Genomic DNA, 81,815 nt, shown 5'->3' with positions numbered 1-81,815 from the left:
CATCTTTTTTACATTCATAATCAAATTTCTTATCAATGTATAATCTACTTACTACATCTTCTAATTGACACATAGTAAATCTAACTGCATTATTTTCATTTAAATCTACGACTCCAACTCCATACAAGGTTCTCTTTAAGTCTGAGCTTGCTTTTCTGAAATCTTCTGTTAATGAATTATCAGTTCTTAACAATATACTTGTTCTAAAGTATATTTTCATATTATCTAGACTTTCTTCTTTAACCAGATTGTTTACTGATTTTAAATTTTTAGGATTCTCCACTATAATTTTCTTTGCTTTATTTACTTTATATTCTTTAAGTAATTTATTAAATTCCAGATTAGGATACTCCTCATTTAATTGCTTTAATGTATATACATTATAACTTTTTTCAATTCTATCTTCTTCTAAGGCTTCTTCTTCCTTAGTAGGAATTTCATTAGCTATCTTTTTTTCAATTTCATAAAATATTTTTGCATTATTAAATGCAGTCATTTTATCTAATCCAGATAAAACATTTAACTTAGTTATATAATCTATATAGCTATATTTAATATCATCGCTTTTATAATAATGCGAATTTCCTAGACCTATTTTACTATTTCCTATATATAGTATATTTTTATTACTATCTTTACAGTCTGTTCCAACGCCTAAATTAACTAGAAATTGAAAGTATGAAAAATCTTTATCTCTAATGATTTTTCTTAAATCATTTTCCGTTTTTATATTATCGATTCTATTAATATATTTTTCTATAGGTTTTATTCCCAAATCATTTCTCATATTCATATTAAAATAGTTATCATATAATGTTATTATTCTTATCTCATCACTATTTGGATCATACTTATCTATATTTTCTTTTATATCTCTAATAATTTCTTTTACATCACATGTAACTTTGTTTGAGACCTCCTGAAATGTACCGTAGCTGACACACCCATCTCCAAGTTTATTCTTAGAAATCCATTCTTTATTTATAGCTTCATAAAAATCATCTTCTAATCTAACTTCATTTGATTTATTTTGTTCATCTGCGTATGCTACAGTGTTTCTATATAATTTAAAGTTTGGTGCAAATAAAACATTAGGAGAAAGAATTAATAATAAAACCATAACTATAAATCTAAATTTTTTAAACATACTAACTTCCTCCTCAGTTTCTTAATAAAATAATCTATAACTATTATTCAATTTTTACTCTAATAAAATACATAAATTCTGCTAGTTTATTTTAGTAAAATATGCTATATAGATATTTTACTAATCCGATTTTCTATTAAATTCAAAAATAAGCATATAATATATTTGAATATAAAAAAAGAACAGTTCAAGAAAGAACTGTTCTTTGGAGCGGGTAGTGGGAATCGAACCCACCTTGCCAGCTTGGAAGGCTGGAGTATTACCGATATACGATACCCGCATATTTATTGTATGTAATTTTTAATGGAGCGCGAGACGGGACTCGAACCCGCAACTTCCACCTTGGCAAGGTGGCACTCTACCATTGAGTCACTCACGCATTATTTGGTGGCTCACCCGGGAATCGAACCCGGGACACCATGATTAAAAGTCATGTGCTCTACCGACTGAGCTAGTGAACCAAATTTTGTTCGTTTACTGCTCTCAATTACTTCGTCAACTGCATAATTTATTCATTCGCGTATAAACATACTGCTCATTTCATAAATCATTTGTTTCCTCGCACTTGAAATCATTAAACTTTACAAGTGTTGTTTATTTATTAAAATAATGGCTGGGATGGCAGGATTCGAACCTACGCATAATGGAGTCAAAGTCCATTGCCTTACCGCTTGGCGACATCCCAATTTTATGGGGTGAACGATGGGACTCGAACCCACGACAACCAGTGCCACAAACTGGCGCTCTACCAACTGAACTACGTTCACCATCAATGGTGCGTTTTAAGGGATTCGAACCCCTGACCCACGCCTTAGAAGGGCGTTGCTCTATCCAGCTGAGCTAAAAACGCATATTTAATATTTTTTTTATTTGTAAGATTTGTTCCTCACAACGAATGTTATTGTATCTTATTTATTCTTTTTTGTCAAAGCTTTTTTCATATTTTTTTATTTTTTTATTTTATATGCACTTTTACTCCCACTTAAATATGCTATTTCTATTTAAATTAATAAATTGATTTAATTTTTTCTAAAACTTCATATTTTAAAAGTTATGAAACTTTAGTTCGATGATTTGTTTTATAATAAAATAAGACTCCAGATATTATTACAAATAATACAATCTTAAGTCTTATAGATTAATCCTTTTTTATTTAAATTTGTTCATCTTTGATGATTGCAGAACAATTGGTTTTGGTGCTCTTGATATGGTATCACTTCCTTAAACTAGTTAAAAAATACTACTAATTATTTATCAAACGTACAATATTGATTTGTCATCTTATATGATACACATTTAAAATCTACAGTTTCTAAAAATATAAAATTATTATGATATTTTTCTTACACTTTTGTATTGGGATTCTTATATTGTCCATGCTTTTTCGTATTTTTTCCATACTGAATTGCAAACTTAGGACAGCGATGCAGACAGCCAAGGCACATTACGCATTTATCCTTCACCCAAACCGGTTTTCCATCTTTAATTTCAATAGCATTGACAGGACATTTTTTTTCGCACAATCTACATCCAATACAGCTATCTTCTACAGTGAAATTTTTAGTTTTTCTCATATTGTCATAGTATGGCTTATAGAAAGGTGCTGTAAATCTTGGAATCTTATTTTTCATAAAATCACCAGAAGATTTATTTTGTATATTTGCAATTATTTCATCTATCTGTGGCTCAGCCTTTCTATTTATTTCTGATACTTTTTCTTTATTAGATAAATTAAATATAGGAGTCCATGTATCTGGCATTTTCACACTAAAATAAGCATCAAATTCTCTTCCTATACTTTTAAATAGATTTTTATTAGCAAAGTAACCATTATTGCCTGGTGTTGTTCCATAAGTTGCTATATAGTACATATAGCATTTCTTATTTTCTGTAAGAGAAACATTCTTTAAAAAATCAATAATTACAGAAGGACACCCCCAAGCATATGTTGGCGAAACAATCCCCACAGTTTCATTTGCCTTTATTGATAAATAATATTTATCATCCTTTATCACATCTAAGATAGACACACACTCCTCATTTGTTACTTTTGCAATTCTCTCTGCGACATATTTAGAATTTCCTGTTGCGGAAAAATATAAAATCATAACAACTTTCCTTTCTTTTCTAATGATACTAATAGGTAGTCAATACTTATTTGCGCTTCTTCTTTGGAAATTAAATCTTTCCTTAAAAAACAAAATTCTAAAATCATTTGCAAGGTATTGCTATAATGCATAACTATCAATTCAAATGGAACGCTCTGGTTATTAATATTCTCACAAGAAGATACTATTTCTTTTATTTTTAAAAGCATAAAGCGTTTTAAAGATTCTGCCATTGCTCCATCTATTTCATTATTAGACATGATACGATCTACAGTATCTTTTTTCTTTTCAAAAAAGGTATATAATCTCTCAAATAATACTTGTGTACGCTCCTCTGGTGTAATACTCTTATAATCCTGAATTTTAATTTCCTTGCTCATATTCTCCCAGCAGTAATCAAGCAAATCATATATATCTTGAAAGTAGTTATAAAATGTGGCTCTTGGATAATTACATGCATTACATAATTCATTTACAGTAATATCTTCAAATTTTTTCTTCTCTACTAGAGAAAATAATGTCTCCGAAAAATCCTTCAATGTTCTCTCTGCAAAACGATTTGTCTTCTTAGTTAAATCATATTTCATAACTGCTATATCTTAACCTTTCTAAAAAAATTTCTTTGTTATCTTTACCATAAATGCAGAAGGTATTATCTTGCTACATATTCTATAAAATTTATAAAAACCTCCTGGTGTATAAACAGCCTTTCCCTTCTCCGCTTTTTCCAATGCTCTTTCTGTAACTACCTTCATATCCAAAAATGGAAGCATATTTATTTGGGGGCTATGTTTTATACTCCCCCTTGGATTCATTTCAGTATCCATATTGCCTGGACATAGAGTCAATATATTAATACCTTCTTTTTGCAGTTCTTCTCTTAGAGCCTTTCCAAGATAATAAGTATATTCTTTACTTGCACTATATACGGCCTGATTTGGTATTGGCGAAAAACAAGAAATTGAACCAGTAATAATTCCAAAGCTTCCTTTTTTCATATAAGGTAGACAAAGTCTGTTTATTGCTGTTATTCCTTTTATATTAACATTGATAATTGAAATAATATCTGACATATCCATATCCTTGAAATATCCTATTCTTTCATACCCTGCGTTATTAATCAATATCTGTATCTCTGGCTTTTCTTTTTGTAAAATCTGCTCCAATTCAGTATAGGATTTATCTTTTCCTAAATCTATTGACACTGGTCTTATATTTACATCCTTATATTTATCTGCAATTTGTACTAATATTTCTTTTCGTCTTGCAATAACCCATATTTCCTGTAAATCTTTATATTTATTGATAAGTGTTTTAATAAATTCTAGCCCTAAGCCTGAAGATGCTCCTGTAACTATTGCAATTCTCATATGTTTTCTCCATTTCTATTGTAAATTATTATACATATGTCTAACTTAATTTCATTATAAGAATCTAAATAAATAAAAGCAATTTACAATATTTTTCTACAGCCTATATTTAGACACTATCTTTAAATTGTCTAAATAAGATATTTATAAATTCTATATATAAAAACTCCATTTCAGCATTTTATATAATTTCTTTCACGCCTTATGTTCTATGATATCCTCCCCTAAAAAAATACATCTTCCCCCACCTATACTACATATAGTTAAATACAAAAAATCTAAACCATAAATCAATGTAATTTTTCTTGATAAATGATTTAGATATAATATTTAATTTGTTAATTTTTAGATAGCTCTATAGTTACTTGTTCCTGCTACTATTGGATTCTTTTAAACTAAGTTCTTTATACCTTAACAAAGTCTATTGGCTGTAGTATAAAAAAATACCGAGACTCTACTTTTTGTAAAGCCTCGGTATTTCTACGTTTTGGTACACCTAACAAGATTCGAACTTGCGACGCTTGGATTCGAAGTCCAACGCTCTATCCAACTGAGCTATAGGTGCATATCTTAATATTTTCTTCTGTTTTTATATAAAAATAAAAACAACTGATTTCAGTTGTTTTTTGGAGCGGGTAGTGGGAATCGAACCCACCTTGCCAGCTTGGAAGGCTGGAGTATTACCGATATACGATACCCGCATATTATTGTACATAATTTTTAATTAGTGGAGCGCGAGACGGGACTCGAACCCGCAACTTCCACCTTGGCAAGGTGGCACTCTACCATTGAGTCACTCACGCAACTTGGTGCAGATGAAGGGAGTCGAACCCCCACGCCGTAGGCGCTAGATCCTAAGTCTAGTGCGTCTGCCAATTCCGCCACATCTGCATATATTGGTGGCTCACCCGGGAATCGAACCCGGGACACCATGATTAAAAGTCATGTGCTCTACCGACTGAGCTAGTGAACCGTAAAATGGCTGGGATGGCAGGATTCGAACCTACGCATAATGGAGTCAAAGTCCATTGCCTTACCGCTTGGCGACATCCCACTATACAATGAACCTTGTATATGGTGCGAGATCAGGGGTTCGAACCCTGGACACCCTGATTAAGAGTCAGGTGCTCTACCAACTGAGCTAATCCCGCATAATTGGAGCGGGTAGTGGGAATCGAACCCACCTTGCCAGCTTGGAAGGCTGGAGTATTACCGATATACGATACCCGCATATTGCATTGTCCATAATTTTGTTTAAAAATGGAGCGCGAGACGGGACTCGAACCCGCAACTTCCACCTTGGCAAGGTGGCACTCTACCATTGAGTCACTCACGCATTATTTGGTGCAGATGAAGGGAGTCGAACCCCCACGCCGTAGGCGCTAGATCCTAAGTCTAGTGCGTCTGCCAATTCCGCCACATCTGCATATATTGGTGGCTCACCCGGGAATCGAACCCGGGACACCATGATTAAAAGTCATGTGCTCTACCGACTGAGCTAGTGAACCGTAAAATGGCTGGGATGGCAGGATTCGAACCTACGCATAATGGAGTCAAAGTCCATTGCCTTACCGCTTGGCGACATCCCAATTTTATGGGGTGAACGATGGGACTCGAACCCACGACAACCAGTGCCACAAACTGGCGCTCTACCAACTGAACTACGTTCACCATCAATGGTGCGTTTTAAGGGATTCGAACCCCTGACCCACGCCTTAGAAGGGCGTTGCTCTATCCAGCTGAGCTAAAAACGCATATTTTACAAACTTAATCGTTTGTATGGAGCGGGTAGTGGGAATCGAACCCACCTTGCCAGCTTGGAAGGCTGGAGTATTACCGATATACGATACCCGCATATTGAATTTTAATTATTTATTAAATAGTGGTCGGGGTGACAGGGATCGAACCTGCGACCTCATGGTCCCAAACCACGCGCGCTCCCATCTGCGCCACACCCCGAAATGGTGCGTTTTAAGGGATTCGAACCCCTGACCCACGCCTTAGAAGGGCGTTGCTCTATCCAGCTGAGCTAAAAACGCATATTCAGACTCTAATAATTATAGAACATATTCTGATTTTTGTCAACTTTACTTCCACCAGAACGTATTCTATTTTAATATCTTAATAGATATTTGTCAAGATTTTTTTCAAATTCATTTGATAAAATCTTTATTGGAGCGGGTAGTGGGAATCGAACCCACCTTGCCAGCTTGGAAGGCTGGAGTATTACCGATATACGATACCCGCATACTGAACTTTAATCATTTATTATGATTATTGGTCGGGGTGACAGGGATCGAACCTGCGACCTCATGGTCCCAAACCACGCGCGCTCCCATCTGCGCCACACCCCGCTGTTTTTTTACATACCGTTCAGCGACAATGATTATTCTACAATATCACGTTCAATTCGTCAATACCTTTTTTAAATAAATTTATTAAAATGCTTCTTTTTATATTTTAAATATGCTTAATAAATTATTTATTCATAGTTTATAACACTCTAAATACATATACATAAATTTTGAGATTATTATACTATACTTCTTATTATCTAAATAACAATCAACTAGTATAATAACCTCTTTTTTCATATCTTATACTATATATTTTATGTAATTACACTACACATACATTTCTCTGTACATAATACACTCTATTTATTGCTATTCAATTTCTTTTAAATAGACTTCTATCTCTCCATTATTTATGTTTATAAATCCAACACTTCTTTTTGATAGTCTTGGTAACGATGTACTACCAGGATTCATAAGAATAAGTTCATCTGTTCTTTCTATCACAGCTTGATGTGTATGTCCAAACAAGACAATATCTGCTCCTATTTCTCTCCCTTTATAATATATATTATTTAGCCCCATTTTAACCCCATAAAGGTCTCCATGTGTCATAAATATTTTCTTACCTTCAACATCTATAAGTCTATCCTTTGGATATTTTCTAGAGAAATCACAATTCCCTGCAACTATGTAAACATCGCCTTTAAATTCTCTTTCTAACTCTTCTGCATCCTCTACGTTATCACCAAGATGAATAAGTATATCAGCATCTTTTATTAACATCTTAACAGATTTAACATACGCATCACTTCTATGTGTATCACTTACAACAGCTATTAGCACATATATCTCCTCCTACAAACTAGTTATATATAATCAAATTTCAAATTATATTAAATCAATTAAAGTATCTTTTAATTTAATAAGAGCAATACCTCTATGACTTATTTTATTTTTTTCTTCAGCTTCAAGCTCTCCAAAGGTCTTATTGAAAGGTTCATAGAAAAATAGTGGGTCATATCCAAATCCACCTTTTCCCTGTATACTTTCAATTATAAATCCTCGCACTTCACCCCTAACAGTATAATATTCTCCTTTATCAGTAAATAGAGATAGCTGACACACAAACTGAGCTCCTCTTTTTTCTTTAGGAACACCTTCTAAGTTTTCTAATAATTTTTCATTATTTTTATCATCATTTCCGTGTTCACCGGAATATCTTGCTGAATATATTCCTGGCTCTCCATTTAAATAATCAACTTCTAAACCTGAATCATCTGCCAGAACTATAAAATCTTTTTTCCCTTTAGATAATAAAAACTCATATATTTCTTTAGCTTTTTTCTTAGCATTTTCTTCAAAAGTCTTCCCATCTTCAACTACATCAATATCAATTCCTTCATCTTTTAAAGACTTTACTTCTATAGGTAGTCCTTCTAATATTTCTTTAATTTCTTTTACCTTTTTTGCATTATTGCTTGCTAATATTAATTTTTTCATTAATTGCTTCCTCCAGTTCCTATCCAAAGCGCATCCATCTTAAGCGCATCCTTTTGGGCTTGAATCATTTGCTTTATTCCCTTTTCCGCAAGATCTATTAATTCATTTAGCTCTGTTCTTGTATAAGGAGCTTCTTCACCAGTCCCTTGAACTTCTATGAATTCCCCTTCATCTGTCATTACTACATTCATATCAACTTTTGCTTCCGAATCTTCTACATAGCATAAATCTAGCAGCTTCTCATTATTTAATATTCCAACACTAGTTGCAGCTACAAAGTTTCTGATTGGATACACTTTAAAAGGCTTAGACTTATGCATCTTATTAACAGCATCAACAAGTGCTATAAATGCTCCTGAAATAGATGTTGTTCTAGTTCCACCATCAGCTTGAATAACATCGCAATCTATCCACAAAGTTTTTTCTCCAAGAGCTTTTAAATCAACTACTGCTCTTAATGCTCTTCCTATTAATCTCTGTATCTCCATAGTTCTTCCATCTATTTTTAATCTAGCGATATCTCTTATTTTTCTAACTTCTGTGGATCTAGGTAGCATATTATATTCCGCTGCAATCCATCCCTCACCCTTACCTTTTAAAAATGGTGGAACCTTCTCTTCAATTGAAACATTACATAGTACTTTTGTATCTCCTACCTCAATAAGAACAGATCCTTCTGCATATTTAGTATAATTTCTAATTATTTTTGTATGTCTAATTTGGTCATTCTTTCTTCCATCAACTCTCAAAATGTCACTCTCCTATATTAAATAATTCATCTCTTTTAGGTGGATCCACCTTAATTTTTTTGCCATCTTCTATTAAAAAACCATCTTTTTCGGTTATCTTGCCTATTATAGTAGCTTTTATGTTATAACCTTCAAGTTCTTTAACTAATTCTTTTCCTTTATTTGTAGTAATCATCATACTGCCAGATGATATTAATCTAAGATAATCTATATTAAATTCTTTACAAATCTTTTTTGTAATATCTAGTACTGGCACCTTGTCTTTATATATTTCAAATCCTTTATTAGCAGCAGCAGATACTTCAAATATAGCCCCTAGAAGTCCACCTTCTGTTATATCATGCATTGAATGTGCACCTAATTTTCCTGCTATTCTGCCTTCCTTTAAGACACTCAATTCATCTATTAATGATTTTCCAATATCTATTTCTTCTTTTGATAAAATCCTATTTAATCTCTCTTCATGATCATTAATTAAAATGCAAGTTCCTTCGAGTCCCATGGTTTTTGTTACTACTATATCATCTCCAACCATCGCACCTGCAGTCCTAACTGATTTTCCCCTTGGATTTTTTCCTATCACAGTAACTGAAATAATCATTTTATTAACTGCACTGGTAACCTCCGTATGACCACCTATAATCTCAACATTTATTTTTTCTGCTTCTTCATTAATTTCTTTCATAACATCATTGATTTCATCTAAGCTTGATGTAGTAGGTGCTAAAATAGTAACTAAAATTCCTATTGGTTCTCCACCTGCTGAAGCTATATCATTACAATTTATATGAACAGCAAGCTTCCCCACGTTCTTATCTGCACCTGTAATTGGATCTGTAGAGAATATTGCTTCACTTTCTCCAAAATCAATTATAGAACAATCTTCACCAACATCATTTCTAACAATAACCTCATCTCTTTTTATTGATTTATTATTAAAAATAATGTTCTTCAGATCATCAAAGTTTAATTTTCCTTCCTTAATCATTAAAAATCTCCCCTTTTAGTTGTTTTTTATGCACCTTTTCACTACTAAATTCATATTAATGAATAAGATTAGAATTTTATGAGAGGTGTATACATTGAGATATATAGGACCATTTTTCAGGATGAATAGTCTTTCCCAAAAAGAAATTAGTGGTCAACTTTTTTACTTATCAAAAGAATCAGTTAAAACTTTAGTACTAAATTCAAAATGTGGACTTATAATTCCTCCAGTAAGGACTTCAAAAAAGTCTTCTATAAATGATATTAGCACACTAAATAATTTTTCACCACTATTATGCTTATATAGAAAAGCTTCTCCTATGTTCATCCATAATAAAACAAGTCATGGGTTTGATGAGTCAACTTTTAAGAAAGAGATATCACCTACTACTAATGCCCTTATGACATTATGCCTTCTTGAGTTAAGTAAATACTACTCGCATTTTACTGAGGGTAATAGAAATATCAATTCTCTTGAAAATGCATATAAATATTTAGCTAAAGAGCAGCTCCAATTTTATTCAGAGCATTTAAGAAATGCAGAAGGTCTATTTGTTCCCAAGAAAAATATATCTGATGGTAATTCAAAAGGATATGAATTAGTAGATAAAGATAATAAATTCAAGTTTTCAGATCAAGCATTTATGATGGATGCATATTTATTATATTCAATATACAACCCTTCTGATGATGCCTGCGAAGATTACAAAATCTTTTCATATGAAATTTTGCAAGTGTTTAAGGAGTATAAGGATTCTCTTTATGATTTATCATTTACAGAAAGCATAGAAATATTCTTAGCACTTAATGTTTTCTACAAATATTCAAATTCATTAATAGCTAGAGAACTTATTCTTGACTTAGGTGATTATTTAGTCAATAAATTTCAAGAAAAAGATTACTATATAGATTCCCTAGACGATTGCGCTTTATTCGCTATATGTTTAATGGAAGCTTATAAACATACAGATATTATTTCCTTCAAAGAGACTGCTAAGGAAATAAACGAAAAACTTCTCAGCTTATATGATAATGATAAAAATATCTTTTTAAAGATATCTGATAAAAAAGATATTAAGTATTCATGTACAGAAATAAATTTCTATCTAATTTCATTAATTTTGTACTCTGAAGAAACTGATAAAACAAATGATTTAAAGCCTATTGTATCAGGAATATTTAAAAGATTTTATGTAAATGGAGGTCTATTATCCAGCTGGCCTGAAGCACCTACTTTAGATGAAGTAGAAAGATATAAAAGATTAAGTCTTCGTGTTGATGATATGATGGATGAAAGTTATTTTAGAATGTCGGTACTTCCAACTCCTAAGAGTACAGGATTAGCACCTATATTTGTAAAAAATCTAGAATATTCTAAAAAGAAAGATAATCTAAGCAAAGGTAGAATTACATTTGATAGCAATAAAAATATGACTAATTTCTTTTTAATAATATATCTTTTTAGAAACTCTGTTGAGGATACTATGGAATTAAATCTTCCGCTTGAAAAGCAAGAAGCTTTAAACAATTCACTTAGAAAATCATCATCTTCAGAATCTAAAAACGCTAACTTAGATAACAATGAACCTTCAGATATAGAATCAGAAATTTCTGAAATAAAATCCAATGACTCAGTTATTGATACTACATCAGAATTAGAAAATATAAGCAATAATTCAGAGCCTCAAATAACTTTAAATGGTCTCTCTGAAAATAAAGCTTCCAGTAGCGAACACCCTAATTTATCTAAGAATAAAAAATCAAAGAAAAGATAAATTAAATCACTATAATTGCAGGGATATATCAAATTTAATGGCATTTCTGATATATCCCCTTTATTTATGTTTAAAATATGCAATGATTAATCTTTTTTTATTTTATACTACTAAAATTAATATTTCCATTACCATCTATCTTGAGTGTAGAAATCTCATCTGAAAATCCTATATTCTCATTATAAAACGCTAATGGTAATATACTATAATCACTAAATAATGTTTCCTCTAATAAATTATAATTTCCATTCGCTTTATTAAATAAATCTTTTTCGCTATCACTCATATAATTAGAAAATCCATTAAATAACCTTTGTTTGTTATTAGAATCTGCCTCAGAATTTATCAATACCATATCATATCTGTTTCTTAATTCTTCATCATTTATTTCATCTTTAACAAAACTATATCTTATAGTAATATGAGTATTATCTTTAAACCATTGTTCAATTGCTCTACATAAGTTTCTGTTTTCAGTATTATCTTCAGCCAGTATAGTTAATATTTGAGGCTCACTCCATTCCTCTTTCTTATTCAAATTTACTTTTCTTTGTTGTATATTTGTTAGATTGTTCTTGTCTTCTCTAAAATAACTACATTCAGCTAATTCAAATTCTTTATTATCATCGCCATAAAATCTACTTAAAGCTTCACATATATTGTTATATATATCTCTTCTCCCTGCTAATGGGATATCGCCATTCTTATCACTTATATAAACATACGTAGATTTATTTATTGGTAATGTTATTAGTTTTTTTTCTTCTGCTAACTTGCTTAGCTCACTTTCTGGAGGATCAATAATTATATCTCTTTGTTTTATTTCAAATGCAGCCATTGATAATTCAGTATTTTCATCTTTTACTATATTTATAATCTCTTTATTTTCTGAATCTTTCTTTACGCTGACCAGTTTCATATTTTGATTATCTGCACTCTCTATTTTGTAATCTCCGCTATAAACTAAATCATTATAGTTTTTATTCATGTCTCCCCACATTAATATATTCTTTCTCAATCTATATTGAGGCTTTGTTAATTCATTTATAAAATCCTTATTTGGCTTGTTTAACCTCATAACAACTTTTCCATCATTATTTGTTATAGCAACTCCAGTCATAAATGTGACCTTGCCATCTTTAAACTGTTTAGCCCCATATACGTCAAGTAACGCTTGTATATTATTCTCATCTTCTTCTTTTATTAATTCCTTAAAGAAGGTTACAATATCATCACAAGTTATTTTGCTTCCGTCACTCCAATATATATCATCTCTTATCTTAAATTCATATTGTATTCCATCAGAGCTTTGTGTTATTTCACTACATAATACAGATATAATTTTATCATTTTCATCCTTCTCTATTAGCCCTTTACTTAATGCACAAAGAATATCTTTATCTCTAATTGATAGATTCGTTACAGTTCTTAAATTCTCTGGTATATTTTGTACGCCATAAGTAAATGCATTTACAGAGTCATCACTAACCGTTTTATCATCATCTTTATATACAAATCCTAAACAAAATGATACAAATATTAGTGTTATAGACATAAGAATAAAATATTTTTTCAAATTTTATTCCTCCCTTTTACATTACTTTAAGATATTTATTATAACTTTTATTTCAAACTAAACTATATTACGTAGTATTTCCATTTTTTAGCTCTAATAAACAGTTATATTTTTTTTATTATTGTGATATAATTTTAATATCTTATTTGGGAGGTTTTTCAAATGGAATATTTATTTGGAGCATTTGCAATAGTTTCTATAGTATTTATGTGTGTATTTATGTTTTTGGGAATATGGCTTTTTGTTGTAGCATTAAAAGCTTTCCGTCATCAACGTTATCACAATTACATATTAGAAAAAATATATCAAAAAATATCAAAAATATCTGACAGTTTAAGTGATGACAATAATAAAAATGATTATTCATATTTAATTGGTGAAGAAGATTTTGACATTTCCGATGATAAAAATGATTCTAAGATCGATAATGTGACTGACTTTAATAAACAAGAAAAATTCACAAAATAATAAAACTGCTTATGACTATAAATTACTATTTTACAGTCATAAGCAGTTTTTAAATAATATGCCTCATTTACCTTTATTCATTTTTACTTTTTTGTAAGACAATTCTTTGAATACTCTTCTCTGATAAAAAATATTTTTCTGCAAGAATTTTTATCTTTACTCCAGTTTTATATTCTTCATATATCATAGAATTTCTTTTTTCTATTTCTTTTCTATAGTCAGTATTCTCTCCCCAACTCTTTTTATTGTCTTCTTTTCTTGGAATATAAATGTACTCTCCATCAACATAATTTTGAATCAATTCTAAAATTTCATCTGGCAATACATCTACAGCCTTTACATAGCTCACTACTTGCTCTCCTCCTAAATATAATTTCTTTCTTTAATTAGGATGAGCAAAGGCTATTTTTATCTGTTATTAAACGCAATAGCCTCTGCTATGCATTTATAGATGGTGTTGTCATGAAAAACTCCCCCTTTTTATAATTTTCATTTTTCATGTTAATTATTATAACACTACTTAAAAACTATTTTATCATAAAGCATCATTTTTCTTACTATTATTTCCAAAATAATTTTGAATAAAAAGGCAGCAAATAATCTTATAAACTATCTGCTGCCATTTCTAAAAAGTGTCTTATCTCTTTTTAACTTCTTGTTCTACTAACTTATTAACAATTCCTGGGTTTGCTTGACCTTTAGCCATTTTCATAACTTGACCTACAGCAAATCCAAGTATTCTATCTTTTCCAGCCTTAAATTGTTCAATAACTTGTGGATTTTCATCTAAAACTTTATTAACCATTTCAAGGATAGCACCTTCATCATTGTTTACTTTTAATCCTTTTTCGTCGATTATAGTTTTAGGTGATTTTCCACTTTCAAACATATCTTCTAATACTTGCTTACCTATTGCTGAAGATATTGTACCATCTTTAATAACTTCTATTAATTCTGCTACATCATTTGGAGTGAATTTAAGTTCTTCAATCCAAATACTTTCTGCCTTCATAAGCCTTGATATATCACCCATTATCCAGTTAGATGCTGCCTTTGGATCTCTTGATAATTTAGCTGCTTCATCAAAGAAATCTGCCATAGATGTTGTTAACGTTAATACATGAGCATCATACTTAGGTAATCCATATTCTTTAATAAATCTAGCTTGTTTTTCATGTGGTAATTCAGGTATAGTCTTTCCTATTTCTTCAATCCATTCATCAGAAATATTAAGAGTAACTAAATCTCCCTCTGGGAAGTATCTATAGTCATTAGCTTCTTCCTTACTTCTCATAACTACAGTTAAATTATTTGCTTCATCCCATCTTCTTGTTTCAACAAACATTTCTTCGTTATTCTTAACTGCTTCAACTTGTCTGTCAAATTCATAATTCAATACTTTTTCAACAGATTTAAATGAGTTTATATTCTTGATTTCTGTTCTTACGCCTAACTTCTCATCGCCTTTTTCTCTTACTGAAATGTTAACATCACATCTTAAAGAACCTTCTTCCATCTTACAGTCAGATATTCCTGCTGCCGAAAGTATACTCTTTATCTTTGTTAGGTATAATGTAACTTCTTCTGTAGTTCTCAAATCTGGTTTTGTTACAATTTCAATAAGAGGTACTCCTGCTCTATTAAAGTCGATTAGCGCCCCTCTCTTAGTATGTAATAACTTACCAGCATCATCTTCTATATGAATTCTTTCGATTCCAATTCTCTTAATTTCTCCGCTTTCAAGTTCAATATCCACATATCCATTTCTGCAAAGTGGTAATTCATCTTGAGTTATTTGATAGTTTCTAGGACAGTCTGGGTAGAAATAATTCTTTCTATCCATTCTTCCTACTTTAGTTATTTCGCAATTTAAAGCTATACCTGCTTTAATTCCTAATTCAACAACCTGTTTATTTAGTTGTGGAAGTGAACCTGGAAGACCTAGACATACTGGACAAACATGAGTGTTTGCCTTTCCACCGAATTCAATAGCACAACCACAATACATTTTTGTTTTAGTTGAAAGTTCTACGTGTGTTTCTAATCCAATGACTGATTCAAATTCCATTACTCTCACTCCTTCTTCCTATAAATTTGGATGCATTTCATGCCAATTAGTTGATTGTTCATAGCTATAAGCTAAGTTAAATAATGTATCTTCTTTGAAGTAGTTACCCATGATTTGCATACCTACAGGAAGACCATTTGATAATCCGCATGGAAGTGAAATTGCTGGAATACCTGCTATGTTTACAGGTACAGTATAAATATCACCTAAATACATTTCTAATGCATTAGCTGTTTTTTCTCCAATTTTATAAGCTGGAGTTGGTGCAGTTGGTGATATAATTGCATCAAAATCTTTAAATATCTTATCAAAGTCACCTTTAATAAGATTTCTAACCTTTAATGCCTTTTTATAATATGCATCATAATATCCTGCTGATAAAGCATATGTACCAAGCATAATTCTCTTCTTAACTTCTTTTCCAAATCCTTCACTTCTTGATTTGAAATATAACTCAACTGCATCCTCTGGATTTTCTGTTCTATGTCCGAATCTAACTCCATCAAATCTAGCTAAGTTTGAAGAAGCTTCAGCACAAGCTACTAAATAGTAAGCTGCAATAGCATAATCTGCAAGTGGAAGTGATACTTCCTTAACTTCTGCTCCATTAGCTTCAAATACTTTTAGAGCATCATATACAGCCTTTTTAACATCTTCATCTAATCCTTCTTTAAAGAATTCAGATGGTACTGCTATTTTCTTTCCTTTAATATCTGTATTTAAAGAATCTAAATAATTAGGTACATTTACATCTACACTTGTAAAATCTCTATTATCAACACCTGCAATTGCTTGAGTTAATAAAGCACAGTCTTTAACGTCTCTTCCAAGTGTACCAACTTGGTCTAATGTAGACCCATATGCTACAACACCATTTCTTGAAACCCTTCCGTATGTAGGCTTAAGTCCAACAATACCACAGAAAGAAGCTGGCTGTCTTACTGATCCACCTGTATCTGTTCCAAGCGCTATTGGAACCTCTTTTGAAGCTACAGCAGCTGCTGATCCACCTGATGATCCACCTGGAACTCTTTCTAAATCAAAAGGGTTCTTAGTTATCTTAAATGCTGAATTTTCAGTTGATGAACCCATTGCAAATTCATCCATATTTAATTTTCCTAAAATAATTCCGCCTTCTGCTTTTACTTTTTCAGAAACAGTTGCATCATATGGTGAAATATATCCTTCTAATATTTTAGAAGCACAAGTATTTTGCATACCCTTAACGCTTATATTATCTTTTATTCCTAGAGGAACTCCGCCTAATATTCCTAAATCTTCACCTTTAGATAACTTTTCATCTAAAGCTTTTGCTTCATTTAATGCTTCTTCTTTAGCTACATATAAAAATGCATCCACTTTAGAATCAACATTTTCAATTTTATCTAAATGAGCTTTTGTAATTTCTTCTACTGAAGCTTCTTTTTTTGCTATTATTTCTTTTAATTCATGAGCCTTGTAATTTGAAAACTCCATTGAATCTGCCTCCATTTCTACACTATTCTTTAATTATACTTGGAACAACAACATATTCTTCTAATGCATCTGGTGCATTTTTCACTACATCTTTAAGGTCTAGAGATGGTACAACAACATCTTCTCTAAATTTATTTTCGATATAAATTGGGTTTACTATTATATCTTCGTTTTCTGTATCTAATTCACCTAGTTTTTCTACATAAGCTAATATTTGATTTAAATCTTCTGCTAAACCTTCTTTTTCATTTTCATCAAAGCTTAATCTTGCAAGTTCAGCAACATATTCAACATCTTTTTTGCTAACAGCCATAATTAAAACCTCCTGTTTTTATAGTTAACAGTTGACATATAACAAGTTGACAGTTGGAAGATATAATTGCTTTTCTCCATTAATTGTCACTCGAACATTGTCAATTGTAAATTGATTTCATTCTAAATTAACATATTAAATTTTATCATAAATTTCGTTATTTTACTATTTAAGTATTGTGTACATTAATTTTTATTATTTTATCCAATTAAGTGCAAAATAAAGTAAACTTAATGATATTACAAAGCTAATTCCAGAATACAACATTCTTTTCTCTATAGATTTATCTAAGATAAATCTAAGACCAAGAGCTGCCATAGTAGCACTTACTCCGAATTGAAGAGGGACATATGAATTAAACATCTGACCTACATAATGAAATTGGTATGTTGTTAAAAATGTACATATTACTATTATGCTAGTTATTATAGTCAAAACATACACTAATGCCTCAACTAATCTTTTCATATACATCACCCTTTCAACATCTCTTCAAATTCTTCTTCTGAAAGCACTTTTATTCCAAGCTCTTGTGCCTTTGTAAGTTTGGATCCCGCTGCTTCTCCAGCTATTACATAATCTGTCTTCTTACTTACGCTTCCTGCTACCTTAGCTCCTAAACTTTCTAATTTTTCTTTTATTCCAGTTCTTGAGTAATTTTGAAGCGATCCTGTTGCAACCACTGTTTTCCCTTCAAAAGGACTTTGAATAACTTCTTTTTCTTCATACATAGGATTAACACCTAATGATAATAACTCATCAATTGTCTCTAATACTTTTTCTTCTTTAAAGAAAGCTAATACATCTTGTGCAACTATATCACCAACATCTTGAACACTAACAAGTTCATCAAACGTTGCTTTCTTAAGACCTTCTATTGATTTAAATTTATTTACCAAATCCTTAGCCGTTTTTGCACCTACATTAGGTATTCCTAAGGCATATATAAATGAATGTAATTGACAATTCTTACTCTTTTCTATGGCTTCTAAAAGATTTTGTGCCTTCTTTGGTCCAAATTTCTCCAAATCAACTAACTCTTCTTCTTTTAATTTATATAAATCAGATATTGATTTAATATTTAATTTTTCAAATAATTGTTCAGCAGTTCTCTCTGAGAATCCTGCTATATTCATAGCTTCTCTTCCTGCATAATGAACGATACTCTTAACCATTTGTGGTTTACAAGACAGAGTATTTTCACAGAAATAATGCGCTCCATTTAATACTAAGTGACTTCCACAGGCAGGACATGTTTCTGGTACTTTTATTTCTTCTGAGCCATCTAATGATTCTGGAACCACTCCCATGATTTCAGGAATAACATCATTACTTCTTCTTACAAATACATCAGCACCTATTCTTACACCTTTTCTTTGAATATCATCCATATTATTAAGAGTGGCCCTCTTAACAGTTACTCCAGCAAGCTCTACTGGTTCTAATATAGCTGTTGGTCCAACTCTTCCGCTTCTACCAACATTCCATTCAACATCTAAAAGCTTAGTTGTTGCTTCCTGAGCTTCAAATTTATAAGCAATGGCCCACTTAGGGAACTTAACCGTGTAACCAAGTAGTTCTCTGGTTCTAATATCATCAATAGCTATTACTAATCCATCAATATCATATCCTAATGTGAATCTTATTTCCTTTATATGTTCTATTTGTTTTTCTATTTCTTCTATTGTAGTACAAACTTCCATATAATCATCAACTGGAAGACCTTTTTCTTTTATGAATTTCATCATTTCTAAATAAGATTTAAATTGCTCGCCTTCCTTATAACCCACATCATAGAAAAATGCTGATAAATTTCTTCTTGCTGTTTCTTTAACATTAAGATTTCTAAGAGCTCCAGCAGCTCCATTTCTTAAGTTCTTTAATGGAATTTCTGAAGACTCATTATATTTATCAAATGCTTCTTGCGTCATGATTGCTTCACCATGAACTTCAAACACATCATCACTATCAATCTTAAGTGGAATTGATTTTATTGTTTTAACTTGAGCGGTTACATCTTCTCCAGTCTCACCAGTTCCTCTAGTTGCAGCTATAGAAAGAACTCCTTCTTCATTATAAGTAAGGTTAATTGTTAATCCATCGAACTTTTTAGTAAGAACATATTTTAAATCTGGAAGCTCTTCTCCTCTACTTCTCATTTCCTCTACAAATTTCACATTTCTATTGTGCCAATCTTTCAATGCTTGCACAGTTTGAGCTTTATCCATACTCCATAGTCTTGCCTTATGTGTATATTTGTTAAATCCACCTAAAACAACATCACCAACTCTTAACGTCGGAGAATAAGGAAGAACATATCCTGTTTCTTCCTCCAACTTTCTTAACTCATCATACTGTTTATCATACTCTTTATCTGTTACAGATGGGTTATCTAAAGAATAGTATTCATACGAATATCTATTCAGCTTTTCAACTAATTCTTCAATTCTTTTTTTACTATCCAAAATTACTATTCTCCTTTTAAAAATAGTTAGTTATACTGATTTCAGTTTAGCTAATGATAGCATTAAATTCTTTACTCCTTGCTTATCAAACGCTATTGTTAATTTCTTATCTCCACCATTCTCTTGAACCTGAACTATTGTTCCAACACCAAACTTCTCATGTATTACTTTTCTTCCAAGTGTAGCTTCACTTGCATTTAAATATTTCCCTGAAGATTGATTCATATTATTTGGAGTTATATCAAATCCGTTTCTGCTTAAAGATAACCCACTTTTAGCTACTTGATTATTACCTGTTAGATTATTTCTTAAACTATGTGGATTATTATAACTACTTGTATTAACAAAACTATCTCTACTCTTAATTTTTGCTTTATCATTTGCAACATACTCTTTAAGTTCTGGCTTTATTTCATTAATAAAATCTGATTGAGGATATGCAACAGTTCGACCAAATACTCTTCTTACTTCTGCTGACGTCATAAATAGTACTTCTTTTGCTCTTGTTATACCAACATAACAAAGTCTTCTCGACTCTTCCATCTCTGATTCTTTTTCAAACGACGCATTTCCCGGGAAAATACCATTTTCCATTCCAACCATAAATACAACTGGAAACTCAAGTCCCTTTGCACTATGAACGGTCATAAGTACTACACTATCATCTTCATCCTCAATTTTATCAGTATCCTGAACTAAAGATACCTTTTCTAAGTAAGCAGACAATGTTTTATCTTCACTGCTTTTTTCAAATTCAACAGCATCTGATACTAGTTCTTCTAAGTTGTCAATTCTGCTTTTATCTTCAATTTCCTTTGATTCTTTTAATTGCTTTAAATAACCAGTTTCTTCTAATATTGTTTTAATAAGTTCAGATACCGGTATAACCTCACTTAACTCCATGAATCTTTCCATTAATCCAACAAATGGTTCAATAGTAGATACATTTCTAGCTGTTAAAGTTGGAATAGTTCTTACTTCAGCTAAAGCATCCCACATATTTAATTCAAAATTTTCTGCAAAGTCCTGAACTTTATTTACTGTAGCATCTCCTATGCCTCTCTTAGGAACATTTATAATTCTTTTTATACTTATATCATCTTGAGGATTAATAATTACCTTTAAGTATGCAAGCATATCTTTTATTTCTTTTCTATCATAGAATCGTGTTCCACCAACTATCTTATATGGAATTCCTTTTCTTCTAAAGCTTTCTTCAAAGATTCTTGATTGAGCATTGGTTCTATAAAGAATTGCAAAATCATTATAATTCTTGCTTTCAGCTTCCTTTATCTTTGAAATCTGCATTCCTACAAAATCGCCTTCATCACTATCTGCATAAGCTCTATAAACTTTAATTTTACTTCCACCCTCTTGCTCAGTTCTTAAAACCTTGCTTTTTCTGTGAGAATTGTTAATTATAACTGTATTTGCAGCATCTAGTATATTACCTTTTGATCTATAATTTTGTTCAAGTTTAATAACTTTTGCACTTGGATAATCTTTTTCGAAACTTAAGATATTCTCAATGTCTGCTCCTCTCCACTGGTATATACATTGGTCGTCATCGCCCACAACGCATATATTCTTATATTTAGCTGCAAGTAATTTGACCAATTCATATTGAGCACCATTAGTATCTTGATACTCATCTACCATTATATATTTAAATTTATTTTGATAAAAATCCAGCACTTCAGGATTCTTTTTAAATAATTCTACAGTTTTAAAAATAAGATCATCAAAATCTAAAGCATTGTTTTCTTTAAGTCTCTTTTGATACATCTCATATGCATCAGCAATTTTCTTTTCCCTAAAATTGCTTTCATTTTCTAGCATAAAACTTCTGACATCTTGCATTCTATCTTTAGCCTTACCTATTTTACCCATTATTTCTTGCTCTGTTATATCTTTTTCATTAATATTAAGTGTCTTCATACACTCTTTAACTAATGTTTTCTGATCCGAGCTGTCATATATAGTAAAGCTGCTTTTATATCCTAATTTATCTATTTCTCTTCTTAATATTCTTACACAAGTTGAATGGAAAGTGGATATCCACATGTTTTCTGCTCTTTCACCAATAAGAGCTTTAACTCTATCCTTCATTTCTTTTGCTGCTTTATTGGTAAAAGTAATTGCTAATATGTTATAAGGCGGTATATCTAAATCATCTACCATATGAGCAATTCTATGTGTTAACACCCTTGTTTTTCCTGATCCTGCACCTGCTAAAATTAACACCTGCCCATCTATAGTCGTAGCCCCTTCATATTGTTCTTTATTAAGTAATTTTTTTAAGTCCATCATTACTTATTCCTCCTTTCCCAATCATTAAAATATTATACCATAAGTACAATAAATTGAAGACTATATAAGAAAATTTATGTTGTTTGTAATACTTTCTCCTAATTGCAAAATTAAATATATATTATCTAAATAAAAAAATTATTAATATACTCTATAATTAATCTTTCCCCAATAAACAAATTTTAATATTTATAATAAAAGATGCAAAAAATCTGAATTATAAATTTCATTAATATTAATAAATGAAATTTATAATTCAGATTTGCTATTTTTTTGTTAATCTAACTTTTATATAATATTTTATCTTAAATTTTTAGGCACAATTTTTTGTTATCGTATTCATATTTACAAGTAAACATTTTCAGTTTACAAAATAAAAAAAACGCAACCCTTGGGGCTAGGTTGCGCTTCAGCAATAAGCAATAAGCAATAAATAAAAAGGGGGCTATATATTCCTTTTATTTATCCTTGCATGATTATTATAGAGTATCTCTTAAATAAATGCAAGTAATTTATTTAAATTTATTAATTTTTTTATTATAAATGAATGATTTTATTGCAAAATGATTTAATATTCGTTAATAGCTTCTTAAAAGTGCTAATTCGTCATCTGTCAATTCTCTATATTCGCCTTCTTCTAATTCTGGATCTAAAATCAATCCTCCAAATTCCTCTCTTTTAAGATAAATCACTTTTTTCCCTACTGCTTCAAACATTCTTTTTACTTGATGATATTTTCCTTCTTGAATTGTAACTCTAACTTCTGATCCTTTTTCTGTAGCAGATATTATTTCAAGCTTTGCTTCTAAACATTTATATCCATCATCTAATGTTATTCCTTTTTTAAACGCTTCAATATCGCTCTCATCAACTTTTTTATCTATCTCAGCATAGTATATCTTATCTACATGATACTTAGGGGATATTAATCTATGATTAAGTTCTCCATCATTTGTAAGTAATAACAATCCTACTGTATCCTTATCTAACCTACCAACTGGAAATGGATCAAATACTTGATGATCTAGTTCAAGTAAATCAACAACTGTTTCATCTCTATTATCATGAGTTGCTGAAATAACACCATCTGGTTTATTCATCATTAAATATATGTATTTACGATATAATATTTCTTCGCCATTTACTTTTATAATAGAACTTTCAGGATCAACTAACATACCATTATCTTTAACTACAACTCCATCGACTTCTATTAATCCTTTTTTAGCAAAAGACTTCACATCTTTTCTACTTCCATATCCTAAATTAGAAATAATCTTATCTAATCTTTCCATAATATACACTCCAATCCACTATTTATTTACCAGCTCTAATTTATTTACTTCAAAATGATTTTACTTTCTAGATATAACTCTATTTATTTTATCATAGTGTTACACATTGTAACATATAAAATTCATTTATTCTCAAATGCAAAAAGACTAAATCAAAATAATAATTTAATTTTGATTTAGTCTATAAATATATATCGAATTGTAATTTAAAAGGCTTAATTGTTTATTTTCTAAAATTAAACCCCACTCTTATAATACTTAAGAACACTTGGTACATAATTTTGAGTTTCTGCTGGCATTTTGTATAAATCATTTTCAGAAGCAACTCCTCTTTTTTGCATAGTGCCAGAGCCTGCATTATACGCCATTAAAGCCATATCTATATTTCCATTATACTTATCAAGATTTTGCTTTAATAATTGAGTTCCTCCATTAACGTTTTGATTAACATCATATGGATCTGAAATTCCTAAGCTACTAAAGTTAAAAGGCATTATTTGCATAAGTCCCATAGCTCCTGCGCTTGAAACTGCTGTAGAATCAAAATTTGATTCCTGCTTAATTACAGCTAAAATCAGGTCCTTATTTACTCCATACTTCTTTGAAGCATCATCTACTGCTGCATAAATCTTTTCCATGTCAGCTGGAGTTGCATTATTAGATATATAATTACTATAATCTGCTCCTCTTTCATTAACCATCATAGCTAATTTTTCTAAATCCTGTCCTGTTGGACAATCTTGTTGAACAGCACTATTTTTTGTATCGTTAGAGCTTTTTGCTGATTCTTGAACTGACTTCATCATCAATGCATTAGCTAACGTCATTTGATTTGACATATCCTTTGATTCAGAGCTGCTGCTATCATCACTGCTTGTTAACTGACCATTACTCATTAAAGACATTGCCATTAATTGTTCTGCTGATATATCATTAGTTGAAGATGTAGATGTATTCGAGTTCTTTGATGAGTTAAGCATATTGTCCATAACTGTTTGAAAAGCTATATCCGATTCATTAATACCTGAAGATGACGAATCACTTCCAGTTAATTGACCGTTTCCACTTGTTGTTAAAGCTAATAATTGTTCTGTTGAAAGTGAATTCAAACTATCTATTGCCATAAGTTTGTTTCCTCCCTAAGTTTTTCTCTAATTTATATTTTCGGAATACAATTAAATATCTTTAACTTCAAATGATAATTCATCATAATCTTCATAATTAACTTTCTTATAAAAACTCTTAACCAAAGCTAAAATTTTATATTTTCCTGCTGTGAAAGGAATGAAACTATAATATTTCTTTCTGCTATAAGCCTGCACCCTTTCCCATGTATTATTCCTCATTAAATAGAATTCATAACAAACATCTTTTCCACCTTTATTAAATACATCAAATGTAATTTCCTCATTAATTTTAAATTCTTTTTTGTTAGTAACTATATTTGTATTAATTACAGGCAAAGCTTCACTAACATATATGTTAACTTGCTTTTTAAAATCAAATTCATCTTTGCATTTAACATTCTTGGCATAAACGTCTATTGTATATTTTCCAGCTACCTTTGGCGTAAATCTTAACTTTTTATCTTTAATATAATCAGTTTCTTCTACTTTACGTCCATTTATCTTAGTTTCATATTTCATAAGTATGTTTTGAGTATCTTGAACTATACATTCGAATGATATAATATCTCCAATTAAATGGCTCTCTTTATATGGCATTATAATATAATCTATTTTGGCCGGTAAATAATCCAAAACTTTTAAATATACAAATGTATGAGCATCGTATTCTTTTTCTGAATACTTATCTTTAACCATTATTTCTATTTCATATTCTCCCGTTTTGTTAGGTGTAAAATCAATCCAATTAGATTTATTGTAATCACTTTTATTTATAAGCGAACCATTTCTCCTTATATTGAAACAATATAATACATGTGCATCACTTTCACATTTCACCATTATATTAACAGGATCATTTATTAGAGTATTTCTATCCTTATCTACTATAACATCAACTATCTTTATAGGTTTTTCACCTTTCTTTTCAATAAGGAAATTAATCCTTCTACAATCCTCATAGTCTCCATCATAAGATGAATCCTTAACATACATTATTATTTCATATTCTCCAACTTCTTTAGGGCTCCATATATACTCATCATCACTTATGAATCCTGTATCTTCTTCTATAACGCCCTTCACAACATATCTGTATAATAATTTTTTTCCACCATCAATTTCTGAAGTCAACCTAATATCACTTCCAATAGCTTGAGGCGAATTTAAATCTGCTATGAAATTCTTTATACTTATATCTTTATAAGCTTTGGCCGTATATACAAATATCGCCCTATCATCATATTCTTTATTAGAAAGAATATTTTTAGCCAAACAAAGTATTCTATAATTTCCACTTTGACTCTCATCATAGCATACTACATTATTATTTGAGTATTCTTGAATACATGTTGATCTTCCATTTTCATATATTTTATAGAACTTATATAATACTGTTTCATCATGATAATTAGTTTCTACCTTAAATCTTAACTGTTCTCCTACAAGCAAATCTTTATTTTCACATTTAAAGTTATTTATTGTGAGTTGTCTCATTTCTTTTACATTTACCTTAATAGTTCTATAGTCATCAAAAACCTCATTTGATTCTATTCTTTTACATTGTATTAAAAATTCCTTTTCACCAACTTGTGTTGCAGTATATTTAAGAATATTATCAGTTTCATAATCTCTTATAATATCCCAATCTTTATATCTTTTAATATAAAACCTATATAGCATATTGTTATCGTAATAAGACTTTACTTCAATAGAGCATTTCTCACCAACTGTTATTTCATCTTTGTCTAAAGCAACTTCTTCTATAATTTTTTCCTTTGAAGCACTAATCTTTACAGATTCTTTATTCTGAAAATCTTCAGTAAGAATTTTTTTCTCATCTGTATTTAAAGAAGAAATACTAATAATATCTTCTTTTTCCTTATATTCTATTATATCTTCAAACTTCTCTTCTTCCGTTTTCATATGGTTTATATCTTCATTGCTCAAATTACTATTGTTATTATAATTATCCATAGATTCTTCATCACATATTATATAATCCTGCTTTGCTAAGTAATCTAATGGCTTTTTACCATCCTTTTCTCTTGCTTGTACCATAACTATATAATTACCAGCAGAGTCTGGTACCCATAGGCATTCATTATTTATAGAAAAATCTTGAATTGTTTTCCATATACCGCCTTTACCAACTATAAATTTATATTCTAAATTACTTATATCTTCATCTATCTTTCCTATTATCTTTATTTCTGTACCCATAGATTGTGGTTTTTCTTTATCGAAAATAACTTCTACATATTTTAATTGCATATTTTCCATATAATCACTCCCATTACATAATACCATATCTTTATAGTACACCTTCTACCATTTTTTGTAAATATATTTATTTTATTTTTATTTAAATTCTATCATATTTATCACGTTTCCTTCATATAATGTGATTTATTTATAAAAAAAGAAGCCATTAATATAGCTCCTGACTTACAATTTTATTGTCTATTAATTTTATAAGATTGCTTTCTAATCTTATATCATCTTCTTTATTTCTTTTTCTTGGTCCAGAAGTTCTTCCTCCTGCATTCCTAATTTTTTGTGATATATGCCTCTCTTCTAAAAGCCTTTCAATATTTTTCTCTGTATATATATATCCTTTTGGATTTATTACACTGGCTTTTTTCGAAAGACATATGGCTGCAACACCATAATCTTGAGAAACAACTATATCATTTTCTTTAGTTTCATTCATTATATACATATCAGCACTTTGAAACCCACTATCTACAATCCTTACATCACTATAATCACTTCGAATAAAATGATTTATATCGCAATATAAAATAACCTGCAATGAATATTTTTTTGCTATTCTTTCAATAATAGAGATGCCCGGGCAGGCATCTCCATCAATTATAATTCTCATTAATATTAAAGTCTCTTTTCTAGTTCAGCCTTCATATCTTCATATCCTGGCTTTCCTAATAATGCAAACATGTTTTTCTTGTATGCTTCAACACCTGGTTGATCAAATGGATTAACGCCTAAAAGATATCCACTGATTCCACAAGCTTTTTCGAAGAAATATACCATATATCCAAAATAGTATGGAGTTAATTCGGGAACACTTAATACCACGTTAGGTACTCCACCATCATTGTGTGCTAATAAAGTTCCTTGGAATGCTTGCTTATTAACAAAATCCATAGTCTTTCCAACTAAGAAGTTCAATCCATCTAAATCTTGTTCATCTTTTTCTATTTCGATTTCATATTTAGCTTTTTCTACATTAATAACTGTTTCAAAAAGAACTCTTCTTCCTTCTTGAACATATTGTCCCATTGAGTGAAGATCAGTTGTAAAATCACATGCTGCTGGGAATAATCCTTTGTTGTCTTTTCCTTCTGATTCTCCATATAATTGTTTCCACCATTCATTGAAGTAATGAAGTGATGGTTCATAGTTTACTAGCATTTCTACTACTTTTCCTTTATTGTATAATGCATTTCTAACGGCTGCATATTTATATGCATCATTTTCTTCTAATGAAGGATTAGAATATTTTTCTCTTGCATCTGCAGCACCTTGCATCATAGCGTCTATATCAATACCTGCTGCTGCTATTGGTAATAAACCAACTGCTGTTAATACTGAGAATCTTCCTCCAACATCATCTGGAACAACAAAAGTTTCATATCCTTCTGAATCAGCAAGTGTCTTTAATGCACCTTTTGCCTTATCAGTAGTAGCATATATTCTCTTTCTAGCTTCTTCTACTCCGTATTTCTTTTCAACATAAGATTTTAAAATTCTAAATGCAATAGCTGGTTCTGTAGTTGTACCTGATTTTGAAATTACATTTAAGCTTACATCTTTTCCTTCAATCGCTTGCAAAAGTTCTGTCATATATGTTGAACTAATATTGTTTCCTACATAAAATATCTTAGGTGCTTTTCTTTGATCTTTATCTAAAGCATTGTGGAAATTGTTTGTTAACATTTCTATTGCAGCTCTAGCTCCAAGATATGATCCACCTATACCAATAACTATTAATACATCTGAATCACTTTTTATTTTTGCAGCAGAATTTTTTATTCTAGCAAATTCTTCTTTATCATAATTTACTGGAAGGTCAACCCATCCTAAAAAATCACTACCTGCGCCAGTTCCATTATGCAACTTTTCATGAGCAGTCTTAACCATTTCTTCCATGTAAGTTATTTCGTTTTCTTTTAAATAAGGTGCTACTTTTGATAAATCTAATGATATGCTTTTATTCATTTTCTGATTTTACCTCCATATACATAAAAAATAATCATTTCTCGTCATAATTATATCACAAAATACATCAAACTTATGTACTCTTTTTATTATTTGTATTATTATATAAATAATTCAGCATAATTATAAAAAGAGAAATGAAGCATTTCTCTTTTTATAATTAAATTATTATTTTTTGTAATTTAACAGTTCTTTCAACAACACCTATGACAGCATTTACAGCAGCATTTACGCCTTCTATTTCTCTTTTTTCTTTTATTTATATAGTCAATAACTTCCTGTTTTGCCTTTTCATAACCAGCAGTAAATCCATCTGAATATCCCTCATCATATATACCCTGGCATTTGTCTACTTTAGTGCTACATTCGTCTTCTTGATTCTCTTCTTCACATTCATACTCTTGATTTTCACATTCATTTCCTAGATTTAGAGTATCTTCACTACTACATCTACAGGTATAATTACATTCTGTATAATATTCCTTATCTTCATTATCTTCTTCTCTTTCTTGAGAACAATGTATTTCATGATGTTCTTCATGAAAATCACAATCATCCTCCTCATCATCCGAATCAATTAAATTAAGAATTAATTCTTCTTCATTCTGGTTATCAAAAGAATCATTTGTGCAATAAAAATCATCATTAAACGCTTCTTCATTTAAGTTCATTCTACAATCATCAGAAAAATCATTATCTACAAATTCTTCTTCTAGCACGTCTTCATCCATAAATTCATCACGGTCATACCTTTCAGAGAATCTTATAATATCATCCATATTCCTAGTTTTTTTGTTCATCTTCTTCTCTCCTTCATTGTAAAAGATTAAGATTTTTAAACTTATAATTATCTGATACTATATTATGCTATTGAGCTCTATTTGCTATCTTATAATTTTCAATTTTTTCTATTTCTTAATAGTAGGTTTACAGATGATGTTTACCTAATTTTAAGAAATAAATTAAGTGATAACTGTTTATATGTTTTATATTCGAAATTTCATAAGTCAATTATAAACAATCTTTCTAATTATCTCTATAAAAAGATAGTATTCATCTCTCAATGCCACATTTTATTCTTAAAATTCTATACCTTAATTGATTTTCTTCTTAAAATAAATATATATGTTATAATTACTTTTCTACATTTTTATATGCTGGTATTTACTTAGCCTTTAAACATGTTAAATAAAATTTTATTATTGCAACATATATATAAGGGAAGATAATTAATCTTCCCGATTAATTATCTTCCCTTATGTTTCTCTTTACGTTTCTGCTGCTTCAATTGAAATTTATATCTTTCCTCTTGCTCTTTTTGCTTACGAGTTCTAATTTTTCTGTCAGTTTTGCTTTCTTCATGTTGAAGCTTAAGAGCCTGTTGAGATTTTGTCCCCACTCCAACTTCTTTTACCTGTTTCTTTATTTCTCGCTGTAAGCGCTTTGGATTGATTTTTTCTTTCTTTTTTACAACACTTTTAATTGTTGGACTAAATCGAAGTTTATAGTAATTTCTTAAAACAAATTCTTGAATTTCATTCTCCTTTGGTTCTGGTCCAAAGATTATTTTGCATACAGATAACTCATCTCTATACACATATTCAAAAATACCTATCCAAAAAGATTCTTCAAAAAATACTTGTAACTTTCCACTTACTTCGTCCATTATAATTCCTCCTTAAAATTCTAATGAACAAAGAATGGACAACCAAGGAGGCAGGTTACTGACAGTATAACTGCGTCTGGACTACCAACCAGAAATGTGTTTTTATCTTTGTATATCTATATTATAAATTTCTTATTGAAAAAAATAAACTTAATGTGATCAGTTTTCTTAATTCATTATCATAATAAGAATTTCTTCCAATCTAAAAACTTTGTTTATTTCAAATATTTGTGCTAATTCTTCTAAATTATCTTCTGAATGCTCAATATCTTTTGAGTACATATGCATTAAATCAATTTGATCCTGTTTACTAAGATCACCTTTATTATCAATCCATCTAATCACATCTAATTCTTTTATAATAAGATAACTTACTACAGCTAATTTAACTTTAGCCAACACATCATAATCATAAACTGCCTTCATAAAATATCTAAATATAAAATAAACAATCAAATGTTCATATTCATATTCTTTTTCTTTATAATATTTATTAAACTCATTATGTTTATTAATGTAAAGCTGATGATCATTATTTACTTTATAGAAATATTCAAAAGTATGATCCACTACTTTAGGCCAGTTTTCATCTATATGTTCTAAGCTTTTATAAACTTGAAAATACTTATGCATGTTATCATATTTAGATTTTCCCTTACCTTCATATCTATTTAATTGTTTAATAAAGCTTTCTATAAAATCTTCATCTAAGTAATTTTTGCGTACTTCTTCAACCTTAGATACTTTATTGGCATCTATCTTATCTTGTATATCCTGAGCAAAACTAATCAATAATGCAATTCTATTTTTTAATGTCATAGACCGATTTTGAATTATGTTTAGTGCAATTTTCCTTGCTGGCATTAACTGTGAAAACAAATCATAATTAATATCGTCATATGCACTTACCATTTCATCATCCTCATTTATTTCAAATTCAACCTTTTTATCATTATCTAATATTATTCTTGCTGCTTCTGGACATGATATAGATATTCCAATTTCCCTCGTATCTCCATATTCTTCTATGAATCTTGGGAACTGCTTACATGTATTGCATAAGCTTTCTTCACCAAGTTCACTATATATATCACAGAGTTTGTTTTTATTTAAAAATGGACAGTCATCGCCATCTAATATAAAACCTGGCTCTCCATCTTCATATAACGTTATCTTAGATCTTAATATTTCTCCGAATTTTCCTGTTGCATTTTTATATTTTTCATGTGTATCTTCATCAATTATTATTTCCCATCCTGCACAACATGTATCAGGACATTCTGAAGCTATACATTTGAAATCTTTATAATAATATGGTACTTTTGTTTTCATTCTACTACCTCTTTAAATAAAATACTTCTGTCAACCATTGTATCATAATATTAATTATAAACTCAAAATTGGTTTATTCAAGTACACCGCAAGCAGCTATTCTAAATAGATAATTACTTTTATTTAATGAAGTAGTCTCTTTTATTCCTGTTTCATATTCATACTGTTCAAATACATCTCTTTTATCTATTATTACTAAGCAATTCCACGTTCTTGAAATCATATTATACCTTAATTACGAAACATCAAATTCCATAATAACTTTATCGCCTTTTTCTTCCTTAAAGCACCCAAATCCCTCCCAAGTTTCTGATACATATTTTTCTTTTAGATCTTGGAATCCATCCTTAACTATGTTATTATTCTTTTTCGAATTACTCTTCTTTCTTTTATCCACAACCACTATATTTTTATCCACATTTTTGGTATCATTTATCTGGCTTTTGTTTATTTTTGAATTACTTAGATTGTTGTCTAATTTATTATATACTTGTTCCATTCCACTCTCTTTCTGTTCTTTTATATTTGCTACTTCTTCGCCAATAAGATCTTTCATGCCTAAAATAACCATATCTTCATTAAATTTACCATCTTTTATTTTGTCTATCTTATCACTATTGCACTTATCTCTTTCACCTTGATTTGTATTTATGCATAATTCTTCATCATTTAATTCTTTATCCTCGTCATTTATATCTTTTCCCATACTTTGACTTTCTGCTTCTATATCATCTTCTATAGTTCCTTGATTATTAACTAATGTATTCTCATCTTTTATATAATCCAATTCACTATCTTGCTCTTTCACTTTTATATTTTGATGCTTTGCAAAATTTTTTACTTTATAAGCATTATGTTTAGTGAGTTCAATCATCTCTAATTCTAAAAATACATCTAAAGCTAATCTTACTTGTTTATCATCTCTGTTAAATTCTATTGCTAATGTTTCTAATGTATATGCTATATTTCTTGATAAATATAGCTCTCCTTCTTTATTTACTTTTCCAGCCAAAAGCAATAATTTAATCCATATACAATATATAAGATCTCTTTCTGGTTTTCTGTCTATTATTTTGAATTTAGTATCCTCATTCATATCAACTCTTAATTTTATGTTTTTTCTTTCTCTCATTTTACATCTCTCCTTCTAATATCTAATACATTTATCTGTGCACAAACTTATTTACTTAATTATTTTTCCTTACATATAAGATATATGCATAAGTTAGAAAAAACACAGGAATTTTTATGATTTTTCGTTCGCCTTTTTCTTTCAAAATGTTACATTCGAATATTATTTGGCAAAAAATAAAAGCAAACTAAAATGTCTAAACATTTTTAGTTTGCTCTTCCTGATTCTTTAACTTTATAAAGATTTTTATCCACTACAAATAACTCTTCATAGGGTGCCCCTGTATTTGATTTTCTATTAATCCAGCTTATTCACTTTACAGAAATACTCATAAAAATATTCTAATATTTTATAACGCTCTTCATCTCTTACAACTTTCTTCATGTCATCTAAAACTTTCTGCATACATGCATTTGAAAAGTATTTCATTTCTGTATTACCCCATTTTAAATTTTTAGTATTTGATTCGAAGTAATCCCAAAATAAAAGTTCTTCTTTTGTTTTATTAAGAAATATCCGATATACATCATGACTATTTATAATTCCATCTTCACATTTTTTCCCTTCGAAATCATCTTGTACCATAAATGCTCCTATAATACGTCTTTCCTTTTCTTTCATCCCATCTGGTAACTCAGTGAGCAAGCAAGCTGAATTTAATCTAAGCCTATTAGGAACTCTTGGTTTACCCTTTGAATTTCCACTTATATATTTTCCAGTACAAATTGACCATGTTTTCAACACTTCACTTTCACTATTTTCAATAAGGCCAAAGGCAGCTTGTGAATTTGCACTTACTTTTAATTGTTGTATTCTCTGTATACGCTCTTGTTCCATTCTTTCCCGCTCTTCTTTCTCTCTTTCTATTTCTAAAGTATCGTTCAAAATAGTCTCTATTCCCGTTTGAATTTCACTATCCATGCATGTAATAAATTTATAAAAAGCATCAGGAAAATGAAATTTTTTATTACTTCCAGAAAAGTCTATTTCTATTATATCGCCTCTTTTATCTGTTACAATTCCTTCACCAAATTTTATATGTCTAACCTTTTTAGCAATTAAATTCATTTCTTATTCCTCCTTGTTATAAAAAAAGAAGAGCTTTCCATATTCATGTCAATTGACACGATACCAAAAGCCCTTCTATATTTAGACGGTTCTTTATCTATTTTTTGCTTTCATTATACCATGAAACCAGTATAATAACAAATTCCACCAATTTTAATATAGTACTCTCATTATAAAACGCAAAAAAATCCTGCAAATCTAATATCAATTAGAATGCAGGAATCTCTTATCTATTCAAATTCTATAGTAGCTGGTGGCTTTCCTGTGCAATCATACATTACACGATTAACACCTTTAACTTCATTTACAATTCTAGTTGTTACTTTACCAAGTACTTCCCATGGAAGTTCAGCACTTTCTGCTGTCATGAAATCACTTGTAGTTACAGCTCTAAGTGCTATAGCATAATCATAAGTTCTTTCATCTCCCATTACACCTACTGAACGCATATTAGTAAGTGCTGCAAAATATTGACCTATTTCTTTATCAACACCTGCTTTTGCAATTTCTTCTCTATAAATTGCATCTGCATCTTGAACTATTCTTACTTTTTCAGCTGTTACTTCGCCTATTATACGTATTCCAAGACCTGGACCTGGAAATGGTTGTCTGTAAACTAATTTTTCAGGTATTCCAAGTTCTAAACCTGCTTTACGTACTTCATCTTTAAATAATAATCTAAGTGGTTCAATTATTTCTTTAAAGTCTACACAGTCTGGAAGTCCTCCAACATTATGATGTGATTTTATAACTGCTGACTTTCCAAGACCACTTTCAATTACGTCTGGATAGATAGTTCCTTGTACTAAGAAATCAACCGTTCCTATTTTCTTAGCTTCTTCTTCAAATACTCTAATGAATTCTTCACCAATTATTTTTCTCTTTTGTTCTGGTTCTTCTACACCAGCTAATTTTTCATAAAATCTTTCTTGAGCATTTACACGAATAAAGTTTAAGTTATATTGTCCATTAGGTCCAAATACTTCTTCAACTTCGTCTCCTTCATTTTTACGAAGTAAGCCATGATCAACGAATACACATGTTAATTGATTTCCAACAGCCTTTGAAAGTAATACAGCAGCTACAGATGAATCAACTCCACCTGATAATGCACATAATACTTTACCATTTCCAACTTTTTCACGTATTTCTTCAATTGTTTTTTCAACAAATGAATCCATTTTCCAATCACCAGAACATCCACAAACATCATACACAAAGTTTGAAAGCATCTTTGTTCCTTCTTGCGTATGCATTACTTCTGGGTGAAATTGAACTGCATATAAGTTCTTCTCTACACATTCCATACCTGCAACTGGACATACTGGAGTAGTTGCTGTTATTGTAAAACCTTCTGGTGCCTTTTCTATGTAATCTGTATGACTCATCCAGCAAATAGTCGATTCTGATACACCTTTAAATATCTTAGAATCTACGCTAACATCAACTTTTGTCTTTCCATATTCACTTACAGGAGCAGTAGCAACTTTTCCTCCAAGCATATGTGACATTAATTGTGATCCGTAGCATATTCCAAGTATAGGAATTCCAATTTCAAATAACGCCTTATCACATAAAGGAGAATCCTCACCATATACACTATTTGGTCCACCTGTGAATATTATTCCCTTTGGATTCATTTCTTTTATTTTATCAACGCTTAAAGTATATGGATGAACTTCACAATATACATTACATTCTCTAACTCTTCTAGCAATTAACTGATTATATTGTCCACCGAAATCAATAACTAAAATTAATTCTTTTTTCATGGTTTCCTCCTAAAAAATTATTCTACTTGTATTATTAACTAAATATATCATTTTATCAATACAAAACACGAATTTTTTTTATCTTTTTGTAGTTTTTATTCGCACTATTTCTTTAAATAACACAATGCACAACGTGCATTATATTTAATTACTAAAATATATAATAATTAAAATTGTACATTGTGCATTATTTAAATAGTGCTTATTGTCCTACACTATAGTTTGGTGCTTCTTTAGTAATGTTAATATCATGTGGATGACTTTCTCTAAATCCAGCAGCTGTTTGAACAACAAATGTAGCTGTTTCATATAAAGTATCAAGATCCTTTGATCCTAAATATCCCATTCCTGATTTAATTCCACCCATGATTTGGAATATTGTATCTGCCACATATCCTTTGAAAGCAACTCTTCCTTCAACACCTTCTGGAACTAACTTCTTATTACCTTCTTGGAAATATCTATCCTTAGATCCCTTTTCCATAGCAGCTAAAGATCCCATTCCTCTATAAACCTTGTAGCTTCTTCCTTGATATATTTCAAGTTCTCCTGGTGCTTCTTCACATCCTGCAAATAATGATCCCATCATAGCAACTGATGCTCCAGCAGCTAAGGCTTTAACTATGTCTCCAGAATATTTAAGACCACCATCGGCAATTACTGGTATGCCATATTTTCTTCCCATCTCTGCGCAGTCCATAACCGCTGTTAATTGAGGTACTCCAACTCCAGCAACTACTCTTGTAGTACAAATTGATCCTGGTCCTATACCGACCTTAACGCAGTCAGCACCTGCTTTGATTAAGTCTTCTGTAGCTTCAGCTGTAGCAACATTACCAGCTATAACTTGAAGTTCTGGATATATTTTTTTGATTTCTGTTACGGCATCTAATACACCTTTTGAATGACCATGAGCTGTATCAAGAGTTATAACATCAACATTAGCTTTAACTAAAGCTTCAACTCTTTCCATCATGTTTCCTGTAACACCTACAGCTGCTCCGCATAATAATCTGCCCTTTTCATCTTTAGCTGCATTTGGGAACTTTTTAACTTTTTCAATATCTTTCATTGTAATAAGTCCCTTTAAACATCCATTTGCATCTACTAAAGGTAATTTTTCAATTTTATGTTTCTTTAAGATTTCTTTTGCTTCTTCTACAGTTGTATTTTCTGGTGCAGTAATTAAGTTTTCCTTAGTCATTACTTCAGATATTTTTCTATCATAGTTTGTTTCAAATATCATATCTCTATTTGTAACTATTCCAACTAATTTACCATTTTCATCAGTTATAGGAACACCTGATATTCTATATCTTCCCATTAAATCTTCAGCATCTTGTAATCTATGGTTAGCTGATAAGTATATAGGATCTGTGATTACACCATTTTCTTGTCTCTTTACTCTATCAACTTCTCTTGCTTGTTCTTCTATAGTCATATTTTTGTGGATAATTCCGATTCCACCTTCTCTAGCCATAGCAATCGCCATTTTAGATTCTGTTACAGTATCCATACCAGCACTCATTAAAGGAATATTTAAAGCAATCTTTTTAGTTAAGTAAGTTTTTGTAGTTACTTCTCTTGGTAATATTTCTGATTTGTTAGGTACTAATAATAAGTCATCGAAAGTATAAGCAGTTTTAATAATTTTAGCCATTTTTAATCCTCCTAATTTTTGAAATATTTATTGCATTTTTATGTTTTTTTGAATGTATAATTGCATTTTCACTGTTAATTTTATGTATAAAAAAAAGCATACTAACCTTATAGTGATGTTAATATGCTCATAAAGTCTAATTTATAGCCAATACTAATACCACTCATAGTCGGAAGTTTACGGTTTCCGGTAGATACGCCCTGCCTTATTCAAGGTATATACGAGTTATTAAATATATCTGATTTTTTAAATTAAACCTATTATAATGTATGTACATTCTAAAGTCAATAAATTTGAAATTAAAATTGCATTTTTTTAAGCAAAATTTTTCATGTAATTATTTATATTCTGCATAAATATATTTATATACAACATTTTCAACTCTTATCTTTGCTGTATAGATACTATTTTCTTTCTTCAATAAATTTTATACTACTAGAATTTAATATTTCACTATCACTATTAAAATCAAATTCAGCCCCATTTACTATATCATAACAATTTTGCACTGTGGTGGTTCCTGTATTTATATTTTTAAATTCTTCTTCATTTATATATTTTTTTATACCGTCCTTATTTATAATACTACTAACACTTTGATTCTTCTCTAATGGTATATATCTTAAATTATATGATTCTGTTGCCATAACGATTTTTCTACATTGATCTACTACTTTTAATTTCTTAGCTTCCTGAACATACCCTAATACTTTTGGAAACAATACTCCTGATAAAATCATTATTATCGCTATTACTGCAATTAACTCAATTAATGTAAATCCTGAACTCTTTTCTTTTATATTAATGCTTAATCTACGATTACTTTTTATTTCATACTTTACTTTTTTTATTCTCTTCATCTCCTTATAAGATAATTGTATCTTAAATATTAACTTAATTTTGATTTTATATACATTAACTATATAAGCTATTTCAATATAATAAAAAACCTTGAGGAATTGAATTCCTCAAGGTTTTTAAAATTCACATATGAATTTATTTTAATACATTCCATCCATTCCCATTCCTGGTGCACCTGGCATTGCAGGTTCTTTTGCTGGAATATCAGCTACAGCAGCTTCTGTTGTTAAGAATGTAGATGCTACTGATGCAGCATTTTGAAGTGCTGATCTTGTTACTTTTGTAGGGTCAACTATACCACTCTTAATCATATTTACATATTCACCCTTTAATGCATCATATCCAACGCCTGCTTCACTTGCTCTTACTTTTTCGATTATAACTGAACCTTCATCCCCTGCATTAGTTGCTATTTGTCTTACTGGTTCTTCTAAAGCTTTAACAATTATATTTATACCAACTTGTGTGTCAGGAACATCTGAAGTTAATTTTGCTACTTCATTAATTACATTAGCATAAGCAGTACCACCACCAGCTACTATACCTTCTTCTACAGCAGCTTTTGTTGCAGCTAAAGCATCTTCAATTCTTAATTTCTTTTCTTTTAATTCAGTTTCAGTTGCAGCACCAACTTTAATTACAGCTACTCCACCAGCAAGTTTTGCTAATCTTTCTTGTAATTTTTCTTTATCAAATTCTGAAGTTGTTTCTTCAACTTGAATCTTTATTTGATTAACTCTATCTTTAATATCAGCTGAATTTCCTTTACCGTTAACTATTACTGTATTTTCTTTGTTAACTTTAACACTCTCAGCTTGACCTAACATCTCAAGAGTAGTTTCTTTTAAATCTCTTCCTAATTCTTCAGAAATTACTTGACCACCTGTTAATATAGCTAAGTCTTGTAACATTTCTTTTCTTCTATCACCAAATCCTGGTGCCTTAACAGCTACGCAAGTGAATGTTCCTCTTAACTTATTAACAACTAATGTTTGCATTGCTTCGCCTTCAACATCTTCAGCGATGATTAATAACTTCTTGCCCGCTTGAACTATTTGTTCTAATAATGGTAATAATTCTTGAATGTTTGAAATCTTTTTATCTGTTATTAAAATATATGGGTTATCTAAAACAGCTTCCATTTTTTCTGTATCTGTAACCATGTAAGGTGATACATATCCTCTGTCAAATTGCATACCTTCAACAACATCTAATTCAGTTCCCATTGATTTAGATTCTTCTATAGTTATAACACCTTCATTACCTACTTTTTCCATAGCATCAGCTATTAGCTTACCAACTTCTTCATCAGCAGCTGATATAGCAGCAACTCTAGCAATATCTTCTTTGCCTTCAACTTGTTTAGAAATCTTCTTGATTTCTTCAACAGCTTTGTCAACTGCAGTTCTTATACCGTTTCTAATTAACATTGGATTAGCTCCAGCAGTTACATTCTTTAAACCTTCTCTTATTATAGCTTGCGCTAATAATGTTGCAGTTGTAGTTCCGTCTCCAGCCACATCATTAGTCTTAGTTGCAACTTCTTTAACTAATTGTGCTCCCATGTTTTCATAAGGATCTTCTAATTCTATTTCTCTAGCAATTGAAACTCCATCGTTAGTTATTAATGGTGCTCCGAATTTCTTATCTAATACAACATTTCTTCCCTTAGGTCCTAATGTAACCTTAACCGTATCTGCTAATTTATCTACTCCAACTTGCATACTTCTTCTAGCGTCTTCGCCGAACTTTAACATTTTAGCCATTTCAATACACTCCTTTTATAAATAATCTATTTAAACATTCTATTAACTCATGTAATTATAATTTTAATCTGTCTTATACTTAATTTATAATTAAGCTATATATTAATTCTATAAAATATAGTTTATTCAACTATTGCTAAGATATCATCTTGCTTTAAAATTGTATATTCATCTCCATCTACTTTTACGTCTGTTCCTGCATATTTAGAGTATAATACTTTATCTCCAACTTTTACTTCCATTTCAATTCTTTTTCCATCTGTTATTGCTCCTGGACCTACTGCAACAACTTCTGCTTCTTGTGGTCTTTCTTTAGCACTTCCTGTTAAAACTATTCCGCTTTTTGTTTTTTCCTCTGCTTCTAATTTTTTAATTACGACTCTGTCGCCAAGTGGCTTAATATTCATAAAAAAACCTCCTTAAAATATATATTAAATTGATTATTGCATTTCTTTGTTAGCACTCATTAAAGTTGAGTGCTAATACAATTATTATAATATCCTTTATATCCATATAATTCAAACAGGACTTATAATATTATATCCCGTTTTAAAGCGAATATTCTTAATTATCTCAAAATATATTTAAATTGCTCACTTTTTCTTTAATTTTCATCTATTAATCTTTTGAATAATTTTCCATGGAAGTCTATACATTTTTATTACTAAAAGAAAGGAATTTAATCTATATATTTTTAATATCAAATTATTGTAATTAATATATATTATTTGATATAATCTAAATAAAATAATTCTAAAATTCTGATAGGAGATTTGTATGAAAGAAACTCATATATGTGAACTATGTAATAGAGATGTATCTATTATAACTAAGCATCACCTAATTCCTAAGCAAAAAGGTGGCAAAGATTATAAGACAATCCATTTATGTACTACTTGTCACAAGCAAATTCATGCACTTTTTACTAATACAGAACTTGCCACATTATATAATTCTATAGATGCATTGAAAAACAATGCTAGAATAATTAAATTCTTAAATTTTGTAGAAAAAATCCCTGGAGATTATAATGTTAACATAAAAAAATCTCGTCGAATACGAAAAAGCAGTTAACTAATCATAGTTTAAATATATATTCATATGTATTATAAGGCAGCTACTTTAACTGCCTTATATTTATAATGTTATAAATTTGATTTTCTACTCTTCAATTTTTATTTTATTTTCTCTTGCATAGTAAAATAAATATTGTTGAGCAAATCCAGATAGCTTACCAAACTTATTTCTACCAAAGATTCTTATCTTATTTAAAGAAGCATCTTCAGCGCCATAAAAATAAACCATAGCACGTTTAACCCATACATCTACAGGAAATGCAGAATACTTTTCCATGGAGAACAGCATTATGCAGTCTGCAACCTTAGCCCCTACACCTTTAAACTCTTGAAGTGCTGCATGACATTCATCATCATTTAAGCTTTTTATATAATCTAAACTATATTTTCTAAACTCATTTATTGCATTTACGTCACCGCTTTTAATTGCTTCCTTGCTTTTATAAACATTAGAAATTGTATCTACTATATATTTACTTCTAAATGATGCTCCTGTTTCTTGTATTTCTTCTAATGTGGCATCTTTTATTTGATCTATTGTGGGAAATGCATAATATATAGTATCTTTATATTCAATTTCTCTTCCATATTTAATCGATATCTTATTGATAGTTTTCATTATTGATGGTATGCTGTTTCTTGCTGATATAATAAAGCTTATTAATATTTCAAACGGATCTTGATTTAATATCCTAATTCCAGGACCAAATTCTACACTTTTTCTTAACAATTCATCTTTGGATAATTCTTTTTGAATTTCCGAATAGTCTCGTTCTAGATCAAAATATTTAATCCAAATATTTTTAACATCCTCTTCATTAGAATTATATATAAAAATATTATTTCCATCTTGCTTTAATTCAATTACCTTTTCAAAAGCAACTACGATATAATTAGTATCATCTATCTTATAAAATCTAAAACATTGACCACACTCAAAAGTTTGTTTAAGACTAAAATTCTTAACTTCTTCTATTGCAATATAATCTTTGTATGATTTTATTCTTTTGTAATCCATACGAATCTCCTCCATTTATTTTCATAATTATATTGTACTCTAAACACTATATTTATACTTACATAAAATTTTAATATGTATATGATCTATACCAAAAGCAACTTCTTATTACTAAGTTATTACTAAGATTTTATTAACTCTAAGTTAAGTAAGTATATTTATAGTAATATTTTAAATTTTGATTAACCTTCTTTTATTATACTTTCTAATATCTCTGCACTTACTTCAATCATATGGCTACAAGCTTTTTCCTCTGGATTCACAATCTTTGTTTTTAAATCTCTACAATCTATGTATCCCATTTCTTCTTTAAATCTTTTTATAAATTCTTGTGTCATAGCCCTTACTTTAGGGCTCTTATGTCCTCTTTCCTCAGTAAACATAATTCCGAGTACTGCTACAGCACCAGATATAGCTCCACACACTCCACCAGATGCCATACCTCCTCCAAAGCCAGCCATAGTCTTAAATGTTTCATGTGATAAATTTAAGTTATATTCTTCATTAGCTGCATACATTATACATTCTGCACAATTCAAATCATATTCTTTAGTCCAGTATCTTTTTGCTGTTTCTGTTAGCATTTTTCTCTCTCCTTTTATTAATAATGCAATTATCTTTCATTTATTATATCACTATATTTATAATATGTAATCTAATGAAGGATATATACAATGTGGAGTATTTGTTATTATAATACTATAAAAAGGAGTATCATAGATTAATAAAATGAACCGACCCCAAAAAGTTAGACCAAAAATCTAATGATTTGGAGGTCGGTTTTTTGGCAAAATATAGTTATGAATTCAAAAAAGAAGTTGTTCAAGCGTATTTGGATGGTAAAGGTGGTTATAAATTTCTTGCGAAAGAGTTTGGTATTCCTTCTCCAAGCAAGGTTAAATTATGGGTTGATAATTACCGTACATTAGGCGATGAAGCGTTGATGCGTTCAAGAAAAAATGAATCTTTTACTTTCGAATATAAACTTCATGTAGTAGAATTATATCTAACAAGTGAGGTCTCATATCAGGAGTTAGCCCTTCAAGAAAGGATACATAATCCAACGCAAATAGTTAAGTGGGTAAATGATTTTAGAATTGCTGGTCCTGATGCTTTGCGGCCGAAGAAGAAGGGACGAAAGATATCGTTGGAATCATCAAATAAATTGTCTAGTAAAACAGAATCCGCCGAAATTGTTTCAGTTGACACTACTGCTGAACATGTAAAACAGCTTGAAGATGAATTGCTCAAGCTCAAAATTGAGAACGCATATTTAAAAGAACTGAGGAGGCTGCGTTTAGAGGAGGAAGCTCTTCTGAAAAAACAGCGAGAATCATCCACAGCCTCCGAGGAGAATTCAAATTAAAAGATATTCTCGCAGTTGTAGGCTTTCCAAAAGCGACATACATGTATTGGCAAAAGCGATTTAATAGAGAAAATCCTAATAAAGAACTAGAAGAAAAGATCCTTGAAATACGTAGTATTAATAAAGATTGGGGTTATCGACGTGTATACGGAGCACTACGTAAACAAGGAATACTTATAAATAAAAAGAAAGTTCAGAGAATTATGCAAAAGCTTAATCTTCAGGTGACTTCCTTTACAAGAAAGAGTCGTAAGTATAGTTCATACAAGGGTAAAGTTGGAAAGGTTGCTCCTAACAGAATTCATAGACGTTTTGACACACAGATTCCTCATCAGAAAATCACAACAGATACTACTGAGTTTAAGTATTATGAGGTTGATGATAAGGGACGAATGATAATAAAGAAACTATACTTAGATCCATTCATGGATATGTGTAATAGAGAAATCTTAAGCTATGGAATATCTCAACATCCGTCAGCGGCCAATATCATGGGAGCACTAAACCAGGCAATTGAAATCACAGCTGATTGTCCATACAGAAGAACTTTTCATTCTGATCAAGGTTGGGCTTACCAAATGAAAGCTTATGTACACACTCTTAAAGAAAATCGAATTTTTCAAAGTATGTCCCGAAAGGGCAACTGCCATGACAATTCAGTAATGGAGAACTTCTTTGGAATAATGAAACAGGAAATGTACTACGGCGTTGTTTACTACAGTTATGATGAACTCAAAGAGGCAATAGAACAATACATCAAGTACTACAATGAACAAAGAATTAAAGAGAAACTAGGATGGATGAGTCCCGTAGAATACAGGCTCAACCTCTTGGCTGCATAAAAATAGCGTAGCAGCCATTAAAACTGCTACGCTTAAAAAGTCTAACTTTTTGGGGTCACCTCAAAAATCATTCTAAGATACTCCTTAAAAATTAAAAATCACTTATAAATTAAAAATCAACCTTTGTATTATAATATGTGCAAGTAAATAGCCTCTCCATTGTTTCATCATTTATTTCTCTAGGATTAGATCCTGTACATGCATCTAATACGGCATTATGAGCTATAAATTTAAGATTATCCTTAAATTCGTCTTCACCAACACCATATTCTTTCATTGAATGAGGAATATTTAATTTATCATTCATTTCATTTATCATAGTTATCAATGAATCTGTTAATTCAGAATCATTATTTCCATCTAGTTTTAATACTCTAGCAATATCTGCATATCTGCTTTCACATTTAACTCTATTGTACTGAATTACATATGGTAAAAAGATTGCATTTGCACATCCATGAGGTATATGGAATACTGCCCCTACTTTATGTGCCATTGAATGCACTATTCCAAGAAGAGCATTTGAAAATGCCATTCCTGCTAAACATTGAGCTTCATGCATTAAGTTTCTAGCATCTTTGTCTCCACCATAAGATTTGAATAAATTTTCATTCACCATTTCTATTGCCTTAATAGCTAATGGATCTGTAAAATTAGAACTTTGTGATGCAGTATAAGCTTCTATAGCATGAGTCAATGCATCCATTCCAGTATGTGCTACTAGCTTATCTGGCATAGTTTGAGCTAATGCTGGATCAACTATTGCTATATCTGGAGTTATATTAAAGTCTGCTAAAGGATATTTTATCTTTTCTGAATAATTTGTTATTACTGAAAATGCTGTTACTTCTGTAGCTGTACCACTTGTTGATGGAATAGCTACAAACTTAGCTTTTTGTCTAAGCTCAGGTAATCCAAAAGGCACTACTGCTTGTTCAAATGTAAAATCTGGATATTCATAGAATATCCACATAGCTTTTGCTGCATCTATTGGAGATCCTCCCCCCATCGCAACGATCCAGTCTGGTTCAAATTTTCTCATAGCTTCTGCGCCCTTCATAACAGTCTCTACAGATGGATCTGGTTCAACACCTTCAAATAGTTCAATCTCCATTCCAGCCTCTTTTAGATAATCCTCAACTTGTTTAAGAAACCCAAACTTTTTCATTGATCCGCCGCCAACTACGACAAAAGCCTTATTACCTTTCAAAGTTTTAAGCACTTCCAAAGTTCCTTCTCCATGATATATGTCCCTAGGTAATGTAAATCTCATAACGCCTCTCCTTTTATTCAATTTATTTTTACACCATATATATTCTATATATTTTTTACAATTCCTCCAGTATTTAATATATATTTATGATTCTATATATATATATATATATTAAAAAATAAAAAAACTCCCAAAGAAATAATCTTTGAGAGTTTTTAATATTATTTAGAATAATCGAAGAATCCTTTTCCGCTCTTTCTACCTAACCATCCTGCTCTAACATATTTTCTTAATAATGTACAACATCTGTATTTGTTATCTCCAGTTTCATTGAATAAAACATCCATGATAGCAACACAAACATCTAATCCGATAAGATCTCCTAAAGCTAAAGGTCCCATTGGGTGATTAGCTCCAAGCTTCATAGCAGCATCTATGTCTTCAGCAGATGCAACACCTTCTTGAAGGATGAAAGCAGCTTCGTTAATCATTGGGATTAAGATTCTGTTTACAACAAATCCTGGTGCTTCAGCAACTTCTACTGGAGTCTTTCCGATTTCTTCTGATATAGCTTTAACAGCATCAAAAGTTTCTTGAGATGTAGCAGCTCCTCTGATAACTTCAACAAGCTTCATTACTGGAGCTGGGTTAAAGAAATGCATTCCTATAACTTTATCTGGTCTCTTTGTAGCAGAAGCAACTTCTGTTATAGATAAAGATGACGTATTTGAAGCTAAAATTGTTTCTGGCTTACAGATTTCATCTAATTCAGCAAAGATTTCTTTCTTAATTTTCATGTTTTCGATAGCAGCTTCAACTACTAAATCGCAGTCAGCAGCTAATTTCATATCAGTAGTTCCTGAAATTCTTGAAAGTATAGCTTCTTTATCAGCTTCTGTAATCTTTTCTTTAGCAACTAATTTGCTTAATCCTTTATTGATTCCAGCAATTCCTCTTTCAACAAATTCATCTTTAATATCTCTAACGATAACTTCGCATCCTTTTGCAGCAAATGCTTGAACAATTCCAGCACCCATAGTTCCTGCACCAAGTACAAATACTTTTTTCATGGTAAAACCTCCATTAACTTTATTCATAATTTTTATTAATATCATGCTCTTTATGACATTATTAGTTTAATTTAAATCAAGTTTTAAATTATCATTTATCAATTCTCAATAATCAATGAATGATTAAATCACTACGCGATTTCTTTAAAATATATATTAAAAATTTTGCATAGCAAAATAAATCTTCATTGAAAATTGATCATTGTACATTGTTGATTAAAATTATTCTGCGTCTTTAATTGCTTTAACTTGAGCTATTAATTCAGGAATAACTTTTTTAAGATCTCCAACTATTCCGTAATCAGCAACTTGCATGATTGGAGCAGTTTCATCTTTGTTAATAGCAATGATAACTTCTGAATCTTGCATACCAGCAACGTGTTGGATAGCTCCTGAAATACCACAAGCAACATAGATTGTTGGTTTAACAGTCTTACCAGTTTGACCTACTTGGTAAGCATTTTCTACCCATCCTTTTTCAACTGCAGCTCTTGAACCTGCAACAACTCCACCTAAAGCTTCAGCTAATTCTTTTACTAGATCGAAGTTTTCTTTAGATCCAACTCCTCTACCACCAGCAACTATTATCTTAGCTTCTGAAATATCAACGATATCTTTAGCAGTTTTAACTGTTTCTAAAACTTTAGTTCTAACATCACTGTCACTTAATTGAACTGCAACTTTTTCTATTTTGCAGTCAGCTCCATTTGTATTAACTTTTTCAAATACACCTGGTCTTACTGTAGCCATTTGTGGTCTGTGATCTGGGCATGCAATTGTAGCCATTAAGTTACCACCAAAAGCTGGTCTTGTAGCTAATAGATCACCATTTTCAACTTCTACATCAATTGATGTACAGTCAGCTGTAAGTCCTGTATTTAATCTTGCAGCTACTCTAGGGCCTAAATCTCTTCCTATGAAAGTAGCTCCAACAAATAATATTCCTGGTTTTCTTTCATTTGCAAGATCACAGATAACTTTAGTGTAAGCATCAGTAGTGTAATGTGCTAAGTTTTTATCTTCAGCAACTAAAACTTCATCAGCACCATGTTTAGCTAATTCATCAGCTAAGTGAGCAACATTATCACCTAATAATAAAGCTGTTAACTTAACTCCTAATTTATCTGCTTGTCTTCTTCCTTCTCCAAGTAATTCTAAAGATACTTTTTGTAATTCGCCTTCTCTTTGTTCAGCAAAGACCCAAACGCCTTTATAATCTGCTATATTCATAATAAATTAACCTCCTATTATCTTAGATGTAGTGTTTTTCTTTTAATTTTCCTAAAACGTAAGTTGCAGCAGTTTTAGCATCCTCTTTAACTAATTCTCCAGCACCCTTAACTTCTTTAGTCATTGACTTCTTAACCTTAGTTGGTGATCCTTTAAGTCCTAATTCTTCTACAGCTACATCTATATCAGCTGCACTCCAAACTTTGATTTCATCATCAGAAGTTGAGAATATGTTTGCAACATTCATATATCTAGGTTCATTTAATTCTTCAATTGCAGTTAATAAACATGGCATTTTAACTTCTACAACTTGATGTCCGTCTTCTAATGCTCTATTAACTATTAATGTATCTCCTTCAACTTTAACGTCTTGAACGTAAGTTACTTGAGGAATGTTTAAATGTTCAGCAATTTCTGGTCCTACTTGTGCAGTATCTCCATCGATTGCTTGTCTTCCAGCAAAGATTATATCGTAATCTAATTTCTTAATCATTCCTGTTAAAGCTTTTGAAGTAGCTAAAGTATCAGCTCCTCCTAATGCTCTATCTGTTAATAGGATGGCTTCATCAGCTCCCATACATAATGCTTCTCTTAATGCAGCTTTTGCAGCAGGAATACCCATGCTCACAACAGTCACTTTAGCACCAGTTTGTTCTTTTATTTGTAAAGCTGCTTCTAGAGCATGTTTATCTTCTGGATTTATAATTGCTGGAACACCATCCCTGATTAATGTACCAGTCTTTGGGTCTATTTTAACGGCTGTAGTATCTGGAACTTGTTTTACACAAACTACTATATTCATTCTAAAAGTCCTCCTATCTTAAAATGCTTCCTGCGATAACCATCTTTTGAACTTCTGAAGTTCCTTCATAGATTTCAGTTATCTTAGCATCTCTCATCATTCTTTCTACTGGATATTCTTTAGTATATCCGTATCCACCAAATAATTGTACTGCCTTAGTTGTTACTTCCATAGCAACGTCTGCAGCAAATAATTTAGCTCTTGCAGCATCAACTGTATATGGTTGCCCTAATTGCTTCTTACAAGCAGCTTTATAAACTAAATGTTTTGCAGCTTCGATCTTAACATCCATTTCAGCAATATACCATTGTAATCCTTGGAAAGCTGAAAGAGGTTTTTTAAATTGTTTTCTTTCTTTCATGTATGCAACAGCTTCTTCAAAAGCGCCTTCTGCAATACCTAAAGCTTGAGCAGCAATACCAATTCTTCCTCCATCAAGAGTCTTCATTGCTATTCCAAATCCTTTACCTTCTTTTCCAATTAAGTTTTCCTTTGGAACTATACAGTCTTCAAAAATTAATTCTGTAGTAGAAGATGCTCTGATTCCCATTTTGTTTTCAAGTTTACCAATTGAGAATCCTGGGAAAGATTTTTCTACTATGAATGCAGAAATTCCTTTTGTTCCCATCGACTTATCAGTCATAGCAAATACGATGAATGTTTCAGCAACTCCACCATTTGTTATGAATATTTTTGATCCATTTAATACATAATGATCTCCATCTAATACTGCAGTTGTTTGTTGTCCAGCAGCATCTGTACCAGCACCTGGTTCAGTTAAACCAAAAGCACCAATCTTTTTGCCTGAGCATAAGTCTGGTAAGTATTTTTCTTTTTGAGCTGGAGTACCATGTTCGTTAATTACTGAAGCACATAATGAAGTATGAGCTGAAAGTATAACCCCTGTTGTTCCGCAAACTTTTGATAATTCTTCTACAGCTATTATGTAAGAAAGAACATCTCCGCCTGCACCTCCAACTTCTTTAGAAAATGGAATACCCATCATTCCTAATTTTCCCATTTTCTTTACATTTTCCATTGGGAATTGTTCAGTTTCATCGATTTCTGCAGCTAATGGCTTAACTTCATTTACTGCGAATTCTCTAACCATTTGTTGTACTAATTCTTGTTCTCTAGTTAATTGGAAATTCATTAAATTACCCTCCTTGTTAATTGGAGCCTACTAGTAGGCAAACTATATATAAATCTCTAATAGATTTTTGACTAAAAAAATTATTTGTTTTGGAAATTCTTTTCTTTTCTTCTTTCTAAGAAAGCGCTCATTCCTTCAGTTTGATCTTCTGTTGAGAAGCATTTACCAAAGTCAGCTGCTTCTATCATAACAGCTTCATCTATTGCTACTTGCATACCTCTGTTTATAGCATCTTTAGCTAGCTTAACAGCAATTGGTGCATTAGATATAATTATTGAAGCCATTTTCTTTGCTTCTTCCATAAGATTTTCTAAAGGTACTACCTTATTAACTAATCCTATTCTATAAGCTTCATCAGCTTTAATATTTCTTCCTGTATAAATCATTTCCTTAGCTTTTCCAAGACCAACTATTCTTGGTAGTCTTTGAGTTCCACCAAATCCTGGCGTTATTCCAAGACCTACTTCAGGTTGTCCGAATACAGCTGCTTCAGATGCAATTCTTATATCACAAGCCATCGATATTTCACATCCGCCACCAAGTGCAAAACCTTGAATAGCCGCTATAACTGGCTTGTCCAAGTCCTCAAGTCTTAAAAATACTTTGTTTCCAAGCTCACCAAATTCTTTACCTTGAGCTTCATTTAAATCCTTCATTTCAGCTATGTCAGCACCAGCAACAAAGGATTTTTCTCCTGCTCCTGTTAATATAACTGCATATATGTCGCTATCTTTTTCTAAATCATCTAGAACTATATCTAAGTCTTTTAATGTTGCCGAATTTAAAGCATTTAATGCTTTTGGTCTATTAATTGTAACAACTGCTAAATGTCCTTCTTTTTCAAGGATAACATTTTCTAATTCCATGTTTTTTACTCTCCCTTTAAAATCATATTATTTATTTTTTTAATTTTCTTACAATTTTAAAAATATTAAATATGCTTGTTATAATATTAACAAGCTTGAACAAAAAAACAACGGAGCTTAAATCTCCTTATTTAAAATTATAATACGTAGTTACATTATTTGCAATAAAATATTATCTTTCCATCCAACTTTTTTATACCTTTTATCTGCATTGTTCATACAAAAACTCATATATGAATAAAAAATAAATAATTTATATTAAAAGCTTATATTTTTTCCTTTTAATATAAATTATTTATTTAACAAATTTATTCGTTTAGTAAATAAATTAATGTCATTAAACTCTCACTTAAATGAACATTTTCTACCTTTACATCACTTGGAACAACTAAATCAACTGGAGCAAAATTCCACATTGCTTTAACTCCGCCTCTTATTAATTCATCAGCAACATTTTGCGCATTTTTTTGAGGAACACAAATTATCCCTATATCTATTTTCTTACTATCTAGAGTTTCTTTTAACTCATCTATATCTCTTATTTCTATATCTCTTATTTTCATTCCAACTAATTTAGGATTAACATCAAAAATAGTACCTATATTAACTCCTAAATCTTCAAACCTAGTATAATTAGCAACAGCCTGACCTATATTACCTGCTCCTATCAATACTGCTTCATACCCTTTATCTAGTCCTAATATACATCCTATCTGCGTATATAGCTCTTTTACATTATAGCCATAACCTTGCTGCCCAAAGTCTCCAAAACAATTTAAGTCTTGACGAATTTGAGAAGCTGTAAAACCTATTTTTTCTCCTAATTCTTTTGAAGAAATCCTATCAACATCGTTCTTCATTAATTCACCAAGATATCTATAATATTTAGGTAGTCTTTTAATTACTGCCATCGATATACTTTTGCTTCTCTCCATTCCGTTTCTCTCCTTAATCTAATATACTCTATTTAAATTATCCCCCAATGCATAATTAATTATTATTTTATATTCAACAAATCATATAATATACTATAATTTATAATTTTATCATATCCATCCATTTCTATGTCAAGTTTATTATAACTTTTTATAAATATGAGTTATATAAATCATTAATAAAATCGTGTATATTAATATGGAGTAAAATATTATCAACTTTTATTATTAAAAATAATAAAGACGTACATTTTAGTATATTTTTAATTAATACATATGTCAACTTTTATTAATTATTTAACTCAGATTAATGTCAGAAGCAAACAAGAAAAAATGTGATTAATAGTTCAAAAAAGGTGTTTACATTATTGGCATAGATCCAGCGACAACGGACTTTCAATGTCAAGTTATTGCCATGCTTGGCATGCAAATAGAGAGTAGATAGTTTTGTTTTTACCTAAAACTATCTACTCTACCTTCAAGTTATTAAGTTATTTTTTAAATATCATTTTCTAAATCCGCACCATTTGTTGCAATTAATTTTTTATAATAATAGAATGATTTCTTTTTACTACGCTTACCAGTTCCATTTCCATAGTCATCTATATCTACATAAATCATGCCATATCTCTTTGTCATCTCTGATGTACCAGAAGAAATAAGATCGATTGGTCCCCACCAAGCATAGCCAAAGACATCTACTCCATCTTCAATAGCTTCTCTCATTTGTTCAACATGTCTCTTCATATAATCAATTCGATAATCATCATTGATTGAACCATCTTCTTCGATTTTATCAACTGCACCTAATCCATTTTCTGAAATAAAGATTGGTAAATGATAACGATCATATATATGATTTAAAGTAATTCTAAAACCAATAGGATCAATCGTCCATCCCCAATCAGACATCTCTAAATTAGGATTTTTAATATCAGAAACCAATCTTCCTGTTGGTTTAGGTACTGTTTCACCTTTATAGCGCATAACATAAGTCATATAATAACTAATTGTAATAAAGTCAACAGATCCTTCTTTTAAAATCCTTTCATCATCTTCTCCCATCTCAATATGGATATCATTTTCATCAAAAAATCTTTTCATATAATATGGATATTCACCTTTAGCTTGGACATCTGTAAAGAACCAGTTAAAATGATCTTCAAACAAAACTTGTAATTGGTCTTCTGGTTTAGAACTTTCAGCATAATTTTCTAATCTACAAAGCATATTACCCATTTTAGCTTCCGAATCAATTTCGTGACATTTCTTAACTGCTAAGGCACTAGCGACCATTTGATTATGCACTGCTTGGAATTTTAGTTTCCAGTTTCCTAAATAAGGATTACAGCTATTTGGTTCAGGTGCTCCTTCTAAAATAACACCACTACTTGTAAAAGGATTAGAAAGAACATTATTAATTTCATTAAAAGTTAACCAGTATTTAACTTTACCTTTATAACGTTTTAAAACTGTTTCAGCGTATTTGACAAATGCATCTACTGTATGGCGGCTTAGGAATCCATTATATTTTTCTGCCAAATGTAAAGGTGTATCAAAATGCGATAATGTTACTAATGGTTCAATATTATATTTATGCAATTCATCAAACACATTATCATAAAATTGTAATCCTTCTTCATTAGGCATTTCATCATCTCCATTAGGGAAGATACGTGACCATGAAATACTCATACGAAAAACTTTAAATCCCATTTCAGCAAATAATTTAATATCTTCTTTATATGTATGATAGAAATCAATTCCTCTACGTTTTGGTAGTTCCCAATTTTCAGGATGTAATTTCATGTCTTCTACCATTTCTTTTGAAGCAGCATTATGTGGTACATGAACATCAAATGAGCCTTCAGTGTCACGAATTTCTTTAGTTATCAATCTTGCAAAGTCAGATGTTGCTAAACCTCTACCTCCTTCATTATAAGCCCCTTCAATTTGATTAGCAGCTGTTGAACCGCCCCATAAAAATCCTTCTGGAAATACTTTATTTTTTATTATCATAATTCTATTCTCCTTTACTTCGTTGATATAGTGCTTTAAAGATAGGCTCCATTTTTTGAACCATTCTTAATTCTGTGGTAATTGTCATAACTGTATCTTGTGCATGAACAAATAACAATGAATATTCAAATTGTTCACCACTTACCTGTGCTTGAATAACTTTTGTTTGAGCATTATGTGCCTGTAAAATTTCTTGTTTTGCTTCTTTTAATAATTTATCAGCATACTCGAAGTCAAAGATAGCCATTTTTTCTAATGCCTCATCTATTTTCATTCTTCCATCACCTGCATGAAGAATAACTTCCATTGCTACTTCATTAATATTTATTATTTCTTCCATATTTAATCACTCCTATTCTTGTACAGCTAATTTTTTTGCAGCCTTTTTTGATGCTTTTTGTTTTTCTCGTTCAGCATCTTTAGTAACTTCAAATTTTTCTGATGCTTTAAAAAATGGATACCAGATTAATGTTGCTAAAACTATATTGATCAGTACTAAAATTACATTTCTAAAATCTCCACCAGACATCATAAATGCAGAAATAGCATTTGGTAAAAAGTTCATATCAAAGTTTACATAATTTATAGTACCCCAACCAAATTGGAACCATAAATAAGAGAATCCTGGAAGAATTATACTAATTAAAACAACTGGAATAAACATAAATGGATTATTAACAACAGTACCATAAACTAATGGTTCATTAATATTGAAAATAGAAGGTATAATTGTCGCTCTACCTAATAATTTATATTTTTTACTTTTTGAAAATAACATCATAAAAGCTAAAGGAAGTGTTGCCAATTGTCCTCCAATATGATGATAACGGCTAAAACCATAAGCATAAATATTTGTAGCAGTTCCTCCAGCAGCAACCATAGCAGCATTTTCAGCAATGGCTGCTTGTGTAATAGAACGTGTTACAGGCGTGAAAACCCAGCCACTAATACCAAAAAAGTAGAAAATATTTTGTAAGAAACAAATCAAAATTACACCAGGTAAGCTTTGTGCAAACCCTTTAATAGGACTCATAACAACTTGTACCATTGCAAACACATCAATATTAAATGTAAATGTTAGTAAATAACCAGCCAATAAACTTAGAAAGATTGAGATAATATTGTCAAACCAATTCTTAACAAAGTCTGGAATTACACTATCTTCTCCAAAGAAAGAAAACCTTACCATACATTTATAAATAAATGCTACAATAAATCCTATAAACATTGATGTAAACATACCGCCTGCACCAAATTGTGATATATTAAATAGGGTTCCTTCAGCAACTGTCTTTGCATTCATACATAACATGAATGCTCCAATACCAGTAAATCCAGCAATCATTGCTCTATCTTTCTTTTCCTCTTTAACTAATGTATTATAAGGAATAATAAATACAACAAAGAGACCTATTAATCCAAAGGAATATGTATTAAGTGGTGTTAAATCTGGTAAGCTTGGTACAAAACGTCTAAGAATAGACCATAAACTTGGAATTGTACTTACCATTGAAAATGGTACGATATATAAAATCGCATCAGCAATAATACTAAACCAATAACTATTTGTGATTTTGTTGATGATTGGAACTAAATAAGTTTCAATCCATGCTTGTATTGCTTTCATGACTTCTCCCCCTCTTACTCTTCATTATAAAATTCAATCGCTTCATCTAAAATGCTTTCCCCATCTAATGATGCATAATAATCTGAATCAATAGAAGTTACTTTAACATGATGATCCTTTAATTCTTCTTGGTATTTTGGAACTTCAGCAGCAAAATGAGGTCCAAGTAAAAGAACATCAATTTTATCTGCATACTCCATAACTTGAGATTTGCTAACTGCATTGACCTTAACATCTAATCCTCTTGCTTTAGCAGACTTTCTCATATTTGCAGCCATAAAACCTGTTGAAGCACCAATTCCGCAAGCTAATAAAATTCTAATCATAATTCATTCTCTCCTTTATACATTTAATCTTTATTACTGATCTCCTTTTCCTTTATTTGCTTTCATTGTATAATCAATTTAAAATAATATATAACATATTTTTTTCCGCATACACTGCAATATATCGAAATTACCTACATAATAGAAAATTCTTTATTAGCAATTTATAGTTAAAAATTTGTATTATTATAATGTAAACAATGTCATTTATATATACTGTTTATTGGGAAGGGGGGAATTAGTCATGAAAAATATGAGGATAGACACGCTAATTAATGTTTTAGAAGAAACAAATGATGATATATCATCTACATCATTGGCTAAAATTATAGGCGTTAGCGAAAAGACAGTAAGAAATTATATAAAAGAGATTAACCAACAAGAAATATATAATATTCAATCTTCCAAAAATGGATATAGATTAATAAAAATGTCCGAAAATCCTAATGATTTTACTATAAATAGTATAGAATACAGAGAGAATTATCTTATTTCTAAACTTTTAACGAACAAAAATGGAATTTCAATATTTGAGGTGGCAGAAGAATTATCAGTAAGCGAAAGCACAATTATTAATAATGTACTACCTAAAATTAAGAGGTTGGCAAATAAATTTCAATTATCAATTCAATCACATAATTATCAATATAGTCTAATTGGAAAAGAAAATCAAAAGAGAAAATTTATCGGTTATATAGCTACTCATAATAGCTATGGATACTTCACTTCAACTGAAACATTAGAAAAATTATTTCCTTCTATAGACATTAGAAAAACCTTAAATCAATTACATAATATTTGTCAACAATCTAATTTATTCCTCAATGATTACTCTATGAATAACTTTTTGATTCATATTTTAATTATGTGGATTAGAGTGCAATCAAATAATACAATCAGTGTAGTAGATAATTACAAAAGTATTGAAAATATTATTTCTTTTTCTGAGCAAAAAGAAGACATAATTAAATTAGCCGATTTAATTCAATCACTATTTGTTGATATCCATTTCTCAATTCCACAAAATGAATATCAACAGATAATTGCATTAATAACTCTATCTATTGATAATAGTTATAACAATTTAAAGAATTTAATTGAACCCAAATTTATGGATAACATATTAGAGATAGCAAAAGAAGTTTCAACACGCTTTGATATACCTGAATTCGATCATAGTTTTCTAATGCAATTTTCTAGACATATGTATACTGCCTATCACAGGGCAAAAATGAATATGAGTTATCCTAACCCTATAGCACATCAAATCAAATTGGATTATACTCCTGTATACGATATGAGTGTTTATTTTGCTCATAAATTTTCAACAATTTATAATATAACATTAAATGAAGACGAGATTGCTTTCATAGCACTTCATTTTGGTGCATATCTAGAAAATAATAAAAATAAATTAGATATGACATCATGTATCATAATATGTGAAAAATATCATAATATCACTAAAAAACTAGTATCTAAAATCAAGCTTAACTTTCAAAGTGACCTTATTATTTTAGATATTATGTCATTAGATCACTATCTTTCCATTAAGCCTCAAAGTGATTTATTAATTACAACTATTGAAACCACAATACCATATCCTTATAAGATACTTATAAATCCAATTTTGACTAAACAAAATATACGGGATATATGGCAAGGTATAGAACAAATTGAGGAAAAAAAATCATTAAAAAAAGGAAAATTTTTTTTAGAAAAAGCTTTATCCGATTGCTTATATGCAAGAAATGTTTCTTTTAATAACGTCGAAGAATATATTAGATTCATGGGCAATATTTGCTATACAAATGATTATATTTCGCCAGAGTTTATTGATGATGTATTATTGAGAGAAGCTGTTTCATCTACTGCTTTTACAAATTTCGTTGCTATTCCTCATACAATAAGTCTATATGCAAAAAGTTCATTTATATTTATATTACATAACGACTCACCAATTAATTGGAATAATAAAAAGGTTAATTTTATTTTAATGATAGGTATTGCTGAAAGTGATATAAGCTCTTTTAATGATACACTTAATTTTTTGATAGATATATTCTCTTCAACTCAAAAAACATTGAAGATTATGAATACAAATACTTTTGATGATTTTAAAGAAACCCTTATGAATTTATAATATGAATTGTCAAGCGAAGTAAACAATTAACTTATTCTTTTTTTATGCTTCATGGTATTTCTCTATAATAAATTCCATCATAAAAATAACAGCTCCAAGTTTACGTTTCCCTTGGAGCTGTTTATTTTTATTCAAAATCAAAATTATTCACAATCTCTGTAGTTTTATCCACATAATTTTCAACAGCTTGGTCAATTTCATCACAAATATATTTTAAACTGCATCCTTCACATTTATTAAGTATGCCTTCCTCTAACAAAGAGCATTTTAAGTCATCCTCAAAAGTGGAATTTCTAATAGCGAGAGCTATTTGCTTTTTATCATATACCTCTCCTTCTTCTGATTTAATTTTAATTTCATTCTTAAACATATCCACAACACACTCCATAATTTATTTGCAGCTTAAAAATTTATTCAATAGCTAGTATCTGTAAAACCACCACTTCTTCAAATAGAAGTTAACTGTTACACACTAATGAATAGGCTAAACTTAATCTGCTACTATTATGGATATATGTTTTAAACTTAAACATTACTGGCATCATTCAATTCAAACAGATTTCCTTCTGGATCTCTGAAATAGGTGCAACGCATCCCCCATGCTTCAATGTGTTGTGGTTCTCCAAGAAACATCACCCCTGCTTCTTTCAGACGCAGATAATCTCCATCTAAGTCAAGTGTTGGGATGACTGCCACAACAGTATCTGGCTGTGTGCTGACATTTGGTTGTTCATACCCTTGAAACATTGGCATAGCTTCTCCTGCAAAAATAGCAAAGCAAGGTGGTGTATTGTTACTTGTGGCAAAAGAGGTGTACGGTCCATTTCTATCGCCCCAAACTGCAATCAAGCCAATTTTCTCTGTGTAAAAGTCAAAGCATTCTCCATAATTTTTTCGCACTAGAATACGAATTGTTGTTTCATTAAATTTCATTTCTATAACTCCTCTCTTTTTGTTTAATATTACAAAGATATTATAGATTTAAAATTTTGCTATTTCACTGTAAAAATCGGACATATTATTTCTATATTCTTGAGGTGTAATACCACATACAATTTTAAAATCTTTTACAAAGTGAGAAACATCATAATATCCTAGTTTCTCACATATGAAAGCTAATCCATTTTCTTTTTTATTTAGAAGCTGAATAGCTTTGTTTATTCTCACTAATCTGGAAAAGAATTTCATACTCATACCGAGATATAGATTAAACAACCGATTTAGGTGTCTTGAACAATAAAAGACATTATTTGAAATTTCTATAGAAGTCATAACCCCTTCCATTTGAATGATGCCTTTGATAGCAAGTTCAAGCTCCTTAGGATATCGAACTTTAGTACTTAGAATTAGTTTTTTTTCAAATTCCAGTAATAATTCATCTACAGATAAAGAAGTTATAAAAATATTTCGCATTGCTATATCCAATGAATTATCAATCAATGAAAATGGTATAATCTGGTCAGTCAGTTTCTTTTGATTTATTTTGGTAAAAGGAAAAAATCCTGCTGGTTGAAATTCAATAATGAATATGGCATCACATTTATTTGCAATATCACCTACTTTGATTGACTTTGTGGTTGGTCCAAATAAAAAACTATAAAGTTCAGCATTGTAATTGAATAGTACAAGAGTAGCACTACCATGAGGCATAATAGTATAATCATCTGAAATAATTGATTTATTAGGAAAGCTGATTGTGAAATTGGATATCAAGCTCCTAAGTTGCTCACATGGTAATAAGTAGACAAAATTTTCTTCACGAATAAGTATCTTTCTACCTGTAGATATATTCTCAAGACTTCTCTTATTTATCATTTTCTCTTTTTTCCTTTTTTTAGATTTGTTAACTAAAATCACTCATATACATATATGATACATATCATTTAAGAACTTTAAAAGAAGTTTTACCTAATAATATATAAAAAATTATTCACAATCTCTGTAGTTTTATCCACATAATTTTCAAAAACTTGGTCAATTCCATCACAAATATATTTTAAGTCACCCTTCACACTTATTAAATATGCCCTTAGCCAGCATTTTATAAGCAAATTCTTATATTCTTGAGTTCTCATATTCTTAAATTCTAAAAAATATAAATTCTTAAATTCTTAAGAACTTTAGATTTTATAATAAATACTCATATATCTTTTAAGAGGGTACATAAAAATATCTCTAAGAAACTTCCAAAGAAAGATACAAATAATGCATAGGAAAATGATATCAAATATAACGAAGAATACTTGAAAATATTATTTAAGAACTGCTAAAGGAGGATATAGTTTATGCCTAAGAAAAGAACATCAAAGGTTGTTAAAAATGATTTTGAATATGATGAAGGTGAAGTATGTGGATTTACCAGTGAAGTTCCTACAGATGGTAATTGTATATCTTCCTTTTCTTTCGATGATGATTCTGATGTTAAAGATTTTGAAACTAACTCCAAATCTAATATTAATACTCATATTAGAACAGATAATAAGCCCAATTCTAAAATTGATACTATTTCATCTAGTAACACCAATAATCAAAATAGCATAACTGATTCTATTAGAATCAAAAATCCTCGTATCTCTACAAAAGAAATATTTGATAACAGAAGGACTCCACTTCCTAATGGTGCTGCCCCTGCTATTGATGGTGAAACTCCAACTATAAAAAGAAGTTACACTCTTAGAAGCTCCACAATAAGAAAAATAAATGAATTAAAAAGTATACATCCTGACATTAATGTATGTGTAAGCACAATAGTTGATATAGCTATAGATTGCTACTATAACCACATTGTAAATGAAGGTGGAAATCAATAACTGAATTTTTAATATATATGTTCTAATTATGATTCTTCATTTGAATCTACGCTGAAGCTAGTTAGGATTTATATGCTGAATGTAGAAAATTTATTAGAACTTATATATGAAATAATATTTTTTCTATCATATATCCTTTATAGGAGGTGAAAAATTATGGAGGTAAATGAACTTATGAATCTTATTGTTAATAATGGTTTTGCTATAGCTGTTGCTGCATATTTGCTGATTCGCTTGGAAAAACAGATTAATAACTTATCTAATTCAATTAACAAATTAAATACCATAATATCAACCAAGCTTGGAGTTGTTATAGATAATGATGATTCTGATAAAATAGCTTGAGAAAAAGGCATGAAACACTTTAAATAATTTTCAAAGTGTTTCATGCCTTTAAACTTGTCTACATTTAAAATTACAACTTCCCAAGTATTAAGTAATTTAAATCGAAATATTTTATATTTTCATATACATAAAAAATCAAAAAAATTGCCTAAATTTTAGGCAATTTTTTTGATTTTATATAACCTTTTTAATCTTACTTTCATTAGTAAGTACATTATTTAAAATCATATTTAAGATACTGTCACAAACATAGTATGCGAACGTTAGATCATTATTAAAATCTATCACACTCTCATATTGCTTTTGTAAATCTATCAAAAAATCTTTAGTGGCATTTGGATTTATTTTCGCAGTTAATATACCTCCCGGTATAAATGTTTTGCTTTTTTTAGCTAATCTCTTCTCATATAACATATGATCTTTCATTATTTTTGTACTAGTACATTCCCATCTATAATAATGTGGAGCACAAAAATAATCACATAAAAAATGGCAAACAACACCTAATTCTTCACTGAACTTAGCCATCGTCATTCCATAGTGTACATCATATATAGTAAGAGATGATAAATATAATATCTTATTAATTACCATATCTATACTTTCATCAAAATAGTGTCTTATACGTTTATATTGTGGAACACAGTCTGGTTTTACGTTCCCCCATATAAATCTATTTTTATTAATTAGAGAGATAGCTTCGGTATTAGAATACTTAAGTATATTCCCTCCCATTAGTTTATGATTATTTATCATCAAGATTTAATCACATCCTTCATTCTCTAATTACAATAATAATATTAAAATAACATAATCATTTCAATGCAAATTTTATTACTAAATTGTAAATTTAATATATATTATTATAATAATACTATATCAGGATGTTTACAATAAATTCATAATTAAAAATTTATTAAATTAATTTACTAACTTCTTCTTCCATTAATATAGTTACATCTCTATGCATATTAAGCATAGTTGATGGATTATTAGTTGTGATCACACCTTTTAATAATTCTCTTACAACATCAGCTTTGTTTGTTCCTTTAACTATTAAAATTATTTTTTTTGATTTTAAAATTTGACCTAATCCCATAGTTATTGCTTCTGTTGGCACATCTTCTATTTTATCAAAAAATCTTGAATTCGCTTCTATAGTACTTTGTGTTAATCCAGTTTTATGTGTACCTGCTATTAATACTTCATCAGGTTCATTAAATCCTATATGGCCATTAACGCCAATTCCAAGTATTTGTACATCAATTCCACCTAGCTCGTCAATTTTCTTATCATAGTTCTTAGCTTCTTCTTCAATATTTTCTGCTACACCACTTGGTACAAAAGTTCTTTCCTTATTAATATTAATATGATCGAATAATTTGTTATTCATGAAATATCTATAGCTTTGTGGATTATCTCCATTTAAACCTATATATTCATCTAAATTAATAGTTGTAACATTTGAGAAATCTATTTCTCCATTTCTATTCATTTCAATAAGATTATTGTATAAACCTTCAGGAGTACTTCCTGTTGCTAATCCTAATACAGAGTTTGGTTTTTCATTAACAGTCTCTTTAATCATGTTTGCTGCTAACTTACTCATTTCATTATAATCTTTTGTAATAATAACTTTCATAACATATCCCTGCTTTCTTTATATTCTTAATATTTATGTAGAATCTTAGCTAAAGTTTTATCATTTAAACTTTAGCTAAGATTTCTTCAACTCAACTTAATACTGTTATACTGTTACTTGATTTTCTACTTTATTAGCTGCTGCATTTTCTTGCTTAGCTGCCATAGCTACAAATGGAAGATATATTACCACTGCTGCTGCTAGACAAATAAGTGCTGTTATACCACCTCTGATTGAGTTAGTAGAAAGTATTGCCCCTAGAATTGGTGGTGTTGTCCAACCAGCCATAACTACAACTTTTGGAGCAAATCCGATTGCTGTTAATGCATAAGCTATTACTGTACATGCCATAGGTGCTAATATAAATGGTACAAAATAAATTGGATTTAATATTATTGGCATACCAAAAATTACTGGTTCGTTAATATTGAAACATCCTGGTGCTATACCTAAACCTACCATCATTTTTTGTTGCGCACTCTTTCTTTTTGCAATTATTAATATTGCTATAAGTAACGCAATTGTTGTTCCAGATCCACCCATGTTTACATATGAATCTATAAATTGACTGTTTAGTATATATTCAGCTGGCTTACCATTTGCAAAAGCTTCTGTATTTAATATAGTTAATGGTAATAATAATGCATTTATAATTGGAGCCATGATATTTGAACCATGTAAACCAAAGAACCATAATAAATGAATCATAAATACTATTACTAGAACTCCGCCTAAGCTTCCAGCTACACCTTGAAGTGGTGCTTGAATAACATTAAATAAAGCTTGGTGTATATCTGGCAATCCTAATACTTTAAATATTTCTAAAATTCCTGCTGTAACACATAGAACTACAATAGATGGAATTAATGCTGCAAAAGATTTTGCTACTGCTGGTGGCACACCATCAGGCATTTTTATTACTAACTTAGGATTTCCTATTAACTTAACAAAGATTTCTGTTGCAATAATTGCAACTATAATAGCAACAAACAAACCTTGTGAACCTACAAAAGTAAGTGGTAATGTACCATCTTCTGTTGTTTTATATAACATCCATGATGCTGCTACTGATACAACACCTGCTGATAAGCCATCTTTATCATAAGATCTTGCTAAATGATATGATATTGAAAAAACTACCAATATTGACATAAGTCCAAATGAAGCATTCCAGATGTCACCACCAAAGTTCTTCCAGTTGGCTGGTAATAACCAATTCATAAAGTTTTGATAGAACTCAAACCCTAAATTATTAAATAATGTAGCAAAGGCACCAGCCATAATTAATGGAGTTAAAGTAGCAAATCCATCACGAATTGCAACTAAATGTCTTTGTGATCCTATTTTAGCCGCTATTGGAATAAAATGTTCTTCCATCCATTCAAAAAACTTATTCATAATATATTCTCCCCTTTATTAATATTATTTTTCTTCTATAAAACCAAAACTACTCCATGGCTCTATATAATCTAATAGGAATTTTTCTTCGTCAACTATTTTCCCTATAACATTAGTTTTACCTTCGTTTTTCATTTCCTTTAAGGCTATTTGAAGTTCTCCTGCATATCTAGTATACAAATCAGAATCTATCAAAATATCCCCTCTTTGAATATTCGGCGTATTTATAGGAGGAAAACTTTCATTTTTATACTTAACTCTGCTTTGAGTAGATCTTATCATGTACTCAGAAACATCACCTCTATTATAGTGATATTCTTCTAATACAATCTTTCTATCTAACTCTCTAGCACTTTCATCAAATTTGACTTTGAATGTTATTTTTTCCTTATTAAGTTCGCTTAATAATTTTAGTTCCTCTTCACTAGCAAAAGAATTAGCTATTATAATATCATCCACAAAGCCTGTTGCCATTAAATGTTTTGCTTGAACATCAATTGGAAGCTCCCTATGCATTTCTAATGTACATAGTCCCTCTGATACTGGCCAAGGACCATATTTTGCACTTGGAGAATTAACAAATGCTGCTACATTAATCCCTAGTTCTTTAAATTGTTTTGAACATTTAATGAAGTGATCTAATGACAGTCCTGTATATCTATGTGGATAGAAATTATGACATCCATATAAATTATTTAAATTAGCTTTATATGATAATATATTATCTATATATCTTGTACCATTGCTTACATTTAACTCTATTTTCAATCCATATTCATTAAATGACATTATAGCTTCTTCTTGGCCACTAAATCCCATATCTAGTCTTATACCATCTAATCCCATATCTTTGAATACTTTTAAGTCATATATAGATGCGCCTAAATTCTTGAAGATAGTTGGATCTAAATCTGCAATAACTTCCATATTTTCTTCTTTTGCAGCCTTAAGCATAACCTTAAATTCACTTATTACATCATCTACATTCTTATCCGCCACAGATAATAAACATGTAAAAATTCTTTTAAAGCCATATTTTCCTGCCAAATGAATATAATCCACTATTTCATCTATTTCTGTATGATTTGGATAAACCGAAATTCCTAACCTTTTCATTAATAATCACCTCTATTTACTTTGGTTAATGTATATATAGTATGCTCCCTTGGTTGGTGAAATATCATCATCTACTATTTCATCAATACACATATTTTCTCTTAGATAATTTTCAAAAGCGCTTCTAACAACTTTTGCTTTTCTTATTACGCCACCAACTAATGCTACTGAACAACTTTCAAATCCTAACTTTTTGTATAACTTTTCTACTGTTTTAGCTAGTTCTATTCCTTGCTCACATAAAATATTTTTAGATATATAGTCGTCGTCTTCTCCAAGTCTTGCAACTATAGGGGCTATTGATGCAATGTCGTCCTTAGTTGATGAATATACAAATTCAGTAATATCATTAACACATTCAATTTGTAATTTTTCTAATATGCTCTTTGTTAGTTTTGATTGTGGTAATGATTCTTCTTCTTCTTTTATCATTCTTTGGATAGCACATATTGCCACTTTATATCCGCTACCTTCATCACCTAGAAGATTTCCCCATCCACCACATCTTGAAGATCTTCCGCTATTTATACCAAACGCAATTGATCCTGTTCCTGCTATAGTTAGAATTCCATCTTTTCCTTTTAACATAGCTTTTAAAGCAATCTCAGCATCATTCATAACTTCTACTGTTACGTTTATTTGCGACTGTATCTTTTCTTTTATTAACTTAGAATTATTCCCTACTTCTGCTCCAGCTGCCCCGATATAAATTCCATCTAAATCTTCACAACCTAAGTCAGAAGCAATCTCTGTTATCGCATCTGATATATTAGCTAAAGCTATTTCCGTATTGTTTAATAAATTTCCAAAACCTTTTATAGAGCTTTTTATACATTCACCATTTAAGTTATAAGCTGCTGCTTCTGTTTTTGTACCTCCAGCATCAACACCTATTACATACTTCATACTAAACCCTTCTTTCTTACTCAACTGGAAAAGTAATTCTACTTACTTTGAATTATTTCGTGTATATCTATCAATTCTACTGCTAAATCCTTCAAAGTCATACTTGTCATTAAGTGATCTTGTGCATGAACTAATAACAATGATACTTCTGCTTTATTTCCTGCTGCCTCGTTTTGTATTAATGAAGTTTGAACCTTATGAGATTCCACTTGTTCTTTATCTGCTTTCTCAATTAGCTCTTTAGCTTCCTCTATATTACCTCTTTTGGCAGCCTGAATTGCTTCCATTGAATAACTTCTTACTTCACCACTGTGTAATATAAGATTCATTATTATTTCTTCCATAACTATTCTCCTTCTATGCTACGTCCAAATACTCTGTAATATCTTATTATTTAATAAGATCTAATGCTTGTTTTAACACTTTTTCACCATTCATTGTTCCATAATCTACTGCATTTATAACTTCTACTGGTATGCCTTTAGATTCTACACTCTTTTTTATTTTTGATAGTAGAAATCTTACTTGAGGTCCCAACAATATTACGTCTGTATCATCAATTCTGTCTTTTAGTTCAGCTTCTGCAGTTGCATTTATTTCACATTCAATTTTTTGATTTTCTGCTGATGCCTGCATTTTAGATACTAATAAACTTGTCGACATTCCAGCTGAACATACTAATAATATTCTTTTCATGATAACTTCCTCCTTATTATTTTTATTTACACTAATATATATAGCAATTATCATGCCAAAGTCCATAAATCTTATCTTCCATTATAAATGCCTGTAATCGTCATCTTAGGTGTATTATTAACTGTGTAATTTAAGTTATTTAGTGTGTAATATATAAATACACACTCTTTATTTTACACACTATGATGATTATTTTACACAGTTTATTAGTTCTCTATAATCATCCTTACTATATGAGCTAATTCATCATCTCCAACATTAATTTTATAAGTATTTTCGATTAGCTTAAGTGCCTTTTTAACTAATATAAACTCTCTGTTTTTATTATGTCTGTAGTTTTCTAAGTCCTTAAACTTGACTTCTTTCTTTCCATTTACTAATCTTTCTATTAAGAATGCTGTGTGAATTAAAATTCCAATTTTAATTTCATGTTTTATTTTGATTTGCAAACTCTCTTCTATATTAGTTATAGTATCTCTTATATTTGCAACCATATTTTTACAATTGATATCTTTTATGTGTATTTGCCCTTCTAATGATCTTGTAATCTTTAAAAATTCTTGTTCAACTTCAATTAAATTTTCTAATTGTTCAATTCCTTTATTCAAAAACACTTCTTGAGCTGATATAAATGGCACTCCATCTATAAATATATTTACAGTACCAACTATAGCAAGTATTGTGTATTTTTCTTTTAATGTTTTTACTTTCTTCAAAAAGTCCTTTTTATCTAAAATGTTTAATGGTATTACTTTAATCTTGTTAGAATCATTTAAAGATGAAAGTATTCTATCTTTTATTTTTTCTGCTGCACCTTCTCCTGTAAAGCATGTTGTTATTATTGCAAGTTCTTTATCAACTGTATAATCTTCTTTTTCCATCTGTATTGATAATCTTCCTATCTCTTGACAAGAAGTATATATACTTTCAAGATTCCTACCATTTAAAGCCTTTCTTCCCGCTTCAAGTACTGTTAATGTTGTAACCATATCTATTGTTTTTATTTGTATTCCTAACTCACTTGATATAATTTCGCCAAAATTAATTAGAGACCCCATGTCAACCAGCATCAACACGCCTTTATCATTTTTCATTTTTGATATTTCTTCTTTTGCAATTTGAAGCATATCTTCTGCTTTCATTGTTAATGGCATATCTAATGCTTTTACATATTCTTCTCCAATTAATGTATTAGCAACTTCAACCATACTTGTTGCAGTATTTCTTCCATGCATAATTACTAAGACGTTTACCTTTTCTTCAAGCAGCTCATTATTTTCTTCTCTACTGGCTGCTAAAAACATAGTTATATAACCAATTTCATCTAGTGGTGCTTCTATATTAAATTTATTTTCTACTATTTTGACTATTTCCATTGCTACCATAAATTCTTCTCTGTATTGTGCTCTAATTAAGTTGAGCTTTGGATGACGTATTTTTATTCCTAATGTCATTCTTTCAATACTTCCTTGCAAATGTAAAGCCAATCCAAAATAAACCTTTTGTTCAAATTCTCTGTTTAGTTTATTTGATGCTATTTGTAACATCTCTTCAACTATATTTATTAGCTTAATATCGACTACTTTTGAAAGTTCACTTTTTTCAATTTCATTACTTAAGCTACTTATATATTTTTTAAAATGTTCTTCTAAATCAATGTTTAAAAGATCATTCATTTTTTCTTCATCTATTCCTTGTGCCTTTAACTCTTCCATTTTCTTTTCTATCATGGAATAAAAGCTTAAGTTCGTTATATCCTTGTCTGAATCATTTTCTAAATTCAGTGGTATTAAAACATCTTCTTTATTTGAAAATTGTACAATATCACTCATATTGTTTGATATTTTTTCTACTTCTTTTCTATGTGACTTTAAATTTATGATTCCTTTTTGAACTCTTGATTGTAGTTCACTTTGATCTATTAATATGAAATTACTTTTATTAACCTTATAATTTAAGAATGCCTTTGCACATGATAATTGTACATCGCTTCTTAATTGCCCTATATTGTTATTACAATCATAAAGCAAAAATGATATTATTGAATTTTTGCTTATATATATGCTCTTTCCGAGTCTAACCGACTCTTCTTTAATGAAAGATTCTAAAAGTAAGTATCTTTCTTCTAATGTTCTCTCTCTTAATGGCGGTAAAATTATTGTCATAGGAATTCTTCTAGTGAAAGTCTTTAACATAAATGATTGCGGGTCTTCAGTAGTTGCCGAAATTATTTGAACTTCAGCTTTTATTTGTTCTTCTGTGTCTCCAAGTCTTCTAAACGTTCCTTTATCTATAAATGTAAATAACATTTCCTGACCTTGTGGAGATAATCTATGTATTTCATCAAGAAATAAGATTCCACCATCTGCTTTTTTTAATAGTCCCTCTTTGTCTGAATCCGCACCTGTAAATGCTCCCTTTTTAACTCCAAAGATCTGTGCAACAACTAATTGAGGATTATCAGCATAATCTGCGCAATTAAATCTTATAAATGGTGCATCTTCATCTATAACTCTAGATTCCTTAGCAAATGAATACATCATTTCTGCAAATAATGATTTTCCCACACCAGTTTCACCTAAAATTAATGTATGGAGTCCTCTTGGTGGATAAAGCATTGCTGCTTTAGCTTGCTGTATAGGTAGCTTTAATGATAATTCTGCACCCACAAGTCTATCTAAGCTATCTTTTTTTACAACTAATTCATCTTCTCTTTCTCTTTCTTTTATAACCTCTTCTTCTTTTTCTTTTCCAGTATCAACATCTTTGAGCTTAAAACTACTATATAGAACCGGTCTTCCGTTCGATTTATTAACCCTTTTTTCCTTATATAAATTATTTAAATATCTGCTTACATTGGCTCTATCCATTTTCATATATTCACTAAGCTCATATGCACTTATTCCTCTATTTTTTTTATTTTCTAAATATACTAATGCCTCTATAATTTTCTCTTCTTTTCTTACATCCATATAAGTCCCACCTTGAATAGAAATCTAAAGTATAAGCAGTTTTTAATATAAGCTGTGGCAAAATCCACCTTATCTTTTTACCACAACTTATAAATATTCATAAATTAATCTTTGTTATTTTTTCTTAAATATATTATGTCAAACTACTTATAATTTAGAACTTCTCTTTTCCATTAATAAATACTTTTTTAATGTTTATATTATCGTCAAATAAAATTATATCTGCATCGTATCCTTCTTTTATTAATCCCTTATGATCTTCAACTTTGCAATGTCTTGCGCCATTATATGTTGCCATTTTAACTATTTCATTTAATGGAAGTTTTGAATTCTTATATATGTTTCTTACTGCTTTGTCTAAAGTTAAAACTGATCCAGCTAATACTCCATCTTCAAGTGTAGCAACACCATTTTTAACAGTAACTTTTTGTCCTCCTAATGAATAGTCTCCATCTGGCATACAGCAAGCCATCATAGAATCACTTACAAGTAAAACCTTATCTGTTCCTTTTTGCTTATATGCAACTCTTAAAGCGGGATATGATATGTGAATACCATCTGAAATGGTTTCTGTTGTAATATCTGTATCAAATGTAGCTCCAACAACTCCTGGACTTCTATGTTTGAATCCTGTCATTGCATTATATAAATGTGTGCTATGAGATGCTCCAAGTTTTATTGCCTCTATACACTCTTCATATGTTGCTTTAGTATGCCCTATAGAACATACTATTCCTTTTTCAGAAATATATTGGATTAATTCTCCTGCACCTTCTACTTCTGGGGCTAATGTTACTGATGTAATCACATCTTCATATCCATCGCTTATTTTCTTGAAGTTATCAATAGTTGGTTCTAATACATAATTTCCATTTTGTGCTCCAAGTGCCTCATAACTTATAAAAGGTCCTTCTAAATGCGCTCCTAAAACTTGCGCTCCTTCAGTTCCATTTTCCTTTGATTCTTTTATAGCTTTTAATGAATTTCTTATTTCTTCGATTGAAACAGTCATTGTAGTTGGTGTAAATGATGTAACACCATGTTCTACTATTGCTTTCGAAATTTTATTAATTGATTCGACTGTTCCATCCATGGTATCACATCCACCTGCTCCGTGAATATGTACATCGATAAATCCTGGCGCTAAGTATAATCCCTCAGCATCTAATACATTGTCATCCAACGTATCTGTGTTTATTTCCTTTATCTTTCCATCTTTAATTAATACTGATCCTTTTTCAATCCTATCGTAATATACTATATTGCAATTTTTTATTAACATTGAAATCTCACTTCTTTCTATGTTTTTTAAACTGGACATTACCATTTCTTAATTTTATTATAATTTCTTCAATAATAAAAAGCAATAATATTTATTGCTTTTTATAATAAATCACTATTTTTTCTTATATGTTTATGTTTTCATATTCTTTGTTTATTTTTTAAGAATGTTATTCAAAAATTTTTTTCAGAGTCCAATGTAATTACCAATTTCTAATTAATTATCTTGTAAAATTTTATTCATGTTTAAATTGATTCAATTTTTCTGCTAAATTATTACTATAATCAACTATTTCTTGTGATAGTGCATTAAGTGTATTTGTAATATTTAATTGCTGTTGAGTATATGAAGTTATTTCTTCTGTTGAAGCAGAAGTTTCTTCTACACCAGCTGACAAACTACTCATTGAGTTCAATATGATTTCTTTCTTATTAATCATATTGTTATTTAATGTTGATACTGTTTCTAATAATTCATTTAATGATGATACTCCATCAAAAATTACGTCAAATGAATTTTCTGTTTCCTTAACATTTGTACCCTGAGTATTAATCACATTATTAACATCAGCAACACTATTTACTGTATCATTAATTTTATCTTGCATAGTTGAAATAATGCTTTGAATGTTTGATGTAGCTTCTTGTGACTGTTCTGCTAATTTTCTTATTTCATCTGCAACAACTGCAAATCCTTTACCATTTTCTCCAACTCTTGCAGCTTCAATAGCAGCATTAAGTGCCAACAAATTAGTTTGTTCTGAAATATCAGTAATTAGTGTTACTATATTTTCTATTTCCTTTGAGCTCTTACTTACATTCTCAATGCTCTTATTTATTTCATCTGTTACTTTTACTGCTGTATTAGAACTTTCAACTAGATTATTAACTGTTTTTAATCCAAATTTAGTTTTTTCTTCTAAGACAGAACAAGAATCTTTCATATTTATTAATGAATTTGAAACTTCTTCAATTATAGTTGATAATTCATCTGTTTCTTTAACAACTGTATCTGTCTCTTTTGCTTGCTCATTTGAAACCGATGCTACTTCTTCCATAGTTAAAGCTATTTGATTAGCTGATGACTTAAATTCTCCAAAAGAAGTATTTAGCTTGTCATTTCTTTCAGCTAAAGAATTAAGAGTATTTTTAGTATCTTTAATAGCTACTGCAAAATCATCAATCATTTTGTTATAAGAATGTGATATGCTTTCTAGCTCATCAGATTTATTCTCAGACTCTTTTTTAACCTCTACCTTACTTGTTAAATCACCAGTTCCTGCTTTACTCATTGCATTCTTAATTAAAGAAAGCTTTTTAGTTATTCCATTTACTAAAAATAAAATTACACCTATACTTATAACAGTCATTATAACCATTATTGTTATTTGTACTCTTCTTGTTGCTTCTGTTACATCTTTATGTTCTGTTGTACTAATTAAACTTATCATTCTCCAATCAGTTCTTGGTACATCTGAACTCTTATAATAATATTTTAAATTGTCTAATGTGATTTCGCCTTCTGTTTCACCACTTTGACTTATGATATTTAATATATCCTCATTCTTGCTTTTTGAATATACTTGAGACATATCTTTACTATCTGATAATATGGTTCCATCTTTTGATAGTAGAATTGAATATCCTGTTTTACTGAATTTTCTTTCTGAAAAATAAACAGACATATCTTCGTAAGCAACATTCATTCCAAGTACTCCAACAACAGTATTACCATCTTTTATTTTTCTAAAAATGGATAATGTCATTTGATTTGTTAATGGATCGGTATATGGTCCAATCCAAATTGCATCTTCTTCACTTTCTAATGCCTTTTTATAATATTCATCGGGTATAACAGTAGTTAATCCTGATGCATTATAATCTACATCCGAAATAATTAAATTGGTATCTCCTGATTTAAATACTGTACTTGTAATTACTTTATTTGCTCCTTTTAATCCTGTTAAAATTCCCATACAGCTTGTATAATCTTTTGTTTTTAGCGAATTTTGGAATATGTTGGTCTTTTCCATAGTTGACATTCTATATTCTATACCCCAAAAATATTCATCTAAAGACTGTAATGCATTATTATACCCGTTGTTTAAGTCAGTCTTTATTACTGTCTTTCCATAATCACTTATGTTTTTAATTCCGATAAAACTTAGTGCAATCTGTCCTATAAGTATTACAGGTATTAAAACACACAACATTTTAAATTTCAAAGATTTTCCTAACTCAGGATTTAATATTTTTTCATTCTTATTCATAGTTAACCTCCCCCTTAATTATTCACAAAATTCTGAATAGACTAAGTTCAATAAAATATTGCTCTCCCACCTTTATATATTTTCACACTGGACATTACCACTTATCGATTATATTATAATTTCTCAGACAATAAAACTCAATAATATTTCTTAAAAAATATTATTGAATTCCAATTTTACATGTATAATTATGTTTTCACAATTCTTTAAAAAATTTTAATCTGTAATTACCACATCGAAACTTTTTCTTTTTTAAGTTTTTGTAGCACTATATTTTTAAATGTTCATTTAATAATATAAAACTGTACTAGTATAATCGCATTTTTATCTTCTTGAATAAAACTATCTATAGATATAACATGAACTTAAAGAAGTACTTAAGGGAGGTTTTATATATGAAAGATAAAATTAAAATAGTAACAATTGGTGGTGGATCAAGTTACACACCCGAATTGATAGAAGGTTTTATTAAAAGATATGATGAATTACCAGTAGGTGAAATATGGCTTGTTGATATTGAAGCTGGAAAAGAAAAATTAGAAATAGTAGGAGCTTTAGCTAAAAGAATGGTAAAAAAAGCTGGTGTACCTATAGATATTCATTTGACTTTAGATAGAAGAGAAGCATTAAAAGATGCTGATTTCGTTACAACTCAACTTAGAGTTGGTCTTTTAGATGCTAGAATCAAGGATGAAAGAATACCTTTAAGTCATGGTGTAATTGGTCAAGAAACAAATGGTGCAGGTGGAATGTTTAAAGCGTTTAGAACAATTCCAGTAATATTAGATATTGATAAAGATATGGCTGAATTATGTCCAAATGCTTGGCTTATTAATTTCACAAATCCTGCTGGAATAGTTACTGAAGCTCTTCTTAAATATGGGAAAAACAAGAAAGTCATTGGATTATGTAATGTTCCAATTGGTATGGAAAAAGCAGTAGCTAATCTTTTAGATGTAGACCATAGCCGTATTAATATGACATTTGCCGGATTAAATCATATGGTATTTGGAAAAGAAATTTACCTTGATGGAAAAAATGTTACCGAAGAAGTAATCAATTCAATTGCAGAAGGTAAAATGGGTTCAATAGTTAAAAATATTAAAGACTTTGAATGGAGCCCAGAATTTATTAAGGCTCTTGGAATGATGCCTTGCCCATATCACAAATATTATTTCCAAAGAGAAGATATGCTTAAAGAAGAATTGGCTGAGTTCTCTAAAGGTGAAACTAGAGCAGAAGTTGTTCAACGCCTAGAAAAAGATTTATTCGAATTATATAAGGATGAAAACTTAGATATTAAACCACCTCAATTAGAAAAACGTGGTGGTGCATATTATTCTGATGCTGCATGTAGACTAATTAATTCTATTTATAACAACAAACGTGATATTCAACCAGTTAACACGCGAAATAATGGTGCTATTGAAGGAATTGATGATAATTCAGCAGTAGAAATTTCATGTATTATAACTAAAGATGGTCCAAAACCAATAGCTACTGGAAAACTTCCTGTTGCAGTAAATGGTCTTGTTCAAACAATAAAATCATTTGAAAAATTAGTTGTAGATGCAGCTGTTGAAGGAAATTATAATAAAGCACTTCTTGCATTAACAATTAATCCACTAATTTCATCAGAAAAAACTGCAAAAATATTGTTAGACGAACTATTAGAAGCCCATAAAGATTATTTACCACAATTTAATAAATAAACTTTACTTAATAATAGGAATTTAAATGTTTAAAGCATTTAAATTCCTATATTCTTATATAATTGCCAATCTTAAAATTTCTTCATAAATAATATTTAATGCTATTTTTAATTGATCAATATTTAACCTGGCACTACTTACCCTTATACTATTATCAAATTTATTTATATTATAATAAGCTTCTACATTTGATGATACAAATACATTTCTTTTCTTTAAATTCTCAATTAATTTATCACAATTAATATTTTCATTCAAAACTAATGTTGAATAATATCCAGAAACTCCTCCTATCACTTTAACAATATCTTCATCCCACTTAGAAGTTATTTTTCTAAATGTTCTTAAAAGGTCTTTTATATTTCCAGCAAGTATTGTTGTATGCTTTTCATATATATTGCTTTTTATATATGACTCAAATGTAGCTTGAGAAACTAATGAAGGCATATAATATGAATAGTAATATGAATAATCAATCCATTTTTCGTATGTATCAATTAAGCTATCAGGAATTACAGCAACCCCAATCCTTATATAAGGTATTGTTTTAGAATAGCTTTTTAAATATATACAGTTTTTTAACTCTGAATAATAATATATTGGTGAATAGTGAGACAAATTACATAAATCCGAAAAGTAATCATCTTCAACAATATATACATCATATTTTTCTGCAAGCTTAGCAATTGTTTTTCTAGTTTTTAGAGAATAATATGTTCCTAATGGATTATGATTTCTAGGTATTGTATAAAAAAATTTGATTTTTTCATTTTTAAATATTTCTTCTAATTCCTTTAAATCTATTCCATTTTCATCTCTTTTTATAGTTTTTACCTTTATATTATCGGCTTTTAAAAAATTTATATAGTATATATATGATGGCTCTTCAATAAGTATTGTATCATTACCATTAGGAAATGGCATTTTTGATAATAATGTTAGTACTTGCAAGACTCCTTGTGATATATATATATTTTTATTCTTACAATAAATATCGCTTTTAACTAATAAATCAGGAAGTATTTCTAATACTGATGGAACTCCTCTTGATCCTCCAGCTAAAGAAATATTACTATAGAGCTCTACTGCTGAATTTAAACAATGCTGAATATCTACTACTGGGATGTTACTAACTAATGGATTTCCAGTAGACAAATCATATATACCTGAACTTTCTTCACAAAAACGCATAAGATTATCTGCTACAAAAAAACCTCTTTGAGGTGAAGAATATACTATGTGTTCCTTGCATAATGTATCATAAGCTTTGATAACAGTTCCTTTACTACAATTATATTTTTCACACAATTTAGTAATAGACGGCAGTTTGTATCCTTGAAATATCTTATTAGAAACTATATATTTTTTAATATCTTCTGCTATTTGTTCATATATCTTCATATTAATTCCGCCTCCTCTAAATAAAGTATACTATATTTTGTAGTAGTTTAAACTTCTCTATAATTATATTCATTTACCAAATTTGAATATACTTGCATACTATCTTCTTTATAATTACTACTTTCTAATTAATTATCTTTAATAATATGTAAATTTTATAACTAAATAATAAAATGCACACATTTTCATAAAGTCTAATTATGATAATGTGTGCATTTTTATCTTATAAAAATTTATTATATTCACTTTTTTCGTTCAATTTATTTAATAGATGTTTTATTTCTTGATCTTTATTTTTATCCATAACAAGTATTACATCTCCGGCATCTACTATAACCAAATCCTTTACTCCAAAACCTATTATAAGATTTTTACCACCAAATATAGAGCAATTCTCACACTCGTCTACATATACATTTTGAGATACATTATTATTTCTATGACTATTTAACAATCTACTTAGTGCTCCAAAGCTACCCATATCATCCCATCCAAAATCACTTTTTATTACATAAGCTTTTCTAGTTTTCTGCATAACTCCAAAATCAATTGATATTCCATCTATCAGCTCATATTGTTCTTTTATTACTTTTTCTTCCTCTGGTTCGCCTAAATTTTTATATATCTCCATTAATGGTTTATGCAGTTTAGGAAGATACTTTTCTATTTCTCTTAATATAACATCTGCTCTAAATATAAAAATTCCAGAATTCCATAAATAGGTTCCTTTTAGAATAAAATCTTTTGCAACTTCTAAGTTTGGTTTTTCTGTAAATCTAGCTATTTTATAAGTTGGTATATTTCCATTAGTTCTCTCACCCATTTCTATATATCCATACCCCGTTTCAGGTCTGCTAGGTTCTATTCCCAATGTTACAATACACCTTCTCCTATTAGCAATTTCAATTCCTTGAGATAAGGTATTTGTATAATTATTCTCACCTTGAATATAGTGATCAGATGGTAAAACCACCATAACTGCATTAGCATCTTGTTTTAAGAGCTTTATTGCAGATAAGCCTATACAAGTAGCAGTCTCTTTATTAGCAGGTTCAGCAAAAATATTCTCTCCATTAACCATATCCGAAAGTTCTTCTCTTATTTTTTCTTTATAGTCTTTGTTTGTAACCACATAAATATTTTCTTTATCTATTATTGGGGTTATCCTCTCAACCGTATTAACTAAAAAACTTTTATCATTAATTAGTTTTAGAAATTGTTTCGGTTGATCAGCTCTTGATAGAGGGTATAACCTGCTACCTTTACCACCAGCTAAAATTAGCCCGTATATCACCTATTTTCAACTCCAAGTACTGATATCATTTTATTATATGTCTTAATATAAATAATTGTGTTTGTAAATTTTTAAGCAGGGAGGCCAACTCTTGTATTTGGTACTAATCGCTTACACCGGCATATAATGTTTGGTGAGGCACGAGCCTAACAGTATAGCCCATCTTCATCTACTGATGAAGATGTTTCCCTAAATATTTTCTTCTAATCCCCATAAAATAAGCAAATTCGTAAAAATTTATATTCCTATATTCTTGTATTCTTAAATTCTTAAATTCTTAAATTCTTAAATTCTTAAATTCTTAAATTCTTAAATTCTTAAATTCTTAAATTCTTAAATTCTTAAATTCTTAAATTCTTAAATTCTGGGCATTTTATCATTCTTCAAATATTTGTGCAAGTATGTTTTATACAATATATTTAAATAATTTCTATACATTATGAAAATTCTTGTGAAAAAAGTATTGTATAGGATGAATTTTATTTCATTCTATACAATACTTATTAAAAGTTTTCTTATTAAAATTTATACAGCATTCATTATTTCATACTGAGCCATATAAAGATTATAGTACTCTCCATGATTATTAATCAACTCATCATGTGTTCCTTGTTCAACTATTCTGCCATCATTTATAACCATTATTCTATCTGCATTCTTTATAGTAGATAATCTATGAGCAATTACAAATGATGTTCTTCCTTTTAATAGTCTATCTAAACCTTCTTGTAAAGCCTTTTCTGTTTTAGTATCTATACTTGAAGTTGCTTCATCTAAAATTAATATTTTAGGATCTGCTAAAAGAGCTCTTGCAAATGATATTAGCTGCCTTTGACCTACAGATAATCTACTGCCTCTTTCATTTACCTGAGTATTATATCCATCTTTTAAATTAATAATAAATTCATGAGCTCTTACTGCTTTTGAAGCATTAATAATCTCTTCTTCAGTTGCAGATAAGTTTCCGTATCTTATATTTTCTAGTATAGTTCCTGAAAATATAAATGTATCTTGAAGCATAACTCCCATTTGTTCTCTCAGAGAACTTAGGGTTACATTTCTTATGTTATTATTATCTATTATAACCTCACCTTTTGTTACATCATAAAATCTGCTCAATAAGTTTATTATAGTTGTTTTTCCTGCTCCTGTTGGACCAACTAAAGCAATGGTCTCTCCAGCATTTACTTTAAAAGATACATTTTTTAATATTTCTCTCTCTTCATCTTCATATTTAAACACTACATTTTTGAATTCAATATTTCCTTCTATAGATGGCATCTCATAAGCATTTGGCAAATTAGAAATACTTACCTCCTCATCTAGAGTTTCAAATATTCTTTCTAGGTATGCCATAGCCATTATTAATGTATTATAGAAATTTGATATATTTACTATAGGATTCCAGAACCTCCATATATATCCCACAAATGCTACTAATGTACCAATGGTTATAACCTCTCCAATAGCTTTTATACCAACTAAGTATACTAAAGATACAGTAAATACTGAAATATTATCTATTGCAGGCCATAGCATAAGTTGATATTTTACCGCTGTCATCCATGTACTTCTATTTTCTCCACTTACAACTTTAAATTTCTCTGCATTAACTCTTTCTCTTACAAAAGCTTGGGTTACCTTCATTCCACTAATACTTTCTTGAATATAAGCATTCAAATTTGATTGTTTATTACTATATCTTTGAGTTGTTATTCTTTGCACCTTTGCAAGAAGTGCTACTACTAATGCCAAAATGGGCATTCCGATCATACAAATTAATGTAAGTTTAGGGCTTATAAATACCATAAATCCTATTATTACAAAAATACTAAATAAATCAGTTAACAAATTGATCAATCCATTTGACAATAAATCGCTTAATGAGTTAACATAATTAACTACTCTAACGAGAATCTTACCATGTGGTCTGCTATCATAATATGAAAATGGAAGTTTTTGAAGATGATTAAATAAATCAGATCTAATATTTCTTACAACTGACTGCCCTACAAATGTCATTGTTTTTATCTTATACTTCATACATATTGAACTTATAACAATTGTAGTTACAAATATAATACATATTAAAACAAGTCCCCTCATATCTTTACTCGGAATATTTTCATCCATGGCTATTTTTACAAGATACGGCCCCATTAAGCTAGCTATACTTGATACTAGCATTACTATAAGAGTTATGACCATTTCCTTTTTATAAGGTTTAACATACGATAATAACCTTTTGCAATATTCTAAATTAAATTGAATATCTAATGATTCATCTACATCATATTTATTCTTAGCCATCTATATTACCTCCTCACGTCTACTAGTATCCTTTATATACTCACCATATTGTTCTTTGTATACTTCATAATAATGTCCATGTGCATTTATTAATTCCTCATGTGTACCGCTTTCAACTATTTCTCCATTATCTAAAACTAATATTAAATCTGAATTTTTTATTGATGAAATTCTATGCGCTATTATAAATGTTGTTTTATCTTTATATATTGTATTCAAATTTTTCTGAATTACAGCCTCAGTTTCAACATCTAGTGCTGAAGTTGTATCGTCAAGAATCAATATAGAAGGATCTTTTATTATTGATCTGGCAAGTGTTATTCTTTGTTTTTGACCACCAGATAATCCTACTCCTCTTTCACCAACTATAGTTCCATATGACTCTGAAAGCTTGTTTATAAAATTATCTGCATCAGACATCTCTGCTGCCCATGCAATCCTTGAATTTTCTACTTCTGGTATTCCATATCTTATATTATCTTCTATAGTATTTGAGAATAAAAATACATCTTGCATAGATATTGATATATTTTTTCTCAATGCATGTATGTCATATTCTTTTACATTTACTCCATCTATTAAAATTTCTCCAGATGTCACATCATAGAATCTTTCTATTAGATTTATTATTGTAGATTTTCCAGAACCAGTTTGTCCAAAAATAGCCACTCTTTGTCCAGGTTTAATATGAAAGTTAATGTTTTTAAGTACTGTCTCATATCCATATTCAAAGTTTACATTTCTAAATTCAATTTCACCATTAATTTTTTTAGGTTTAATTCCATCTACCGGATTCTTTATTTTTGTTTCTTCACTAAGAAGTATTCTTATTTTCCTAGATGCTGCTATAAATCTTTGAACATCATTTATTAGCCATCCTACCATATTCATGGGATTATTTATCGCCCAAATCAAGCCATTAAACATTACAAGTTCACCTATGGTTAATTTATCATTTATTATTAAAATTCCACCTACTAGAATCATAACAACAGTAAACATATTTGATAATCCATTTAATATTGGCATATATTTTTGAGTAACTTTTGCAAGATCCATATTGGAATCCATATAGCTCTTATTTCTCTCTTCAAATTTTGATATTTCGTATTTTTCTTTTGCAAATGCTTTAACTACTCTATTTCCACTTATATTTTCCTGAACTACTGTATTTAATTTAGAAAACTGTTCCCTTATATCATAAAATATAGGATTTGATTCAATCGTCATCTTATATGCACAATAAGCAACTATTGGTGTCAATAAAAACATGAAGATTGTAAATTTAGCATTTATAATAAACATACTACCTATTGCAAATATAAACACAGTTACATTTTCAAATATATTGTACATAACCCAAGCTACAAAATGCCTTATGGCATCCATATCACCAGTCATTCTTGCCATTATATCTCCAGTTCTTGTCTTATTATAATAATCTAAATC

The 81,815-nt window shown here is 29.8% G+C and carries 70 protein-coding genes, 25 tRNA genes and 1 riboswitch (2 of these 96 only partly in view); of the genes, 8 read left to right on the top strand and 87 right to left on the bottom strand.

Annotated elements, in window-relative coordinates; translation table 11 throughout:
• The 33 genes from CNEONATNEC86_RS02360 to CNEONATNEC86_RS02200 all read right to left on the bottom strand — a co-directional run.
• Nucleotides 1–1,147: the 5' portion of a M13-type metalloendopeptidase gene (locus CNEONATNEC86_RS02360; RefSeq protein ID WP_058293372.1), read on the bottom strand. It extends 884 nt beyond the left edge of the window; the window shows 1,147 of its 2,031 coding nt (coding positions 1–1,147); the start codon lies at nucleotides 1,145–1,147; the stop codon falls past the left edge of the window.
• Between the two features lie 206 nt (nucleotides 1,148–1,353).
• Nucleotides 1,354–1,427: transfer RNA gene (locus CNEONATNEC86_RS02355), tRNA-Gly, on the bottom strand.
• 24 nt (nucleotides 1,428–1,451) lie between these two features.
• Nucleotides 1,452–1,526, bottom strand: a tRNA-Gly gene (locus CNEONATNEC86_RS02350).
• Nucleotides 1,527–1,532: 6 nt separating this feature from the next.
• Nucleotides 1,533–1,608 (bottom strand) — tRNA-Lys (locus tag CNEONATNEC86_RS02345).
• Between the two features lie 149 nt (nucleotides 1,609–1,757).
• Nucleotides 1,758–1,832: transfer RNA gene (locus CNEONATNEC86_RS02340), tRNA-Gln, on the bottom strand.
• Between the two features lie 6 nt (nucleotides 1,833–1,838).
• Nucleotides 1,839–1,914, bottom strand: a tRNA-His gene (locus tag CNEONATNEC86_RS02335).
• Between the two features lie 6 nt (nucleotides 1,915–1,920).
• A tRNA-Arg gene (locus CNEONATNEC86_RS02330) sits at nucleotides 1,921–1,997 on the bottom strand.
• Between the two features lie 493 nt (nucleotides 1,998–2,490).
• On the bottom strand, nucleotides 2,491–3,255 hold the full coding sequence (locus CNEONATNEC86_RS02325) for an EFR1 family ferrodoxin (RefSeq protein ID WP_058293373.1): 765 nt from the start codon (nucleotides 3,253–3,255) through the stop codon (nucleotides 2,491–2,493).
• On the bottom strand, nucleotides 3,252–3,842 hold the full coding sequence (locus CNEONATNEC86_RS02320; protein ID WP_058293374.1) for a TetR/AcrR family transcriptional regulator: 591 nt from the start codon (nucleotides 3,840–3,842) through the stop codon (nucleotides 3,252–3,254). Before CNEONATNEC86_RS02320 ends, CNEONATNEC86_RS02325 begins: the two co-directional genes overlap by 4 nt.
• 21 nt (nucleotides 3,843–3,863) lie before the next feature.
• Entirely contained in the window at nucleotides 3,864–4,625 is a 762-nt protein-coding gene (locus tag CNEONATNEC86_RS02315; protein WP_159135463.1) for an SDR family NAD(P)-dependent oxidoreductase, read from the bottom strand.
• A 488-nt stretch (nucleotides 4,626–5,113) separates the two neighbouring features.
• Nucleotides 5,114–5,190 (bottom strand) — tRNA-Arg (locus tag CNEONATNEC86_RS02310).
• 62 nt (nucleotides 5,191–5,252) lie between these two features.
• Nucleotides 5,253–5,326: transfer RNA gene (locus CNEONATNEC86_RS02305), tRNA-Gly, on the bottom strand.
• A 27-nt stretch (nucleotides 5,327–5,353) separates the two neighbouring features.
• Nucleotides 5,354–5,428 (bottom strand) — tRNA-Gly (locus tag CNEONATNEC86_RS02300).
• A gap of 4 nt (nucleotides 5,429–5,432) precedes the next feature.
• A tRNA-Leu gene (locus tag CNEONATNEC86_RS02295) sits at nucleotides 5,433–5,516 on the bottom strand.
• A gap of 6 nt (nucleotides 5,517–5,522) precedes the next feature.
• A tRNA-Lys gene (locus CNEONATNEC86_RS02290) sits at nucleotides 5,523–5,598 on the bottom strand.
• A gap of 6 nt (nucleotides 5,599–5,604) precedes the next feature.
• A tRNA-Gln gene (locus CNEONATNEC86_RS02285) sits at nucleotides 5,605–5,679 on the bottom strand.
• Between the two features lie 21 nt (nucleotides 5,680–5,700).
• Nucleotides 5,701–5,776: transfer RNA gene (locus tag CNEONATNEC86_RS02280), tRNA-Lys, on the bottom strand.
• 5 nt (nucleotides 5,777–5,781) lie between these two features.
• Nucleotides 5,782–5,855: transfer RNA gene (locus CNEONATNEC86_RS02275), tRNA-Gly, on the bottom strand.
• A 31-nt stretch (nucleotides 5,856–5,886) separates the two neighbouring features.
• Nucleotides 5,887–5,961: transfer RNA gene (locus CNEONATNEC86_RS02270), tRNA-Gly, on the bottom strand.
• Nucleotides 5,962–5,967: 6 nt separating this feature from the next.
• Nucleotides 5,968–6,051, bottom strand: a tRNA-Leu gene (locus CNEONATNEC86_RS02265).
• Between the two features lie 6 nt (nucleotides 6,052–6,057).
• A tRNA-Lys gene (locus CNEONATNEC86_RS02260) sits at nucleotides 6,058–6,133 on the bottom strand.
• Nucleotides 6,134–6,139: 6 nt separating this feature from the next.
• A tRNA-Gln gene (locus tag CNEONATNEC86_RS02255) sits at nucleotides 6,140–6,214 on the bottom strand.
• Between the two features lie 6 nt (nucleotides 6,215–6,220).
• Nucleotides 6,221–6,296: transfer RNA gene (locus CNEONATNEC86_RS02250), tRNA-His, on the bottom strand.
• A 6-nt stretch (nucleotides 6,297–6,302) separates the two neighbouring features.
• A tRNA-Arg gene (locus CNEONATNEC86_RS02245) sits at nucleotides 6,303–6,379 on the bottom strand.
• Between the two features lie 26 nt (nucleotides 6,380–6,405).
• Nucleotides 6,406–6,479 (bottom strand) — tRNA-Gly (locus tag CNEONATNEC86_RS02240).
• Nucleotides 6,480–6,508: 29 nt separating this feature from the next.
• A tRNA-Pro gene (locus CNEONATNEC86_RS02235) sits at nucleotides 6,509–6,584 on the bottom strand.
• A 3-nt stretch (nucleotides 6,585–6,587) separates the two neighbouring features.
• Nucleotides 6,588–6,664 (bottom strand) — tRNA-Arg (locus CNEONATNEC86_RS02230).
• Nucleotides 6,665–6,798: 134 nt separating this feature from the next.
• A tRNA-Gly gene (locus CNEONATNEC86_RS02225) sits at nucleotides 6,799–6,872 on the bottom strand.
• Nucleotides 6,873–6,903: 31 nt separating this feature from the next.
• Nucleotides 6,904–6,979 (bottom strand) — tRNA-Pro (locus CNEONATNEC86_RS02220).
• Between the two features lie 312 nt (nucleotides 6,980–7,291).
• Nucleotides 7,292–7,765 carry a metallophosphoesterase gene (locus CNEONATNEC86_RS02215; RefSeq protein ID WP_058293388.1) on the bottom strand — a complete coding sequence of 158 codons (474 nt, stop codon included), beginning with the start codon at nucleotides 7,763–7,765 and terminating at the stop codon, nucleotides 7,292–7,294.
• Between the two features lie 45 nt (nucleotides 7,766–7,810).
• Nucleotides 7,811–8,422: an XTP/dITP diphosphatase gene (locus CNEONATNEC86_RS02210; protein ID WP_058293389.1), complete on the bottom strand. Its 612-nt coding sequence runs from the start codon at nucleotides 8,420–8,422 to the stop codon at nucleotides 7,811–7,813.
• Complete coding sequence (rph, locus tag CNEONATNEC86_RS02205) at nucleotides 8,422–9,171, bottom strand: ribonuclease PH (protein ID WP_058293390.1); 750 nt, start codon at nucleotides 9,169–9,171, stop codon at nucleotides 8,422–8,424. The genes CNEONATNEC86_RS02210 and rph overlap by 1 nt, the downstream gene beginning before the upstream one ends.
• A 4-nt stretch (nucleotides 9,172–9,175) precedes the next feature.
• Complete coding sequence (locus tag CNEONATNEC86_RS02200; protein ID WP_058293636.1) at nucleotides 9,176–10,156, bottom strand: AIR synthase family protein; 981 nt, start codon at nucleotides 10,154–10,156, stop codon at nucleotides 9,176–9,178.
• A 97-nt stretch (nucleotides 10,157–10,253) separates the two neighbouring features.
• On the opposite strand from CNEONATNEC86_RS02200, the gene CNEONATNEC86_RS02195 reads away from it, so the two are divergent.
• A complete protein-coding gene (locus CNEONATNEC86_RS02195; RefSeq protein ID WP_125149572.1) occupies nucleotides 10,254–11,933 on the top strand; it encodes a hypothetical protein in 1,680 nt (559 codons plus the stop codon).
• Between the two features lie 97 nt (nucleotides 11,934–12,030).
• Here CNEONATNEC86_RS02195 and CNEONATNEC86_RS02190 read toward each other — a convergent pair whose 3' ends face one another.
• The gene (locus CNEONATNEC86_RS02190) at nucleotides 12,031–13,509 is read right to left on the bottom strand and encodes an ABC transporter substrate-binding protein (RefSeq protein ID WP_058293392.1); all 1,479 of its coding nucleotides are present in this window, start codon (nucleotides 13,507–13,509) and stop codon (nucleotides 12,031–12,033) included.
• Nucleotides 13,510–13,671: 162 nt separating this feature from the next.
• On the opposite strand from CNEONATNEC86_RS02190, the gene CNEONATNEC86_RS02185 reads away from it, so the two are divergent.
• Nucleotides 13,672–13,977 carry a hypothetical protein gene (locus CNEONATNEC86_RS02185; RefSeq protein ID WP_058293393.1) on the top strand — a complete coding sequence of 102 codons (306 nt, stop codon included), beginning with the start codon at nucleotides 13,672–13,674 and terminating at the stop codon, nucleotides 13,975–13,977.
• 73 nt (nucleotides 13,978–14,050) lie between these two features.
• Here CNEONATNEC86_RS02185 and CNEONATNEC86_RS02180 read toward each other — a convergent pair whose 3' ends face one another.
• The 23 genes from CNEONATNEC86_RS02180 to groES form a co-directional block, all read right to left on the bottom strand.
• Nucleotides 14,051–14,326 (bottom strand): CD3324 family protein, encoded by a 276-nt coding sequence (locus tag CNEONATNEC86_RS02180; RefSeq protein ID WP_058293394.1) that lies wholly within the window; start codon nucleotides 14,324–14,326, stop codon nucleotides 14,051–14,053.
• A gap of 288 nt (nucleotides 14,327–14,614) precedes the next feature.
• Nucleotides 14,615–16,045, bottom strand: coding sequence for an Asp-tRNA(Asn)/Glu-tRNA(Gln) amidotransferase subunit GatB (gatB, locus tag CNEONATNEC86_RS02175; RefSeq protein WP_058293395.1), 1,431 nt, complete (start codon nucleotides 16,043–16,045; stop codon nucleotides 14,615–14,617).
• Nucleotides 16,046–16,063: 18 nt separating this feature from the next.
• Nucleotides 16,064–17,521 carry an Asp-tRNA(Asn)/Glu-tRNA(Gln) amidotransferase subunit GatA gene (gene gatA, locus CNEONATNEC86_RS02170; RefSeq protein ID WP_058293396.1) on the bottom strand — a complete coding sequence of 486 codons (1,458 nt, stop codon included), beginning with the start codon at nucleotides 17,519–17,521 and terminating at the stop codon, nucleotides 16,064–16,066.
• A gap of 22 nt (nucleotides 17,522–17,543) precedes the next feature.
• A complete protein-coding gene (gene gatC, locus CNEONATNEC86_RS02165) occupies nucleotides 17,544–17,834 on the bottom strand; it encodes an Asp-tRNA(Asn)/Glu-tRNA(Gln) amidotransferase subunit GatC (RefSeq protein ID WP_058293397.1) in 291 nt (96 codons plus the stop codon).
• Between the two features lie 195 nt (nucleotides 17,835–18,029).
• Nucleotides 18,030–18,302 carry a hypothetical protein gene (locus CNEONATNEC86_RS02160; protein ID WP_058293398.1) on the bottom strand — a complete coding sequence of 91 codons (273 nt, stop codon included), beginning with the start codon at nucleotides 18,300–18,302 and terminating at the stop codon, nucleotides 18,030–18,032.
• Between the two features lie 5 nt (nucleotides 18,303–18,307).
• The gene (gene ligA, locus CNEONATNEC86_RS02155) at nucleotides 18,308–20,299 is read right to left on the bottom strand and encodes an NAD-dependent DNA ligase LigA (protein ID WP_058293399.1); all 1,992 of its coding nucleotides are present in this window, start codon (nucleotides 20,297–20,299) and stop codon (nucleotides 18,308–18,310) included.
• A gap of 30 nt (nucleotides 20,300–20,329) precedes the next feature.
• On the bottom strand, nucleotides 20,330–22,606 hold the full coding sequence (gene pcrA / locus CNEONATNEC86_RS02150; protein ID WP_058293637.1) for a DNA helicase PcrA: 2,277 nt from the start codon (nucleotides 22,604–22,606) through the stop codon (nucleotides 20,330–20,332).
• Between the two features lie 581 nt (nucleotides 22,607–23,187).
• Nucleotides 23,188–23,904: a pseudouridine synthase gene (locus CNEONATNEC86_RS02145; protein WP_058293400.1), complete on the bottom strand. Its 717-nt coding sequence runs from the start codon at nucleotides 23,902–23,904 to the stop codon at nucleotides 23,188–23,190.
• A 236-nt stretch (nucleotides 23,905–24,140) separates the two neighbouring features.
• Nucleotides 24,141–25,028: a lytic transglycosylase domain-containing protein gene (locus CNEONATNEC86_RS02140; protein ID WP_058293401.1), complete on the bottom strand. Its 888-nt coding sequence runs from the start codon at nucleotides 25,026–25,028 to the stop codon at nucleotides 24,141–24,143.
• A 51-nt stretch (nucleotides 25,029–25,079) separates the two neighbouring features.
• The gene (locus CNEONATNEC86_RS02135; protein WP_159135462.1) at nucleotides 25,080–27,311 is read right to left on the bottom strand and encodes a triple tyrosine motif-containing protein; all 2,232 of its coding nucleotides are present in this window, start codon (nucleotides 27,309–27,311) and stop codon (nucleotides 25,080–25,082) included.
• A 148-nt stretch (nucleotides 27,312–27,459) separates the two neighbouring features.
• Entirely contained in the window at nucleotides 27,460–27,915 is a 456-nt protein-coding gene (locus CNEONATNEC86_RS02130; RefSeq protein ID WP_058293403.1) for a YaiI/YqxD family protein, read from the bottom strand.
• A 5-nt stretch (nucleotides 27,916–27,920) separates the two neighbouring features.
• Nucleotides 27,921–29,270, bottom strand: a complete 1,350-nt coding sequence (locus CNEONATNEC86_RS02125; protein WP_159115522.1) for a glucose-6-phosphate isomerase — start codon at nucleotides 29,268–29,270, stop codon at nucleotides 27,921–27,923.
• A 194-nt stretch (nucleotides 29,271–29,464) separates the two neighbouring features.
• Nucleotides 29,465–30,070, bottom strand: a complete 606-nt coding sequence (locus CNEONATNEC86_RS02120) for a hypothetical protein (protein WP_159135461.1) — start codon at nucleotides 30,068–30,070, stop codon at nucleotides 29,465–29,467.
• A gap of 446 nt (nucleotides 30,071–30,516) precedes the next feature.
• Entirely contained in the window at nucleotides 30,517–30,936 is a 420-nt protein-coding gene (locus tag CNEONATNEC86_RS02115; RefSeq protein WP_159135460.1) for a YjdF family protein, read from the bottom strand.
• A 168-nt stretch (nucleotides 30,937–31,104) separates the two neighbouring features.
• Complete coding sequence (gene fliB, locus CNEONATNEC86_RS02110) at nucleotides 31,105–32,268, bottom strand: flagellin lysine-N-methylase (RefSeq protein WP_159135459.1); 1,164 nt, start codon at nucleotides 32,266–32,268, stop codon at nucleotides 31,105–31,107.
• A 73-nt stretch (nucleotides 32,269–32,341) separates the two neighbouring features.
• Nucleotides 32,342–32,491: a hypothetical protein gene (locus CNEONATNEC86_RS02105; protein ID WP_159135458.1), complete on the bottom strand. Its 150-nt coding sequence runs from the start codon at nucleotides 32,489–32,491 to the stop codon at nucleotides 32,342–32,344.
• A 12-nt stretch (nucleotides 32,492–32,503) separates the two neighbouring features.
• The gene (locus CNEONATNEC86_RS02100; RefSeq protein ID WP_159135457.1) at nucleotides 32,504–33,400 is read right to left on the bottom strand and encodes a phage replisome organizer N-terminal domain-containing protein; all 897 of its coding nucleotides are present in this window, start codon (nucleotides 33,398–33,400) and stop codon (nucleotides 32,504–32,506) included.
• Nucleotides 33,401–33,697: 297 nt separating this feature from the next.
• Nucleotides 33,698–34,468, bottom strand: a complete 771-nt coding sequence (locus CNEONATNEC86_RS02095) for a hypothetical protein (protein WP_159135456.1) — start codon at nucleotides 34,466–34,468, stop codon at nucleotides 33,698–33,700.
• A 230-nt stretch (nucleotides 34,469–34,698) separates the two neighbouring features.
• On the bottom strand, nucleotides 34,699–36,240 hold the full coding sequence (guaA, locus tag CNEONATNEC86_RS02090; RefSeq protein WP_058293410.1) for a glutamine-hydrolyzing GMP synthase: 1,542 nt from the start codon (nucleotides 36,238–36,240) through the stop codon (nucleotides 34,699–34,701).
• A gap of 202 nt (nucleotides 36,241–36,442) precedes the next feature.
• Nucleotides 36,443–37,900, bottom strand: coding sequence for an IMP dehydrogenase (gene guaB / locus CNEONATNEC86_RS02085; RefSeq protein WP_159135455.1), 1,458 nt, complete (start codon nucleotides 37,898–37,900; stop codon nucleotides 36,443–36,445).
• A 146-nt stretch (nucleotides 37,901–38,046) separates the two neighbouring features.
• Nucleotides 38,047–38,144: riboswitch (purine riboswitch) on the bottom strand.
• Between the two features lie 160 nt (nucleotides 38,145–38,304).
• Complete coding sequence (locus CNEONATNEC86_RS02080) at nucleotides 38,305–38,760, bottom strand: type II secretion system protein (RefSeq protein WP_058293412.1); 456 nt, start codon at nucleotides 38,758–38,760, stop codon at nucleotides 38,305–38,307.
• A gap of 141 nt (nucleotides 38,761–38,901) precedes the next feature.
• Nucleotides 38,902–40,527 (bottom strand): chaperonin GroEL, encoded by a 1,626-nt coding sequence (gene groL / locus CNEONATNEC86_RS02075; protein WP_058293413.1) that lies wholly within the window; start codon nucleotides 40,525–40,527, stop codon nucleotides 38,902–38,904.
• Between the two features lie 122 nt (nucleotides 40,528–40,649).
• The gene (groES, locus tag CNEONATNEC86_RS02070; protein ID WP_058293414.1) at nucleotides 40,650–40,934 is read right to left on the bottom strand and encodes a co-chaperone GroES; all 285 of its coding nucleotides are present in this window, start codon (nucleotides 40,932–40,934) and stop codon (nucleotides 40,650–40,652) included.
• 370 nt (nucleotides 40,935–41,304) lie between these two features.
• Between groES and CNEONATNEC86_RS02065 the strand changes: the two genes are divergently transcribed.
• Entirely contained in the window at nucleotides 41,305–41,601 is a 297-nt protein-coding gene (locus CNEONATNEC86_RS02065) for a hypothetical protein (protein WP_058293415.1), read from the top strand.
• A gap of 87 nt (nucleotides 41,602–41,688) precedes the next feature.
• On the opposite strand, the gene CNEONATNEC86_RS02060 is transcribed toward CNEONATNEC86_RS02065, so the two are convergent.
• On the bottom strand, nucleotides 41,689–42,621 hold the full coding sequence (locus tag CNEONATNEC86_RS02060; protein WP_159135454.1) for a DNA-3-methyladenine glycosylase family protein: 933 nt from the start codon (nucleotides 42,619–42,621) through the stop codon (nucleotides 41,689–41,691).
• A 182-nt stretch (nucleotides 42,622–42,803) separates the two neighbouring features.
• Nucleotides 42,804–43,205: a C-GCAxxG-C-C family (seleno)protein gene (locus tag CNEONATNEC86_RS02055; RefSeq protein WP_125149509.1), complete on the bottom strand. Its 402-nt coding sequence runs from the start codon at nucleotides 43,203–43,205 to the stop codon at nucleotides 42,804–42,806.
• A 200-nt stretch (nucleotides 43,206–43,405) separates the two neighbouring features.
• Between CNEONATNEC86_RS02055 and CNEONATNEC86_RS02050 the strand changes: the two genes are divergently transcribed.
• Nucleotides 43,406–44,829, top strand: a protein-coding gene (locus CNEONATNEC86_RS02050; protein WP_230132317.1) for an IS3 family transposase whose coding sequence is annotated in 2 segments (ribosomal slippage) — nucleotides 43,406–43,895 and nucleotides 43,895–44,829 — 1,425 coding nt in all. Because the reading frame shifts where the segments join, the coding sequence is not laid out codon by codon here.
• A gap of 109 nt (nucleotides 44,830–44,938) precedes the next feature.
• Here the strand turns inward: CNEONATNEC86_RS02050 and CNEONATNEC86_RS02045 are convergent.
• The 11 genes from CNEONATNEC86_RS02045 to CNEONATNEC86_RS01995 form a co-directional block, all read right to left on the bottom strand.
• Nucleotides 44,939–46,102 carry an iron-containing alcohol dehydrogenase gene (locus CNEONATNEC86_RS02045; protein WP_058293418.1) on the bottom strand — a complete coding sequence of 388 codons (1,164 nt, stop codon included), beginning with the start codon at nucleotides 46,100–46,102 and terminating at the stop codon, nucleotides 44,939–44,941.
• 161 nt (nucleotides 46,103–46,263) lie between these two features.
• Nucleotides 46,264–47,112, bottom strand: a complete 849-nt coding sequence (locus CNEONATNEC86_RS02040; RefSeq protein ID WP_058293419.1) for a 3-hydroxybutyryl-CoA dehydrogenase — start codon at nucleotides 47,110–47,112, stop codon at nucleotides 46,264–46,266.
• Between the two features lie 222 nt (nucleotides 47,113–47,334).
• Nucleotides 47,335–48,342, bottom strand: a complete 1,008-nt coding sequence (locus tag CNEONATNEC86_RS02035) for an electron transfer flavoprotein subunit alpha/FixB family protein (RefSeq protein WP_058293420.1) — start codon at nucleotides 48,340–48,342, stop codon at nucleotides 47,335–47,337.
• A 22-nt stretch (nucleotides 48,343–48,364) separates the two neighbouring features.
• Complete coding sequence (locus CNEONATNEC86_RS02030; RefSeq protein ID WP_058293421.1) at nucleotides 48,365–49,144, bottom strand: electron transfer flavoprotein subunit beta/FixA family protein; 780 nt, start codon at nucleotides 49,142–49,144, stop codon at nucleotides 48,365–48,367.
• A gap of 13 nt (nucleotides 49,145–49,157) precedes the next feature.
• Nucleotides 49,158–50,297 carry an acyl-CoA dehydrogenase gene (locus CNEONATNEC86_RS02025; RefSeq protein ID WP_058293422.1) on the bottom strand — a complete coding sequence of 380 codons (1,140 nt, stop codon included), beginning with the start codon at nucleotides 50,295–50,297 and terminating at the stop codon, nucleotides 49,158–49,160.
• An 80-nt stretch (nucleotides 50,298–50,377) separates the two neighbouring features.
• Nucleotides 50,378–51,163 carry a short-chain-enoyl-CoA hydratase gene (locus CNEONATNEC86_RS02020; protein WP_159135453.1) on the bottom strand — a complete coding sequence of 262 codons (786 nt, stop codon included), beginning with the start codon at nucleotides 51,161–51,163 and terminating at the stop codon, nucleotides 50,378–50,380.
• Nucleotides 51,164–51,471: 308 nt separating this feature from the next.
• Entirely contained in the window at nucleotides 51,472–52,098 is a 627-nt protein-coding gene (locus CNEONATNEC86_RS02015; protein WP_058293424.1) for a redox-sensing transcriptional repressor Rex, read from the bottom strand.
• A gap of 498 nt (nucleotides 52,099–52,596) precedes the next feature.
• A complete protein-coding gene (locus CNEONATNEC86_RS02010; protein WP_058293425.1) occupies nucleotides 52,597–54,117 on the bottom strand; it encodes a glycoside hydrolase family 1 protein in 1,521 nt (506 codons plus the stop codon).
• 4 nt (nucleotides 54,118–54,121) lie between these two features.
• Nucleotides 54,122–54,457, bottom strand: coding sequence for a PTS lactose/cellobiose transporter subunit IIA (locus CNEONATNEC86_RS02005; RefSeq protein WP_058293426.1), 336 nt, complete (start codon nucleotides 54,455–54,457; stop codon nucleotides 54,122–54,124).
• 12 nt (nucleotides 54,458–54,469) lie between these two features.
• Nucleotides 54,470–55,744, bottom strand: a complete 1,275-nt coding sequence (locus CNEONATNEC86_RS02000; protein ID WP_058293427.1) for a PTS sugar transporter subunit IIC — start codon at nucleotides 55,742–55,744, stop codon at nucleotides 54,470–54,472.
• Between the two features lie 14 nt (nucleotides 55,745–55,758).
• Nucleotides 55,759–56,070 carry a PTS sugar transporter subunit IIB gene (locus tag CNEONATNEC86_RS01995; RefSeq protein ID WP_172437847.1) on the bottom strand — a complete coding sequence of 104 codons (312 nt, stop codon included), beginning with the start codon at nucleotides 56,068–56,070 and terminating at the stop codon, nucleotides 55,759–55,761.
• A gap of 244 nt (nucleotides 56,071–56,314) precedes the next feature.
• Here CNEONATNEC86_RS01995 and CNEONATNEC86_RS01990 point away from each other — a divergent pair, with 244 nt between their 5' ends.
• The gene (locus tag CNEONATNEC86_RS01990) at nucleotides 56,315–58,213 is read left to right on the top strand and encodes a BglG family transcription antiterminator (RefSeq protein ID WP_058293428.1); all 1,899 of its coding nucleotides are present in this window, start codon (nucleotides 56,315–56,317) and stop codon (nucleotides 58,211–58,213) included.
• 127 nt (nucleotides 58,214–58,340) lie between these two features.
• Here the strand turns inward: CNEONATNEC86_RS01990 and CNEONATNEC86_RS01985 are convergent, their stop codons facing one another.
• From CNEONATNEC86_RS01985 to CNEONATNEC86_RS01975, 3 genes are all read right to left on the bottom strand, one after another.
• Complete coding sequence (locus tag CNEONATNEC86_RS01985) at nucleotides 58,341–58,583, bottom strand: hypothetical protein (protein ID WP_058293429.1); 243 nt, start codon at nucleotides 58,581–58,583, stop codon at nucleotides 58,341–58,343.
• Nucleotides 58,584–58,738: 155 nt separating this feature from the next.
• Nucleotides 58,739–59,146, bottom strand: a complete 408-nt coding sequence (locus CNEONATNEC86_RS01980; RefSeq protein WP_058293430.1) for a VOC family protein — start codon at nucleotides 59,144–59,146, stop codon at nucleotides 58,739–58,741.
• Nucleotides 59,147–59,194: 48 nt separating this feature from the next.
• Nucleotides 59,195–60,028, bottom strand: coding sequence for a helix-turn-helix domain-containing protein (locus CNEONATNEC86_RS01975; protein ID WP_058293431.1), 834 nt, complete (start codon nucleotides 60,026–60,028; stop codon nucleotides 59,195–59,197).
• 470 nt (nucleotides 60,029–60,498) lie between these two features.
• On the opposite strand from CNEONATNEC86_RS01975, the gene CNEONATNEC86_RS01970 reads away from it, so the two are divergent.
• Together CNEONATNEC86_RS01970 and CNEONATNEC86_RS01965 are read left to right on the top strand one after the other, a co-directional pair.
• Nucleotides 60,499–61,023 carry a hypothetical protein gene (locus tag CNEONATNEC86_RS01970; RefSeq protein WP_058293432.1) on the top strand — a complete coding sequence of 175 codons (525 nt, stop codon included), beginning with the start codon at nucleotides 60,499–60,501 and terminating at the stop codon, nucleotides 61,021–61,023.
• Between the two features lie 156 nt (nucleotides 61,024–61,179).
• Nucleotides 61,180–61,368, top strand: a complete 189-nt coding sequence (locus CNEONATNEC86_RS01965; protein WP_058293433.1) for a YvrJ family protein — start codon at nucleotides 61,180–61,182, stop codon at nucleotides 61,366–61,368.
• 174 nt (nucleotides 61,369–61,542) lie between these two features.
• Here the strand turns inward: CNEONATNEC86_RS01965 and CNEONATNEC86_RS01960 are convergent, their stop codons facing one another.
• From CNEONATNEC86_RS01960 to CNEONATNEC86_RS01915, 10 genes are all read right to left on the bottom strand, one after another.
• A complete protein-coding gene (locus CNEONATNEC86_RS01960; RefSeq protein ID WP_058293434.1) occupies nucleotides 61,543–62,124 on the bottom strand; it encodes a zinc dependent phospholipase C family protein in 582 nt (193 codons plus the stop codon).
• Between the two features lie 160 nt (nucleotides 62,125–62,284).
• The gene (gene nagB / locus CNEONATNEC86_RS01955; protein WP_058293435.1) at nucleotides 62,285–63,010 is read right to left on the bottom strand and encodes a glucosamine-6-phosphate deaminase; all 726 of its coding nucleotides are present in this window, start codon (nucleotides 63,008–63,010) and stop codon (nucleotides 62,285–62,287) included.
• Nucleotides 63,011–63,115: 105 nt separating this feature from the next.
• On the bottom strand, nucleotides 63,116–64,408 hold the full coding sequence (locus tag CNEONATNEC86_RS01950; protein ID WP_058293436.1) for a PTS sugar transporter subunit IIC: 1,293 nt from the start codon (nucleotides 64,406–64,408) through the stop codon (nucleotides 63,116–63,118).
• Between the two features lie 24 nt (nucleotides 64,409–64,432).
• The gene (locus CNEONATNEC86_RS01945; RefSeq protein WP_058293437.1) at nucleotides 64,433–65,524 is read right to left on the bottom strand and encodes a DUF871 domain-containing protein; all 1,092 of its coding nucleotides are present in this window, start codon (nucleotides 65,522–65,524) and stop codon (nucleotides 64,433–64,435) included.
• A 12-nt stretch (nucleotides 65,525–65,536) separates the two neighbouring features.
• Nucleotides 65,537–66,430 (bottom strand): N-acetylglucosamine kinase, encoded by an 894-nt coding sequence (locus CNEONATNEC86_RS01940; RefSeq protein WP_058293438.1) that lies wholly within the window; start codon nucleotides 66,428–66,430, stop codon nucleotides 65,537–65,539.
• Nucleotides 66,431–66,468: 38 nt separating this feature from the next.
• Nucleotides 66,469–66,774 carry a PTS sugar transporter subunit IIA gene (locus CNEONATNEC86_RS01935; RefSeq protein WP_058293439.1) on the bottom strand — a complete coding sequence of 102 codons (306 nt, stop codon included), beginning with the start codon at nucleotides 66,772–66,774 and terminating at the stop codon, nucleotides 66,469–66,471.
• Nucleotides 66,775–66,820: 46 nt separating this feature from the next.
• Nucleotides 66,821–67,180: a PTS sugar transporter subunit IIB gene (locus tag CNEONATNEC86_RS01930; RefSeq protein WP_083498697.1), complete on the bottom strand. Its 360-nt coding sequence runs from the start codon at nucleotides 67,178–67,180 to the stop codon at nucleotides 66,821–66,823.
• A gap of 152 nt (nucleotides 67,181–67,332) precedes the next feature.
• Nucleotides 67,333–70,098: a sigma-54-dependent transcriptional regulator gene (locus tag CNEONATNEC86_RS01925; RefSeq protein WP_125149499.1), complete on the bottom strand. Its 2,766-nt coding sequence runs from the start codon at nucleotides 70,096–70,098 to the stop codon at nucleotides 67,333–67,335.
• 154 nt (nucleotides 70,099–70,252) lie between these two features.
• On the bottom strand, nucleotides 70,253–71,380 hold the full coding sequence (gene nagA, locus CNEONATNEC86_RS01920; RefSeq protein WP_058293441.1) for an N-acetylglucosamine-6-phosphate deacetylase: 1,128 nt from the start codon (nucleotides 71,378–71,380) through the stop codon (nucleotides 70,253–70,255).
• Between the two features lie 235 nt (nucleotides 71,381–71,615).
• Complete coding sequence (locus CNEONATNEC86_RS01915) at nucleotides 71,616–73,649, bottom strand: methyl-accepting chemotaxis protein (RefSeq protein ID WP_159135452.1); 2,034 nt, start codon at nucleotides 73,647–73,649, stop codon at nucleotides 71,616–71,618.
• 395 nt (nucleotides 73,650–74,044) lie between these two features.
• On the opposite strand from CNEONATNEC86_RS01915, the gene CNEONATNEC86_RS01910 reads away from it, so the two are divergent.
• On the top strand, nucleotides 74,045–75,361 hold the full coding sequence (locus tag CNEONATNEC86_RS01910) for a 6-phospho-beta-glucosidase (RefSeq protein ID WP_159135451.1): 1,317 nt from the start codon (nucleotides 74,045–74,047) through the stop codon (nucleotides 75,359–75,361).
• Nucleotides 75,362–75,415: 54 nt separating this feature from the next.
• Here CNEONATNEC86_RS01910 and CNEONATNEC86_RS01905 read toward each other — a convergent pair whose 3' ends face one another.
• The 4 genes from CNEONATNEC86_RS01905 to CNEONATNEC86_RS01890 form a co-directional block, all read right to left on the bottom strand.
• Nucleotides 75,416–76,762 (bottom strand): aminotransferase-like domain-containing protein, encoded by a 1,347-nt coding sequence (locus CNEONATNEC86_RS01905; protein WP_058293443.1) that lies wholly within the window; start codon nucleotides 76,760–76,762, stop codon nucleotides 75,416–75,418.
• A 223-nt stretch (nucleotides 76,763–76,985) separates the two neighbouring features.
• Nucleotides 76,986–78,056 (bottom strand): mannose-1-phosphate guanylyltransferase, encoded by a 1,071-nt coding sequence (locus CNEONATNEC86_RS01900; protein WP_058293444.1) that lies wholly within the window; start codon nucleotides 78,054–78,056, stop codon nucleotides 76,986–76,988.
• Nucleotides 78,057–78,581: 525 nt separating this feature from the next.
• Nucleotides 78,582–80,366, bottom strand: coding sequence for an ABC transporter ATP-binding protein (locus CNEONATNEC86_RS01895; RefSeq protein WP_058293445.1), 1,785 nt, complete (start codon nucleotides 80,364–80,366; stop codon nucleotides 78,582–78,584).
• On the bottom strand, nucleotides 80,367–81,815 hold the 3' portion of the coding sequence (locus CNEONATNEC86_RS01890; RefSeq protein WP_058293446.1) for an ABC transporter ATP-binding protein. 306 nt of this gene lie beyond the right edge of the window; the window shows 1,449 of its 1,755 coding nt (coding positions 307–1,755); its start codon lies beyond the right edge, outside the window; the stop codon is at nucleotides 80,367–80,369. It abuts the gene before it with no gap.

The sequence above is a fragment of the Clostridium neonatale genome, from assembly GCF_900465025.1.
GTDB lineage: Bacteria > Bacillota > Clostridia > Clostridiales > Clostridiaceae > Clostridium > Clostridium neonatale.
The sequence above is the reverse complement of the archived record's forward strand: the minus strand, read 5'-3'. Positions and strand labels throughout refer to the sequence as shown.

Excerpts from the sequence above, each read along its gene's own strand:
- CNEONATNEC86_RS01935 (WP_058293439.1), bottom strand. The coding sequence starts at position 66,774 with ATGGAAGAAATAATAATGAATCTTATATTACACAGTGGTGAAGTAAGA.
- CNEONATNEC86_RS01965 (WP_058293433.1), top strand. The coding sequence starts at position 61,180 with ATGGAGGTAAATGAACTTATGAATCTTATTGTTAATAATGGTTTTGCT.
- CNEONATNEC86_RS02210 (WP_058293389.1), bottom strand. The coding sequence starts at position 8,422 with ATGAAAAAATTAATATTAGCAAGCAATAATGCAAAAAAGGTAAAAGAA.
- CNEONATNEC86_RS01970 (WP_058293432.1), top strand. The coding sequence starts at position 60,499 with ATGCCTAAGAAAAGAACATCAAAGGTTGTTAAAAATGATTTTGAATAT.
- CNEONATNEC86_RS02315 (WP_159135463.1), bottom strand. The coding sequence starts at position 4,625 with ATGAGAATTGCAATAGTTACAGGAGCATCTTCAGGCTTAGGGCTAGAA.
- CNEONATNEC86_RS01990 (WP_058293428.1), top strand. The coding sequence starts at position 56,315 with ATGAAAAATATGAGGATAGACACGCTAATTAATGTTTTAGAAGAAACA.
- CNEONATNEC86_RS02010 (WP_058293425.1), bottom strand. The coding sequence starts at position 54,117 with ATGATAATAAAAAATAAAGTATTTCCAGAAGGATTTTTATGGGGCGGT.
- CNEONATNEC86_RS02065 (WP_058293415.1), top strand. The coding sequence starts at position 41,305 with ATGAAAGAAACTCATATATGTGAACTATGTAATAGAGATGTATCTATT.
- CNEONATNEC86_RS02115 (WP_159135460.1), bottom strand. The coding sequence starts at position 30,936 with ATGGACGAAGTAAGTGGAAAGTTACAAGTATTTTTTGAAGAATCTTTT.
- CNEONATNEC86_RS02080 (WP_058293412.1), bottom strand. The coding sequence starts at position 38,760 with ATGAAGAGAATAAAAAAAGTAAAGTATGAAATAAAAAGTAATCGTAGA.
- CNEONATNEC86_RS02035 (WP_058293420.1), bottom strand. The coding sequence starts at position 48,342 with ATGAATATAGCAGATTATAAAGGCGTTTGGGTCTTTGCTGAACAAAGA.
- CNEONATNEC86_RS02160 (WP_058293398.1), bottom strand. The coding sequence starts at position 18,302 with ATGAAAAGATTAGTTGAGGCATTAGTGTATGTTTTGACTATAATAACT.
- CNEONATNEC86_RS02040 (WP_058293419.1), bottom strand. The coding sequence starts at position 47,112 with ATGAAAAAAGTATTTGTACTTGGTGCAGGAACTATGGGTGCTGGAATT.
- CNEONATNEC86_RS01895 (WP_058293445.1), bottom strand. The coding sequence starts at position 80,366 with ATGGCTAAGAATAAATATGATGTAGATGAATCATTAGATATTCAATTT.
- guaA (WP_058293410.1), bottom strand. The coding sequence starts at position 36,240 with ATGAAAAAAGAATTAATTTTAGTTATTGATTTCGGTGGACAATATAAT.
- CNEONATNEC86_RS02145 (WP_058293400.1), bottom strand. The coding sequence starts at position 23,904 with ATGGAAAGATTAGATAAGATTATTTCTAATTTAGGATATGGAAGTAGA.
- CNEONATNEC86_RS01985 (WP_058293429.1), bottom strand. The coding sequence starts at position 58,583 with ATGTTTAAGAATGAAATTAAAATTAAATCAGAAGAAGGAGAGGTATAT.
- CNEONATNEC86_RS02120 (WP_159135461.1), bottom strand. The coding sequence starts at position 30,070 with ATGAACAAAAAAACTAGGAATATGGATGATATTATAAGATTCTCTGAA.
- gatC (WP_058293397.1), bottom strand. The coding sequence starts at position 17,834 with ATGGCTGTTAGCAAAAAAGATGTTGAATATGTTGCTGAACTTGCAAGA.
- CNEONATNEC86_RS02045 (WP_058293418.1), bottom strand. The coding sequence starts at position 46,102 with ATGAGATTTACATTACCTAGGGACATATATCATGGAGAAGGAACTTTG.
- guaB (WP_159135455.1), bottom strand. The coding sequence starts at position 37,900 with ATGGCTAAAATTATTAAAACTGCTTATACTTTCGATGACTTATTATTA.
- CNEONATNEC86_RS01910 (WP_159135451.1), top strand. The coding sequence starts at position 74,045 with ATGAAAGATAAAATTAAAATAGTAACAATTGGTGGTGGATCAAGTTAC.
- pcrA (WP_058293637.1), bottom strand. The coding sequence starts at position 22,606 with ATGGACTTAAAAAAATTACTTAATAAAGAACAATATGAAGGGGCTACG.
- nagA (WP_058293441.1), bottom strand. The coding sequence starts at position 71,380 with ATGTTAATAAAAAATTGCAATATAGTATATTACGATAGGATTGAAAAA.
- CNEONATNEC86_RS02105 (WP_159135458.1), bottom strand. The coding sequence starts at position 32,491 with ATGATTTCAAGAACGTGGAATTGCTTAGTAATAATAGATAAAAGAGAT.
- CNEONATNEC86_RS02025 (WP_058293422.1), bottom strand. The coding sequence starts at position 50,297 with ATGAATTTCCAATTAACTAGAGAACAAGAATTAGTACAACAAATGGTT.
- CNEONATNEC86_RS01975 (WP_058293431.1), bottom strand. The coding sequence starts at position 60,028 with ATGATAAATAAGAGAAGTCTTGAGAATATATCTACAGGTAGAAAGATA.
- gatA (WP_058293396.1), bottom strand. The coding sequence starts at position 17,521 with ATGGAGTTTTCAAATTACAAGGCTCATGAATTAAAAGAAATAATAGCA.
- nagB (WP_058293435.1), bottom strand. The coding sequence starts at position 63,010 with ATGAAAGTTATTATTACAAAAGATTATAATGAAATGAGTAAGTTAGCA.
- CNEONATNEC86_RS02005 (WP_058293426.1), bottom strand. The coding sequence starts at position 54,457 with ATGGAAGAAATAATAAATATTAATGAAGTAGCAATGGAAGTTATTCTT.
- CNEONATNEC86_RS01930 (WP_083498697.1), bottom strand. The coding sequence starts at position 67,180 with ATGATAATTGCTATATATATTAGTGTAAATAAAAATAATAAGGAGGAA.
- CNEONATNEC86_RS01905 (WP_058293443.1), bottom strand. The coding sequence starts at position 76,762 with ATGAAGATATATGAACAAATAGCAGAAGATATTAAAAAATATATAGTT.
- CNEONATNEC86_RS02095 (WP_159135456.1), bottom strand. The coding sequence starts at position 34,468 with ATGAATTTAATTGCTAAAAAGGTTAGACATATAAAATTTGGTGAAGGA.
- CNEONATNEC86_RS01980 (WP_058293430.1), bottom strand. The coding sequence starts at position 59,146 with ATGAAATTTAATGAAACAACAATTCGTATTCTAGTGCGAAAAAATTAT.
- CNEONATNEC86_RS02020 (WP_159135453.1), bottom strand. The coding sequence starts at position 51,163 with ATGGAATTAGAAAATGTTATCCTTGAAAAAGAAGGACATTTAGCAGTT.
- CNEONATNEC86_RS02325 (WP_058293373.1), bottom strand. The coding sequence starts at position 3,255 with ATGATTTTATATTTTTCCGCAACAGGAAATTCTAAATATGTCGCAGAG.
- groES (WP_058293414.1), bottom strand. The coding sequence starts at position 40,934 with ATGAATATTAAGCCACTTGGCGACAGAGTCGTAATTAAAAAATTAGAA.
- CNEONATNEC86_RS02030 (WP_058293421.1), bottom strand. The coding sequence starts at position 49,144 with ATGAATATAGTAGTTTGTGTAAAACAAGTTCCAGATACTACAGCCGTT.
- CNEONATNEC86_RS02125 (WP_159115522.1), bottom strand. The coding sequence starts at position 29,270 with ATGAATAAAAGCATATCATTAGATTTATCAAAAGTAGCACCTTATTTA.
- CNEONATNEC86_RS01940 (WP_058293438.1), bottom strand. The coding sequence starts at position 66,430 with ATGAAGTATGTAATAGGTGTTGATGCTGGAGGTACAAAAACAGAAGCA.
- fliB (WP_159135459.1), bottom strand. The coding sequence starts at position 32,268 with ATGAAAACAAAAGTACCATATTATTATAAAGATTTCAAATGTATAGCT.
- CNEONATNEC86_RS02140 (WP_058293401.1), bottom strand. The coding sequence starts at position 25,028 with ATGGCAATAGATAGTTTGAATTCACTTTCAACAGAACAATTATTAGCT.
- CNEONATNEC86_RS01915 (WP_159135452.1), bottom strand. The coding sequence starts at position 73,649 with ATGAATAAGAATGAAAAAATATTAAATCCTGAGTTAGGAAAATCTTTG.
- gatB (WP_058293395.1), bottom strand. The coding sequence starts at position 16,045 with ATGGAATTTGAATCAGTCATTGGATTAGAAACACACGTAGAACTTTCA.
- CNEONATNEC86_RS01960 (WP_058293434.1), bottom strand. The coding sequence starts at position 62,124 with ATGATAAATAATCATAAACTAATGGGAGGGAATATACTTAAGTATTCT.
- CNEONATNEC86_RS02055 (WP_125149509.1), bottom strand. The coding sequence starts at position 43,205 with ATGCTAACAGAAACAGCAAAAAGATACTGGACTAAAGAATATGATTTG.
- CNEONATNEC86_RS02015 (WP_058293424.1), bottom strand. The coding sequence starts at position 52,098 with ATGGAGAGAAGCAAAAGTATATCGATGGCAGTAATTAAAAGACTACCT.
- CNEONATNEC86_RS02185 (WP_058293393.1), top strand. The coding sequence starts at position 13,672 with ATGGAATATTTATTTGGAGCATTTGCAATAGTTTCTATAGTATTTATG.
- CNEONATNEC86_RS01925 (WP_125149499.1), bottom strand. The coding sequence starts at position 70,098 with ATGGATGTAAGAAAAGAAGAGAAAATTATAGAGGCATTAGTATATTTA.
- CNEONATNEC86_RS01945 (WP_058293437.1), bottom strand. The coding sequence starts at position 65,524 with ATGAAAAGGTTAGGAATTTCGGTTTATCCAAATCATACAGAAATAGAT.
- groL (WP_058293413.1), bottom strand. The coding sequence starts at position 40,527 with ATGGCTAAAATGTTAAAGTTCGGCGAAGACGCTAGAAGAAGTATGCAA.
- CNEONATNEC86_RS02060 (WP_159135454.1), bottom strand. The coding sequence starts at position 42,621 with ATGGATTACAAAAGAATAAAATCATACAAAGATTATATTGCAATAGAA.
- CNEONATNEC86_RS02000 (WP_058293427.1), bottom strand. The coding sequence starts at position 55,744 with ATGAAAGCAATACAAGCATGGATTGAAACTTATTTAGTTCCAATCATC.
- CNEONATNEC86_RS02130 (WP_058293403.1), bottom strand. The coding sequence starts at position 27,915 with ATGAGAATTATAATTGATGGAGATGCCTGCCCGGGCATCTCTATTATT.
- CNEONATNEC86_RS01995 (WP_172437847.1), bottom strand. The coding sequence starts at position 56,070 with ATGATTAGAATTTTATTAGCTTGCGGAATTGGTGCTTCAACAGGTTTT.
- CNEONATNEC86_RS01950 (WP_058293436.1), bottom strand. The coding sequence starts at position 64,408 with ATGAATAAGTTTTTTGAATGGATGGAAGAACATTTTATTCCAATAGCG.
- CNEONATNEC86_RS02135 (WP_159135462.1), bottom strand. The coding sequence starts at position 27,311 with ATGGAAAATATGCAATTAAAATATGTAGAAGTTATTTTCGATAAAGAA.
- CNEONATNEC86_RS02320 (WP_058293374.1), bottom strand. The coding sequence starts at position 3,842 with ATGAAATATGATTTAACTAAGAAGACAAATCGTTTTGCAGAGAGAACA.
- CNEONATNEC86_RS02100 (WP_159135457.1), bottom strand. The coding sequence starts at position 33,400 with ATGAGAGAAAGAAAAAACATAAAATTAAGAGTTGATATGAATGAGGAT.